This is a genomic window from Moritella viscosa (assembly GCF_900120065.1).
GTDB lineage: Bacteria > Pseudomonadota > Gammaproteobacteria > Enterobacterales > Moritellaceae > Moritella > Moritella viscosa.
In genome coordinates, this window is sequence record NZ_FPLG01000008.1 from 1 (window position 1) to 88970 (window position 88970).

89 protein-coding genes are annotated in these 88970 nt (G+C 40.0%); 52 read left to right on the forward strand and 37 right to left on the reverse strand.

All coding sequences use genetic code 11. From position 1 onward, the window contains the following. Positions 1 to 43: 43 nt before the first annotated feature. The 7 genes from BT797_RS01295 to BT797_RS01325 all read left to right on the forward strand — a co-directional run bounded on the left by BT797_RS01295 (position 44) and on the right by BT797_RS01325 (position 4889). Positions 44 to 376: a hypothetical protein gene (locus tag BT797_RS01295; protein WP_045108986.1), complete on the forward strand. Its 333-nt coding sequence runs from the start codon at positions 44 to 46 to the stop codon at positions 374 to 376. Further along, positions 373 to 984 carry a DUF6162 family protein gene (locus tag BT797_RS01300; protein WP_045108987.1) on the forward strand — a complete coding sequence of 204 codons (612 nt, stop codon included), beginning with the start codon at positions 373 to 375 and terminating at the stop codon, positions 982 to 984. Before BT797_RS01295 ends, BT797_RS01300 begins: the two co-directional genes overlap by 4 nt. Positions 985 to 1015: 31 nt before the next feature. Next, positions 1016 to 2029, forward strand: a complete 1014-nt coding sequence (locus tag BT797_RS01305) for a metal ABC transporter solute-binding protein, Zn/Mn family (protein WP_244534090.1) — start codon at positions 1016 to 1018, stop codon at positions 2027 to 2029. Positions 2030 to 2031: 2 nt separating this feature from the next. Further along, complete coding sequence (locus BT797_RS01310; protein WP_045108989.1) at positions 2032 to 2784, forward strand: metal ABC transporter ATP-binding protein; 753 nt, start codon at positions 2032 to 2034, stop codon at positions 2782 to 2784. Beyond that, complete coding sequence (locus BT797_RS01315; RefSeq protein ID WP_075470925.1) at positions 2784 to 3659, forward strand: metal ABC transporter permease; 876 nt, start codon at positions 2784 to 2786, stop codon at positions 3657 to 3659. Before BT797_RS01310 ends, BT797_RS01315 begins: the two co-directional genes overlap by 1 nt. Positions 3660 to 3665: 6 nt before the next feature. Further along, positions 3666 to 4550: a metal ABC transporter solute-binding protein, Zn/Mn family gene (locus tag BT797_RS01320; RefSeq protein WP_045108991.1), complete on the forward strand. Its 885-nt coding sequence runs from the start codon at positions 3666 to 3668 to the stop codon at positions 4548 to 4550. 75 nt (positions 4551 to 4625) lie between these two features. After that, a complete protein-coding gene (locus BT797_RS01325; RefSeq protein WP_045108992.1) occupies positions 4626 to 4889 on the forward strand; it encodes a YihD family protein in 264 nt (87 codons plus the stop codon). A 4-nt stretch (positions 4890 to 4893) separates the two neighbouring features. Here the strand turns inward: BT797_RS01325 and thiQ are convergent, their stop codons facing one another. The 3 genes from thiQ to thiB are packed head-to-tail and all read right to left on the reverse strand — an operon-like array spanning position 4894 to position 8290. Beyond that, the gene (gene thiQ / locus BT797_RS01330; protein WP_045108993.1) at positions 4894 to 5655 is read right to left on the reverse strand and encodes a thiamine ABC transporter ATP-binding protein; all 762 of its coding nucleotides are present in this window, start codon (positions 5653 to 5655) and stop codon (positions 4894 to 4896) included. Continuing rightward, positions 5645 to 7252, reverse strand: coding sequence for a thiamine/thiamine pyrophosphate ABC transporter permease (gene thiP, locus BT797_RS01335; RefSeq protein ID WP_045108994.1), 1608 nt, complete (start codon positions 7250 to 7252; stop codon positions 5645 to 5647). The genes thiQ and thiP overlap by 11 nt, the downstream gene beginning before the upstream one ends. Positions 7253 to 7273: 21 nt before the next feature. Continuing rightward, positions 7274 to 8290, reverse strand: a complete 1017-nt coding sequence (gene thiB / locus BT797_RS01340) for a thiamine ABC transporter substrate binding subunit (protein WP_045108995.1) — start codon at positions 8288 to 8290, stop codon at positions 7274 to 7276. Between the two features lie 402 nt (positions 8291 to 8692). On the opposite strand from thiB, the gene BT797_RS01345 reads away from it, so the two are divergent. The 11 genes from BT797_RS01345 to BT797_RS01395 all read left to right on the forward strand — a co-directional run bounded on the left by BT797_RS01345 (position 8693) and on the right by BT797_RS01395 (position 18661). Further along, entirely contained in the window at positions 8693 to 10030 is a 1338-nt protein-coding gene (locus tag BT797_RS01345) for a hypothetical protein (protein ID WP_045108996.1), read from the forward strand. 69 nt (positions 10031 to 10099) lie between these two features. Next, positions 10100 to 11941 carry a phospholipase D-like domain-containing protein gene (locus BT797_RS01350; protein WP_045108997.1) on the forward strand — a complete coding sequence of 614 codons (1842 nt, stop codon included), beginning with the start codon at positions 10100 to 10102 and terminating at the stop codon, positions 11939 to 11941. A gap of 459 nt (positions 11942 to 12400) precedes the next feature. Next, entirely contained in the window at positions 12401 to 12703 is a 303-nt protein-coding gene (gene ureA / locus BT797_RS01355; RefSeq protein ID WP_045108998.1) for an urease subunit gamma, read from the forward strand. Positions 12704 to 12741: 38 nt separating this feature from the next. Beyond that, on the forward strand, positions 12742 to 13095 hold the full coding sequence (locus tag BT797_RS01360) for an urease subunit beta (RefSeq protein ID WP_211705400.1): 354 nt from the start codon (positions 12742 to 12744) through the stop codon (positions 13093 to 13095). Then, positions 13096 to 14799: an urease subunit alpha gene (ureC, locus tag BT797_RS01365; RefSeq protein WP_045109000.1), complete on the forward strand. Its 1704-nt coding sequence runs from the start codon at positions 13096 to 13098 to the stop codon at positions 14797 to 14799. It abuts the gene before it with no gap. A 64-nt stretch (positions 14800 to 14863) separates the two neighbouring features. Then, positions 14864 to 15496, forward strand: a complete 633-nt coding sequence (locus tag BT797_RS01370; protein WP_075470927.1) for a HupE/UreJ family protein — start codon at positions 14864 to 14866, stop codon at positions 15494 to 15496. Between the two features lie 4 nt (positions 15497 to 15500). Further along, a complete protein-coding gene (locus BT797_RS01375) occupies positions 15501 to 16370 on the forward strand; it encodes an urease accessory protein UreD (protein ID WP_045109002.1) in 870 nt (289 codons plus the stop codon). Positions 16371 to 16390: 20 nt separating this feature from the next. Next, on the forward strand, positions 16391 to 16873 hold the full coding sequence (gene ureE, locus BT797_RS01380; RefSeq protein WP_045109003.1) for an urease accessory protein UreE: 483 nt from the start codon (positions 16391 to 16393) through the stop codon (positions 16871 to 16873). A gap of 27 nt (positions 16874 to 16900) precedes the next feature. Then, positions 16901 to 17578 carry an urease accessory protein UreF gene (locus BT797_RS01385; RefSeq protein WP_075470929.1) on the forward strand — a complete coding sequence of 226 codons (678 nt, stop codon included), beginning with the start codon at positions 16901 to 16903 and terminating at the stop codon, positions 17576 to 17578. A gap of 9 nt (positions 17579 to 17587) precedes the next feature. Next, complete coding sequence (gene ureG / locus BT797_RS01390; protein WP_045109005.1) at positions 17588 to 18205, forward strand: urease accessory protein UreG; 618 nt, start codon at positions 17588 to 17590, stop codon at positions 18203 to 18205. Between the two features lie 165 nt (positions 18206 to 18370). Next, positions 18371 to 18661, forward strand: coding sequence for a PilZ domain-containing protein (locus BT797_RS01395; RefSeq protein ID WP_045109006.1), 291 nt, complete (start codon positions 18371 to 18373; stop codon positions 18659 to 18661). A gap of 160 nt (positions 18662 to 18821) precedes the next feature. On the opposite strand, the gene leuB is transcribed toward BT797_RS01395, so the two are convergent. Both leuB and leuA read right to left on the reverse strand, forming a co-directional pair. Then, entirely contained in the window at positions 18822 to 19919 is a 1098-nt protein-coding gene (gene leuB / locus BT797_RS01400; RefSeq protein ID WP_045109007.1) for a 3-isopropylmalate dehydrogenase, read from the reverse strand. 20 nt (positions 19920 to 19939) lie between these two features. Beyond that, entirely contained in the window at positions 19940 to 21505 is a 1566-nt protein-coding gene (gene leuA / locus BT797_RS01405; RefSeq protein WP_045109008.1) for a 2-isopropylmalate synthase, read from the reverse strand. 325 nt (positions 21506 to 21830) lie between these two features. Here leuA and BT797_RS01410 point away from each other — a divergent pair, with 325 nt between their 5' ends. The 5 genes from BT797_RS01410 to ilvN all read left to right on the forward strand — a co-directional run bounded on the left by BT797_RS01410 (position 21831) and on the right by ilvN (position 28442). Next, positions 21831 to 21980: a hypothetical protein gene (locus BT797_RS01410; RefSeq protein WP_045109009.1), complete on the forward strand. Its 150-nt coding sequence runs from the start codon at positions 21831 to 21833 to the stop codon at positions 21978 to 21980. 202 nt (positions 21981 to 22182) lie between these two features. Next, entirely contained in the window at positions 22183 to 23991 is a 1809-nt protein-coding gene (locus tag BT797_RS01415; RefSeq protein WP_075470931.1) for an AMP-dependent synthetase/ligase, read from the forward strand. 221 nt (positions 23992 to 24212) lie between these two features. Further along, the gene (locus BT797_RS01420) at positions 24213 to 25853 is read left to right on the forward strand and encodes a putative bifunctional diguanylate cyclase/phosphodiesterase (protein WP_045112377.1); all 1641 of its coding nucleotides are present in this window, start codon (positions 24213 to 24215) and stop codon (positions 25851 to 25853) included. A 370-nt stretch (positions 25854 to 26223) separates the two neighbouring features. Beyond that, positions 26224 to 27951: an acetolactate synthase 3 large subunit gene (locus BT797_RS01425; protein WP_045109011.1), complete on the forward strand. Its 1728-nt coding sequence runs from the start codon at positions 26224 to 26226 to the stop codon at positions 27949 to 27951. Beyond that, the gene (gene ilvN, locus BT797_RS01430; protein ID WP_045109012.1) at positions 27948 to 28442 is read left to right on the forward strand and encodes an acetolactate synthase small subunit; all 495 of its coding nucleotides are present in this window, start codon (positions 27948 to 27950) and stop codon (positions 28440 to 28442) included. Before BT797_RS01425 ends, ilvN begins: the two co-directional genes overlap by 4 nt. Positions 28443 to 28525: 83 nt before the next feature. Here ilvN and BT797_RS01435 read toward each other — a convergent pair whose 3' ends face one another. Further along, positions 28526 to 28876 carry a DUF3802 family protein gene (locus tag BT797_RS01435; protein WP_045109013.1) on the reverse strand — a complete coding sequence of 117 codons (351 nt, stop codon included), beginning with the start codon at positions 28874 to 28876 and terminating at the stop codon, positions 28526 to 28528. 288 nt (positions 28877 to 29164) lie between these two features. Beyond that, positions 29165 to 29938 (reverse strand): enoyl-CoA hydratase, encoded by a 774-nt coding sequence (locus tag BT797_RS01440; RefSeq protein WP_075470933.1) that lies wholly within the window; start codon positions 29936 to 29938, stop codon positions 29165 to 29167. A 243-nt stretch (positions 29939 to 30181) separates the two neighbouring features. On the opposite strand from BT797_RS01440, the gene BT797_RS01445 reads away from it, so the two are divergent. Genes BT797_RS01445 through BT797_RS01455 form a run of 3 tightly spaced genes read left to right on the forward strand, consistent with a single transcriptional unit; the run spans position 30182 to position 34420 of the window. Then, positions 30182 to 31978 (forward strand): assimilatory sulfite reductase (NADPH) flavoprotein subunit, encoded by a 1797-nt coding sequence (locus tag BT797_RS01445; protein WP_045109015.1) that lies wholly within the window; start codon positions 30182 to 30184, stop codon positions 31976 to 31978. Next, complete coding sequence (gene cysI / locus BT797_RS01450; protein WP_045109016.1) at positions 31978 to 33666, forward strand: assimilatory sulfite reductase (NADPH) hemoprotein subunit; 1689 nt, start codon at positions 31978 to 31980, stop codon at positions 33664 to 33666. The genes BT797_RS01445 and cysI overlap by 1 nt, the downstream gene beginning before the upstream one ends. Then, the gene (locus tag BT797_RS01455) at positions 33659 to 34420 is read left to right on the forward strand and encodes a phosphoadenylyl-sulfate reductase (protein WP_075470935.1); all 762 of its coding nucleotides are present in this window, start codon (positions 33659 to 33661) and stop codon (positions 34418 to 34420) included. The genes cysI and BT797_RS01455 overlap by 8 nt, the downstream gene beginning before the upstream one ends. Positions 34421 to 34480: 60 nt before the next feature. On the opposite strand, the gene BT797_RS01460 is transcribed toward BT797_RS01455, so the two are convergent. Next, positions 34481 to 34885 (reverse strand): hypothetical protein, encoded by a 405-nt coding sequence (locus tag BT797_RS01460; protein WP_244534091.1) that lies wholly within the window; start codon positions 34883 to 34885, stop codon positions 34481 to 34483. A gap of 393 nt (positions 34886 to 35278) precedes the next feature. After that, positions 35279 to 36736 carry an aminoacyl-histidine dipeptidase gene (locus tag BT797_RS01470; RefSeq protein WP_045109018.1) on the reverse strand — a complete coding sequence of 486 codons (1458 nt, stop codon included), beginning with the start codon at positions 36734 to 36736 and terminating at the stop codon, positions 35279 to 35281. 325 nt (positions 36737 to 37061) lie between these two features. On the opposite strand from BT797_RS01470, the gene gpt reads away from it, so the two are divergent. The 4 genes from gpt (at position 37062) to BT797_RS01490 (ending at position 40717) form a co-directional block, all read left to right on the forward strand. Beyond that, a complete protein-coding gene (gpt, locus tag BT797_RS01475; RefSeq protein ID WP_045109019.1) occupies positions 37062 to 37523 on the forward strand; it encodes a xanthine phosphoribosyltransferase in 462 nt (153 codons plus the stop codon). Between the two features lie 226 nt (positions 37524 to 37749). Next, positions 37750 to 38160: a sigma factor-binding protein Crl gene (crl, locus tag BT797_RS01480; RefSeq protein ID WP_045109020.1), complete on the forward strand. Its 411-nt coding sequence runs from the start codon at positions 37750 to 37752 to the stop codon at positions 38158 to 38160. A gap of 186 nt (positions 38161 to 38346) precedes the next feature. Next, positions 38347 to 39450: a glutamate 5-kinase gene (gene proB / locus BT797_RS01485; RefSeq protein ID WP_075470937.1), complete on the forward strand. Its 1104-nt coding sequence runs from the start codon at positions 38347 to 38349 to the stop codon at positions 39448 to 39450. A gap of 10 nt (positions 39451 to 39460) precedes the next feature. After that, positions 39461 to 40717 carry a glutamate-5-semialdehyde dehydrogenase gene (locus BT797_RS01490; RefSeq protein WP_045109022.1) on the forward strand — a complete coding sequence of 419 codons (1257 nt, stop codon included), beginning with the start codon at positions 39461 to 39463 and terminating at the stop codon, positions 40715 to 40717. 138 nt (positions 40718 to 40855) lie between these two features. Here the strand turns inward: BT797_RS01490 and lipA are convergent, their stop codons facing one another. The 14 genes from lipA to leuS all read right to left on the reverse strand — a co-directional run bounded on the left by lipA (position 40856) and on the right by leuS (position 55140). Then, entirely contained in the window at positions 40856 to 41821 is a 966-nt protein-coding gene (lipA, locus tag BT797_RS01495; RefSeq protein WP_045109023.1) for a lipoyl synthase, read from the reverse strand. Beyond that, entirely contained in the window at positions 41814 to 42470 is a 657-nt protein-coding gene (gene lipB, locus BT797_RS01500) for a lipoyl(octanoyl) transferase LipB (RefSeq protein ID WP_075470939.1), read from the reverse strand. Before lipB ends, lipA begins: the two co-directional genes overlap by 8 nt. A gap of 83 nt (positions 42471 to 42553) precedes the next feature. Next, the gene (gene ybeD, locus BT797_RS01505) at positions 42554 to 42823 is read right to left on the reverse strand and encodes a DUF493 family protein YbeD (RefSeq protein WP_045109025.1); all 270 of its coding nucleotides are present in this window, start codon (positions 42821 to 42823) and stop codon (positions 42554 to 42556) included. Between the two features lie 93 nt (positions 42824 to 42916). Further along, positions 42917 to 44083, reverse strand: coding sequence for a D-alanyl-D-alanine carboxypeptidase family protein (locus tag BT797_RS01510; RefSeq protein ID WP_075470941.1), 1167 nt, complete (start codon positions 44081 to 44083; stop codon positions 42917 to 42919). 142 nt (positions 44084 to 44225) lie between these two features. Further along, complete coding sequence (locus tag BT797_RS01515; RefSeq protein ID WP_045109027.1) at positions 44226 to 45017, reverse strand: septal ring lytic transglycosylase RlpA family protein; 792 nt, start codon at positions 45015 to 45017, stop codon at positions 44226 to 44228. Next, positions 45007 to 46002, reverse strand: coding sequence for a lytic murein transglycosylase B (gene mltB / locus BT797_RS01520; protein ID WP_075470942.1), 996 nt, complete (start codon positions 46000 to 46002; stop codon positions 45007 to 45009). The genes BT797_RS01515 and mltB overlap by 11 nt, the downstream gene beginning before the upstream one ends. A gap of 9 nt (positions 46003 to 46011) precedes the next feature. Beyond that, positions 46012 to 47112: a rod shape-determining protein RodA gene (gene rodA / locus BT797_RS01525; RefSeq protein ID WP_075470943.1), complete on the reverse strand. Its 1101-nt coding sequence runs from the start codon at positions 47110 to 47112 to the stop codon at positions 46012 to 46014. Further along, on the reverse strand, positions 47112 to 48968 hold the full coding sequence (mrdA, locus tag BT797_RS01530; RefSeq protein ID WP_045112379.1) for a penicillin-binding protein 2: 1857 nt from the start codon (positions 48966 to 48968) through the stop codon (positions 47112 to 47114). The genes rodA and mrdA overlap by 1 nt, the downstream gene beginning before the upstream one ends. 5 nt (positions 48969 to 48973) lie before the next feature. Beyond that, positions 48974 to 49444 carry a 23S rRNA (pseudouridine(1915)-N(3))-methyltransferase RlmH gene (gene rlmH, locus BT797_RS01535; RefSeq protein ID WP_045109030.1) on the reverse strand — a complete coding sequence of 157 codons (471 nt, stop codon included), beginning with the start codon at positions 49442 to 49444 and terminating at the stop codon, positions 48974 to 48976. Positions 49445 to 49448: 4 nt separating this feature from the next. Further along, positions 49449 to 49778 (reverse strand): ribosome silencing factor, encoded by a 330-nt coding sequence (gene rsfS, locus BT797_RS01540; RefSeq protein ID WP_045109031.1) that lies wholly within the window; start codon positions 49776 to 49778, stop codon positions 49449 to 49451. 101 nt (positions 49779 to 49879) lie between these two features. Then, on the reverse strand, positions 49880 to 50530 hold the full coding sequence (gene nadD / locus BT797_RS01545; RefSeq protein ID WP_045109032.1) for a nicotinate-nucleotide adenylyltransferase: 651 nt from the start codon (positions 50528 to 50530) through the stop codon (positions 49880 to 49882). Between the two features lie 82 nt (positions 50531 to 50612). Beyond that, positions 50613 to 51650 (reverse strand): DNA polymerase III subunit delta, encoded by a 1038-nt coding sequence (gene holA, locus BT797_RS01550; protein WP_075470944.1) that lies wholly within the window; start codon positions 51648 to 51650, stop codon positions 50613 to 50615. Beyond that, the gene (locus BT797_RS01555; RefSeq protein ID WP_045109034.1) at positions 51650 to 52354 is read right to left on the reverse strand and encodes an LPS-assembly lipoprotein LptE; all 705 of its coding nucleotides are present in this window, start codon (positions 52352 to 52354) and stop codon (positions 51650 to 51652) included. The genes holA and BT797_RS01555 overlap by 1 nt, the downstream gene beginning before the upstream one ends. Positions 52355 to 52548: 194 nt before the next feature. Further along, positions 52549 to 55140, reverse strand: coding sequence for a leucine--tRNA ligase (leuS, locus tag BT797_RS01560; protein ID WP_045109035.1), 2592 nt, complete (start codon positions 55138 to 55140; stop codon positions 52549 to 52551). A 414-nt stretch (positions 55141 to 55554) separates the two neighbouring features. Between leuS and BT797_RS01565 the strand changes: the two genes are divergently transcribed. Next, entirely contained in the window at positions 55555 to 55977 is a 423-nt protein-coding gene (locus tag BT797_RS01565; protein WP_075470945.1) for a zinc ribbon-containing protein, read from the forward strand. Between the two features lie 80 nt (positions 55978 to 56057). Here the strand turns inward: BT797_RS01565 and BT797_RS01570 are convergent, their stop codons facing one another. Beyond that, complete coding sequence (locus BT797_RS01570; RefSeq protein ID WP_045109037.1) at positions 56058 to 56291, reverse strand: hypothetical protein; 234 nt, start codon at positions 56289 to 56291, stop codon at positions 56058 to 56060. A 274-nt stretch (positions 56292 to 56565) separates the two neighbouring features. Between BT797_RS01570 and BT797_RS01575 the strand changes: the two genes are divergently transcribed. Both BT797_RS01575 and thiI read left to right on the forward strand, forming a co-directional pair. Then, on the forward strand, positions 56566 to 57795 hold the full coding sequence (locus BT797_RS01575) for a DNA ligase (RefSeq protein WP_045109038.1): 1230 nt from the start codon (positions 56566 to 56568) through the stop codon (positions 57793 to 57795). Positions 57796 to 57970: 175 nt separating this feature from the next. Then, the gene (gene thiI, locus BT797_RS01580) at positions 57971 to 59425 is read left to right on the forward strand and encodes a tRNA uracil 4-sulfurtransferase ThiI (protein ID WP_045109039.1); all 1455 of its coding nucleotides are present in this window, start codon (positions 57971 to 57973) and stop codon (positions 59423 to 59425) included. Positions 59426 to 59533: 108 nt separating this feature from the next. Here the strand turns inward: thiI and BT797_RS01585 are convergent, their stop codons facing one another. Further along, entirely contained in the window at positions 59534 to 60433 is a 900-nt protein-coding gene (locus BT797_RS01585; RefSeq protein ID WP_075470946.1) for a ketopantoate reductase family protein, read from the reverse strand. Continuing rightward, positions 60426 to 60773, reverse strand: a complete 348-nt coding sequence (locus tag BT797_RS01590) for a VanZ family protein (RefSeq protein WP_075470947.1) — start codon at positions 60771 to 60773, stop codon at positions 60426 to 60428. The genes BT797_RS01585 and BT797_RS01590 overlap by 8 nt, the downstream gene beginning before the upstream one ends. Positions 60774 to 60923: 150 nt before the next feature. Between BT797_RS01590 and BT797_RS01595 the strand changes: the two genes are divergently transcribed. Further along, complete coding sequence (locus BT797_RS01595) at positions 60924 to 61406, forward strand: YajQ family cyclic di-GMP-binding protein (protein WP_045109042.1); 483 nt, start codon at positions 60924 to 60926, stop codon at positions 61404 to 61406. A 56-nt stretch (positions 61407 to 61462) separates the two neighbouring features. Here the strand turns inward: BT797_RS01595 and BT797_RS01600 are convergent, their stop codons facing one another. Then, positions 61463 to 62842 carry an AmpG family muropeptide MFS transporter gene (locus BT797_RS01600; RefSeq protein ID WP_420271218.1) on the reverse strand — a complete coding sequence of 460 codons (1380 nt, stop codon included), beginning with the start codon at positions 62840 to 62842 and terminating at the stop codon, positions 61463 to 61465. A 124-nt stretch (positions 62843 to 62966) separates the two neighbouring features. Further along, entirely contained in the window at positions 62967 to 63308 is a 342-nt protein-coding gene (locus tag BT797_RS01605) for a hypothetical protein (RefSeq protein WP_045109044.1), read from the reverse strand. A gap of 334 nt (positions 63309 to 63642) precedes the next feature. On the opposite strand from BT797_RS01605, the gene BT797_RS01610 reads away from it, so the two are divergent. After that, positions 63643 to 64167 carry a peptidylprolyl isomerase gene (locus BT797_RS01610; protein WP_211705402.1) on the forward strand — a complete coding sequence of 175 codons (525 nt, stop codon included), beginning with the start codon at positions 63643 to 63645 and terminating at the stop codon, positions 64165 to 64167. A gap of 135 nt (positions 64168 to 64302) precedes the next feature. Here BT797_RS01610 and BT797_RS01615 read toward each other — a convergent pair whose 3' ends face one another. Continuing rightward, positions 64303 to 64863, reverse strand: a complete 561-nt coding sequence (locus tag BT797_RS01615; RefSeq protein WP_045109046.1) for a YajG family lipoprotein — start codon at positions 64861 to 64863, stop codon at positions 64303 to 64305. A gap of 1 nt (position 64864) precedes the next feature. Then, positions 64865 to 65992, reverse strand: a complete 1128-nt coding sequence (locus BT797_RS01620) for a methyltransferase (RefSeq protein WP_045109047.1) — start codon at positions 65990 to 65992, stop codon at positions 64865 to 64867. 74 nt (positions 65993 to 66066) lie between these two features. Between BT797_RS01620 and BT797_RS01625 the strand changes: the two genes are divergently transcribed. The 10 genes from BT797_RS01625 (at position 66067) to dinB (ending at position 75194) form a co-directional block, all read left to right on the forward strand. Continuing rightward, positions 66067 to 66378, forward strand: coding sequence for a BolA family protein (locus tag BT797_RS01625; RefSeq protein WP_045109048.1), 312 nt, complete (start codon positions 66067 to 66069; stop codon positions 66376 to 66378). A 414-nt stretch (positions 66379 to 66792) separates the two neighbouring features. Continuing rightward, positions 66793 to 68133 (forward strand): Na(+)-translocating NADH-quinone reductase subunit A, encoded by a 1341-nt coding sequence (locus BT797_RS01630; RefSeq protein WP_075470951.1) that lies wholly within the window; start codon positions 66793 to 66795, stop codon positions 68131 to 68133. A 2-nt stretch (positions 68134 to 68135) separates the two neighbouring features. Beyond that, positions 68136 to 69344, forward strand: a complete 1209-nt coding sequence (locus BT797_RS01635) for an NADH:ubiquinone reductase (Na(+)-transporting) subunit B (protein WP_045109050.1) — start codon at positions 68136 to 68138, stop codon at positions 69342 to 69344. Next, complete coding sequence (locus BT797_RS01640; RefSeq protein ID WP_045109051.1) at positions 69337 to 70110, forward strand: Na(+)-translocating NADH-quinone reductase subunit C; 774 nt, start codon at positions 69337 to 69339, stop codon at positions 70108 to 70110. The genes BT797_RS01635 and BT797_RS01640 overlap by 8 nt, the downstream gene beginning before the upstream one ends. Further along, on the forward strand, positions 70103 to 70732 hold the full coding sequence (locus tag BT797_RS01645) for an NADH:ubiquinone reductase (Na(+)-transporting) subunit D (protein WP_045109052.1): 630 nt from the start codon (positions 70103 to 70105) through the stop codon (positions 70730 to 70732). Before BT797_RS01640 ends, BT797_RS01645 begins: the two co-directional genes overlap by 8 nt. Positions 70733 to 70735: 3 nt before the next feature. Then, positions 70736 to 71344, forward strand: coding sequence for an NADH:ubiquinone reductase (Na(+)-transporting) subunit E (nqrE, locus tag BT797_RS01650; protein ID WP_045109053.1), 609 nt, complete (start codon positions 70736 to 70738; stop codon positions 71342 to 71344). A gap of 48 nt (positions 71345 to 71392) precedes the next feature. Then, positions 71393 to 72613 (forward strand): NADH:ubiquinone reductase (Na(+)-transporting) subunit F, encoded by a 1221-nt coding sequence (gene nqrF, locus BT797_RS01655; RefSeq protein WP_045109054.1) that lies wholly within the window; start codon positions 71393 to 71395, stop codon positions 72611 to 72613. Positions 72614 to 72658: 45 nt separating this feature from the next. Next, entirely contained in the window at positions 72659 to 73648 is a 990-nt protein-coding gene (locus BT797_RS01660; RefSeq protein ID WP_045109055.1) for an FAD:protein FMN transferase, read from the forward strand. A gap of 8 nt (positions 73649 to 73656) precedes the next feature. Beyond that, positions 73657 to 73881, forward strand: coding sequence for a (Na+)-NQR maturation NqrM (gene nqrM / locus BT797_RS01665; protein ID WP_045109056.1), 225 nt, complete (start codon positions 73657 to 73659; stop codon positions 73879 to 73881). A 260-nt stretch (positions 73882 to 74141) separates the two neighbouring features. Then, positions 74142 to 75194, forward strand: a complete 1053-nt coding sequence (dinB, locus tag BT797_RS01670; RefSeq protein ID WP_045109057.1) for a DNA polymerase IV — start codon at positions 74142 to 74144, stop codon at positions 75192 to 75194. Positions 75195 to 75220: 26 nt separating this feature from the next. On the opposite strand, the gene BT797_RS01675 is transcribed toward dinB, so the two are convergent. Further along, positions 75221 to 75559 carry a TehB family protein gene (locus BT797_RS01675; RefSeq protein WP_075470950.1) on the reverse strand — a complete coding sequence of 113 codons (339 nt, stop codon included), beginning with the start codon at positions 75557 to 75559 and terminating at the stop codon, positions 75221 to 75223. Between the two features lie 180 nt (positions 75560 to 75739). Here BT797_RS01675 and lplA point away from each other — a divergent pair, with 180 nt between their 5' ends. From lplA to cysQ, 6 genes are all read left to right on the forward strand, one after another. Beyond that, positions 75740 to 76756 (forward strand): lipoate--protein ligase, encoded by a 1017-nt coding sequence (gene lplA, locus BT797_RS01680; RefSeq protein WP_045109059.1) that lies wholly within the window; start codon positions 75740 to 75742, stop codon positions 76754 to 76756. A 148-nt stretch (positions 76757 to 76904) separates the two neighbouring features. Then, a complete protein-coding gene (cysD, locus tag BT797_RS01685; RefSeq protein WP_045109060.1) occupies positions 76905 to 77813 on the forward strand; it encodes a sulfate adenylyltransferase subunit CysD in 909 nt (302 codons plus the stop codon). Positions 77814 to 77827: 14 nt separating this feature from the next. Next, positions 77828 to 79249: a sulfate adenylyltransferase subunit CysN gene (gene cysN, locus BT797_RS01690; RefSeq protein WP_045109061.1), complete on the forward strand. Its 1422-nt coding sequence runs from the start codon at positions 77828 to 77830 to the stop codon at positions 79247 to 79249. A gap of 9 nt (positions 79250 to 79258) precedes the next feature. Next, positions 79259 to 80989 (forward strand): SLC13 family permease, encoded by a 1731-nt coding sequence (locus BT797_RS01695; protein ID WP_045109062.1) that lies wholly within the window; start codon positions 79259 to 79261, stop codon positions 80987 to 80989. A 7-nt stretch (positions 80990 to 80996) separates the two neighbouring features. Then, positions 80997 to 81632, forward strand: coding sequence for an adenylyl-sulfate kinase (cysC, locus tag BT797_RS01700; RefSeq protein ID WP_045112380.1), 636 nt, complete (start codon positions 80997 to 80999; stop codon positions 81630 to 81632). A gap of 65 nt (positions 81633 to 81697) precedes the next feature. After that, the gene (gene cysQ / locus BT797_RS01705) at positions 81698 to 82456 is read left to right on the forward strand and encodes a 3'(2'),5'-bisphosphate nucleotidase CysQ (protein ID WP_370443628.1); all 759 of its coding nucleotides are present in this window, start codon (positions 81698 to 81700) and stop codon (positions 82454 to 82456) included. Positions 82457 to 82634: 178 nt separating this feature from the next. Here the strand turns inward: cysQ and BT797_RS01710 are convergent, their stop codons facing one another. From BT797_RS01710 to metN, 6 genes are all read right to left on the reverse strand, one after another. After that, positions 82635 to 83456 carry a TIGR03899 family protein gene (locus tag BT797_RS01710; protein ID WP_045109064.1) on the reverse strand — a complete coding sequence of 274 codons (822 nt, stop codon included), beginning with the start codon at positions 83454 to 83456 and terminating at the stop codon, positions 82635 to 82637. A gap of 225 nt (positions 83457 to 83681) precedes the next feature. Continuing rightward, positions 83682 to 84230 carry a YtfJ family protein gene (locus BT797_RS01715; RefSeq protein ID WP_045109065.1) on the reverse strand — a complete coding sequence of 183 codons (549 nt, stop codon included), beginning with the start codon at positions 84228 to 84230 and terminating at the stop codon, positions 83682 to 83684. A gap of 138 nt (positions 84231 to 84368) precedes the next feature. Beyond that, positions 84369 to 85355, reverse strand: a complete 987-nt coding sequence (locus BT797_RS01720; protein WP_045109066.1) for a hypothetical protein — start codon at positions 85353 to 85355, stop codon at positions 84369 to 84371. Positions 85356 to 85505: 150 nt separating this feature from the next. After that, entirely contained in the window at positions 85506 to 86312 is an 807-nt protein-coding gene (metQ, locus tag BT797_RS01725; RefSeq protein WP_045109067.1) for a methionine ABC transporter substrate-binding lipoprotein MetQ, read from the reverse strand. Between the two features lie 31 nt (positions 86313 to 86343). Next, positions 86344 to 87000 (reverse strand): methionine ABC transporter permease, encoded by a 657-nt coding sequence (locus BT797_RS01730; protein ID WP_045109068.1) that lies wholly within the window; start codon positions 86998 to 87000, stop codon positions 86344 to 86346. Further along, a complete protein-coding gene (gene metN / locus BT797_RS01735) occupies positions 86990 to 88024 on the reverse strand; it encodes a methionine ABC transporter ATP-binding protein MetN (protein WP_045109069.1) in 1035 nt (344 codons plus the stop codon). Before metN ends, BT797_RS01730 begins: the two co-directional genes overlap by 11 nt. A 270-nt stretch (positions 88025 to 88294) precedes the next feature. On the opposite strand from metN, the gene gmhB reads away from it, so the two are divergent. Further along, the gene (gene gmhB / locus BT797_RS01740; protein ID WP_045109070.1) at positions 88295 to 88849 is read left to right on the forward strand and encodes a D-glycero-beta-D-manno-heptose 1,7-bisphosphate 7-phosphatase; all 555 of its coding nucleotides are present in this window, start codon (positions 88295 to 88297) and stop codon (positions 88847 to 88849) included. The last annotated feature ends 121 nt before the right edge of the window (positions 88850 to 88970 follow it).

Below are 88970 nucleotides of genomic sequence, written 5' to 3' on the forward strand. Positions count from 1 at the left end.
ATAGTTAATAGTTAATAGTTCATAGTTAATTGTTGAGGTCTTCATGACAAAAATGCCAATCAAATCGACGCTGTTAGCGCTTTCATTTGTGATAACGGGTTTATTTTCAGGGGCGGTAAGTGCTCATTTTCCATTAATGAATTGTTGGTTAGAGTCTGACACAGTGGTTTGTGAAGCGGGTTACAGTGATGCCAGTACTGCTGTTGATTACGCTGTAAATATGTATGACTACGATGACAACCTGATTGCTAAAGCTGTAACAGATAAGCGTTCAATTGCAGAATTTAGCAAACCGGATACGGACTTCTATCTAGTATTCGATGCCGGTCATGAAAACCCGGTTGAAGTCGATGTTGTTGAGATAAGCGCAAAATGATCAGTCAATCAGTCCATGCAGACGATGGTGGTCGTGAAGGGAAATGGGTGGCGTTATTAATTGTTCTAATCTTAGCGATCGCGGCATTACTTTTACCTTATCACCAAGCGATATCGAACAAGAAAGTACTCGCGAATCATCAGATCTCGATTAAAGATTTACGGTCTGTTGAATTGGCGATGATCGCGGAACTGCGCTTAGCACATGAAGAGATCCGCAATATTCATCAAGACAGTCTTGAGCTAGAAAGTGTCGAATTTGAAGGTGTCGATATTTGGCCTGATATGGCTGAACTAAAAGAGCTATGGTTAGCGCCATTTATTATAGATAAAAGCTGGGAACGTAAAGGTAAGCATGACTGGCGTAAAGTCGCGCCAGCTTTATATCAAGGCATTCCTGCGCTGACAACGGGCAGTGTTGCGGTGTTATTAAATAGCCAAGATACACGACCAGAAGTGTGGCTAGCATTAGATATACCCATTCCTGCACCGATGACAGCAAACGCGATTAATGCAGACGATCTTATTAATGCAGGCTGGAAACAAGTGGTGTTTACTGATGATCACGATTCAGGCAATACAGAGCATACAGATAAAGACCGCCACTAAGATGTGACGCGTGTCGACAATGAGAATAGCCATGATGAAAAAAAGCATAATGAAAAATAGCATCAATACAAGCCTGAAAAATCTAATCACAGCCGTCGCTACTACAGCGGTATTGCTCATATGCGGGTCATTACAAGCAGCAGAAAAATTAACAATCGGTATTACCTTACAGCCTTATTACAGCTACGTAAAAGCGGTTGTTGGCGATAAAGCGGAAGTATTACCTTTGGTTGACGAAGGTTTTAATCCCCACAATTACCAACCACAACCAAATGATTTACGTCGTCTAAAGCAGATGGACGTGATTGTGGTGAATGGGATTGGCCATGATGACTTTGCCTTAAAAGTCATTAAAGCCGCAAACCGTGATGATCTGATTGTGATTGAAGCCAATAAAGACGTGCCGTTATTACCTGCTATTGGTCAATCTGTCGGTGACGGTGCAGTAAATCCACATACATTCGTTGGTTTATCAACGACGATTCAGAAGGTTTACACCATAGCAACGGAGCTGTCTAAGATCGACCCTGATAACGCACGTACTTACCGTAAAAATGCGCGTAAATACGCAACCGAATTTCGCAAAATGAAACGTCAAGCTATGCTCACGCTGGGTGACTTAGATACATCCGGTATGCTGGTGGCGACTACGCACAATGCTTATGGTTATATTCTGCAAGAATTCGGTGTTGACGTCGCGGCGGTGATAGAACCTGCACACGGTGTTGAGCCGAGTGCGAGTCAGTTGCAAGAAACTATCGAAAAGATCCGTGCGTCGAAGATCGATGTGTTGTTCTACGAATTAAATATGCCAAGCCGCTATGTTGAAACTATTGAGGCGGCCACTGGTGTGCAACTTTACCGTTTCTCACACATGACACATGGTGCGTACGAAGAGAGCAAAGTGGCTGTTGAAATGAAAAGTAACTTAGATACCTTAGTTGAAGCAATGAAGTTTGCAGCAAAGCATTCACTTGCTGATACAGCAGTAACCGCTCCTTCAACAACTCATCATGCCTCTATCAACAAGCAGCAAGGAAGTTAATTGTGGGACCTGCAATTCGTTTACAAAATGTCGGTTTGAAATACGGTGATCATGTCATTTTAGAAGACATTTCACATTATTTAGAAGCGGGTCAATGCCATGTGATCATGGGGCCAAATGGTGGTGGTAAAACATCATTGTTACGCTCTATTTTAGGGTTAACCCCTTTCGCTGGGAATATTGATATTCAGTGGCCTGAGCATAAAGGCAATATTGGTTATGTGCCGCAAAAGGCTACGTTTGAGTCTAGTTTACCCTTTACGGTGATGGATTTTATTTTGTTAAATAAAAGTCGTAATCCACTGTTTTGGCGTAAGTGTAAAAAAGATCAGGATGATGCACTGGCACAACTCGATCGTGTGGGTATGGCTAACCGTACCGACCGTCGTATGGGACAGTTATCGGGTGGAGAACAGCAGCGTGTGCTATTTGCGCAGTCACTATTGGATAACCCTGATCTACTGGTACTTGATGAACCAACAACGGGGATGGATGAACAAGGCGTACGTTACCTTGAGTCATTAATTCATGAATTAGTTCGTGAAAATAAAACTATCTTAGCAGTGCATCATGATGTCAGTGCTGTGCGCCGTTTAGATGGTCAAGTGCATGTGGTTAATCGTCAGTTAGTTGATTCTGGCTCCGTGTCTGATGTGTTACGATCAGATAAAATTGAACGATTATTCAATCATTACACAGGTGGTAATGTTACTGATAGTCGTTCAGTAATAGACTGCGCTCAAGGAGTTAAATAATGGATACGATCCGTCATTGGGCCCAACTGGGTGTGGATGCTGGTTGGTTGAGTGAGAGCTTCTCTTATTCGTTTATGGTGAATGCGGTGGTTGCCGCGTTATTACTGGGGCCACTACTCGGTGGTTTAGGTACGTTAGTGATCGCCAAACGCTTAGCTTTCTTTTCAGAAGCGGTTGGGCATGCTGCGTTAACAGGTATTGCCTTAGGCGTATTATTAGGTGAGCCCGCTGAGAATCCGATCATCGGCTTATTTAGTTTTTGTATGATCTTCGCCTTGCTACTGCACTTTGTGCGTAACCGTACTAATGTGCCATACGATACCTTGGTTGGGGTGTTTCTGGCATTTGCATTAGCAGTTGGTGCGGCATTACTGATGTATGTGGCACGTAAGATTAATATCCATATGTTAGAAAATGTGTTGTTTGGTTCGGTCTTAACGATCACTGATTATGACTTGCTTATCTTAGCGGTAACCTGCTGTGTTATTTTATTGGTATTGATACCGACTTTTAACCGTATTTTATTAACCTGTATCAGCCCTGATATTGCTAAAGTACGTGGTTATGCGACTAATTTTTACGACTATTTATTTGTCATGATGATCACCCTCGTTACGATTGCTTCGGTAAAAATTGTTGGCGCTGTATTAGTGGGGGCACTGCTATTAATCCCAGGTGCAACAGCACGGTTATTAACGAAAAACATGGGTAGCTTTGTGCTTATGTCTGCATTTCTAGCGACGATCAGCTGCCTACTAGGCACGATCTTACCAATGGAATTAAAACTACCCATTCCTTCTGGCGCGGCGATCATTATTGTATCGACGAGCTTCTTCTTAACTGCCACTTGTTACCGCATTGTTCGTAAGGGATAACCGATTATGACTTCTTCATTATTCACCATCAGTGCGGCTGTGCTACTGCTGACTTCAGCGCTTAGTTTTAGTCAAAAGGTGAGTGCCGCAGATATTCTTACCGCGACACCTGTGACTTATATGTTAGCGACAGAGCTAACGAAAGGCACGGGTATTTCCACACAATATTTACCACCAAAACGTTATGGTATATCGCGTTTACCTAACTGGTTTAGCTCGAAAGGTGCGACGTTAACAGAGAAAGCAGCCATTGATGCACAAGTGAGTATCACCCTTGGTGCTGTATGGCCGCAAGATCCATTATTCGTACACGCACGTAAAGGCAACATTCGTATGATTGAAGTGGATGCATCACAAGCTATTTCTCCTCGTGCGCAAGGTGTTGCGGCGCTGCGTTTAGAAGACGGTAGTATTTCGCCTTATACTTGGCTTAACCCGACTAATTTAACCCGTATGACGGCGATTGTGAGTCAAGATCTACAACAAGTATGGCCACAGCAAGCTGCGACGATTGCGAGTAACCAGCAAGCCTTGATGATGTCGGTGCGTCACTTAATTAACCAGCAACAGACCATGTTATTAGACAATGAAATTGATTCTGTTGTGTTGCTGTCGAGTGAGTTAGAAGACTTTGCGTCGGGCAATCAATTGTTTGTGGTTGAACGTTTAACTAAACCAGAATTGGAATGGTCGGCAGCAAATAAGCAGCAACTTGTTAAGCTATTAACTGAGGATAATAGCTTATGGGTACTGACCTCGAAAAGAGCGAGCAAGCAGTTAAAAACCTTAGTGCCTAATCCGGCTCGTATCTTAACGATTGACAGTATAGATCGTTGGGGCCGTGGTATTAACGCTGATAAACCATTACAACGCTGGCAGTTAGCGCTTTAAGTTTCGTCTCTGTGTTTTTCTTAACATGTGCCTATAAGTGGGTATAATGGACAAGGTTAAAATAAGGATTATAAAATGAAATATCATCGCTTAAATGAGATCATCGAACTGTTACAGCCTGAATGGCAGAAAACACCGGATGTGAATCTGTTACAGTTTTTATCTACCTTAGCGCAAGAGATGAAATTTGAAGGGCAATTAGCTGAGCTGAGTGATGATGCGCTTATTTATCACCTTAAAATGCGCAATGCAGCAAAGAATGACATGATCCCTGGCTTGGCGAAAGATCATGAAGATGATTTTAAAACTGCATTGCTCAAAGCTCGCGGCTTTATGTAGACGATTACTTATTCAGTGTCCCCAGATAGCGTTTCAACATATCGGGTGCATTGTGGTCAGCTAAAATAGCCACCGGTGCATGTAATGCTACTTTTCCATTATCGATAAAAGCGATGTTATCGGCGATCTGCAGGGCATCATCCGGATTATGAGTGACCATTAAAACGGTAATACCATGTTCTTTATTCAGCTTGGTAATCAAGCGTAACATCTCTTGACGTAATGCGGGGTCGAGGGCACTAAAGGGTTCATCTAACAGCAATAGCGGCTGTTTTCGCGCAAGACAACGAGCAATACCAACACGCTGACGTTGCCCTCCACTCAAGTCTGGGGGTAAGCGATTCAGTAGCTCGGTTATTTCTACTTGCTGCGCCGCTGTTGCAAGTGCTGTTTTTTGCTCGGCATTTAACTTCATGCTTGGTGCTAAACCAATGGCAATATTTTGTTTAACGGTTAAGTGGTTAAACAGATTATATTCTTGAAATAGAGTCGTGATCGGTCGTTGTGCAGGCGCTTTCGTTAAGATTGAATCTTGTTGAAAGCGAATATCACCCGATAAGGGTTGATTAAAACCTGCAATCAAATTAAGCAGGGTTGATTTACCTGAACCACTTGCGCCGAGTATTGCTAAGGTTTCGCCACAATTGACCACCAAATCAAACTGCATCTGCATTTGTTCATAAGCAAAGGCAATGTTATCGACCTGTAATAATGCATTGCTATTACTTAGGGAGTTAGTATTGTTTAAGGGAAGACTATTCGGCATTTTTGCCTCCAATAATACGTTCGAACAAATAGAAAATAACACCGCAAAGGGTTAATAAGAAAATAGCGGTAACAGCGGCGGCATCAAGTTGATAGCTATCTAGTTGACGATAGAGCACCAAAGGTAAGGTTTGCATATCTTGGCTGCCAAATAATGCAATCACACTTAAATCACCCAGAGATAATACACTGGCCAGTCCTAACCCCATTGCGACCGGCTTACGTAATAATGGCCATTCGATAATACGCAAACGTTGTAGGCGTGATAAACCTAAGCTAACGGCTAGTTTGTCATAAGCAGCAAAGCTGTCTTGGATCGGTTGGCTTAATACCCGAAGTAAGTAAGGTAATGACATTAGGGCATTGATTAAAATAACTAACCACGCGGCAATACTAAATACATCAACATAAGGGCGTAATAATAAAAACAACCCGGTACCGAGAACCAGAGCCGGCACCACTAAAATAATAGCACCAATATTTTCAATGCCATAAGACAATGCTATTAGCTTAAAGCGCACTTTCAATATGCGTGTCGAAAATAAAATTGAGCAAGCAAGTAACAAGCTTAATAAGCCCGAACTTAGCGCTATTTGTAGTGAGAGTCTTGTGGCTTGCCATAACATAGGATCACTAAGAACTGTAAGGGTGTTGCTATTGATACCACTGCTAAAAATGGCCAACATTGGTGGCGCTAACAGACAACTGGCTAAGAGAAAACTGATAGCATCACCAATTTTACTGCTTAACGTGTGGCAATCGGGGCGACGAAAATAATTACCTGATGGTGCTGACATAGGCTGTGACTTTAAAAATATCGCACTAAAGATCATTAATGCCACGGTGATCGTAACTTGAATAACCGCCAAGGCTACTGCTTGTTCGATATCAAACTCAAATTTTAACGCTTGATAGATAGCGACTTCTAGCGTGGCATAGTTAGGACCACCACCGAGCGACATCACAATTGCGAAACTCGTAAAGCACAGCATGAAAATAAGACTGATTAACGAAGGCAATTGTTGTTTTATCTTCGGCCACTCTAAGGTGATAAATATGTGTCGAGATTGTAAGTTAAGTTGACTGGCTAAGCGCCAAGATTCACTGGGGATCGAGTCTAACGTTTGCAGTAAAATACGTGTAGCTAAAGGGACATTAAAAAATAAATGGGCAATAAGAATGCCGGTTAAGCCATAAATATAATGGCCTGTTTCTATGTTGAAAAGCCCTAATAATTGATTAATCCAACCACTTTTACCGTGCACAGCAATAATACCAAAGATGGCAATGATAATGGGTAGTACCAGTGATAAGTTAAACAGTTTGATAATCATTTGTTTACCCGCGAATTCTCGACGCGAGAACGCGCGTGCTAAGGGGATCGCTAAACCAATACTCAAGCCAGTTGATAAGGCCGCTTGGTATAAACTAAAACTAATAACATGCTGGGTATATGAGTCTGCAAGGACGCTGCGAAAGTCTAATTCCGCTTGTGAAAAATTAAGTAGGGCAGTAAAACTGCCACCCACAAGGATTAAAATGATGCTGATGGCGAGCACTGCGCTACACCACCAGTATTTATGCGAATTAGCGATCATAATTTTTGATTAATTGTTTACTCATTTTTGAGTAACAGCGTTACGCCATTCCTTGACCCAAGATTTACGTGATTGAGCAACTTCTTCTGGTGTGAACTCTAAGGTCTTTGTCGGTGTAATTAATTTGTCGAACTCACTTGGTAGTGCCGCTGCTTGTTTAGCTGGTAGCATCCAGTTACCCGTTGCAATCACATCTTGGAACGCTGGAGTGAGTACGAATGCCATGAACTGCTTCGCTAACTCAGGGTTTGCCGCATCTTTTAGACGGGCAACCACTTCGGTCTGTTGGTAATGACCTTCACTGAATTCAGCTGCTTTATATTTGAATTCTTTTTCTGCGACCATGTGGTATGCCGGTGATGTGGTATAGCTTAATACCATATCTGCTTCACCTTTTAAGAACATGCCGTAAGCTTGGCTCCAACCCTTCGTAATGGTGACCGTTTTAGCTGCGATTTGTTGCCATGCTTGTGGTGCTTTATCACCATAAACAGCTTTTACCCATAACATAAACCCAAGACCTGGTGTGCTGGTACGTGGATCTTGATAGATAATGCTGAGATCTTTACGCTCGATAAGTTCGGCTAAACTTGCTGGTGGGTTGGCCAATTTTTCACTGTCGTAGATAAATGCAAAATGACCATAATCGAATGGAATAAAGTACTTATTAGTCCATGCGTTTGGCAGTGATAATGTACTGATATCTTGTTGGTGTGGTGCAAGCAATTTGGTTTTTACTGCTTCAGCCATTAGGTTATTGTCTAAGCCTAATAATACATCAGCCTTGGTGTATTTACCTTCCAGTTTTACACGATTAAGAATGCTAACACCGTCTTCTAATGCTACAAAGTTTAGCTGGCAATTGCATTCAGCTTCAAATGCTGTTTTTACTTTTGGGCCTGGGCCCCAGTCGGATGCAAATGAATCGTAAGTATAAACATTTAATACTGGCTTGTCAGCCGCGTTAGCGACTTGTAGTGATAGAGAAGGTAATAGTATGGCAGTGAAAAGTGCTAGTTTTTTGATCGTGTGCTTCACGGGTACTCCTAGAATGTGAAGCATAGAACTTATGACTCAGTTGGTCGAATCTCATTCCTATGCCAGCATTATCTGGTTCAAGTTATTACGGGTGTTATCTCAGCCACTATGACTCTCTAATGAAAAGTCTGGTAGCACCCCGATGAGTGAAGGCACATTGTATTTCGATTTGCGTCAAAGAGCCAGTGGCAATAATTATATTGACTACCTAATCAACTACCTAATTGACGTTACATTTGCTTACGTTACTATTTTTAACAATATGATATAAGTGGTTGTTTATGTTTTTCATATCATTAAAAAATAAGGGAATAAAATGAAAAGTATAGTGTTTACTCCATTACGGAGTGAAGTTGTCATTATAACCTCATCTCAGGTGTTTACACCTTCTGGTAAACCGCTATGAATTTTAAAAGACGTGATTTTATTAAGACTGGGTTATTGGGTGGGTCGGGGATATTTCTTAGTTCACCTCTTTCTGCTTTACCTCAATTTTCATTATCTGAACAAACTGGTGTTATGACTGTTTCGTTCTCGGGCACTGCTTGTACTCGAGATGAAGGTGAGGTGTCTCGGGAGGGGAGTGACAAAGATATATATTTGCCTTCAACTGGATATATTCCAGTCAGAATTATTAATGAATTAGGCGGTGTCGGAAAGACGGTAAGAGGGGCTGGTGAGAATGACTGGGCTCATACAAGAAATACAAGCGAACCGTTATTAATAAGCGGTCCCCTTAAGGCTCCTGATGATTTACTCGATGATATTCGTGGTTATACCAGTGGCGATCAGCGCTCAAGCTATAAAGAATCGATACTGGGCTGGACAATGCCGGCTTTAGCATTACATGGTGCAAATGTTGCGGCGGCTAGTAAAGCGGATACATTTAATTTTATTGGTCATAGCCGAGGCGCTTGTGAATGTATTATGGCAGCTTGGTTTCTCTACGCTTACGGTGATGAAAAGACGAGAAATACACCAGTCAACATCCTCGCTATTGACCCTGTTCCAGGACCTGGAACCTGGTGGAGTATTTTGACGCAATTACCTCCAAATGTTGTTAACTATGTGGGTATCTACTCATGGGATCAGTCGTACAATTTAAATGTTCAAGACCATGCTTTTCAGGCTCTAGTTCCTCGACCAAATGGACGAATGAGAGACGAGGACAATAATATAACGATCCATGAGCAATCGTGGTGGGATTGGATTAAAAGATATCCTGGATGGGGGGTTATGGCGAACAACGTTCAGCAGGCTGATCCTTTATTACCTGATGATAAACGGCCTCAGCCTAAAGGTTATGAACTCTATGCTTGCCGCGGTCGACATGGCACCATTGCCGGTAATACAACGGCTGATGGTAACTATGATCCAAAAAATACGAGTAAGAATGTCGCACCTGTACCTGAGCTGATATACAAAATAGCTAGGGGTTATTTGACGGAGTGGGGGTCGAAATTTTCAACTCCCTGTGCAGTTGCAAAAAGTGTATTAGAGTTACGACAGGAAATTCATACCTTCCATCGTGAGTTTGACGTAATGGGTGGCGGGGCAACTCGAAACAGCAATAGTTTTTCAAAAAGACCTTATGTTCGACGAATTTCATCTCTTTGGGGACGAAATCCAAATGATACTTATTACATGGAAGATGTCGTTGGTGATCCACCTTATAAGCTTGCATACCCTGTCACTAAAGAAAGGAAAGGCAAGGGCTGGGTTGATTGGAAATTCTTATAATTGAACTTCAATTAATTTAAGTGGTTATGTTTTTAGTTTTTAGAATAACGTCAATAGATGAGAATAAATATGAGTAAAATAGACGATATTAAGAGAGAGTTGTCCCAAAACAAGCTTTTTTATCATGATAGCGAAAACAATTATGTGAGATTACTGGATACTCCAAATATTTGGGGAATGTCATTTGGACCTGAGATAATGCCGAGGGCGATTGCACGTCAAGGTGAGTTTGAACGAGCAATTGTTGAAATTGTTCAAAAAACACGTTACCGGTGTGATGTGTCCTCTCTAAATAGTCCTGATCCTGACTGGGCCAGAGCTATTTTAGGTGCAATTGATACGTCATTAACAAAGCGTATGGGCAGAAGTGAATCGACGCAATTTAGATTTTTATTTGGACAAACCCCCTTATACCCGATCAATGAACCTGAGAATCTAACTGATTTTAAAGCGGCATTAATTCGCCTTGTTAGGCTCCGCTCTAAGTATTGGGAAGTAATGCCTGAATTTGTGATTGGCCGCTTTTTCGAGCGTGTTTCAGGATCTTGGATATCGGCACAAAAGAAGTTTTTACCTGCTGCATTAATATCTGATTCTGATACAAAAATGACTTGGAATCATACTAAGATTATCGCCTGTGATGGCGTTGAGTCTTTAGTTGGTGGTCATAATCTAAATATGGATTTATTTAGAAGTTATCCGCCAGTTCATGATGTATCAGTGGTGGTTCATGGTGATGCAAGCCATGGATCTCAGTTATTTTTAAATGAGATGTGGAAAGCTGATACTTTTCTGCTAACCAAAGAATCATTAGGTATTGATACACTTAGTTGGAATAACAGAGATGCTGAACCTGACTATCCAAGTGATCCATTAGCACTAAGCTATGTTCAGGATTATATAAAAGAAAAACAAGGTAATATTTTAACAATCCATGAGACGGGTGTTCAATCTGGATCCGATCCGGTAAGACCAGACTTAGCACCATTGCCTCCAACCAGTAATATTAGAGAGTTTGATTTACGCTCAATAGCTGATTTAAAGGCCAAGGTATTCGAAGAACGTAGCGTATACAATTCTTATGCTCAGTTAGATCAATATAAAAAGGCCAGTCGAATTTTAACGGTAGGTAAATACTGGACTGGCCCTAACCGAGACACTGATTTTAAAATAGGTTCTGAAATTATGAAGAAAAGCCTTATTTTAAATGCAAAAAGCAGTATTCGCATGTCACAGCAGGATGTCATTAGTGCTTGGAAAAAGAACTGGAAAGATCATGTAGTGTGTCATTGGATCATTGAAGCATTATTAAAAAATGAAAATTTGGATGTTCAGATTGTTGTTTCTCCATTAGATGCAGGAGCGGGTGCAGCTGGTGATCAATATTCATTTGGTTCGGGTGCCGTTCGCACATTTGAATTAATTAAATATTACATCACCCACGATGTAGATACTGACACCCTACTTGATGATAGTGATGGAAAACGTGCCGATACATTATCGCGATTATTTGTTGCGCCATTTTTTTATACGGATCAAGTACCGTTCGATAAGCAAGACGAAGGGGAAACATATAAGTGGCCAGAATTACCAATCGAAGGTCGAACGGCGACTTTAAAAGGCAAATCGTTATCGGAAGAACCGCCTAAAAATGGGATTATTGGGCATCCATTCTGGACGACTATTAGTGCCAGTGGTTATTTTTATGGCCGCGTGGATGCAGCACCTGGGAATCATGCCAAGATTATGATTGTTGATGATGAAGTATGTATTGTTGGGTCTGACAATATGTACCCAGGTAATCTTTCTGAAGTTAATTATCTTATTGAAGGTGAGGCGGTCGGCGAGTTACTTAAATCGTATTGGACACCGTTATGGAAATATTCTAGTCCGCATGCGCACACTGGTTAACTGAGACACTTTTTCCATTTAGGTTTGCGGCAGATCCATAAAGTTTGGATTTGTCGCAAAATTTATTCTGACTTTCACGAATCTAGATTTAATTATCCTTTGAGTGGTGCATATAAATATGTATTTGCACCAATAATACCCATATTTATTATACACACCTTATTTGTTGACTACAAAGTCAGGTTTAACCAATTGTTTTTAATTACTTTATTGTTTTCATATGTCTATCTAAAGATTACTGGCATAACACTTGCCTATTTAGACATAGGTTAGTAGCTTGATGCCGTTGTACTTGATCTAGCATCGAATAGTAAGATAGAAATGTTAACGGATGATTTAATTAAAGAATATCTCACTGTGTAAATAACATGTTGGATTGGTAACATCTATGTCAAAATAGTGTAAACAATCTAAAATATAAAAACGCATTGGCGATCTAATACTTAAACGGAGATGTAAATGGAATTAACGCCGAGAGAGAAAGATAAATTATTGTTGTTTACGGCGGCTTTAGTGGCTGAGCGTCGATTGGCGCGAGGTGTAAAGTTGAATTATCCAGAATCTGTTGCCCTTATTAGTGCTGCGATTATGGAGGGGGCTCGTGATGGCCGAACTGTGGCGGAATTAATGACATTTGGTCGGACAGTGTTAACAGCTGAACAAGTCATGGAAGGTGTGCCAGAGATGATCTCTGATGTGCAAGTCGAAGCTATGTTTCCTGACGGAACCAAACTTGTCACTGTTCACGAACCGATAATTTAGGGGTTGTCATGGCAAATAAAACACAGACAGGATCAGGCATGATCCCGGGTGAAATGAAAGTCGGTAGTGGCCATATAACTTTAAATCCTGATATGCCTACGATTTCGGTTTCGGTATCGAATGTTGGCGATCGCCCTATTCAGATCGGTTCGCATTACCATTTCTATGAAGCGAATGATGCGCTGATCTTTGAACGTGAACTTACCTTAGGTTTTCGGCTTAATATTGCTGCGGGTACTGCGATTCGTTTTGAACCGGGACAAAGTCGCACTGTTGAATTAGTCGCCTTTGGTGGCAATCGCATGATTTACGGTTTTCAGGGTAAGATCATGGGCAGCATTGATGAGCAGCAACGTAAGGATGGTTCGACGAGCAAGGATGAGGATAAATAGATGGCAAAGCTTTCAAGACAAGCATACGGTGAAATGTTTGGGCCAACAACAGGTGATAGGCTGAGATTAGCAGATACAGAACTGTGGTTAGAAGTAGAGCATGACTATACCCGCTATGGTGATGAAGTTAAGTTTGGCGGTGGCAAGGTCATTCGTGATGGGCAGGGGCAGAGTCAGCTTTCTTCGAAATATACGCCAGATTTAGTGATAACGAATGCCGTTATTCTCGATCATTGGGGTATCGTTAAGGCGGATATTGGCGTTAAAAATGGGCGTATTATCGCGATAGGTAAAGCCGGTAATCCAGACGTACAGTCTGGCGTTGATATTATTATTGGTCCAGGTACTGAGATTATCGCAGCTGAGGGGTCGATTATTACAGCTGGTGGCGTTGATTCTCACATTCATTTTATCTGCCCACAGCAAATAGATGAAGCGTTAACCTCGGGTATTACAACCATGATTGGTGGCGGAACAGGGCCTGCTACGGGGACTAACGCTACAACCTGTACGCCCGGGCCCTGGAATATTCATCGTATGCTGGAGTCTCTCGATCACTTTCCAATGAATTTTGGTTTGTTAGGTAAAGGTAATGCGAGTGTACCTGCGCCTTTGCATGAACAAGTTTCGGCGGGGGCGATAGGCCTAAAGTTGCATGAGGATTGGGGCACAACCCCGGCCTCTATTGATAATTGCTTAACCGTTGCTGATGAAACCGATGTGCAAGTCGCTATCCACACCGATACCCTGAATGAATCTGGTTTTGTTGAATCCACTTTAGATGCCATTGGCGATCGCGTTATTCATACTTACCATACCGAAGGCGCTGGTGGCGGTCATGCTCCAGATATTATTCGTGCTTGCGGTGAGTCCAACATATTGCCGTCATCGACCAACCCAACGCGTCCTTATACGGTTAACACAATCGACGAACATCTAGATATGTTAATGGTATGCCACCATTTATCACCGTCAATTGCTGAAGATGTGGCTTTTGCTGAATCACGCATTCGCCGTGAAACGATTGCAGCAGAAGACATTTTGCATGATCTGGGTGCTTTTTCGATGATCGCGTCGGATTCGCAAGCAATGGGACGCGTAGGTGAAGTGATTTCACGTACTTGGCAAACAGCCCATAAAATGAAAGTACAGCGTGGCAGTTTGCCGCAAGACCCTCCGCACCATGATAACTTCCGTATTAAACGTTATGTGGCTAAATACACCATTAACCCTGCTATCACACACGGCATGAGTCATGAAGTAGGTTCTGTTGAAGTGGGGAAATTGGCGGATCTGGTGTTGTGGAAACCGGCATTTTTTGGTGTTAAACCAAGTTTAATTATCAAAGGTGGCATGATTGCGTCTGCCCCAATGGGCGATCCGAATGCTTCAATCCCAACGCCACAACCAGTTCATTACCGCCCTATGTTTGGTAGTTTTGGCCGAGCTTCACAGAATACATCCATGTTGTTTATTTCTCAGCAAGCTAAACAGGACGGCATTGCCGAGCAATTACAGCTTAATAGTTTGATTGGTGTGGTTAAGGATTGTCGCCAGTTGCGTAAATCTGACATGATATTAAATGATTGGTTACCGACCATTGAAGTGGACTCACAGACCTATCAAGTACGCGCTAATGGCGAGTTGTTAGTGTGTGAACCTGCCACTGTACTACCAATGGCGCAGCGATACTTTATGTTTTAACGCGTCGATATTATCAATATTCATCAGTATAAATTTTGTTATAAATTATTTTAAGGAAAAAGTAATGTTTAAATCTCTATTTTCAAAACAAGCAGTTTCAGAGCAAGGTGCCTCAAAAAAAGTCATTTCTTTAGCTGCGGGATTAACTGCAATATCAACAGCGGTATTTTCTGGTTCAGTACTGGCACATACTGGTCCTGAAACTTTCATGGCAAGTACATTTACCGATGGTTTATTGCATCCATTAATGGGATTAGACCATTTTGTTATGCTATTAGGTGTGGGTTTTTTAGCGGCACAAATGAAAGGTAAGCAAGTGAGTATTATTCTTGGTGCGTTAGTTACTATGTTAATCGGTACTGGTTTTGGTGCGTTAACAGGTTTGATTACAGGAATGGAAAGCTTAATTTTAGCGTCTGTATTTATTGTTGCGGTAGCAGTTTGGAAGCAAAGCCAGCAAGTCGCTGCAAAGGTTAACTTATTATCGAGTGCAGCAGTAGTCATGGTGTTGTTCCATGGTTGGGCACACGGTGTTGAAGCACCTGCTGCGCAGTTAGTGCTATTTGTGCCGGGTATGTTAATCAGTGCCGCTGCTTTATTAACGCTTGGTGCTGTGATTGGCCGACAAATAAGTGCTAAATGGCTAAGCCCATGGCTGGGTTTAAGTGGAGTATTAGTTGCCTTTTTAGGGGCTTAAATTGATGAGTTTTCCATCGACTATTCGGTTCTCTCGCCCTGATAGTGAGCAAGGTTGGCGCGCCGAGATCCGACTTAAATATGGTGTGAAAGGTGGTAAAACACGGTTGCTTGAGCGCCAGCAAGTCGGTCCTTTAGCTGTGCAGAAAACCTTTTACCCTGAAGGGGGAACGTGTCATACCTATCTGTTACATCCTCCTGGTGGTGTCGTTGGTGGTGATCAGCTTAGTTTTGATATTAATGTCAATTCAGCGTCGCATGCGTTACTCACTACGCCGGGAGCGACAAAATTTTATCGCAGTAATGGCGATACAGCGTGGCAATCTCAGGAATTAACTGCCGCTGACGGTGCTTTTTTAGAGTGGCTACCGATGGAAAATATCTTCTTTACTGGTGCAGAGGTAAGGTTGACTACCGATGTTAAGTTGGAAGGAAATGCCCGTTTTATCGGCTGGGAAATGCAGTGTTTTGGTCGTCCTGTATTAGATGAAGACTTTACCCATGGAAAAATTATCGGACAAACACATATTTTTCGTGATGGTAAATTATTACTTGCCGAAAATTTACGACTGCAGAATAAAACCCAGCTGGACTATGCTGCTTCGTTACGGGGTTACCCGATGATGGGCTGTTTGTATATTAGCCCAGTGGATGACGCACTTGTCAGTCGTATTAACCTGGTCATCAATGAACAGCAAGCACGTTTCGGAGATAGGGTATTGCTTGGTGCCAGTGAATTAGAGGGATTATTAGTCGTTAGGGCGCTGGGGCAACATACAGAACCTATGATGGCGAGTTTCGTTCAGATCTGGTCTGCAGTTAGAGAAGCGTGGCTTGGTTATATGCCTGACGCACCGCGGATCTGGTCTACGTAATTTTATAATAAGGAATATGAATGATCAAATTAACGCAAATATTAACTGTAGCAGCTAATTATGTTGATGCTTATGTGTGTTTGACCATGTTACAGCGCACTAAGAGTCGTCTTAAGGTTCAGTTAGAAGATGGCCGTGATGCGGGATTGTTTTTACCTCGTGGTCAGCTATTAGAGCATGGTACACAATTAACCACGGACGATGACTTTATTGTCGAAGTTATTGCCGCAAAAGAGCTGGTTTCAACGGCGCGTTGTGATGATCCTACCTTGTTTGCTCGAGGCTGTTATCACTTAGGTAACCGCCATGTACCATTGCAAGTTGAAGCCGGATGGTGTCGTTTTCAACATGATCATGTATTAGATGACATGTTGATAGGTTTAGGTTTGGGAGTCACTGTTGAGGAGGCGGCCTTCCAACCTGAACGGGGGGCTTATGGTGGCACCACAGGTGGTCATTCACATAGTAATGAGGAAGAATACGTACATCCTCATGAACATTAATTATCAGCAACACGGGTGGAAGTCGCTATGGATAATATGTTAGCTGAATTACGGCTTTATCAGTTGATTAGTCCTTCGCTACCTGTGGGTGGCTTTACTTACTCACAAGGGCTTGAATGGGCAATTGAGAAAGGTTGGGTGACAAATGTTGCTACGTTAGAAGATTGGCTATCTGGACAAATGTTCGAAAGTTTAGCGAGTCTAGAGCTACCCATTCTTATCCGTTTACAGAGCTGTTTAGCCAACAAGGATCATCAGCAGGCGAAGACTTGGTGTGATTATTTAGTGGCTAGCAGAGAAACCAAAGAAATGCGTTTAGAAGAGCGACAGCGTGGTTTAGCTTTTGTCCGTCTATTACCAAGGTTAGGCATATCATTGGACGATAGTGAACTGGCTAACATCGTTGAAACGACACAGCTGGCCGCGTTTGCATTGGCTATTAATCAGTGGGCCATTCCATTAGAAAAAGCGTTGGGTGGTTATCTCTGGAGTTGGTTAGAAAATACTATTGTTGTTGGCATTAAATTAGTGCCATTGGGGCAAAGTGATGGCCAGCAATTATTAATGAAATTAGCAGGGATGATCCCTGCCGCTGTGCAACAGGCATTGGCGATAGACGATCAAGATATTGGTAGTTTCACGCCCGCTCAGGTGATGGCGAGCTGCCGACATGAACAGCAATATACGCGATTATTTCGCTCATAAGGATTTGCAATGATAGAATTTAAACAACCATTACGTATTGGTGTTGGTGGTCCGGTAGGCTCAGGTAAAACGGCATTATTAGAAGTATTATGTAAAAGCATTCGCGATACTTATAATATCGCAGTAGTAACGAATGATATTTACACCCAAGAAGACGCTAAGATCTTAACCCGTGCGGGGGCGTTGGAAGCTGATCGTATTATCGGAGTTGAAACTGGTGGTTGTCCACATACGGCGATCCGTGAAGACGCATCAATGAATCTAGCGGCGGTTGAAGAGTTAGCTAAGCTACACAAAACGCTCGATGTGGTATTTGTCGAAAGTGGTGGTGATAATTTAAGTGCAACCTTTAGTCCTGAATTAGCCGACTTAACGATTTATGTGATTGACGTTGCTGAAGGTGAAAAAATTCCACGTAAAGGTGGCCCTGGTATTACTCGTTCTGATCTATTAATCATTAATAAAATTGACTTAGCTCCTTATGTTGGCGCGTCGTTGGAAGTGATGGAACAGGATACTAAGCGTATGCGCGGTGATAAGCCGTATGTATTTACTAATATGAAAAAGGAAATTGGCTTGCAGCAGATCATCGACTTTATTGTCGATAAAGGCATGTTGGACTGCTAGCTGACTTTTATAATCAAATAGTTATTTGGATCTCATTATTGTTGTTATACAACGCCGAGTTAATAAATGATGACTATACTCAAAACAAGATAAAACAATTCATAGTTTTAGATTATTTATAACTTGATAACATTTATAAACTATAGCAATAAGAGGGATATTGATGTGCTAAAAGCTAACTTAGAACGACGTAGTTATCATCGGATGTTAATCGACTCACCGGTTCAGGTAACGGATAAAGAAAAGAATGTTACCGCTATCTGTCGTGATTTAAGCGCCAGTGGAATGTCGTTAGATGTACCTGAAAGCTATTTTTCATTGAATGATAGCGTCAGTATTTTTCTACCGACTGGCGATTCACGTGTTCCGCCTCTACAGGCTGAAGCGAAGGTAACACGGGTTGATAGTGACGGAGATATTTATCAAATAGGTGTTGAATTTACCAGTTTGACTTAGTCATCTTTATTTATATTTGAGTTATAAATAAAGCCAGATAACATGATAATCCAATAAAAAGGCCGATGGTGACTATCACTATCGGCCTTGTTCGTTATAACCATTTACCTTATTAAAAAAGTATAATGTTCATGACTAATTTGAGTTACTATATTAAATATTAAGCACTAACTTTAGCGGCAATTAAGTCACCCATTTGTGCTGTGCTTTGTACTGGTTTAGTATTTTCAGCACTGTGTAAATCGCCCGTTGCATAACCTTCTTCTAAAACAAATGAAACCGCTTGCTCAATCGCTTGTGCTGCTTCTTCTTGTTTTAATGAGTAACGTAGCATCATTGCCGCAGATAAGATCTGTGCAATTGGATTCGCAATTCCTTTACCTGCTATATCAGGTGCTGAACCACCTGCTGGTTCGTACAAACCAAAATCAGAATCGTTCATACTTGCAGACGGCAACATACCCATCGAACCTGTAATCATTGCACATTCATCCGAGATGATATCACCGAATAAGTTGCCACAAAGTAGTACATCGAATTGCGATGGATCTTTGATCAACTGCATTGCTGCATTATCGACATAGATATGTTCTAGTTCAACTTCTGGATAATCCTGTGCGACTTCTAGTACCACTTTACGCCATAAAACAGATGTTGCGAGTACGTTAGCTTTATCAACAGAGGTTACTTTATTACCACGTAGTTTCGCAGCTTCAAAGGCGATGCGAGCAATACGATCAACTTCCGCACGGCTATATAACATCGTATCAAAACCAGTTTCTTCAGCCCCTTCGCCTTTGTTACCTTTTGGTAAACCGAAGTAAATACCACCTGTTAATTCACGTACTACGACTACGTCAAAACCGTTGTTTGAAATATCTGCACGCAGTGGTGAGAATTTTTCTAAGCCTGCATAAATTTTTGCTGGACGTAGGTTACAAAAGAGCTTGAAGTGGCCACGTAATGGTAATAATGCACCACGTTCTGGTTGCTCTTGTGGTGGTAGTCCTTCCCATTTTGGACCACCTACAGAGCCGAATAAGATGGCATCTGAATTTTCACACGCAGTGAGTGTGCTTGCTGGTAATGGAGTACCGTGGTTATCGATAGCAATACCACCAACGTCATTAAAATCATACGTTAGTTCTAAATTAAACTTACTTTGCACAGCAGCAAGTACTTTAATTGCTTCCGCCATTACTTCTGGACCGATACCGTCACCTGGTAATACAGCAATATTGTGTTTTGTTACAGTCATCCTTAGCCGCCTTCTCTATATTATTGATTTTGTTTTTTTAGTTTTTGTTGTTCTACCGCGTTTGAGCGATGGATATTATTCATTACGTGGATATAAGCCAGTGCCGAAGATTCAATGATATCTGTGGCTAAGCCGATGCCGTGGAATTTACGGCCTTCATACGTCGCGACTATATCGACTTGACCCAGAGCGTCTTTACCTTCCCCTTTTGCTGTAATGTGGTATTTGGCGATATCGATATCGAAACCTGAAATACGACTTAAACATTTATAAACAGCATCAACCGGACCGTTACCAATCGCAGCTTCAGTATTTGTGCAAGACTTATCTGTTGTTTCTAGTTGTGAGATCAAGCTAATAGTAGCGGTTGATTTCACACCAGAACCGGACTGAACACTGAGATAATCTAATTTAAAGTGTTCTTCATCTTCGTGCAAATTATTAAAGAAGATTAACGCTTCAAGATCATAATCGAATACTTGGCCTTTTTTATCGGCCAATTGCAAAAAGCTTTCGTACAGTTCATCAAGATTATAATCTTGGTCGGTATAGCCAAGATCTGCCATACGATGTTTGATCACATGACGACCTGAACGTGAGGTTAGGTTTAATTTGTTTTGCGTTAGACCAATGCTTTCTGGGGTAATAATTTCATAGGTATTTTTTGCTTTTAACACACCATCTTGGTGAATACCTGAGGAATGTGAAAATGCATTAGCACCAACAATTGCTTTATTAGCCTGTACTGGCATGTTGCAGAGTTGACTGACTAATTGGCTGGTACGGTAAATTTCTTGCGGGTTAATATTGGTGGTCTTACCTAATAAATCTTGGCGTGTTTGCAAGATCATTGCAATTTCTTCTAATGAACAGTTACCTGCTCGTTCACCAATACCATTGACCGTGCACTCGATTTGACGTGCGCCTTGTTCAACTGCTGCAATTGAGTTAGCTACAGAGAGACCCAAATCATCGTGACAATGTACCGAGATCACAGCTTGATCAATATTCGGGACTCGATTGAATAAATTAGTGATGATGCCGCCGAATTGCGATGGCACAGTATAACCAACTGTATCGGGGATATTAATCGTCGTTGCACCAGCTTTAATCGCTTCTTCAACCATTCGACATAGGTTATCTATAGGGGTACGGCCTGCATCTTCGCAAGAAAACTCTACGTCATCGGTGTAGCGACGCGCATGCTTAATGGCGTGGCGACCCATTTCTAGAACATCATCAAAACTACGTTTTAGTTTGCTTTTTACATGAATGTCAGATGTTGAAATGAAGGTATGAATACGGAAGTCTTTCGCAACAGAAAGCGCTTGTCCTGCAGCATCAATGTCTTTTTCTAATGCACGAGATAGGGCACAAACACGGCTGTTTTTAATATTACGTGCGATCGTCTGCACGGACTCAAAATCACCAGGTGATGAAATTGGAAAACCAACTTCCATTACATCAACACCTAAACGTTCAAGTGCAAAGGCTATTTGTAACTTTTCTTTTACGGTTAAGCTCGCTGATAATGCTTGCTCTCCATCCCTCAAGGTCGTATCAAAAATAATAACCTGGTTTGACATTATGAATCCTTCAATTGCCGTTACATATAAAAGTATCTCTGCGCCGCGTATTATTCTTAGCTTGCGATAAATAGCCATCTATATGTATAAATTAATCTTATGTCTTAATCTTTACAGGCTTGGTCGTTTTTTGTCAATTAATTTATATACAGGGCCGCCTCTGAGGCTGCACCTTGGCGTCGATTGACTATATAACTGATTCGTGGAGGAGGGGAAGTTCCTTGTATTATAGGATAAATAGAGCTTCACCTTATGAAGTAGGAATATTAGACCTTTTCTTGATCTATGCCACACTTAAAATAGATTTTTGATCATGAGGTGGGATATGTTATTTAAAAATGAACAAGGTGAGATGGTTGAGCTTGCAGATGACCTGACACTAAAAGAGCTAACGGATATGGGGATCGATATTTCCTTAGTTGAAAGAGCCTGTGATGAGCCATTAGATAGTTGGTCACATCTAGCCAGTCATTAGATATATTTGTGACCGAATATGTTATAAATTTCGGCGATATGATCCGATTTTTAATTAAAGTAACGGTATTATTAGCTTTTTGAGTGTTAAATAGGTTATAAAATATTCATTTATTTTACAAATGAAATTTCACAAGCTACCCTCTCAGGCTTACAAGTGTAAGCCGAGTTTGTTTGCGCCCGAATTAACATGAGAAATAGACATGAGTCAGCATTTCGTAAACCAGATCCTTGCAAGGATTGAGAAATATCAAGATAAAACAGCCCTGAAAAGTAAAACGAAAACAGGCTGGGATCGCATTAGCTGGAAACAGATGGGCGAGCGTATTGAAGGACTTGCAAATAATTTGCTTAACCGTGGACTTAAAGTTCAGGATAAAGTTGGTATTTGGTCAAATAATTTACCTGAATGGACGATTGCCGATCTGGCTTTACAGCAGTGCCGTGCTGTTTCTGTGCCGCTTTATCCAAGTAGTACGGCATCACAAGCAGAGTACATTATTAACGATGCTAAGATTACCTGTATGTTTATTGGTGATAAAGCTGAATTAAAACTTGCACTGCCATTACTTGATAAGTGTGAATCACTGCGGTTGCTTATTGTTTTTTCTTCAACTGTCACTTTACCCGATGATCCCCGCGTGGTTGCCTATGCCGATATGCTGGTGTTCACCCCTGGTAGTTCATCATCGATAGCATTAGAACACCGTATTGATAATGCAAAAACCGATGATCTCGTTACGTTAATATATACCTCTGGTACGACAGGTGAGCCGAAAGGTGTGATGCTTGATTATGCGAACATTCAAGCTGCATTGGCTGTGAATGAGCCGGAAACACGTTTAGAAGAACATGATATTTCATTAGCATTTTTACCGTTAAGTCATGTATTTGAACGTATTTGGACGTTTAATACATTATTTTGGGGAGCTGAAAATACGTATCTTAAAGATCCGGCAAGAATCCAAAAAGGTTTAACTGATACCCAGCCTACAGTGATGTGCGCAGTACCTCGTTTGTATGAAAAAATTCATACTACGATGATGAATAAAGTTGAGAATGCTCCCACGGCACGTAAAAAATTATTTCATTGGGCTGTCGCTATTGGTAAGAAACGTTTTGAAGCACAACAAGCGGGTACGCTTGTATCACCGCTATTGAAATTACAACATGCAATTGCCGATAAATTAGTATTCACCAAATTACGCGCAGTATTTGGTGGTAAGGTACGTTTCTTCCCTTGTTCTGGTGCAAAGCTTGATGATGAAGTTAATTTATTCTTTCAAGCAATCGGCATCCATCTTAAATACGGTTATGGGATGACAGAAACTGTTGCTACAGTAAGCTGTTATTCTAAAGATTTTAAATTAGGCTCTATCGGGTCGGTTCTACCTGGCATTGAAGTGAAATTGGGTCATGAAAATGAAATTTTGATAAAAAGTCCGACGGTCATGCGCGGTTACTTTAATAAACCAGAAGAAACAGCAAAAACATTTGATGGTGAATGGTTAAAAACAGGTGATGCTGGCGCGATTGATGAAAATGGCTACTTATATATTACAGACCGTTTGAAAGACTTAATGAAAACTGAATGCGGTAAATATATCGCCCCTCAGTTAATTGAAGGTACGTTAGGTCGTGATCGCTTCATTGAGCAAGTCGCCGTATTTGCTGATGCAAGAAAATATGCTTCTGCGTTGATTGTTCCTGCCCAAGAAGCGATTGAAGAGCACGCTAAAATGCTTAATCTAAAATATGAATCCTATGTTGAATTACTTAAACATACCAAGATTGTTGAGTTACTCGATGAGCGTGTTAAAGAGATGCAGAAAGAGCTGGCTAAGTTTGAGCAAGTGAAAAAATTTAAGTTGATGGCGTCACCTTTTACCAATGAAAAAGGTGAGTTAACACCAACACTTAAATTAAAGCGTAAAGTTATTCAGGAACGTTATAGTAGCTTGATCGAAAGTATGTATAGCACTGTAAAAAAAGGAAAAAATGCAAAGTCTTAAGTCTTTACACTTCTCATGATTAATCCCGTTGTACATTTTTTTGTTGCTCACAGCGGGAGTACTATTTCTTGATCATATTTATTACTTAGTAATATTTATTGCTCTAACACTTTCGACTATTTCTTACTAAGCGTCGTAAATTATTCACGCCATTGTTATTTATCTAGACTAATCTTAACTCAATATGGGTAAGCAGATTGGTAACAATGGATAGTGCTAATATGAACAGGCTTAATACCAAAAATTATTCGCGTCAATGGCGTAAAGTAATATTCACCTCAATTGTATTAGGTGGCTTACTTGCGTTATTTTCTTGTTTTTATATTTTAATGTTTTCCAGTGATATTGCCTGGTTCTTTTTATTAGAACTGTACCATGTAAGTATGAGTATTCAGAGTTCACCAATTATTACCGTGCTTGCTAGTGTCATGGGGGTGGTGTGTGCCTATAAGGCGTATCGTTATAAGCGGACTTTGCGGAAAATAAATTTGGAACTACATAACCTGCAAGGGCAACTTGTAGAGCTGGACCTATCGGCTTATTTAGATAGTGGCACTGGGTTAGCTAATCGCTTTAAATTTTTAGAGAAACTTGATGCGAGTATGGGAAAAGGTAAGGTTGCGTTATGTATTCTGGATTTAGACGACCTTAAAAATATCAATGATACATTAGGTCATAAAGTGGGCGATCAAGTTATCGCAATCATAGCGCAACGTATTAAATTATCGTTAGATAACACACCACAACCGAATTTGTATAAGACAAATATTTTCCGTATTGGTGGCGATGAGTTTGCTATTCTCATTATGGGTATTTCAGAAGTCAACGATATCGCGCCTATCTTGCACAAACTGCTGAAAAACGTTCGCCGAAAAATTGAGTTGTCTGGTGAGAGTATATCTATTGGTGTCAGTATTGGTGTCAGTATCAGTCCTGAACATGGTACTTGTAGCGATGCATTACTGAGAAAAGCAGACATGGCAATGTACAAAGTAAAGGCGTCTGGAAAGCATGGCGTTGCCTTTTTCAAACCAGAATACATGCGAGAATTAGAGTATCGAGTAAACCTAGAACAAGAGATTAATACGGCGATTAGTAAGGGAGAGTTTGAAATTTATTATCAACCCGTTATTGATATCGCCACAGAAAAGGAACTGGGATTTGAAGCGTTAATTCGTTGGAATCATCCGGTTCGAGGCTTGGTACCACCCGATGACTTTATTCCTGTTGCAGAGAAAACCGGTCTTATTGTGCCTATGGGACAGTGGATTATTAAGCAGGTTTGTAGTGATTTGTCTTTGTTGCAGGTGAGTAATCCTGATTACTTTATTGCCATTAATATTGCGCCACAGCAACTTGCTGATCGTGCTTTTGTACATAATGTTAGAAGTATTTTGGCTTGTTATTCGTTATTACCGAGTCAGATCCATTTTGAGATCACTGAAACAACATTAATGAATGCAGACAGTCATAATTTACGTGTCTTACGTGAATTAAATAATTTAGGTATTAAATTATGGATTGATGATTTTGGTACCGGTTATTCTTCATTTAGCTACCTACACAAATTTCAATTTCATGGCATTAAGCTCGATCGTAGTTTTATTGAAGGTGTCGTTGATTCAGAGCGTAGTCAGAATATTGTCAAAGGTATTTGTGCGATGGGTGACGCTTTAAAACTAGAATTACTCGGTGAAGGTATTGAACAGATCGAGCAAGCTGAATTTTTGTTAAAGCAAGGTTGCTCTAAGGTACAGGGATATTGGTACGCAAAACCGATGTCATTATCAACATTAAATATGTGGTTGGCGAACCGAAATGAAAATATGGTCATTGAAATGATTGAGCAACCATTGGCATAATTAAATATCTTTCATTAATTTAGTTATTTTTTAAGTGGGTTGTTTTTACGTTGAGCTATGCTATTACATGACTAATATCTTAATATGTATATTTTATTATTTTAAATCAGTTACTTGATAATTAAACCTTCTTTGTTCCCTCCTAATTTCAGACCGAAATATATCGTTATTAGAGATGATGATGAATTTTTTTGATATTTAATTTCTCATATCACTTTTAAAGATGATTTTATTTTGTTAATTTCAATAAATAAACCAATAAAAATAAAGTTAAATCTAATTCAATGGGAAGTTTAAACTTGTAACCAATTTGTTACAATGTGGACAGTTGTCAAACTAGAATTAGGATATGGGCCGGGAGGGCCTGCTTATGGAAATGTTGTCTGGTGCCGAAATGGTAATCCGCTCACTGGAAGATGAAGGTATTGAGCATATCTTCGGTTATCCTGGTGGCTCTGTTCTTGATATTTATGATGCGTTATTCGAATCAAGTCAAATTGAACATTTTTTAGTGCGTCATGAGCAAGCAGCAGTACATGCTGCAGATGGTTATGCACGTTCAACAGGGAAAGTTGGTACGGTCCTTGTTACATCTGGACCAGGTGCAACAAACTGTATTACAGGTATTGCAACAGCATATATGGACTCGATTCCTCTTGTTGTTTTATCAGGTCAGGTTCCTACCTCAATGATCGGTAACGATGCATTCCAGGAAACGGACATGATGGGCGTTTCTCGTCCTGTCGTGAAGCACAGCTTTTTATGTAAAACTGCTGCTGATATTCCTGATGCAATCAAAAAAGCGTATTATATCGCATCAACAGGTCGTCCTGGGCCTGTAGTGATTGATTTACCAAAAGATACGCAAAATCCATTATTGAAATTTCCGTACAAATACCCTGAAAACGTCTCTATGCGTTCATATAATCCTGTTAAATCGGGTCATAAAGGACAAATACGTAAAGCGGTTAAAGCGATTGCCACTGCGAAAAAACCAGTGTTGTATGTTGGTGGCGGTGCAGTTATTGCAAATGCTGAAGCGCAAGTACTGAAATTTGCTGAACAGCTAAACCTACCGGTAACGAATACTTTGATGGGACTGGGTATATTCCCAGGCACACACCCACAAAATATCGGCATGTTAGGCATGCATGGTACGTTTGAAGCGAATAAGACGATGCACAACTCGGATCTTATTATTTGCCTTGGTGCACGTTTTGATGATCGTGTAACGAATGCGATTGATAAATTTTGTCCAGACGCCAAAATCATTCATGTAGATATCGATCCAACGTCAATTTCGAAAACAGTCCATGCAGATATTCCAATTGTTGGTTCTATCGAAGTGGTTGTTGAGCAGATGCTAGAGATTATTGATGAACTGCAAGTTACGGCCAATAAGGAAGAGCGTGGTACGTGGTGGAAAGAAATTGATGGCTGGCGTACTAAGCAATGCTTAAGTTATGAAACAGGTTCGTCAATTAAACCGCAAGCCGTTATCGAAGGCTTATATAAACATACAGAGGGTAAAGCGATTATTGCCTCGGATGTAGGTCAGCATCAAATGTTTGGTGCCTTGTACTATCCGTATGATAAACCGCGTCAATGGATCAACTCTGGTGGTCTCGGCACGATGGGCTTTGGTTTCCCAGCAGCTATGGGTGCTAAAATTGCACACCCAGAAAAAGTTGTATGTTGTATCTCGGGCGATGGTTCAATTCAAATGAACATTCAAGAGCTATCTACATGCCTACAGTATGGTATTGCGGTGAAGATTATTACCCTGAATAACGGTGCGCTAGGCATGGTTAAGCAGTGGCAGAAAATGTTCTATGATGGTCGTCATTCTCATTCTTATATGGAGTCTATGCCTGATTTTGTTAAATTAGCAGAAGCTTATCATCACGTTGGTATTCAGGTAAGTAAACCTGAAGATCTTGATAATGCGTTTGCTGAGTGCTTCTCGGAAGAAAATAAAAATCGTGTTGTATTTATGGATATTATTATTGATCCAGAAGAACATGTATATCCGATGCAAATTAAATATGGCGCAATGGACGATATGTATTTAAGTAAGACGGAGAAAACCACATCATGAGACGTATAATTTCAATATTAACAGAAAATGAATCGGGTGCTTTGTCACGTATCGTTGGCCTGTTCTCACAACGTGGTTATAACATTGAATCTTTGACTGTATCAACGACAGATGATGAAACATTATCACGTTTGACGTTAGTCACGAACGGTGACCGTGCTGTGATTGAACAAATCATGAAGCAATTAAATAAGCTGATTGATGTATTAAAAGTAAGTGATCTGACTGAAGGTGCGCATATTGAGCGTGAGCTATTACTTATTAAAGTAAAAGCTGCAGGTTTTGTACGCGCAGAAGTGAAACGTACATCAGATATTTTCCGTGGGCAAATTGTTGATATCACGGATTCTTTATATACCGTACAACTGGCGGGTGACAGCGACAAGCTTGATGCTTTCATCGAAACATTAGCATCACATACTGAGATTGTTGAAGTGGTTCGAAGTGGTGTTTGTGGTATCGCACGTGGCGAACGCTGTTTAAAAGCATAATATAGCGTTATCATAACTATAAAAGCCAGCGCATATAATATGAGCTGGCTTTTTATTAAGCTTAATTTACTACGTTAGGACACTTATACTAATTTAGATATTTCACTATCAAATAGATTCTTCATTAAACCTACAAACTCTTCGATAAATGCCATTTGTTCATTACTTGGCGGTACATCCCAAGCACTTGATAATACTTCTTCTAAATCACCGACAATCGCGTCTATTTCACGGATAATCACAAAGCGGTGCTTTTCAGTAAGCTGCTGATGTTGATTACAAACAGTCATAGTATTACTGGCGATATGTTCAGAAAAAATATCCCCAATTGTATCTGTTGTTGAAGCGTTCTGTTGGCTATGGTTTTCAAAAATAGCTAAGTTGTCAGCTAAAAAATGGATAAGCTGAATATAACCATCACTGTTTGTTATCATAATTATTTACCGCGTTAAATATAAGAATGACATGTTATTACACCGTATATATGCCGCGAAAAGCGGGGGGTATAATTAACAACTCAAGATAGGTTGTTAATATTCATTGGAATATAAACATGTATAAGGCTTAATTATGCGCTGACCATCTAGAGAGGTAAAGTAGAACAGAAAACAAAGCGTAATTTTCTGTTCTATTTGTGTCTTATTCATAACTGTATTTGTTAGTAGCCAAGCGGGTACCTATAAGTAGGTACCAACTTGGGCTGTTAGTACAAATCTGATCTGTTAATTGAATCGTGAGAAATCTGGTTTACGTTTTTGCATAAATGCGCTCACTGCTTCTTTTGATTCTTCGCTTTCAAGTGCTGTCGAGAAATGCGCTAGCTCAATATGGATCACTTTTTCTATCTGGCTAATTAACTCAGCTTTCATTAATTTTTTGGTGTTACGTAATGAAGCAGGGGCTTTAGCTGCGAGCTTTAAGGCGCTTTTTTCTGCCATCGCAAATAATTCATCCGCAGGTAATATTTTATTAGCAAGACCAATTTCTAATGCTGTTTGTGCATCAAATTTGTCGGCAAGCAACATCATTTCAGATGCTCGCTGATGGCCCGCCATTCGGGGTAATATCAGACTTGCGGCATATTCAGGCACAGCTGCAAGATCTGTAAATGGTAAGCGAAGTACAGTGTTCTCGGCAAGGTAAACTAGGTCACAGTGCATTAACATTGTCGTACCAATACCAACAGCTGGGCCAGCTGCAGCCGCAATCACTGGTTTGGTGAAATGTAATAAGGTAAGCATGTATTGTACTAATGGCTGGTCTTTAGAAAAGTCCATCCCGTTCATGAAGTCGGCCATATCATTACCCGCACAAAAACAATTCTCTGAACCTCTAAGTATCACTACGCGCACAGCAGGGTTAGTATCGGCCTGGCTAAAAGCCTCTGTTAGCTCAGTATAAAATGTACTATTAAATGCATTGAGCTTATTTAATCGGTTAAGGGTTAAGGTTAATACGCCTTGTTCATTTAACTGTGTTAGTAAATAAGTTGCCATTTGTTCATCCTGCTAATGGTGTTTATAAACCACTATTTTGCCATGTAAACAGCTTTAATTGAACTGCTAATGTTAAGGCTAGGTAGGCGGTATGTTAATAATGTTTGTGGTTTATTTGTTATATATACTCAAGCCAAGTAGTTTTCATATAACAAAAAGGAATAAAAAATCATTATTTATTCTTTGTGGTTATCCTTAACAGTCGTTAACCTTTAATTAATTCAGCACAGTGGAAGCCGTAATATGCTATTAAAGGAACTATCATCATTGACGAGTCCGTTGAGTGAACTGCAGTTATCGAAATTGCAATTAGCACTTAATGATTTGTCTCCGACGCAAACCGCGTGGGTCAGTGGGTATTTGGCAGGGATAAGTCAAGCATCTGGAGGTCAAGTACAAGCGCAAGGAGCGGTTTCTCAACCTGCTCAACGTGTGACTATTTTATTTGGTTCACAAACCGGTAATGCTAAAGGCGTAGCGGAAGAACTTTATGAACAGGCACAAGCGCAAGGTATTCCAGCCCGACTTGTTAATATGGCAGATTATAAAGCCAAAGAATTGAAAACAGAATCGCACTTGCTGATTGTTGCGAGTACGAATGGTGAGGGCGAAGCCCCTGATGATGCTATTACCTTTCATGAGTTCTTGGCCTCTAAGAAAGCGCCCAAAGTACCTGAACTTAAATATAGTGTTTGTGCATTAGGTGATTCAAGTTATGAATTTTATTGCCAAACGGGATTAGAGTTTGATGAACGCTTAGCAGCCCTTGGTGCTGAAGCTGTCGTTGCTCGTGCAGACTGCGATGTTGATTATGATGACGCGGTTGCAATATGGAGTGAATTGGCGCTTACAGCTGTTAAAACAACGTTAAAAGAAGCGACCACTGATACTGCTCCTATTGCCGCTGTAGCGACGAATCATGTCGCGAATTCTTATTCTAAAAAGAAGCCATATAAAACCGAATTATTAGTGAATCAAAAGATTACTGGACGTTTCTCAGGTAAAGACATTCGTCATGTTGAGATTGCGTTAGAAGATTCCGGGATAAGCTATCAGGCTGGTGATGCATTAGGGATCTGGTTTAAGAATGATCCAATCCTTGTCGATGCTATTTTAGAACAACTGGAATTAGATGGAACACAAACCGTTACCGTGGCGAATGAAACTGAAAGTTTACGTGATGCTCTGATTAATCGTTTCGAATTAACCCAGAGTTATCCAAGCTTCATTCAGGCTTATGCTGAAATATCGGGTTCGAAAAAATTAGCAAAATTACTCGATGATAAAACAGCGTTACGTCACTATTGTTATGGTCGCCAAATCTTAGATGTGATTGACGAAAAGAAAGCAAAATTAACAGCAGAGCAATTGCTTAGTGGTTTACGCAAGTTAACACCACGTCTTTATTCAATCGCCTCAAGTCCTAATGAAGCAGAAGGCGAAGTTCATTTAACGGTTGCAGTAGTTGATTATCAGCAAAGTGGTGAGCAACGCATTGGTGGTGCTTCTGGTTTCCTTCAACGTCTTGAAGAAGGGGCTGAGGTTGAAGTCTTTGTTGAGCATAACGATAACTTCCGTTTACCAAATAATGATGATACACCTGTGATCATGATTGGTCCTGGTACTGGAATTGCACCATTCCGTGCCTTTGTACAAGAACGTGATGTACGTGAAGCTGCAGGAAATAACTGGTTATTTTTTGGTAACCAACACTTTACTGATGACTTCTTGTATCAAACTGAATGGCAGGACTACTTGAAATCGGGTCTATTGACTAAGATGGATGTAGCGTTCTCACGCGACCAAGCCGAGAAGATTTATGTACAAGACCGTTTACGTGAAAATGCCGCAGAACTGTATACTTGGTTAGAACAAGGTGCACATGTTTATGTTTGCGGTGATGGCGATAGAATGGCGAAAGATGTGAATGAAGCATTGATCGAGATTGTAGCAGAACAAGGTAAATTAGTGCGTAGTGAAGCAGAAGAGTATGTCGCTGAACTACGTCGAAATAAACGTTATCAGAGGGATGTTTACTGATGAGCGACAAGAAATTAGCGGTTAACGAACGCATTAAAACGGAAAGTAACCTTTTACGTGGCACCATTGCTGAAGGTCTTGCGAATCAAATCACTGGCGGGCTGTCAGATGATGATATGCAATTAACGAAATTCCATGGCTTCTATCAACAAGATGATCGTGATATTCGTGCCGAACGTCAGAAACAAAAATTAGAACCTCGTCATAGCTTTATGTTACGAGCACGTGTTCCTGGTGGTATTTGTAGCCCTGAACAATGGCTCGAGATCGATCGTATTGCCAGTGATTTAACTATTTATGGCAGCATCCGCTTAACGACGCGTCAAACGTTTCAGTATCACGGTATTTTAAAGCCACAAGTGAAACCACTTATCCAAGCGTTGGGGTCGGTTAACTTAGATTCGATTGCGGCATGTGGTGATGTGAACCGTAATGTAATGTGTACGCCAAATCCAGTTGAATCAGCATTACATCAAGAAGCTTATGCGTGGGCAATTCGTTTAAGTGATGACTTATTACCAAACACCAATGCGTATGCAGAACTCTGGTTAGACGGTGAAAAAGTGCATAGTAATGAGGTTGAGTCTATGTATGGACCAACTTATTTACCGCGTAAATTTAAGATTGCAGTTGCTATCCCGCCACACAATGATGTAGATATTCACGCTAATGACTTAAACTTTGTAGCGGTTGGTGATAACGGTAAATTAGCAGGCTTCAATGTATTAGTTGGTGGAGGCATGGGAACAACGCATGGTGATGTGAATACTTTCCCGCGTTTGGCCGATGATTTTGGTTTTGTAAAACCAGAAGATGCAGTTGAAATCGCGAAAGCGGTATTAACAGTACAACGTGATTGGGGTTGCCGTACTGATCGTAAACGTGCTCGCTTGAAATATACACTTGAAGATAACGGTGTGGATAAATTCCGCGCAGAAGTCGAACTACGCTCAGGTATTAAGTTCGAAGCACCAAAAGCAATTGAATTTACCACTCGTGGAGATCGTTTTGGCTGGATCAAAGGCGTTGATAATAAATGGCATTTAACTCTATTTATTGAAAATGGCCGTATTGTTGATACCGAAACACATCCAATTAAAACAGGGTTAGTTGAAATTGCTAAGATCCACCAAGGTGATTTTAGAATGACAGCCAACCAAAATTTAATCATTGCCGGTGTAGCAGAGCAAGATAAAGAACAAATCGAACGTCTCGCACGTTTATATGGTCTGTACTCCGACGAATTAAGTCAGCAACGCTTGAACTCAATGGCGTGTGTTGCACTGCCGACATGTGCGTTAGCAATGGCTGAAGCAGAACGTTATTTACCATCATTGGTGACTAAAGTTGAGGGTTTGCTAACAAAACACGGTATTCCTGACGAGCACTTTGTGATGCGTATGACAGGTTGTCCCAATGGTTGTGGTCGTCCATTTTTAGCGGAAGTTGGCTTTGTTGGTAAAGGTCCGGGCAAATACAATATGTATTTGGGCGCGAAGAATAACGGCATGCGTTTAAACAAGATGTATCGTGAGAATATTGGTGAAACTGAGATCTTAACGATTCTTGATGAATTAATTGCTGAATGGGCAACCAATGCATTACCAGACGAACGTTTCGGTGATTTCGTGGTACGTCGTGAAGTGATTAAACCTGTAATTATAGCGTCGAGAGATTTCCATGGCTAGATTGAACCTAGATGAATTATTAACGTTAGATAAGGCGAGCCAGAAAGCAGCTTTAGCTGTGGTTAATGCTCAGCTAGAGGAGATGACCGCAGAGCAACGTGTCGACTGGGCTGCCACTGAGTTGGGTGACAAGTTAGTATTGTCATCGAGCTTTGGTATTCAAGCCGCTGTATGTTTACATTTGTTAACACAGTTTAAGCCTGATATTCCGGTTATTTTAACCGATACAGGATATTTATTTTCTGAAACCTATCAGTTTATTGATGAGTTAACTCAGCAGCTAAGCCTTAATTTACAAATATATACTGCGCCACAGTCACCTGCTTGGCAGGAGTCGCGTTATGGTAAGTTATGGGAGCAGGGTGTTGAAGGGATCACGCAATATAATGTGCTTAATAAAGTAGAACCAATGAAACGCGCACTTAAAGAATTAGGTGCGCAAGTATGGTTTTCTGGATTACGCCGTAGTCAGTCATCAAGTCGCGAAGCATTACCGGTATTGTCTATTCAAAATGGCTGTTTTAAATTTTTGCCTATTATTGATTGGACCAATAAAGAAATTCATTATTATCTGAAAAATAATGGGTTGAATTATCATCCGTTGTGGGAGCAGAATTATGTCTCGGTCGGTGATGTGCATACGTCACAACCGCTGCAACCTGGGATGACGGAAGAAGAAACACGCTTCTTTGGTTTGAAGCGTGAGTGTGGTCTACATGAAGAAAATGATGAAGTGGGTGGTAGCGGAATTTAAGTTCAAGCTGCCACTAATATCGCTTGGTTGTTAATAAGGCTTAGTTCTGACTCGTTAGAACTAAGCTTTTTGCCATTCAGGCGTTGTGTTATCAACCGGCGCTGCTTCTGGTGTTGATTGTGTCTCTTTTTCTTCATTTTCTTCTGATGCTGATTTTTTGGCTTCATCTAATTCTTTTTGCAACTCTTCTATTTTTTGCTTAGTTTTATCCCAGCCTGACTCTGCACCTTGTTTTAAGGATTCGAACCACTCATCGCTGTTATCCGTACTATTCTCTAATAGTTCTTCCGTTTTACTTTTCGCGGCTTCCATTGCTTTATTGGTTGCTTCTCTTGTTTTATCCCATGCTTCTCCCATGGCCTCTTTAGAAGCATCCCATGCGTCATCTGCGTTATTTGCTTGAACTGCGAATGTCGAAAAGCAACTTGCTAGGCTGATTATTAAAATGGGTATTTTTTTCATCATCACTCGCTTTTTCTTTCAATCGGATCGGTTTTATAACTAAATTGTAGCAAATATTGCTTAGCCGCGTCATCCCTCAATAGATATACGAGTAGTAACTATTAGCTGTGAAGTAATTGGGTTATTGTATCAATTTTGTATTTCACAATGGTCGCGGCTTTAATACTTAAATGCATGTCTATATACAAGGCAACAACAAATAACAAGGAGGTCAGGGTAAACATAAGTAGGGTCATGGAACTATAAATGCTTTTTCGGTGGCTATGTACAATCGGAAGTTAATTGGTTTTATATTACTATTCTAGCTATAAAAAAGCCAAGTGGTTAACTTGGCTTTGTTGTCATTGACCGCATGTTATCAACAATGTGAGAAGTGCGGTTTATAAAGGGGGGTCGTTATTTCGTCGGGATCGCTTTTAGGATCGCCAGTAAGTATTTCCAGAACATGCCTACAGTTTTGATGTTCACTTTCTCATCTGGAGAATGTGGGAAACAGATCGTTGGGCCAAATGACGCCATGTCCATCGTTGGGTATGATGTCTTGAATAAACCGCACTCTAGGCCTGCATGGATAACCATGATTTTTGGTACAGAACCAAACTCTTTTTCATATACGTCACGCATAATCTGCATCACTGGTGAACTGGTATCTGGTTTCCAACCTGGGTAAGCACCGTCAAACTTCACGTCTGCACCCGCAAGTTCAAATACCGATGCGATCATTTCTTGTGCATCAAGACGGCAAGAGTCGGCTAAAGAGCGGATCAAGCATTGAATATGCACAGCTTTACCGCGTGATTGAATTACACCGAGGTTAGATGATGTTTCAACGACCCCTTCAATCTCATCACTCATGCGCAGTACACCATTGAATACACCGTTAAGTGCAGTAATAAGGCGAGTCTGGCAATCTTGAGTCATCACTGTCGGTTCATTTGGAACTGGGAACAGTGAGATTGAAAAATCAGGTTCTGTCGCTGTAAGCTCTTTTTTAATTGTTTTAGCAAAGAATTCTAAACACGCTTTAAACTCTTCTCGTTGTGTTGGCGCAACAGTAATAACTGCAAAAGCTTCACGTGGAATTGCGTTTCGTAGTGAACCGCCGTTAATCTCAACAAGGCGAACCCCCATATCACGGCCAGCTTCTTTTAAAAGACGAGCCAATAATTTGTTGGCATTACCGCGACCAAGGTGAATATCAACACCTGAGTGACCACCTCTTAGGCCTGAAATAGATACTTCAAATGTTTGGTGATCCGTCGGAGTGTCTTCACGTTCGATAGGGAAAGACACTGTTGTATCGATGCCGCCAGCACAACCCATGTAAACTTCGCCTTCGTCTTCTGAATCTGTGTTCAGTAAGATTTCACCTTCTAACCAGCCCGCTTCAAGACCAAACGCACCAGTCATGCCTGCTTCTTCGTCGATAGTAACGAGAACTTCGAGAGGGCCATGTTCAATATCGTCTGAACAAATAACCGCAAGACTTGCTGCTAGACCAATACCATTATCAGCACCTAATGTTGTACCACGGGCTGTCACCCACTCGCCGTCAACATAAGCATCGATAGGGTCAGTAATAAAGTCATGCTCGGTATCTGAATTTTTTTGCGGAACCATGTCCATGTGCGCTTGTAGAACTACACCTTTACGATCTTCCATGCCTGCCGTAGCTGATTTACGTAAGATAAGATTACCAACGCTATCTTCTTTACATTCAACATTATGATCTTTAGCTAATTGTTGGATCCACGCAGACACCTTTTCTTCATGTTTTGATGGGCGTGGATGCGCGCACATTTGCTCAAAAATATTCCAGACAATTTGCGGTTCTAAATTACTTAAATTTGCCACTAGGGTAGCTCCTTAATTAGAATGAATCATTATATTTAGCATGGCACAAAGGATGTTCCAGTTTATTGAGATAGTAAAGGGGAATATTCCAAATGCACTGTGTTAATCTATGGTTCTGCGATACCGTAAACAAGTTGTCGTTTTATCATGCTCAAAAAGGGGTAATTAGCAGCTGGTAACTTGTCCTTCGGGTCAAGTGCTGGTATCTTTACGGGTTGCAAATTGAGTGTACAAATCAGGGATTTTTTGTACATAAACCCTTCGTTGATGATTTTATATAGTTACACGTTAGTTCGTTCGCTAAGTGTATATAGAGGTTGGTTAAATGAGTGATAAATTTATAGTATCTTGGGATGATTTACAGCGTGATACGCGTAAACTTGCTCGTAAGCTGCTTCCTGCAACACAGTGGAAAGGTATTATTGCGGTTAGTCGTGGTGGGTTAGTGCCTTCAGCTATTCTTGCGCGTGAATTAGACTTACGTCATGTTGATACTGTATGTATTTCAAGTTATGACCACGATCATCAGCGTGATATGACAGTATTAAAATCTGCACCAGGTGATGGTGAAGGTTTTATTATTATTGATGATTTAGTTGATAGTGGCGAAACAGCGAAAACAATTCGTAAAATGTATCCTAAAGCTAAATTCGTGACTGTTTATGCGAAACCACTTGGTGAGCATTTAGTTGACGACTTTGTTACTGCTATTAGTCAGAATACTTGGATTGAGTTACCTTGGGATATGGCGATTGAATTTGTAGAACCAATCTGCAAGCAAGATTAATTAAACTACCTAGGATATAGGTCAGTCTGTATTATCGTTATTAAACAGCGTTGTAAATTGCGACGCTGTTATCTTTTAATATTATATTCTGAAAAATGACTTAATTTTAGTTTTATTATTTGACCACTATTGATTATTAGCTATGCTTAACAGTTCTTCCTGACATTTAGAGAGACTCCTTTATCGCTCTTCATTCATCACGATAAGCAAATAAGAGATAATCATTATGCCAATACTGAATGACCCCGATCTGATCTATTTCCGTAAGCGTATTCGTATTTTAAATGCACTTGGTCCTTATTTAAGAGAGCATCACTGCCAACCAACCTCTTTTTATTTTGATTGTTTTAGCATTTGCATTGATGCTGAGATTGAGCCTGAATTTCGTGAGTTTTATGGATGGTGGCTAGAGATGGAGTTAGTTAGTGATACGTTTGAATATCATTATCAATTTGGTATTTATAACAAGCTTGGTGAGTGGATTGCAGCGCCGATACCTGACACTTATCAACATGACGTTACTCAGTCGTTAAATCAATTCTATGAAAAATTATCTGTTTGTTTAACCGGTCAATTAACTTTGAACCTAAAACCTTCGTTAATTTTGGCTAAGACCCTTATTTTATCAGCGGCCTAACGGGTTGTTTAGATCTTTATTGTTGCTAATAGTACTTGATCCTTCTGTTTGATAATAAATGCCACGTTGGATCTTATAAAAGTACAGTGTTTCGCTGTACTTTCCCCACCTATAAAGTTTTCCCTATTGTATAAATTCAGTTCTCAGGTCAAAATACTTGTTAAGTGAGTAACGAGAATGAGTTAAATGGCTAAGAAAACCATAGTGGTGAAATTAGGAACCAGTGTATTAACCAGTGGCACGGCGAAAATAGATCGTGCACACATGGTTGAATTGGTTCGTCAATGTGCGCAATTGTACAAACAAGGGCATGATATTATTGTTGTAACGTCAGGAGCAATTGCTGCCGGACGTGAACACTTAGGTGCTCCTGAATTGCCCCCCACCATGGCAAATAAGCAGATGTTGGCCGCTGTAGGTCAAAGCCAGCTTATTTTTATTTGGCAAAGCCTGTTTAATATCTACGGTTTAAATGTCGGCCAGATGTTGCTAACACGTGCTGATCTGGATGATCGTGAACGATTTTTAAATGCGCGCGATACTATGCGAGCATTGCTAGATAATCGAATTGTGCCGATTATTAATGAAAATGATGCGGTCGCTATAGCTGAAATTAAAGTGGGTGATAATGACAATTTATCGGCACTTGCGGCTATTTTAGCGAATGCAGATACGCTAATGCTGTTAACTGATCAAGAAGGCTTGTTTACAGCTGATCCCCGTAACAACCCCGATGCTAAGCTGATTGAAGTTGTTGATGTTATCGACGATGAATTACGTCAGTTAGCAGGCGGTACTGTCGGCGGTTTAGGCACTGGTGGTATGGCTACTAAGTTACAAGCGGCTGAAATTGCTTGCCGATCAGGTATTGATGTTGTTATTGCAGCTGGTGTTGCTGAAGATGTTGTGCTGCGTGTTGCTGAAGGCAAACGAGTAGGCACTTTATTTCCTTCGCATATCAGTCCATTAGAAAGTCGTAAGCAATGGATCCTTGCAGGCCCTCCTCCGTCGGGAGTCATTATTATTGATGACGGTGCGGTAAATGCGGTGACACAAAAAGGCAGTAGCTTATTACCGAAAGGTATTTCCGAAGTATCAGCAATATTTAAACGTGGTGATGTTGTTCAGCTGCAAACATTACAAGGAAAATTACTTGGTCGTGGGATCTGTCGCTATACCAGCGATGAGTTAACCGCGATTGCGGGTTGTCATTCGTGTGATATCGAAAGTAAGTTAGGCTACGGTTACGGTGCTGTTGCCATACATCGCGATGATTTAGTTTTATTTTAAGGAAGATAAAGTGTTACAAGAATTAGGAAAGAAAGCCAAACTTGCGAGTTATGAATTAGCAACGTTAACTACGGCACAAAAGAATAACGCATTAGAATGTATCGCGTGCGAATTAGAAAATAATCAAGCTGAGATCTTAATTGCTAATAGTAAAGATATTGATGCTGCTAAGAAAAATGGCATAACCGATGCGTTACTTGATCGTCTATTATTAACAGAAGCAAGACTTACTGCAATCATTGCTGACGTACGCGGTGTGATTGCCTTACCTGATCCCGTTGGCGCTGAGTCAGAAGGAAAGGTACTCGAAAATGGCCTGCGTTTATCAAAACGTCGCATACCATTAGGTGTGATGGGTGTTATTTATGAAGCGCGCCCGAATGTGACCATTGATATTGCGGCGCTAAGCTTGAAAACAGGTAACGCAGCGATCTTACGTGGTGGTAAAGAAACCGTTCATTCTAATTTGATTTTAGTGAATGTGATCCAAACAGCGTTAGAAAAAGCACAATTACCAAAAGATTCAATTCAAGTGATTGCTGATCCTAATCGTGATTTGGTGACGGCTTTATTGAAAATGGATAAATATGTCGACATGATCATCCCACGTGGTGGTCCAGGTTTACACCGTTTATGCCAAGAACAAAGTACGATCCCAGTTATCACTGGTGGCATGGGTATTTGTCATGCATTTGTTGATGCGTCTGCAAATGTTGAAGATGCGCTGGCGATCATTGAAAATGCCAAGGTTCAACGCCCTTCAGCTTGTAATGCCTTAGATACGGTATTAGTACACAAAGACATTGCTGAAAGCTTCTTGCCATTATTAGCTGAGCGTTTAGCAGTAAATGGAGTGGAATTACGTGCTGAGCCAAAAGCACATATTGCATTATCAAACGTCAATGCCAAGAATTTGCATGTGGCAACTGCGGATTGTTTTGATCAAGAATGGCTCGCGCTGATTTTGGGCGTTAAAATTGTTAAAGATGTAGAAGAAGCGATTATACATATCCGTGAACATTCGACAGAGCATTCTGACGCGATCTTAACGGATAATTTAACCAATGCGACACGTTTCTTGAATGCAGTTAACTCGGCGGCGGTTTATGTTAATGCAAGTACGCGTTTTACTGATGGCAGCCAGTTTGGTTTAGGCGCTGAAGTTGCGGTATCAACACAAAAATTACATGCTCGTGGGCCTATGGGATTAGAAGAGCTAACAACGTATAAATGGATTGCGATTGGTGATGGCTTAATTCGTCCGTAAATATTTCAGTGTTTTGTTAATTTGATTAAGTGCTAAGGCAGTCCGTTATGTGTGACGGTCTTGCCATTGATAAGTGCAAATCAAAGCTAACAGTGAGAGTATATTTCAGTGTTAGCTTTGATTTAGCAGAGGCTAAGGTTAAGTAACCTCTTTACCTTGTGCTTGTAAGTCTGCATGGTATGAAGAACGTACAAATGGGCCACAAGCTGCATGCTCAAAGCCAACTTCTTTTGCGAGTGCACCAAGTGCATCAAAGTCGTCTGGATGAACGTAGCGTTTCACTGGTAAGTGATGACGGCTTGGTTGTAAGTATTGACCTAACGTCAGCATCGTTACACCATGTTGTGCAAGGTCTTTAATTACTTCAGCAATTTCTTCGTTGGTTTCACCTAAGCCCATCATAAGACCTGACTTAGTTGGAACATTCGGGTGCATTTCTTTAAAGCGTTTTAATAAACGTAAAGACCACTGATAATCAGAACCTGGACGCGCCATTTTATAATGTTGTGGTGCTGTTTCTAAGTTGTGATTAAATACATCTGGTGGTGTATCTTTAAAGATTTCGAGCGCTTTATCCATACGGCCTTTGAAATCTGGAACTAAAATCTCGATTTTAATCTCAGGATTCAGTAAGCGGATTTCACGGATACAATCGACAAAATGCTGTGCGCCACCATCACGTAAATCATCACGATCTACTGATGTGATAACAACATATTTCAGCTTCATTTTCGCAATTGTCTGCGCAAGTTTTAGCGGTTCTTCAGCCACAAGCGGTAATGGCTTACCATGGGCAACATCACAGAATGGGCAACGGCGTGTACAGATTGCACCCATGATCATAAAAGTTGCTGTACCGTGGTTAAAGCATTCTGAAAGGTTTGGACAAGATGCTTCTTCACAAACTGAATGTAGGTTGTTTTCACGCATCACCGTTTTAATTTCTTGAATACGAGCAGAGCTTTTCGGTAGACGGATCTTCATCCACGATGGTTTACGCAGGATCTCATCATTCTCAGTAGAAATAATTCTTACTGGAATTTTAGCCATTTTATCTGCGTCGCGAAGTTTAACGCCTGGCTCTAATCGAACGGTTTTACTCATGCTCTGTTAATCCATCTTTGAAAGTTAATTGGGTGTATTCTAGCAGGGAACATAGGTGTTCGACTAGCTTAGGTTGTATCTCACCTAGGCTGGTAGCACCACCAAGATCACTCGTTTGGGTCATTTCCATACCCGCATAACCACAAGGGTTAATACGTAGGAAAGGTGATAAGTCCATGTTTATATTAAGTGCTAATCCATGGAATGAACGGCCTTTCCTGATCCTTAAACCTAATGAAGCAACTTTTTTATCAGCAACATAAACACCGGGTGCGTCTGCGCGTGGGTAGGCTTCAATACCTGTTTCTGCCAGTGTGGCAATAATACCATTCTCAATATGGCTGACAAGATCTCGAACGCCAAGTTTACGACGTTTAATATCGAGTAAGAAGTATACCACTTGCTGACCAGGGCCGTGATAAGTCACTTGACCACCGCGATCGGCTTGGACGACAGGAATGTCGCCTGTGGCGAGTATATGTTCAACTTTACCAGCTTGACCTTGTGTAAATACGGGATCGTGCTCAACAAACCAAAGTTCATCTTCTGTGTTGTCGTCTCTGTTATCAGTAAACGACTTCATCGCGTCAAATACCGTCGTGTAAGATTGGCGATTAAGTTGACGAATTATAATGCTATGTTCTGACAAAATATGCTCTTCTATATGATTAACACCAACGAAAAAAATCTAATTAGCAATACTAATTAGATTTTTGATATGGATATTATTTATTATAAAACGCGGATCACACCAGGGATCGCACCGAAAGCCACGTATAAGCCTTCTATTTGATCTTTGTCTTGGACTTTAACTTTGATGGTTACAGAGTTGTAAGTGCCTTTGCTGCTCTTTTTAGAGCTAGGAGTATAGTTACCTGGAACATGTTTTTGTGCCACAGCAACAATGCTATCTTCGAGTTTAGGATCCGTAGTACCGATAACTTTAAAGTTAAGTTGACAAGGAAAATCAAGCAGTTCGTCGAATTTAGTATTTAAAGACATTAGTTTTTCTCGTACCTTAGAAATAATGGCAAAGGAGGCTGTTGCCTCCTTTGTATTCGTCATTATAATCGGGTAACGGTGTCAGGGAAAGGATTAACCAAACCAACCGGCAAATAATAATTTGAAATAATCAATTAATCGGCTAAACCAGCTGCCTAATTCTACGTCTTCTAGCGCAATTAAGTCGGCTTGTGCAATCTCTTCATCGTTCAGATTATAAAATACTTTACCAACGACATCGCCTTTAGCGATAGGCGCACTTAGTTCTTTTTGGATTTCAAAAGCAGCCGTTAGATTTTTTGCTTGGCCGCGGGGTACCGTCAGTGTTAATTTGTTTGCTAGACCGAGTTCAACTTGTTCTTGCTCGCCCATCCACACTCGTTCTGACACTATGCGACTGTTCGCTTCATGCAGTGTCACTGTTTCATAAAAACGGAAACCAAAGTTAAGTAATTTTTTACTTTCCGCTTTACGTGCATCACCACTTTTAGTTCCCAGTACGACTGCAACTAGACGCATGTTGTCTTTGGTCGCTGAAGAAACTAAGTTAAAACCTGCTCCTGAGGTGTGGCCGGTTTTAATGCCGTCAACGTTCATGCTTTTATCCCACAACAGACCATTACGGTTGTATTGGGTAATGCCGTTATAGGTAAATTTCTTTTGTGAGTAAATACGGTATTCTTCAGGAACATCACGGATAAGTGCTTGTCCTAATGTCGCCATATCACGCGCTGTTGTATATTGTTCTTTGCTATCTAAACCGTGGCTATTAGCAAAGTGCGTTGCATCCATCCCCAGTTGTTTGCTCCACGAGTTCATCAACTGAGCAAATGCGCTTTCTGTTCCTGCGATATGCTCTGCCATTGCTACACAAGCATCATTACCCGATTGTACGATAATACCTTGGTTTAATCTTTCGACAGTGACTGTTTTACCTACTTCGATAAACATTTTTGATGAGTCAGGAAAGTTTCTCGCCCATGCATTTTTACTGATGGTAACTTCGTCATCTAGATTGATGTTACCGGCTTTTATTTCTTGACCAATAACGTAACTGGTCATCATTTTAGTTAAGCTGGCAGGTTTTAGTGAATCATCTGCATTTTGTTCTGCGATTACTTTGCCCGAATCAAAATCAACTAATATGAATGCTTTTGCTGCTACTACGGGTGTATCGGGAATAACACTCGGTGCTGCACTTAATGAGAAACTCGCCACTGCGAGGCTCGTTAGGATAAGTCTTTTAAATTGATTGGCCACGTTTCACTTCGCTTTAATTAAAATTGGATTTAAGTATTTGATAACTTAAATAAATTTGATTAAACGGTTTTTAATCAAATTTATTCGATAGATAGCAGCTAGTCTATCAAACTAGCTGAATGGTTGTCTTACTATTTAAAGTTTATTTATTAGATACTACTTTGCTGGAAAGTTCCTTCAAAATATAAGCATTCGTATATTCTTGTTGAACTTTCGCCAATAAATCCTGTGCTTGCTCAGTTTCTGAGATAGGCCCAAGTTGTACTCGATGGAACTTACCGCTGATGACTAAGCGATTATTGGTATTGTATTTTTCCCCTAAACCGTTGGCAATCTGTTGTGCTTTAGCTTCATTACTTGACGCTAACACTTGAATAAACCATTGTGGTTTCGGGGTAAACAAGGTGCTGTTATCGGCAATCGGAATAATTAATTCAACGCGTACATCAGCCGTACCAGATTGCAGCATATCGAGTTTATAAGCCGCAGCATAAGATAGATCAATAATACGTCCTGAATGGAATGGGCCACGATCATTGACACGCACCACCACGGTTTTATCATTACCTAGGTTTGTTACTTTCACAAAGCTCGGTAGGGGTAAATTTTTGTGTGCTGCCGACATAGAAAACATGTCATAGATTTCACCGTTTGAGGTTTTATGGCCATGGAATTTATTGCCATACCAAGACGCCTTACCTTCTTGGGTTAGAGTTTTAATATCTCGCCATACTTCATAATCAACACCACGCACTTGATAGTTGCGATTCGCATATCGACTGTAAGTTTGGGGTATTGGCACTGCGTCGGCAATATCTTCAAGTTGGGGGATGTTCTCTGGTGCGTGATCATCACTGTACTGATAACGAGAAGAAGAACATGCGGCCAAAAGACCGCAGATACAAAGTAGGGTTAAACGTTGTTTATTGCGCATGTTTAGCTTGTTTAATCTTTTCACTTAATTGGAATACAGCCATTGCGTACAAAGGACTGTGGTTGTAACGCGTAATACTATAGAAGTTATCAAGGTAAACCCAATATTCATCACTATCAAGCTGCTGTAGTTTGAGTAATTTCGCTGGGGTTGAGTCTTCGATTATTATTGCTGGCACCCGTTCATCAGACTCTTTTAGTACCACTCCGGCGGTTTTTAAATCTGCCCACGTATGCTTGATCTTCAATGATTTATTCAGTAATGCTGCTACTTTTTCACTGTCGGCTTTAACAGGGTAAGCGACTGACTCATCGGCTTTCCAGTTATGCTTGTTAAAGTAATTAGCAATGCTACCGATTGCATCGATAGGATCGTTGATCATATCAACTTTACCGTCACCAGAAAAATCAACGCCGTAATGGCTATAACTTGATGAGATGAATTGACCTAAGCCCATCGCGCCTGCATATGAACCCTGTGTGTCAGTCAGATTCCAGCCTTGTTGTTCACTTAATTTAATATATTGTGCAAATTCTTGACGGAAAAATTTACCACGGGATGGATAGTTAAAACCGAGGGTATAAAGTGAATCTAGTACTGAAATATTACCTTTGTATTTACCATAAAAGGTTTCAACACCCATAATGGCGACGATAACTTGTGCGGGGACACCATATTCAGCTTCGGCTTTAGCAAAGGTCTCTTCGTACTGTTTCCAGTACTCGACACCTTTGTTAATGCGACTTTCTGTAATAAATATTGGTGCGTATTTATACCAAGGCTTTTTTTCCCAGGGTGTTTGGATCTTGGTTAATACGTTTTCATCGAACTTTGCTTTCCCTATGGCATCGGTAAGTACTTGTTTTGATATATCATATTTAGTACTTAACTCTTCAACCCAAGTTTTGTGCTCACTACTTAACTCAGCACTGTTAGCTTGAAACGCTGCTAAACCTAGCAGAAATAATACTTTTTTACCTAGCATCTAGATTCCTCAACTTAAGCGACGATGTGTTCTTACAGACATTAGAATGCCAAAACCAGCCATCAATGTCACCATCGAAGTGCCGCCATAACTAATTAAAGGCAGTGGTACGCCTACTACTGGTAATAATCCGCTTACCATACCGATATTTACGAATAAATAAATGAAGAATGTCATGGTAATACTACCTGCAATGAGGCGTTCAAATACACGTTGACCCTGCATTGCAATCACTAAACCGCGGCAGATCACGAATAAATAAAGTGACAGTAGTAAGATTACACCAAATAAACCAAACTCTTCACTAAATACTGCAAAAATAAAATCGGTGTGACGTTCTGGTAAAAAATCCAGCTGTGACTGGGTACCAGATAGCCAACCTTTACCCCAAAATCCACCTGAACCAATGGCAATTTTAGACTGAATAATATGATAACCAGAGCCCAATGGATCGGTTTCTGGATTGAGGAAGGTTAATACCCGTTGTTTTTGATACGGACGCATTAAGAAGAACCACAGAATAGGCGCAAAGCCTGAAACCAGTCCAAAAGCAATCATTACTAATCGCCATGACATACCCGCTAAGAAAATAACAAATATACCTGAAATCGCGACCAGTAACGAGGTGCCAAGATCGGGCTGTTTTGCGATCAATAATGTTGGGATCAAGACCATGATTAACGCGGTTATAATGGTTCTAAAATCGGGTGGGATCGGTTGGTTACTCATGTAGCGAGCAACGGCTAATGGCATGACTACTTTCATTATTTCTGATGGTTGGAACTTGGTAAAACCAAGATCAATCCAGCGCTGAGCACCTTTGCCTACATGGCCAAACAGTAATACTGCAATTAATAAAATGGTACCAATGATAAAGATGGGAAATGCCCAACGTCGATAAGTTGAAGGTGGTATTTGTGCTAGCGCAATCATCACCCCTAATGCAAAAAGCATGCGAACGACTTGTCTTTCCATCAGCGCGATATCCGCGCCACCTGCGCTATAAAGTACCACAAGGCTGACACCCATTAGACTTAATAGACCAAATAATAAGGGGAAATCGATATGTAATTTATACCAAATACTTTGATTATGACGACGATCTGGCATTAATTTTCCTTTTTATTTTCAAAGTAGACATCAAATAAACGGCGTGCTGATGGAGCCGCTTGTGAGCTACCTCCTCCGGCATTTTCTAGAATGATTGTCGCTGATATTTCTGGTTCCTCAAACGGTGCATAAGCCACAAACATGGCATTATCGCGTAATCGTTCGCGGATTTTACTGGCATCGTATTTTTCTTCACCGAGCTTGTATAGCTGTGCAGTACCTGACTTACCTGCTGCAGTGTAGCTTGTTTTAGAAAATGCACGATGCGCAGTACCTTTTATGGTTACAACACCGCGCATACCATCTTTTGCTACCTGCCAGTTAGCGGGGTTTTTTAATTTAAGTGGTGGCAATTCCACAACCGGTTTATAAATGTCACCATTGGTATATTTAATGTCTTTGATGAGTTGCGGAACTGGACGTAATCCTCGGCTTGCCACAATACCAGTTGCTTTTGCAAGTTGGATTGGTGTCGCAGACCAGTAACCCTGACCAATACCCACTGAAATAGTATCACCCTGATACCAAGGTTGGTTGTAACGTGCACGTTTCCATTCTCGTGAAGGTAAGATAGCATTGGTTTCTTCTTTAACATCAATACCGGTATATTGACCAAAGCCAAACTCGGCCATAAAATTGTTAATTTTATCGATGCCGACGTTATAAGCGAGATTATAAAAGAAGGTATCTGACGATCGTGCTATGGCGGTATAAACATCAATCTTACCGCGCCCCCAGCGATTCCAGTCTCGGAAGCGGCGTTTAGTATTTGGGATCTGGAACCAACCACGATCATTGATAATGGTACTTGGGGTGATTGCGCCGTCTTCTAAGCCCAAGATAGCTAATTGTGGTTTTACTGTTGATGCGGGCGGATAGCGTCCTTGTGTTGCTCTATTGATCAAGGGGTGATCTTTTGACTGTAATAGGCGATTATAATCTTTGCTACTAATACCGTGTACAAATAAGTTAGGATCATAACTCGGGCTAGAAACCATTGCTAATATCTCACCTGTTTTGGGTGCTAGTAAAACTATCGCTCCACGGCGACCAGCCAATTCCTTTTGTGCTTTAAGCTGTAATCGTATATCGATATTTAGATATAAATCATTTCCAGGTACTGGTTGTGTAATTTTGAGTGTACGGATGATCTTACCGCGATTATTGACTTCAACTTCTTTAAAGCCTGGTTTTCCGTGTAACGTTTTTTCGTAATAACGTTCGATACCTTGTTTACCAATATCATGGGTTGCCGCGTAGGTTGCACGTAGGCCATTTTTTTCTAATCGGCTAAGGTCATTATTGTTAATTCGTGCTACATAACCGAGCGCATGTGTGAGTGCATCACCAAATGGATAATAACGTTTTAATCGTGCATTGACGGAAACACCAGGATATTTATGTTGCTGAACGGAGAATAGGGCAACTTGAGATTCGGATAAATTGGTTAATATTGAGACTTGCTTAAAGCGACGCTGGCGTTTTAAGCGAGTATGAAAATCGTCAATATTATCTTCAGTTAGGCTTAATAAGCTTGTTAATTTGACGATTGTAGCGTCAATGTCGGTGATTTTTTCCGGTACCATATCTAAGCTGAAAACGGGTTTATTTTCCGCTAAAAGTATACCGTTACGATCATAGATAAGCCCACGGTTGGGTGCTATAGGCACTAATTTGACGCGGTTTTCGTTAGAACGAGTTTTGTAAGCCTGATATGAATCGACTTGTAAGTAATAAAGATTACTTAATAACAAGCCAAGTATGCAGAGAACAAAAATAAATGAGACCATGATGCGACGGCTAAATAATGCTGTTTCCGCAGAATGGTCTCGTAAGGTTATACGCTTCCTTGCCACCAATATTACTCTCTATGATAAGGATGGTTTGTTGTAACACTCCAAGCGCGATATAACGCTTCGGCTACCACTACACGTACCATCGGATGTGGTAAGGTTAGCGGTGACAACGACCAGCGTTGTTCTGATGCCGCGATACATTCAGGTGCAAGTCCTTCTGGGCCGCCAATTAATAGGCTAACGTCACGACCGTCATGCTTCCACTTATCTAGTTCAACGGCTAGTTGTTCTGTAGTCCAAGGTTTGCCGGTAACTTCCAGAGTCACGATACGATTACCTTTCGGGATCGCTTGCATCGTTTTTACACCTTCGAGTTCTAAGATCCGTTTGATGTCCGCGTTTTTGCCACGCTTACCAGCATTAATCTCAAGTAATTCAAAAGGCATATCTTTAGGGAAGCGACGTGCATATTCTTTATACCCGGTTTCTACCCATGCTGGCATCTTAGTGCCAACTGCAACTAGCTGAATTTTCATTTGACTATGCCCCTACAGACTGCCAAAGTTGTTCTAGTTGGTAAAGATCACGTGTTTGTTGTTGCATGATGTGGACTACTACGTCACCCATATCAACTAAAACCCATTCACTATCTTCTGTACCTTCAATACCCATAACGAATACTTCGTTACGTTTAGCTTCAAGGTAAAGGTGATTAGAAATCGACTTAACGTGAGTTTTTGATGTGCCAGTACATACGATCATTAAATCTGTCACTGGTGATTTACCTTTAACATCAACAACTTGGATGTCGCGGGCTTTCATGTCTTCAATTTTATCTAGTACAAATGCTTGCAGGTCTGAAATTTGCAAGGGTCCTCCAGAGGAACTTTATCGAGTTAACCGCGAATTATAACAGTGAATAATGCCTAAATATATACCTAGCTTGTTTCTGGGCTAGTATCTCTTGTAGTTTACTTATACAAGTTATTTTTGTGTATATAGGACAGCACATTATCAGGTAGTAGATATTGGGGGCTTTGCTGATGTTTAATCAACTGACGGATCCGTGTCGCCGAGATTTCTAATTGCGTACTTGGCCAGAGTAAAATACGACCCTGCTTTTGCTGCTGTAGAACTTTGACATCCGTTGTTCGTACTTGTTCAAATAATTTTTGTACTTCTGGCGCGAGTTGTAATACGTAGTTAGGACGATAACTCACGACCAGATGACAATAATCGAGCAATTCTTGCCAACGGTACCAAGTATGTAAACTATTTAGTGAATCAAGACCAATTAAAAAGCACACGGGTATTGTTGGGTTCTCAGCCGCGAGTTCGATTAATGTATCAATAGTATAAGAAGGCGTTGTTCGATTTAACTCGCGCGTATCAACACTTAACTCATCACAGTCTTCTACCGCTAATGTCGCCATCGCTAGTCGGTGTTCAGCACTAGAACCTGGCGTAGCACGGTGTGGTGGGATGTGATTTGGCATCAATCTGACTTCAGCTAAATTAAGTTGCTGTAATAAGTCTAAGCAAGGACGAAGATGACCATAATGAATCGGATCAAATGTACCGCCTAAAATACCGATGGCGCGAGTAGGTGTAAAATCAGTCATAAACAGCCGTTAGTTATTAATAAAGACACAAATCTTTTAATTTCAGCATGATAAAAGTTATTCAATCTCTGCATGATGAAAACTATCTAATTTCGGAATGATGAAAATTGGGTAACAAAGTTGAATCTGTAAAGCTGATACTCAACATTTGTAGTGATAACCAAGGATCAATACTGGTACTGGTTTTGATTGCACTATCAACGCTAGAGCACAGGACGAGCATTTGTTCAATTTTACTCAATGACAAGCGGCTTAAGCAGGCATTTATAATCTGCTGTCGGCCAGCCCATAAGCGTTGTTTTTTCATTTCGTCAATCACAGACAAGCCTTGCTGCTGCATTAAACTGTAATGATAAAGTTGATTTATTTCTTTGTTTAGCGCCCAGTTAATGACAATCGGGTCAACACCTTCTGCTTGTAATTGCTGGAGGATCCGTTGACCACGATTTACTTTACCGGCAAGCAGGGCATCAACAAGTTGGAAACTGCTAAAGTGTGAATGCTGAGTTATTGATTGTTGTAACTGCGCTAAGTTCAATGTCTGACCAGGGTAGAGCAGAGATAACTTATCAATTTCTTGTTTTGCTGCCAGTAAGTTACCTTCAAAGCTACGACACAGTAGGGTGATCACATCCGCTGGAGCTTCTAAGTTTGCACGTTTAAGACGGTGGCGCATCCAATTGGCAAAAAAGCGACCCTCGGGATGACCAACTGGAATGTAGAGTGCGTTTTTAAAGTACTGCGTAAACCATTTTGCATTTTGCTGTGCTTTGGTTAGATACGGGCCACTGAGAATTAAAATAAGGTCAGGGTTTAGCAGCTTAAACAAATCATTAAGTTGGCTAATGTCTTCTTTCGATGGTCGTTTATCAAAGATGAGCTCGACAGTTTGACGACTAGAGAACAGTGACATCGATTGGCAAGTATTAAAAGCCGCAGGCCAATCCATTGTTGGTTCGGCGTGGAACTTATAGTGTTCATCAAAGCCGACTTTTTTAGCGGCGGCTTTAATCTGCTCAATTGCTTCCATTTTTAATAATGGCTCTTCGCCGAATATTAAATAACAGGGCTTGAGCTCAGTTTTTAGGTACTGATCGAGTTGTTCTGGATAGACGCGCATTAGTTCGCTTCAAACTCTGTATTTAATTCTGTATTTAGTTCGGTTTCACTTAACTCCGTATCATTATCACCAATGGTTTTTGGTTCGATGATTACTTGGCTTAAGGTACGAACAACTTGTTGTGCAGCTGCTTCGCGTAACTCTTTTCTGAGTAATTCAGCTTCACGTGAACGGGCCAGTGCTTCTTGAGAGTTGTTTAGCTGATCACGTTGTAAGGCAACCGTAAAGTACTGGGGCTCTTGATTGGGTAAGCGTACTTCCATCTGGATAACATAGCTAAGTTCATGCTCCGCTGCAGATGCATCTGAATAGAGTGAAACGGTACGTGAAGTTGTACTTTCTGACATAATTCTTAGTACAGGCGTCTGTGAATTCAACAATGATGGATCCATTGCTGTCGTTTTAGTTTGGGTTGAATCTTCACCCATTATTTCAGAAGAATCATTGGTTTCTGTTGTCTGAGACTCATCGCTAGTTGTTGATTCCACGGTCGGAACAACAAGATTAATTTGGTTGTAGCGTAACTCTTGTTTGATGAGGCGTGTTAAATCGGAATATTTACTCGATACTAACGTTAAATTGCGTAATTCATCGGGAATACCACTGCCATTTTTTAAATGAAAGCCACAGCCGCCAAGAATAGCAGTAAAGAGGAAGATGCAAATTAGTCGAATAAAACCTGGTTTCAGTGCCGATGCAATCATAATGCCTACAAAATATATAAATGAATTGTAGGTAATTTTACACGGAATCTAAAAACAAAAAAGCCCTAGACTCTACTATAAAAATAAAAGCAGAATGAAGGGCCTATTATTTGTGTCTAAGTTGTCTATTTATTGAGTAAATACAGCGTTAATTAATTAGCTATTAACGCTGTATAAAGTGACAATAAATAGTCTTAGTTAGCAACGATGTTGAGTAGTTTACCTGGTACGAAAATTACTTTACGTACAGTTTTACCATCGGTAAATTTCGTCACGTTTTCATCAGCGTTAGCAAGTGCTTCTACTGATTCACGTGTTGCATCTGCTGGTACTGTTAGTTTAGCGCGCAGCTTACCGTTTACTTGTACAATGATTAATTTTTCAGACTCAACCATTGCTGTTTTGTCTGCAACAGGCCATAGAGCTTCGTCGATGTTACCTTCTTGGCCTAGTTTTCCCCATAGTTCAAAACTGATATGCGGAGTGATAGGTGCAAGTAGACGAACAACAGCCACTAATGCTTCTTGAAGTAGTGCACGATCTTGCTCTGCCTCTTGCGGTGCTTTAGTTAGCTTATTCATTAATTCCATCACAGAAGCAATTGCTGTGTTGAACGTTTGACGACGTTCGATATCGTCAGATACCTTCGCAATTGTTTTATGAAGCTCGCGACGTAGTTCTTTTTGCTTGCCGTTAAGTGCTGCAACGTCTAGTTTAACAACGTCACCTTTGCTGATGTGGCTATAAGCAAGTGTCCAGATTCGACGTAAGAAACGGTGCGCGCCTTCTACTGCTGAGTCTTGCCATTCTAGTGTTTGGTCTGCAGGAGCTGCAAACATCATGAACAGACGTACTGTATCAGCACCAAAACGTTCGATCATTGTTTGCGGGTCGATACCGTTGTTTTTAGACTTAGACATTTTTGTCATGCCTGTATAAACAAGTTCGTTACCTTCATTGTCGATGTATTTAGTCGGTTGACCTTTTTCGTCACGCTCAACGGTTACATCTAATGGAGAAACCCAAACACGGCCGCCGCTTGCGTTGGTGTAGTAGTATGCATCAGCAAGTACCATACCTTGACAAAGTAGACGTTTGAACGGTTCGTTGCTATCAACCATTTGCTCATCACGTAACAGCTTGTGGAAGAAACGTGCATATAATAAATGCATACATGCGTGTTCAATACCACCCACATACTGATCAACTGGTAACCAATGATTTGCATCATCACGGTTTAGCATTTCAGTTTCTGATGTAGCGCTACAGTAACGTGCGTAGTACCACGATGATTCCATGAAAGTATCAAATGTGTCTGTTTCACGTAGTGCAGGTTGACCGTTATATGTTGTTTTAGCCCACTCTTTGTCTGCTTTGATTGGACTTTGAATACCGTCCATTTTCACATCTTCAGGTAGGATCACAGGCAGTTGGTCTGCAGGTGTTGGTACTACAGTTCCATCTTCAAGCGTTAACATTGGGATTGGTGCGCCCCAGTAACGTTGACGAGAAACACCCCAGTCACGTAGACGGAAGTTCACTTTCTTAGTGCCTTGACCGCTTGCTTCTAATTTAGCTGCAATTGCATCAACTGCTGCGCCAAATTCTAGACCGTCAAATTCACCTGAATTAAATAACACACCTTTTTCAGTGAATGCTACTTCAGACACGTCTAGTTCACTACCGTCTGCTGGTTTGATTACTGGAACAATATCTATGCTGTATTTTGTTGCGAATTCATAGTCACGTTGATCGTGAGCTGGAACCGCCATTACTGCGCCGGTGCCGTAACCCATTAATACGAAGTTTGCTACGTATACTGGTACTTTACGACCATTTAATGGATGAATAGCGTATAGGCCAGTAGCCATGCCTTTCTTTTCCATTTTTTCTAGATCAGCTTCAGCCACTTTCATATTTTTACATTCAAGGTTGAATGCCGCTAGTGCTGGATTTGTTAATGCTGCTTGTTCTGCAAGTGGGTGACCTGCTGCGATACCTACATACGTAACACCCATAACTGTGTCTGGACGTGTTGTATATACAGATAATTTGCTGAGTTCGTCACTTTGACCTTCAACCGCGAAGTCTAGTTCGATTCCTTCACTGCGACCGATCCAGTTACGTTGCATTGTTTTAACTTGCTCTGGCCAGCCGTCAAGATCATCAATTGACGTAAGTAGTTCGTCTGCGTACTCAGTAATTTTAATGAACCACTGTGGAATTTCTTTTTGTTCTACAGGGGTATCACAACGCCAGCAACAACCGTCATTTACTTGTTCATTAGCCAGTACCGTTTCATCGTTCGGGCACCAGTTAACTGATGATGTCTTTTTATAAACTAAACCTTTGTTGAAAAGTTTAGTGAAGAACTCTTGTTCCCAACGGTAGTATTCAGGTGTACATGTTGCGATTTCACGCTTCCAGTCATAACCAAAGCCTAGAGACGTTAGCTGACCTTTCATGTAATCAATGTTTTCATACGTCCAAGGTGCTGGTGCCGTGTTGTTTTTAATTGCAGCATTTTCAGCAGGCAGACCAAATGCATCCCAACCGATAGGTTGTAATACGTTTTTGCCTTGCATACGTTGGAAACGTGCGATCACGTCACCAATTGTGTAGTTACGTACGTGGCCCATGTGCAGTCGACCACTTGGGTATGGGAACATAGACAAGCAGTAGAATTTCTCTTTAGTTTCGTCGTTTTGTACTTCGAATGTTTTATTTTCTTGCCAGTGTTTTTGAACCTGAGGTTCGATACTGCTTGGAGTATATTGTTCTTGCATGGGTAATATCCAGTCTGTTCTTGGTAGGATTTATAAACAAATTTTTGCCATAGAATACCTTAGCACAGAGAGGGCAACAAGTTTCATTTGCAGATTGCGATAAGTTTTCCATACTGATAATGCTTATTGAAGACTTTTACAAGGTGACTATGTGATGTAGTGCGCTTGTTGGGTGCGTATTTTGGCATATACTTAAGTTATAGTAGTAACTATATCCCTTCTTCTAATAGGGCCGTTATTGCTGACAATAAATAATTTTACTGATGAATATAGATGACGTTTTATTAATAAATACAGGTTAACTGTGATTACATTAATTCGGAGGTTTATATGGCTAAGCTCAATACTCAGTATCAAAATTCAGTGCGCCACTTATCTGTACATCCTCTGAGTTTTAAAGGGAGGAAATTGTTTATGGGTAATGATTTTACGCAACGATTTGTACTTAAAGCGGAAGCTTATTTAGGTGCTGCGAGTGATTTAACCAAAAAAGAACTAACAGAAGCATCTGCTTATATTCGCCATGATATTGGTGAGTTTAATAAAGATTATCAGACGAGTGTTAGTAGTTTTAAGTTATCGGCCTGGTATCAAGCGTGGGATAAAATCACGTGGGGAGCATTGGCATCAATTACGGATAAAACGCAGGTTGAATGGACTGAGGTTGGTGATGATTTACAACACCAAGGTCGTTATAGAACGGGTGACGAAGTTGGCTTTGGTTTACTCACGTGTGTACGTTGTGGTCATCAAAAAGAATTATTTCATCCTGCCATTGTACTTTCTTGTGCTGGTTGTGATGGTGATGAGTTTATGCGTGAAAGCTTTGATCCTTAATGTATATGAATAATGTCATATATCTAATGGTCAGTTAAGTTATGTACTGACCATTTTTTTGTTTAAAATTAAAGGGATAGTTAAAATGGTTCGTCTATTCTCACCGATGGAAACCCTACCTGTTGCGCTGTTGCTGTCGCGATATCTAAATTTCGATAACACTTTTCATGGCCGCTAAAATCGGTTAAAGGAATAATATCTCCATTTTCTGATTTAAATTCTACAATCCATCCGTTTGCTATCAAAGACGGTTCAACGATGGCCTCAACTAATTCATGTCTGTGATACATGCTTTTGATATCAGAAAGCTGCATGGTAATACCCCTCGTGACAGAACAATCGGATTATAGTTTTAGTGTAGTTGATGGCCAAACAACTTCAAGAAAGTCAGCTTTTAAAATGATGGTACAGTCTGAATAAGTCGTTTTAATATGTATTATTTGAGTTGTAAACTTGTGATCTAGAACGATTAATTATATCAATGAATTACGGTCTTTCGATGCTTCTACTCATGAAAATTAAATTAATTCGTTAACTTTCATTCTGTTTATCATACTGAGTTATACCACTTATTTGTTTGGAAATTGGATGTTTACTCGAACGTCGTCATTATTCATTTCGTTATTCGTATCAAGCTATCAGCAGCTGTTTGCCGCTGATGTTGTTCCTGATCTTGAAATTAAGTTGCCCATAGAGGAGGCTGAGGCGTATTCTCGTTGTCCAAGTGTGCTTAATCAACATCGCATTAGCTATTTAGAAACACAGATTATTAAACACCGCCAGATTTATTACGCTGGTCAAGAACCATTACTGCATGATGGAGAGTTTGATTTATTAGTTGATGAGTTAGCGCTCCTATCTCACTGCCTATCACCTGCATTAAGCAAGGTCGGTGCAAATGACAATAAGCAGAAGTATTTAGAATATCCACACCGACAAAAAATGCTGAGCTTAAATTCGGTACGTGATCGTGCTTTGATGGACGCGTTTTATCAACGTCATCAAGACAAGCTGTTACTCATTCAACCTAAAATTGATGGTATGGCAGTTGAGTTAGTTTATGAAAAAGGCATCTTAGTTGCTGCATCGAGCAGAGGGAACGGTAGACAAGGTAAAGACTTGCTGGCGTTGATGTTACGCAGTGATGCCGTTGATAGCATTATTGCATATCCGCATACACTGGTTATTCATGGCGAATTATATGTTAGTCAACAAGATTGGCAGGAACGACGTAAGTATGTATCTTCTCGACACATGACCGCGGGTATTGCCAGTCAATTGTCACCTTCACAAGTAGATGTCATGAGCTTGCGCTTTATACCTTGGCGTTGGATTGATTCACCTTATCGCGATGAATTTATGGGGTTAGCGAAGCTGGCCATGCTTGGATTTACTGATATGTCGAAGATGAGCCATGTCATTGATAGTCCGCAAGACATAGATTATTGGCTTGCGCATTACCAAAGCATTGAAACGTTATTGCTTGATGGTGTGGTCATTAAATTAGCTGAGAATGCACTGCAATATGAATATGGTCAAACTCAGCATGCTCCGCGATGGGCGCTGGCATTAAAATTTACTGGACCTAAAGGATTAAGCCATGTTATTGATATTACGTATCAAATGGGTAAAAGTGGTCGTGTTACGCCTATAATTCATTTACAACCACTGGCATTATCGGGTCGACAGGTGACGAAGGTTTCTGGGCGATCACTACCTTGGTTACAGAAAGCCAAAATTGAGGTCGGTAGCCAAGTTGAAATTGAATTAGTGGGTAATGCAATACCGCAATTAACAAGGGTTGTTAGCCGCCGTTAGCATCTTGCATATTTAGGCATTTTGAGTATACTGCTGCCCAGTAACTGCAACGGGTTCGCTTTTAAGGTGGGCCCGTTTTTATTTTGATTGAAATTGATCGAATATATCAGCGAAACACCCGGCTCGATGAAATGCTGGGCCACCTGTTTGTTTGAACTATGATGTAGGCAAAACCATGAAATTTATTGTAAAAATATTCCCAGAAGTAATGATGAAAAGTAAATCTGTACGCAAGCGTTTTAGTAAAATGCTGCAATCGAGTTTACGTAATATTCTACGCCGTGAAGATGAACACGCTCGTGTGATCCTTGAATGGGATAAAATTGTTGTCCGTACGACAGATGACAGTGAGAAAAACCGCGATTTTTATCGTGAAGTATTAAAGAATACCCCAGGGATTGCCCATTCACTCGAAGTTCAAGAGTCAACCTTCACCGATCTTGATGATATTTTCCAGCAAGCATTACCTGTTTATAAAGACATTTTAGTTGGAAAAACGTTTTGTGTACGTGCTAAACGTAACGGTAAGCATGACTTTACGTCGATTGACTTAGAACGTTATGTTGGTGGTGGCTTAAACCAGCACACTGAAGCAACTCGTGTACAGTTAAGAAAACCACAAGAAACGATTAAAATTGAAGTTGAAAATGATAAATTATATTTGGTTACTGCTCGCCATGAAGGCTTAGGTGGTTTCCCTATGGCAGGACAAGAAGATGTGCTGTCATTAATGTCAGGTGGTTTTGACTCTGCGGTATCAAGTTACTTAACGATTAAACGTGGTAGCCGAACGCATTTCTGTTTCTTCAACTTAGGCGGTGATGCACATGAGATTGGTGTGAAACAAATTTCATACTTCTTGTGGAACAAATACAGTTCATCACACAAAGTTAAATTTGTTAGCGTACCGTTCGATCCCGTTGTTGCTGAGATATTAGAAAAAGTAGATAACTCACAAATGGGTGTGGTACTTAAGCGTATGATGATGCGTGCAGCGTCTAAAATTGCTGAGCGTTTAGGTATTGAAGCTTTGGTTACCGGTGAAGCCGTTGGCCAAGTATCAAGCCAAACTATTCGTAACTTATCGTTAATCGATTCAGTAACGGATACATTGATCTTACGTCCGTTAATTGTTGCTGATAAGCAAGATATTATTGATACTGCTCGTCATATTGGTACTGCTGAATTTTCTGAAACAATTCCTGAATACTGTGGTGTTATCTCGAATAAACCAACAGTAAAAGCAGTGAAAGAGAAGATTGAAGCTGAAGAAGCTAAATTCGACATGAGCTTGATTGACCAAGTTGTTATGGATGCAAACGTGATGGATATTCGTCAAATTGCAGAAGAAGCACAAGAGCAAGTTAGTGATGTTGAAGCTGTATCTGAAATTGCATCAAACGAAGTGATCTTAGATATTCGTAGTATTGACGAAGTGGAAGATTCACCACTTGAAGTTGACGGTTTAGCTATTGAGCACATGCCGTTCTTCAAATTAGGTAACCAGTTTGGCGAATTAGATCAAGATAAAACTTACTTACTGTACTGTGATCGTGGTGTGATGAGTAAACTACAAGCGTTATACTTGATTGAAAAAGGTTATGCGAACGTTAAAGTTTACCGTCCTTAACTTTTACTCCCCTTAATCGTTAGGCTGTGTCCTTATCAAGCTAATGAGTAAAAGCCAGCAATTAGTTGCTGGCTTTTTTGATCCTGATGTGATTTTTGAATGATGTAACTAAGCGAGTTCAGTTTCGTGCAGCTTGATTTGATCGTATAAGGCTTTATTCACAGGAGCTTCGATACTGTAGGCATTCGCGACTTTTAAAACATATCCGGTAATGTAATCAATTTCGGATTGACGGTTAAAGTGATGATCTTGATGCATTGAAGAAAAGTTTTCAGCCGTGCGTTCAATGACATTATCAACTTGTACTTGTAGCTCTGCATAAGACCAAGGTAATCGGGCTTTTTCACACACGAGTGCTAATTCTTGCACCACCTTTACTACATGCGGATATAACGCTGGGCTTGCCAATTCACCATTTTTGCATTGATGGATGGCTGTTAATGGGTTTATCGCACAGTTAATCACTAACTTAAGCCATAATTTCTCACGTATATCTTCGCACCATGTTAATTCTTCTAGTGCAAATAATTGGCTGGCAATATCTTTATAGCGCTTGGCTTGATTATTAAATGGACCTAGCCAAGTGATACCCGCACCAGTATGGCGAATATAGTTGTCTGACAGTTTCAATACGCCATTGGACGTTGTGCCAACCATGATTGCGTTTCGAGGGAATAGCTTTTCGGCTTGTTCCGCCGTGCCCATGCCATTGTGTAACAATACGATACAGCAATGCTTATCGATTTGTGGTTGCAGTAAGCTTAGTGCTGAAAGCACGTGTTGGGCTTTTAGTGTAACGAGTAAAAAGTTACATTTAGGTGTGAGGTTAGGCTGCGCCATTACAGTGTTACTCGAATGTCTGCCATTTAAATCTTCAAAGTTAAATGTACGGATATGTGCATCACTTTCGGGACGCAATATAAATGCGGTGTGTTGGCCTGATTTTAATAATTTTTCTGCAAAGAAATGCCCGATAGCACCTGCACCGAGAATGTTCCAATTAGCCATGTATTTTTGCTCGTAATGGTTGAATGATTAAGTAACTGGTGATACCGGTTAAATCGGCGACGATATCCCAATGACTTGTTGTGCGACCAGGTATCATACCTTGAATAAATTCAATAAAAATACCGAATCCAAGTAATGTCATGAACAATGTTATTGTTCTATCTGGGAAACTATAATCAAAAAGTAACGCTAATGTAGCAAAGGCAACTAAGTGATTTAATTTGTCGTAGCCTAATTGCGCTATATCAGTTGAAGGCTTGCCAAAAGCAAGTTGGCAAATTATGAATATAACAATAACAAAGAGTAAGCGAAACCAGAGTTTATATTTGTCCAATGACATACTTATCTCAATAAAAAGGGGCATATATAGCAATTATAGTCAGTTAATCGTTACTTAATGCGACCTAGTGACTTACTTCTGTAGTTAATGGTTGAATTACAAGTATCATCTATTAGATAATCACATCATTATAAATGATAGGATATGAAGATGCCTCAATTTGATATTATTTCTGAAGTTGACATGGTTGAAGTTAAAAACGCAACTGACAATGCAAACCGTGAACTAAGTACACGCTTTGATTTTCGTGGTGTTGATGCAAGCTTTGAGCTGATTAAAGAAAAAGTAAAAATGCGCACAGATGAAGATATGCAACTTCGCCAAATGGCTGATATTTTACGTGGTGCTTTGGTTAAGCGTAATATAGACAGCTCTGCGATGAGTGTTGGTAAAACTGAATTTTCGGGTAAAACCTGCAGTGCAGATGTTGAATTTTTACAAGGTGTTGAAGGCGCAGTTGCTAAGAAAGTTGTTAAATCAATTAAAGACAGCAAGCTTAAAGTACAGGTATCTATTCAAGGCGATAAAGTACGCGTTGTAGGTAAAAAGCGTGATGATTTACAAGCTGTTATGCAGCATGTGAAAACAGCTGAACTAGGTCAGCCGTTCCAATTTGATAACTTCCGTGACTAATACGCGTACAAGTACGTTAAGCCCAGTCCGCTAATACGCACTGGGCTTTTTTATGCCTAAGATTCAATCCATTTAAAGCGTTTGGTTATTTGCATGTAAACTAATACGATAATAAAGGCCACTGGAATAATCCCTAACACTGCAGTACCAATAAAGAAGGCTGAGTAATCCCAAGTATCGACAGCAACCCCAGAGAAACCTGCGATAAACTTAGGCAGTAAAACCATGATTGACGAGAATAGCGCATATTGAGTTGCGGTAAATTGGGTATTAGTTAGTCGTGATAAAAATACCACAAAAGCACAGGTTGCTATGCCAGCACTGAGGTTGTCAGCACTAATCACCAGGGTCAATAATAACTGAGCGGGATCTTGTGTTTGTAGCCATGCATCTGGAACAATGAGAGTAAGTACTGTCATTACCTGTATAATGGCTGCGCTGCCTGCCATCCAATGAAATAGGATATTGGTTAAGGCTGAAAGTACACCACCGAGTAATAAGGTTGAGAGTAAACCTAAGCTACTGACGAGCAGTCCACCTAACCCAGCCCCTATGAGCGTCATTACCACACCAAATACTTTTGAAATGGCAGCAACTTCAGCTTTTGAATAACCCATATCCACATAAAACGGATTGGCCATTATTCCCATGACAATATCGCTGATACGGTAAGTGATAACAATGCCTAGTAATAGTAAGCAGGTTTTACCGTATCGCTGGAATAGGTCGGTAAGCGGCTTTACTATCCCTGTCATAAGAAAGTCGCTAATATTATGGACGTGATGTATTTTATGTTTTGCAATGGGTTCTTTAGAAAGTAACGTCGCAACAATACCAAATAACATAAATAGCGCCATACAAGCATAAGCGAACTGCCAAGCTGCCGCATTATAAATTGCACTGTTATCATAGAATGCTGCAATGGCTAATGACCCTGCGCCCGCAACGATCATGGCAATGCGATAACCTGTCATATAGGTTGCTGCCATGGCGCCTTGTAAGCGAGTACCTGCACTTTCAATTCGAAAGGCATCGACAACGACATCTTGGGTCGCGGAAGCAATCGCTAAACCAAGCGATGCGATGATAAATAAGGTTACGCTTTGTTGGGGATCTTGAGTTGCCATGATCATCAGCATACTAATGATTACCACTTGTGTGAATAATAGCCAACTTCGACGTCGTCCCAATTTATTGTGCAGCCAAGGTATCTGGATCTGATCAATCAAGGGTGACCAAGCCCATTTAAAGGCATAGGTAAGTGCTATCCAGCTAAAGAATCCGATACTAGCACGATCGACTCCAGCTTCCCGTAGCCAAAATGATAATGTAGAAAAGACCAAAAGAATGGGCAATCCAGAGGAGAAACCAAATAATCCCATAAACAGAACTCGGGGATTAAGGTAAATCGATAAGTTTTGAAGAATAGTAGGCAATGTCAGCAATCCATCTAGTAGCGTAAGTGTTTGCTGATACTACCGTATTTTTATGAATTAAATAAGCCCGACCACTTACTGGGCTTGGTTTAATCCGTTATATTTTATAATAATAATGGCGAAATCAGTCCAAATATTCCGTAATAGGTCTAATACCAATACAGTTGTATGGTTTAACCCCTTGACCCTGTAGAAATAAAGCACCTGTATGTAATTGCTGGCGCAATATTCGGTTGGAAAAAATCTGTTGGCTTGACCAGCTTTTTAGCTCAAATAACAGGAACCAAAAGACCTGTTCTTTGCAGCTACTTGTAGACTCGTCATAAATATCCAAATCATCCCATTCTCGTAACGTTTCCCAGAGAAAATGGTTTAATTGCGCATAACTAAGCTTTCTCATTAGAAAAAAATCGAGGTATTCAGCTAAAGCATCAGATTTCTCGTCAATGAACTTTTTCGCTTCCATGCAAATCTCCTCATTTGTTAGTATCTAATTTTAATCCTAGACTAAAATGTTTGGCTGTCATTAATTAGCGTATTCTTAATGCTGATTTATGAGTAAAGTGTGAAACATCTCAAAAGATTAATTTTTTTAAGTGTTGAACTTAAAAAAATAACAAAAATTAATATTCATGTCATAAACGTGCTCGTCAATGGCTAAGATGTTGAAAGATCCTTTATAGATCAAACATCTGCTATAGTAGCGAAGCATACGCTTATTTTTATAACTGAATGGAACCTATATCATGCGAATAAATCACTTTTTTGCAAAATTACTCTTAATTTTGTCTTCAACATTTATGTTTAATACCGCGATAGCGGCAGAAACTAAAGCTTTAATCAAAACTAACCTTGGCGAGATTACGATTGAACTATACCCAGAACAAGCCCCCGTGTCTGTGGCTAATTTTATCAGTTATGTTGAAAAAGATTTTTACAGTGGCATTATTTTTCACCGCGTGATCCCTGGATTTATGGCTCAAACGGGTGGTTTTAATGAAAACCTTGAAAAACAGACAACGAAAGCACCAATTATTAATGAAGCGAATAATGGCTTGAGTAACGAGCGTGGGACACTGTCATTAGCGCGTACTAATAATCCAAATTCAGCAACGTCGCAGTTTTTCATCAATCTAAAAGACAATAACTTTTTAAACCGTTCGGGTTCAAGTGCTTCACAAGCGGGTTATGCTGTGTTTGGCCGTGTAATTAAAGGAATGGATGTTGTTGATAAGATGGCAAAACAACCAACTGGTAAAAAGAAGCATTACAGTGATGTACCATTAACTAACATTGTTATTGAAAGTATTACTATGTTGAAATAGTCGAATTTAACGATTATTTTTAATCGGTTACAGTAAGAAAAATAAAGCCTCGCCGGTACTTGTGATAAGTCATCGTTCGCGAGGCTTTTGCTATTGTATGATCACTATAATTAGCGAGTTAAATAATTCGTACAATTAACGTGTTAGATAATCACTGATTTGTTGATCATTAAACACATCGTTCAATAGCGACGATAATTGCTGAGAAAACTTCGTTTCTAAGTCATTCATTGACGGGCTAAATGCGCCTGTTAAGGTTGATGCACTGCGAAATTGCTTCGTTAGTGTTTGACCTTCATTATCAATTGATACGATCAGCATTAGACTTGATTCAGCTTGATGCTCAAAGCTATCTTGCTGAACATCAATTCTTGCGGTTTGCAGTTCAAGATTAATCGCGATGTCAGCTTGTGGTGAGAACACTAGGCCCTGTTGCTCCCACCCCAGTTGTAGTTTCGCCGTTATAAGGTTAACCAGTGAATTTTGGTTATTAAGTAATTGTGCTGGTTCTCCGACTTTATGGATAGCAATTAAGTAATTCGCATCACGGATGTCTTTACTTGTTAGCGAAACCAAAGTACCTGGATATTGCGTTGTTAATGGTGCTGGCTCAGCCGTAATATTAACTTGCTGAGGGGCACTCGCACAGGCGGTTAGTAGTAATAGACTGATATTTAAGAGTAGTTTCTTTAGCATATTATTTTTGCGCCTTAATAATAACGAACTTGGCATTTGATGCGACAATTTCATGATTATCGAATAGGCGGTCAAGTTTGATATGGTAATCAAGATGACGATTACCAACAATATAAAGTGCGCCACCCCAAGCTAATGCACGGTGAGCATCTTTGAACATTTGCCATGCAATATGATCGGTAATGGCTTTTTCTTGGTGGAATGGAGGGTTGCATAGTACAAGGTCAACACTGTGTGGTTCGTAATCGTAAAGGCAGTTATTCACTAAAAATTCAACGTCAGGCTCGTGACTGGCGATATTAGCCGCTGCATTTTCTTTCGCTGATGAAATGGCCATAAATGACTCATCCACAAAGGTGATTTTAGCTTGTGGGTTTAAGCGTGCCGCAGTAATACCGATAATACCGTTACCACAGCCAAGATCGATAATATGCTGGTATTCACCTTTTGGTAAATGCTGCATAAAGAAGTTGCCACCAATGTCTAAATTGTTACGTGAAAACACATTGGCATGATTAGATAGCGAGATATTTGTTTTCGTTACATCCCAAGTCACTGGCGCTGGGATTTCTAATGCTTTCGTTTCTGTGATAGTCGAGAAAATCAAACGTGATTTTTTCTTCGCTAATGATGTTTTAGTTTCGCCGAGGTACTTTTCAAATAACGCTAAGGTCGAATTATGAATATCTTTTGCTTTTGCACCCGCAATGATCTTTGTGTTAGAGGTAACAACATGGCTAAGCATTGCAAGTTGATGCTCTAATAAAGATAATGTGCGTGGGATCTTAATTAATACTAAATCAATATTTTTCGGTAACGCAGCAAGACAGTCTTGGACTTTTATTTGTTCTGTGCTTAACTCATTTTCATCTAGATTTTGCGCGATTGCCGCATGGCTGATCCACGAATCACTTACTGTCGTGACATTATGTTGATTATTCGCACAGGTTAATGCACCAAAACTATCATTGAAGATAAGTATTGAAGATTGTTCAGCGAGCGTTAAATCTGCAACAGTATTAAGAATATACTCATCAGCAGAGTCCCAAGCTTGCAGTTGCTCAACGCTACGTTTAGGGTAGCGGTACAAAGATAATTCGATACTTTCAAGAGATAGTTCAGTGTTCATAATATGATCCAGTTAAGGTTGATCGTGTATTTTACACTGTTATTTTACTAAATATATAAAGAAGAGGTTTTTAAATGTCATTAGGTAACGATATTAAACAGCAGTTATTGGCGAGCTTTGATATTCAGCATTTAGATGTGGCTTGCGATAGTCATAAACACAATGTGCCACCGGGTACCGAAATCCATTTTTCGGTAGTGATCGTTGCGACGGAATTTGAAGGGAAAATGTTGATTGCGCGTCATCGCATGGTTAACACTGCGTTGGTGACTCAATTTGAAGCAGGTATTCACGCATTATCAATTCATGCTTATACCCCTGAACAATGGGCTAAAAAAAATGATCAAGATCAAAAAATTCCTGAGTCTCCAGATTGTTTAGGTTAATTATACGTAAATTTAAATAAATGATTAATTATATGTTACAGACTGTGAGTTAATGTTAATTCTCGAGGCTGTTTTTTCAATTAATCGATCTATCATTAAATATGATTAAAATGAGTTTAATAAAATATTTTTTTTTACTTTATTAACTGATTTATATATTTTCATACATCTTAAGCTTTTGTTTTTAATTGTTTATTTATGATTTTTTTACGTTTTAATAAATTTGCTTTATAAGTACTCGTTACATGATGAAGTGCGAGCAATAATATTAAATTAGTGCTAGAATAAGCCAAAATTTTTTGTTAACTAAGATGTACCGCCTTATGAGTACCTACTTGTGGGTTGTTTTAGGCGTGCCGTTTTTTGTTGATAAAAGTGTTCTTTATCTTCCTAAAAAAAGTAGTGCATGTGAGTATGATTACGATAAAAAAAGGACTGGATCTACCTATCGCAGGTAAACCTGAGCAAGTGATTCATGATGGCCCAGCTATCAAACGAGTTGCTGTTCTAGGTGAAGAGTATATTGGAATGCGCCCAACAATGAGTATTAAAGTTGGTGATCGTGTTAAGAAAGGTCAGGTTCTTTTTGAAGACAAAAAGACACCTGGCGTAAAATATACAGCCTTCGCTGCAGGAACAATTGCTGAAGTTAACCGTGGCGCTAAGCGGGTCTTACAATCGGTAGTGATTGACGTTGACGGTGATGAGAGTGAGAAATTCGCTCAGTTCAAATCAACTGAGATTGCTAATCTTGACCGCGATGTAGTGGTTAACAATCTTGTAGACTCAGGTTTATGGACTGCATTACGCACTCGTCCATTTAGCCGTGTTCCTGCAATTGATAGTAATGCATCAGCAATTTTCGTTACAGCTATGGATACTAATCCATTAGCTGCAGATGCTGCATTAATTATCAATCAAAACAGCGATGCATTTGTTGATGGTTTAAATGTTATTTCACTTTTAACAAGCGGTAAAGTTTACGTTTGTAAAGCGGAAGGTACATTACCTAAATCAGCAGCATCAAATGTTGAAGAGCAAGCATTTGCTGGTCCTCATCCTGCTGGTCTTGCTGGTACACATATCCATTTATTAGAATCAGCTGGTACAAACCGTACTGTTTGGTCTATTGGCTATCAAGATGTTATCGCTTTTGGTAAATTATTCACTACTGGTGAATTACATACAGATCGTGTTATTTCACTCGCAGGCCCTGCTGTGAAAAAACCACGTTTGATTACCACTCGTTTAGGCGCATCAATTACAGAATTAACTGCAAGTGAACTTAATGCTGGTGAAAACCGCGTTATTTCTGGTTCTGTATTATCTGGTGTTAAGTCTGAAGGTGTACATGCTTATCTTGGCCGCTACCACAGCCAAATCAGTGTATTAGCTGAAGGCCGTGAGAAAGAGTTCATCGGGTACATGAAACCTGGTAGTGACAAATTCTCTGTCGCTAACGTATTTACTTCTGCATTCAATCGTGCACGTCAATTCAACTTTACTACAACCACTGGCGGTAGTGATCGTGCAATGATGCCAATTGGTAACTATGAGCGTGTTATGCCATTAGATATCTTACCAACGATGTTACTGCGTTCACTAGTAACAGGTGATACTGATGAAGCGGTTACGTTAGGTTGTCTTGAATTAGACGAAGAAGATTTAGCGTTATGTACTTTCTCTTGCCCTGGTAAGTACGACTTTGGTCCAATTCTACGTAATTGTCTAACGACAATTGAGAAGGAAGGTTAAGCATGGGTCTTAAGAATTATATCGAAGAGATTGAACATCACTTCGAACCAGGTGGTAAACACGAGAAGTGGTTTGCCCTGTATGAAGCAATTGCAACAGGCCTATTTACACCTGGTTTTGTGACAAAAGGTAAAACACACGTACGTGATAACATTGATTTAAAACGTATCATGATTATGGTGTGGATGTGTACTTTCCCAATGATTTTCTGGGGTATGTATAACATTGGTGCTCAAGCAAATACGGCTATCGCAACAGGTGCTGGTATTGCATTTGACGATTGGCACGTTGCACTACTTAGTGCGCTTGGCGTTACTATGGGTGAGGGTGCTGGCATCTTTGCAAACATGGTGTACGGTGCAGTATATTTCCTCCCTATTTACGCGACAGTGTTTATAGTGGGCGGTTTCTGGGAAGTTTTATTTGCAGCAGTGCGTAAGCATGAAGTAAATGAAGGTTTCTTCGTAACATCTATTCTATTTGCACTTATCCTGCCTGCTAACATTCCATTATGGCAAGCGGCTATCGGTATTACTTTCGGTGTTGTAATCGCGAAAGAAGTATTCGGTGGTACAGGTAAGAACTTCTTAAATCCTGCATTAGCAGGTCGTGCGTTCTTATTCTTCGCATACCCATCTGACATTTCAGGTGATGCTGTTTGGACTGCTGTTGATGGTTTCTCTGGTGCTACAGCGCTAAGCTCTGCAGCTGCTGGCGGTCTTGACGGTCTAACAAGTTCACTAACTTGGGCGGATGCATTCATTGGTAACATGCAAGGTTCTACGGGTGAAGTATCTACATTACTAATCCTATTAGGCGGCGGTGTTTTATTGTTTGCTCGTATCGCATCGTGGAGAATTGTTGCTGGTGTAATGATTGGTATGGTAGCGACAAGCTTACTATTCAACATGATTGGTTCTGACACTAATCCAATGTTCGAAGTACCATTCTACTGGCATTTAGTACTGGGTGGTTTCGCATTCGGTATGATGTTCATGGCGACTGATCCTGTATCAGCATCATTTACTGATAACGGTAAATGGGCTTACGGTATCCTTATCGGCTTAATGGTTGTACTGATTCGTGTAGTTAATCCTGCATTCCCAGAAGGTATGATGCTAGCAATCTTATTTGCTAACTTATTCGCACCTCTATTTGATCACTTTGTTGTTCAAGCTAACATTAAACGGAGACTTGCACGCAATGGCTAGTAAAGAAACTCCACTGAAAACTATCACCGTCGTTGCGGCGCTGTGTTTAGTATGTTCAATCATCGTATCTGGTGCAGCTGTAGGCTTACGTGATGCTCAAAATGCTAACAAAGCATTGGATAAGCAAACTAACCTACTTTCTGTTGCTGGCAAGTTAGAAGCAAATGCGAACGTTGGCGAAATTTACGCTAAATTTGTTGAAGCTAAATTTGTTGATTTAAGTACGGGTGAGTATGTTGAAGAAAATGCAGCGACATTTGATCAACTTAAAAACGTAAAAGATCTAACGAAAAGTACCGACCTAACAGGTAAAGATGTTGCTGGTATCAAACGTCGTTCAAATGTTGCTGATGTTTATCTTGTAAAAGATGCACAAGGTAACGTTGAATCTTACGTTCTGCCTGTATACGGTCGTGGCCTATGGTCAACGATGTATGCATTCGTTGCAATCGACAAAGATGGCAAAACAGTGAAACGCATTCAGTACTATGACCAAGGTGAAACTCCGGGTCTAGGTGGTGAAGTGTTAAACCCACTGTGGACAGCTAAATGGAAAGGCAAACAACTATTCGATGCGAATGGTGATGTTGCAATCCGTATCGTGAAAGGTGGCGGTCAAGATAAGACTCCTTCAGGTATTGATGGTCTATCTGGCGCGACGCTAACTAGCCAAGGTGTTGAAAATACATTCCAGTTCTGGATTGGTGACAGCGGTTTTGGTCCTTTCTTGAAGAAATTGCAAAACGGAGGCTTAAACAATGGCTAAGTCTGACTTAAGAGAAGTAGTTACTTCCCCTATTGTTACTAACAACCCTATTGCATTACAAATCCTAGGTGTTTGTTCTGCTCTGGCTGTAACAACTAAGATGGAAACAGCGTTTGTAATGACAATCGCGGTAATGCTAGTAACTGCCTTCTCAAGTTTCTTTATCTCATTAGTACGTAATGTTATTCCTAACAGTGTGCGTATTATTGTGCAAATGGCTATCATTGCATCACTTGTAATCGTTGTTGACCAGGTACTTAAAGCGGTAGCGTTCCAGTTATCAAAAGAGCTTTCGGTATTCGTTGGTCTGATCATTACAAACTGTATTGTAATGGGTCGTGCTGAAGCATACGCAATGAAGAGCAAGCCAATTCCAAGTTTCTTAGACGGTATCGGTAACGGTTTAGGTTACGGTGCAATCTTACTTGCTGTTGCGACAGTACGTGAAATCTTTGGTTCAGGCACTTGGTTTGGTATTGAAATCTTACCACTAATCCAAAACGGTGGTTGGTACCAATCAAATGGTCTATTACTACTTCCGCCAAGTGCATTCTTCATCATTGGTTTATTGATTTGGGCTCTACGTACGTGGAAACCAGAGCAAGTTGAGCCAAAGGGGTAAACGATGGAACATTATATTAGTTTATTCGTACGTGCTATTTTCATTGAAAACTTAGCATTATCATTCTTCTTAGGCATGTGTACATTCCTTGCGGTATCTAAGAAAGTGACAACAGCGATCGGTCTTGGTGTTGCAGTAACAGCTGTACTTACCATTTCAATCCCTGTTAACCAAGTTATCTATAGTGGCGTACTTGCACCAGGTGCACTTGCATGGGCTGGTTTCCCAGAAGCTGATTTAAGCTTCTTAGGTTTCATTACGTTCATTGGTGTTATTGCTGCGCTAGTACAAATCTTAGAGATGGTGTTAGACAAGTTCTTACCAGCTCTATATAACGCACTGGGTATTTTCCTACCGTTGATCACAGTAAACTGTGCAATTTTCGGTGGTGTATCTTTCATGGTACAACGTGACTACAACTTTACAGAATCAGTAGTATATGGTTTTGGTAGTGGTCTAGGTTGGATGTTAGCTATCGTTGCGATGGCCGGTATTCGTGAGAAAATGAAATATTCAGATGTGCCAGATGGGCTACGTGGTTTAGGTATTACCTTTATTACAGCGGGTCTTATGGCGCTAGGTTTCATGTCATTTTCTGGTATTCAGTTATAATAAACAGCTGGCTTCGGTCAGCATGTTTCAAGAGCAAAGGATAAGTCGATGGAAATCATTCTCGGCGTAGTCATGTTCACTATTATCGTTTTAGCACTAGTAACAGTTATTCTGTTTGCTAAGTCTAAATTGGTAAGTGAAGGTGATATTACAATTAGTATTAACGGCGACGCTGAAAAATCAGTGGTAGCTGGAGCGGGTGGAAAATTACTCGGAGCACTTGCAGGTAGTGGTATTTTTGTATCATCAGCTTGTGGCGGTGGTGGCACATGTGGTCAATGTCGTGTGAAAGTTAAATCAGGTGGTGGTGATATTCTTCCAACTGAACTTGATCATATCTCTAAAGGTGAAGCTCGTGAAGGCGACCGTTTAGCATGTCAAGTTAGCGTAAAAGTTGACATGGACATCGAACTACCTGAAGAAATTTTTGGTGTGAAGAAATGGGAATGTGAAGTTATTTCTAACGATAACAAAGCAACATTCATTAAAGAGCTTAAAATGGCTATTCCAAACGGCGAAGTGGTTCCTTTCCGTGCCGGTGGTTATATCCAAATTGAAGCGCCTGCTCACCATGTTAAATATTCAGATTATGATATTCCTGAAGAATATCGTGGTGACTGGAAGCACTTTGGCTTCTTTGACATCGAGTCTAAAGTTGATGAAGAAACGATCCGTGCTTATTCTATGGCTAACTGCCCAGATGAAGCGGGTATCATTATGTTGAACGTGCGTATCGCTACGCCACCGCCACGTAATCTTTCTTTACCAGCAGGTAAAATGTCATCATACATTTGGAGCCTAAAAGAAGGCGACAAAGTCACTATCTCAGGTCCATTTGGTGAGTTCTTTGCAAAAGAAACTGACAATGAAATGGTATTTGTTGGTGGTGGTGCTGGTATGGCGCCTATGCGTTCACACATCTTTGATCAACTTAACCGTCTGAATACAGATCGTAAAGTTTCATTCTGGTATGGTGCGCGTTCTAAGCGTGAAATGTTCTATGTTGAAGATTTCGATATGCTTGCTAAAGAAAACGAAAACTTTGAATGGCATGTCGCATTAAGTGATCCACAACCAGAAGATAACTGGGAAGGTTACACTGGCTTCATCCATAACGTGATCCTTGAGAATTATCTCGCAGATCACGAAGCACCAGAAGATTGTGAGTACTACATGTGTGGTCCACCAATGATGAATGCTGCTGTTATCGGTATGCTGAAAGATCTTGGTGTTGAAGATGAAAACATCTTACTTGATGATTTTGGTTAATAGTTTTTGATTCAATTCAAATCGATGTATCGATGGCTAGTTCTGATGGGGCTAGCCATTTTCATTCTTGGTTGTAGTGAACAAAAAAGTACAGAAGAAGTACTTTTTTCTGGTCCTACTATGGGTACAACTTATCACATGAAAGTCGTGGGTTTCCCACTGTCTGAACAAGATAAGCAAGATATTCAAGTCGAGATTGATAAACGTTTAGAATTAGTTAACGATCAGATGTCGACTTATCGTCCTAATTCAGAGTTGTCACGCTTTAATCAAAGCGTAGCGGTTACTGGTTTTGAAGTATCACGTGATACGGCAATAGTTGTGCTAGAAGCTCTTCGTTTAAATGTTCTGACTAATGGGGCACTAGATGTAACTGTTGGTCCGTTAGTTAATCTGTGGGGATTTGGGCCGGATAATAAACCGGAAAAAATACCATCAGAGCAAGAGTTGAATGATGTCAAACAACGTATTGGTATTGAGCACTTATCTGCTACAGAAACCACATTAAGCAAAGATATTGATGGCTTATATGTTGATTTGTCTTCGATTGCTAAGGGTTATGGCGTTGATGTTATCGCGGATTACTTTGCTTCACTAGGGATTGAAAACTACTTAGTTGAAGTGGGCGGTGAACTGCGTATTAATGGTGTTAATGCACGTGGTATTGATTGGCAAGTTGCGATTGAGAAGCCGACAGCGGATAATCAAAGTGTGCAAGAAGTGATTGCGGTTGGGAACAATGCAATTGCAACATCGGGTGATTACCGTAATTATTACGAGCTTGATGGTGAGCGTTTTGCGCACACTATTGATCCTGCAAGCGGTAAACCAATTAAACATAAGCTGGTTTCTGTGACTGTTATCCATACTTCATCAATGACAGCTGATGCCTTCGCCACAGCGTTAATGGTGATGGGTGAGAAAGATGGTCTTGAGTTTGCGAAACAGCAAGGTTTAGCTGTATTGATGATCTCAAAGTCAGATTCAGGTTATAATGAAGTGTATACCAAACAGTTCGAACCTTATTTAAAGTAGAGGCTAATATGGCTTATTTTGCTGCGACATTTATTATGTTTGCGTTAGTTATTGCTGGTATGTCGATTGGCTATATCGTGCAAAAGAAATCGATCACAGGTAGCTGTGGCGGTATTAGTAACTTAGGTATGGAGAAGGCGTGTGATTGCCCCGATCCATGTGATAAGCGTAAAGCTAAAATGGCAAAAGAAGAAGCTAAACAAATGATGTTAAACGAAAATCGTATCATCTAGTTTATGCCAAGCACCTAGCTATAAAGTGCAATATGTACTTTATAGCTTTTTCTTCTAATCATTTGATTCAAATCTCTAAAGCATCAACATTACTTTTCTTGTTTAATACCCTCCTAAAGACGCAATTATTTGATGTAATTATTTCATCTTAATCACCTGCTATTTCTGATTTAATTATTTGTTCTCAGCCCTAATTTTATTTATAATTAACTGGTCTTTTATACAGTGATATTTATGCTGATTAACATTTAGTTAAGGTCATGAAAAAAATAATTCATATAGATATGGACGCATATTTCGCCAATGTAGAAATACGTGATAATCCAGCTTACAAAGATATTCCTATTGCGATTGGTGGTATGAGTGATCGTCGTGGCGTGATAGCAACGTGTAATTATATCGCCCGCCAATATGGGGTGCGCTCTGCGATGTCTTCTTATAAAGCAATGCAGCTCTGTCCCGATCTAACATTAGTACCGTCACGTATGCAGGTATATAAAGAAGTCTCAGCCCAGCTCCATGAAATATTTTCTCGCTATACAGATTTGATCGAACCTTTATCGCTAGATGAAGCCTATTTAGATGTCTCTAATTGCAAATTATTTTCTGGCAGTGCGACGTTAATTGCCGAAGACATTCGTCAAACTATCGAAAGTGAGTTGGCGCTTACTGCGTCCGCTGGGGTGGCACCAGTTAAATTTCTGGCAAAAGTAGCATCAGATATCAATAAACCTAACGGACTGTTCGTGATCTCGCCATCGCAAGTAAAATCCTTTGTGGCAGACCTATCTCTAAATAAGATCCCTGGCGTGGGTAAAGTCACTTGGCAAAAGCTCAATCGCGTCGGTTTGTATACGTGTTCTGATGTTCTTAAGTTTCCACCAGAGGATATTATTGATAGCTTTGGCAAGTTAGGTCATAGTTTATTAGAACGCTGTCAGGGGATTGATAATCGCCCTGTTTGCAATGAACGACATCGTAAATCAGTGGGCGTTGAGATAACTTTACCTGAAGATATTGTCACGCTAGAACAGTGCATGGTGTTATTTCCTCAACTATATCAAACCTTGCTGCAACGCCTAGAAAAAGCTTCTCCTGACATGCGGATCACTAAGCAAGGGGTTAAGCTTAAGTTTAATGATTTTACTCTGACCAGTGCAGAGCAAAGTATTACCACGCTTGATGAACACCTATTTACTGACTTGTTTTCACAAGCACTGAGAAAGCAAGAACAACGTAGCATTCGTTTAATTGGTTTATATGTTGGTCTTGCTGGTGATAATGATAGCGAGCAATATAACTTGCTGTTTTAAACGTATATTTATTTTAAATAATAAACTTATTTTCTTGCGCTAAATAGTGGCTGATCTTTCTTGTTGGCCTCAGACCAAAAATTAATATTGAATTGCGCATCATCTGTGATTTCGATACGATGCCAATATTCAGGCGGGCTGGTAGCAAATTGACCTGCATTGACAACAACTTTAATCTCTGGCTCGTTGGAATATTCATTGGCAAAGCCATAATAGGTTACCGTTCCTTCCATTACACATAGCTGACCAAATACTCCCTCAGCAGTATTGTGATGCGAGAGTAGTGCTGAAGGTACGTTCTCTTTTGTAAAAAACGGAGTTGAACGCTGTACAGTCCAATTAGCAGGAATTCGTTGATGGCCCATTGTAAACCTCCCCAGTAATACACTGGTATATTAAGATGAATAAATCTTTTTTACTGACCTGAATAACAAAGTTACATTTAAGATACCATATCCCAACCTATTAATCAATAGTAATTCTCATTTGCATTTGGTGTGCGTGTTATAGTTCCGCATATCATTTCAATTAATCGGATAATATTTATGCCAAAAATTCGTGTCCTGTTTTCTACGTCTACCTGCCCGTGGTTTAATCTGGCTGTTGAAGAGACTATCTTCCGCTCTATGTCCGCAAATCAGCGCATATTATTCTTATGGCGTAATGCTGATACGATTGTCATTGGCCGCGCTCAGAATCCATGGAAGGAATGCAATACGCGAAAGATGGAGCAAGATAGTATAAAGCTGGCTCGTCGCCAAAGTGGAGGAGGTGCCGTTTTTCATGATTTAGGTAATACTAACTTTACCTTTATGGCTGGTAAGCCGGAGTATAATAAGGCGGTATCAACCAAAATTGTACTGAATGCACTCAAAAAATTGGGTATCAACGGTAAGGCAACTGGCCGCAATGACTTGGTTGTTGCTGTATCTGATGGTGATCGTAAGTTTTCTGGTTCTGCATATCGTGAAACATTAGATCGTGGTTTTCACCACGGAACACTATTACTTAATGCTAATCTGACTCGATTGGAAAATTACCTGTGTCCCGATCCTAAAAAATTAAAAGCCAAAGGTATTACTTCGGTTAGATCTCGGGTAGTCAACCTTTGCGATATTAATCCAAGTATTAATCATAATATGGTATGTGAAGCTATCACTCAGGAATTTTATGCATATTTTAGAGATACTGTAGCAATCGAATATATTTCACCTGATATCATTCCCGATTTACCAGGATTCAAAGAAAAATATAGCCAGCAAAGAAGCTGGGATTGGAATTTTGGAAGCACATCCAATTTTACTCACTCTTTGGATGAACGTTTTACATGGGGGGGGGTTGAAATCCACTTTGATGTAAGAAAAACGCACATCTGGGATACTCAAATATTTACCGACAGTTTAGACCCTACACCATTGGAAGCCTTATCAAGGCAATTAACAGGCCTCGCATATACACCAAATTCAGTCGCTAATTGTATCGATGAAATTACTGTACAGTTCCCTGAAAACGTTATTGAACTAAGGGAACTACAAGAGTGGCTCACTTTCGCAATAGCTTAATTTAAAGGAATCTATCAACCCATTCTTCTATTCCTATATTCCTAAAAGTTATTAAGAATCAGTTTATGTTCTTTGGCGGTTATAAGTAAAGGCGCTATATTGATTCAAACGATATGAAATTATCCAATTTGGTCTGATGGAGTAGAAGATGAATCAACAGAGGTTGACCCACCTTAAACAGCTGGAAGCTGAAAGTATCCACATAATCAGGGAAGTTGCGGCAGAGTTTGATAATCCGGTAATGATGTATTCAATCGGTAAAGACTCGTCAGTGATGCTGCACCTGGCTCGTAAGGCTTTTTACCCAGGTAAGATCCCATTTCCATTGTTGCATGTTGATACTAACTGGAAGTTTCGCGAAATGATTGAATTTCGTGACAAGACGGTTGAGAAATACGGTTTTGATCTGTTAGTACACCAAAACCCAGAAGGGATCGCAATGGGCTGTAGTCCATTTGATCATGGCAGCTCGAAACATACCGATATTATGAAAACACAAGGTCTTAAACAGGCACTGGACAAATATGGTTTTGATGCGGCATTTGGTGGCGCACGACGTGATGAAGAAAAATCGCGTGCTAAAGAACGTGTCTATTCATTCCGTGATAAGAACCATCGTTGGGACCCGAAAAACCAACGTCCAGAGTTGTGGCGCACTTACAACGGTCAAGTGAACAAAGGTGAAAGCATACGTGTTTTCCCATTATCGAACTGGACCGAACTGGATATTTGGCAATATATCTACCAAGAACAAATTGAGATTGTGCCACTTTACCTTGCTGCTAAACGTCCTGTTGTTGAACGAGACGGTGCGTTGATCATGGTTGATGATGATCGCATGAAGTTACAAGCAGGTGAGAAAATAGAAGAGAAAATGGTGCGCTTTAGAACTCTTGGTTGTTACCCATTAACAGGTGCCGTGGAGTCTGAAGCATTAACATTGCCTGAAATTATTGAAGAAATGTTACTGGCGACAAGCAGTGAACGACAAGGACGTATGATTGACCATGATTCTTCTGCTTCAATGGAACAGAAGAAACGTCAAGGTTATTTCTAGGTAGGAGCAGGTAGATGAACACTCAAATAGTAAATGAATTAGCACAAACAGACATTGAAACCTACTTACATCAACAGCAGCATAAAAGCCTATTACGCTTTTTGACCTGCGGCAGTGTTGATGATGGTAAGAGTAGCCTTATTGGTCGTTTATTACATGACTCGCACCAGATCTATGAAGATCAATTAGCGGCGTTGCATGTTGATAGCCAAAAGTCTGGTACAACAGGTGAAGCGATTGATTTAGCCTTATTAGTTGATGGCCTTGCTGCCGAACGTGAGCAGGGTATTACCATTGATGTGGCATATCGTTATTTCTCGACATCAACACGTAAATTTATTATTGCTGATACACCAGGGCATGAAGAATACACGCGTAATATGGCAACCGGTGCTTCAACGTGTGATCTTGCGGTGATCTTAATTGATGCGCGTAAAGGGGTATTAACACAAACTAAACGTCATTCGTATATTGCGTCATTATTGGGTATTAAACATTTTGTTGTAGCAGTTAATAAAATGGACCTTGTTGATTTCTCTGAGCAGCGCTTTGAAGAAATCAAAGCAGAATATTTAGGATTTACTGAAAAGCTTAACGACATTACTATCGAGTTCACGCCATTATCAGCATTACTCGGTGATAACGTTGTTGATCGTTCTACGCAGACACCTTGGTTTAAAGGCCGTACATTATTAGAATGTTTAGAAGCGGTAGATACATCCGATGAAGCGCTTGATAAACCATTCCGTTTACCTGTGCAATATGTTAATCGTCCTAATCTCGATTTTCGCGGTTTTGCTGGTACTATCGCAGCCGGTCAAATAAGTGTTGGTGATGAAGTGGTTGCGCTGCCATCTGGTAAATCAAGTACGGTCAAATCGATAGTTACTTTTGATGGTGAGCTAGCCTCTGCACATCAAGATCAAGCGATTACATTAACACTTACTGACGAAATCGATGTGAGTCGTGGTGATGTTATTGTTGCTGTTACTGACCAACCTAAATTATCAGATTCGTTATTAGCAAATATTGTGTGGATGTCAGACCAAGAATTACAAATTGGTCGTCAATATGATATTAAACTAGCAAGTAAAAAAACCACTGGCCAGTTCAATTTGATCCGTAATAAGATCGATGTGAATACCATGGTTGAATCTGCGGCAAGCACATTAGAACTGAATGAAATCGGTTTATGTGAATTAACACTGACGGAATCGGTACCGACAGATAACTATAAAAATGTAGCCGATACTGGCAGCTTTATTGTGATTGACCGTTTGACTAATGTGACAGTTGGCGCTGGTATGATTGAGCAAGTACTTGATGCAACGGTAAGTACTAACTCGCATGAGTTTAGTGACTTTGAAGTTGAGTTGAATGCATTAGTGCGTAAGCACTTTCCGAAATGGCAAGCTATCGACATTAGCAAGCTGTAGGATGTTGTTATGAATGTGATACAGGGAAGCATTTTAGTCTCACTAGTGATCTTCATTGGTTTACTAATCTCTGGTAAGTTTCGACCATCGAGTTTATTTGGTGGGATGGTCATCCTAGCTTACTTGTCTGGTTTTATTGAAATGCCACAAGTTATGGCTGGATTTACCAATCCTTCTCTTATCACATTAATTTTATTATTACTTATTTCGATAACCATTGAAAAAACGCGTCTAATTAGCTGGATAGGACGGCAGTTATCAACGGGGCGTTTTACGGTGGTGGTGGCTAAACTCGGTATTTCTACCGCTTTACTCTCTTCTTTTACCAATAATACAGCTGTTGTTGCGTCGTTAATTGGTGCTGTGAAGCGTAACAATACCCATGCGCCCACTAAATTACTTATTCCACTTTCTTATGCTGCGATCTTTGGTGGCACGCTGACGCTAATTGGCACATCGACCAATCTGATTGTGAATAGTTTTGTAGTTGATGCGGGGCTTCCCTCGTTGGGTTTTTTTGAATTTTCTATTATCGGTTTAGCAGGTTTCGTTGCTGGCATGATAGTACTTATTACCATGAGCCATCGATTACCCGACCATACCCAAGATGAAAATGAAGAATTAGTCTATTTTTTAGAAGCACATGTAAAAGCCAATTCAGAATTGGTTGGAAAAACCATTACTGAAAATAATTTACGTGCGTTAAAACAATTATACCTTGCTGAAATACAGCGGGATGGCGATGTTATCTGTCCTGTCTGCCCAGAAGAAGTATTGCGAGCAAACGATCAGCTTCTCTTCTGTGGTGATGTTGATTCGGTCGGTGTACTGCAAGATATTAAAGGATTGAAATTATTTGGCCAAGGTGAACTTAATGGCCAGCATCTCGTTGAAGTTATTGTCAGTCACTCTTCAAAATTAAACGGCTTAACCTTAAAAGAAAGTAAATTTAGAGAGCATTTTGATTCTGTGGTTGTGGCTATTCGCCGTGGACATAGTCCTTTACGTGGAGGCTTAGGTAATGTGCGCCTACGTGCTGGCGATACCTTGTTATTAGCACCGGGTGCCGAGTTTAAAAACAGTAAAGATCTGAGTCGTGATTTTGTCGTAGTCAGTGGTTTAGATGTTGCAACACGTTTAAGTGATAAACGTAGTATTGGCGTATTAGCTGGATTTGTTGGCACAATTGCTTTAGCACTAACCGGTACATTACCGCTATTAAAAGGCTTAGTTATATTCGTATTACTGCTTTGCATGAGTGGTACTTTATCTTTGCAAGAGATCCGCAGACGTTTACCTATTGATCTTTGGCTCGTCGTTGGTAGTGCATTAGCCTTATCTAACATGCTACAGGTCAGTGGTGTTTCAGACTTGTTAGCGGGCTCTTTAATACAAGCTTTTAATGGCTGGGGGGTATTAGCCGCGTTTATTGCAACTTATTTTGCAACATTATTATTAAGTGAACTAATCACCAATAATGCTGCTGCTGCATTGGCATTCCCGATTGCATTTAGCTTGGCACAAAGTTATGGGGTGAGTGAGTTACCTTTCATTATGGCGGTTATCTTTGGCGCCAGTGCCAGCTTTATTTCGCCTTACGGTTATCAAACTAACCTGATGGTTTATAGTGCTGGTAATTATGCGCTATCAGACTACCTTAAACTCGGTGTTCCGACATCGATTGCTTATTCCTCTGTGGTATTAGTAATGATCCCATATGTATTCCCATTTTATCTGTGAGCATGTAATGACAACAATTACCAATGAAAGTAATGCTGATACAACAGCAACTGAAAATATCGTGTGGCATAAACATACTGTAGATAAAGCAGCAAGAGCAGCGAATAAACAACAGCAACCCTGTGTGTTGTGGTTTACGGGCTTAAGTGGCTCTGGCAAGTCGACAGTGGCGGGCGCATTAGAGAATGAATTACACAAAGCGGGTTATCATACGTATTTGTTAGACGGCGATAATGTGCGTTTTGGTTTATGTGGTGACCTGGGTTTTAGTGATGATGATCGTAAAGAAAATATTCGCAGAGTGGGAGAAGTGGCTAAGTTAATGGTTGATGCGGGTGTTATTGTATTAACTGCATTTATTTCTCCACACCGTCAAGAGCGTGAATTAGTTCGTTCATTGTTAGGTGACAGTGAGTTTATCGAAATACATGTTGATGCGGATCTTGCTATTTGTGAGAAGCGTGACCCTAAGGGACTTTATAAGAAAGCGCGAGCAGGTGAAATCAAGAATTTTACCGGTATTGATTCCGTTTATGAAGCGCCAAATAAACCTGAGTTGTATCTAGATAATGGGAACAATCCTGTTTCGACCTCAATTCAACAGATCATGGCTTATCTTTCACAGCAAGGTCATATTAAGTAACTTTTTATAAATAATTTTTATAAACAATCGTTTGTCAGTAAGGGAGTAGTAGCGGACTAATGGATATATCAATCGATCATTTAGCGAGTCAGGTTAATGATATCGCGGTTGCAGCGGGACAAGAGATATTAACTATTTATCAGCGCGATTTTAAGGTTGATACGAAAGATGATAACTCACCTGTGACAGAAGCCGATATTGCAGCCAATGACATTATTGTTGCCAGTTTACGCACGATTACGCCTAATATCCCTATTTTGTCGGAAGAAGGCGTAAGTATTCCTTGGGATGAACGAAAGCAATGGCAAACATTTTGGCTTGTTGACCCGCTCGATGGTACCAAAGAGTTTATTAAACGTAATGGTGAATTTACCGTTAATATTGCCTTGATCCACAATCAGCAACCAATATTAGGTGTTGTCTATGCGCCTGTATTAGATAAGCTTTATTATACGAATACTGATGGAGCTTTTTTATTACATGGCGGTGAAACCGTTAAGTTAGCTGCATTACCAATTCCTAATGATGAAATTGTCAAAGTGGTTGGTTCCCGTTCTCATGCTAGTCCTGAAATGGCGTTATATGTATCGCGTTTTACAGAAACAGATATTATACCGGTTGGTAGCTCATTGAAGTTCTGCTTGATTGCTGAAGGGAGTGCACATTGTTACCCACGGTTAGGCCCTACTTGTTGGTGGGATACTGGTGCTGGGCATGCTGTTGCTTGTGCGGCTGGTGCAAAAGTCGTGCAACTTGATGGTTCGCCTTTATTGTATAACCACCAAGAGTCAGTGCTAAACCCGTTTTTTGTTGTCGCTAAATGATATATACCCAAGCGACTTCGAAATGCACCATCAGCAAAGTGAAAGAAGAGGGTATTCAAGGCATGAAGTCGAGGGTTTAGTTATTCTAAATCAAGACGTTCATAACGTCGAAGATACCTTCATTCGTTTTGCCTTACTAGCCTCTGATATAGCACTTTTAAGTAACTTGGGTATAAACTTAAAAATTAAATGCGTTATGTAAATGACTGGTTAGTTCAGAAAAATATTCATGGTTTTTCTCATGAGGAATGAGTTTAGCCAGTTCATCACCAATATTCGTAAAGCGATAATACTTCACTCTTGATGAACGACTTTTTACTTTCACCGTTAATTTCTCTTCCCCGTAGCTTATCGGTAAGTCTTTATCTCGTGGGAGGTTGACCATTTCTAATTCATTGTTATGAATTAATCCCAATTCAGATAAGGTTAAAAAGCTACTGTAAGGTAGTTTGTGTCGGCCTAAATTTATCGATTTAAATTGCGGTTTATTAAATAATAAGAAACTTTTGTTATTATTTTGGCAGTTAAGGATAATTTTGTGGTTAGTGTCATAACCTACTTGAGAACTTAAGTTACAGGCAACCTGAAACATTTGAGCTTCACGTTGGGTCATTTGATTGAGTGTGCGCAGTGATTTTACCGAAAAACTGCCGGAATGACTTAATTCCAATGCAAAAATCTTACCCCATAATGTTTGCATATGCGGCCCTGAAATATCTTTTGCCATCGACATAAAAGCACTTAACCAATCTGGGTCAATAACTTCGCTGGTGACATCGTCACAAAAATTATTGGCGCGAACGACAATGCTTTCTAAATTTTGTTGTTGTTTTATTTGTTCTTGATTAATACGTTGGATCGCTCTGTGTTCAAATGAGGTGTGTTTGTTTACCGTCAACATACCATCAATGCCTCTATCTTTAGAGACTTTTCTTAATTGTTGAATACTGTTTAAAATATTCGATTCAACTTTATTTATTTTGGTATCATTTCCAGACATAGTAAAACCTAGCTGCGTATTCAGATTAAGGGTAATAAGCTTTTATTTATACCTGATATAGGCCTGAAAGTATTGCATGATATGTAAAGTTTCTGGCTAGTGAGGACATTTTTATGATGGTTTATATCTTAAAGTCATTTGGACGAGTACGGTAATAAAAAGTCGATTTCTACTCGTCCTTAGTATGGTATATCTAAGATCTTGAAGGTTATTTAGATATTAATATTATATATAGGCGTTAATAAGACCAATCACAGTATCGATCTCTGTTGGATTCATTTCACCGTCTTTGACATATAAGACCTTACCAGATTGATCTAATAAAATGATCGCTGAACTTTTTTCAGTTAGCCCCCACTTATTACGAATATCCCCGTCTTCATCAAGAACAAAGATTGCATCAGGAAATTCTTCTTTGTTTGATCTCAATTGGCTCGCTACTATCGCACCGGTTCCCCAAATCGCGTCGTCTAAATTAACTAGCGTAGCTGTATTGTATTTCTCGAATGGGAAATCAGATTTTTTCAATGTATCAATCATTGGCTCATTTAATTCCTTAGCAGATGTGCGTCCTGCAATATGCTGAATTAAAATAACCTTATTATGTAACTCGGCAGTAGACCACTGGCGGTATTCGAATTCACCTTCGACGAGAGCAACGTAACCTTTATCTTTGATTGTCACTTGGGGAACATTGTCTCCTAACGTTAGATTATGGCTTAAAGCAACAAAAGAGGCGAGTGATAGCGTAATAGCCGTCAGTATTTTTTTCATTATTTTTATCCTTTTAAATATGAAATTAATGTGAACGTTTTAAGCCGGTAGTCAATTAACCAGCCATATCGAGTTATATTATTTTCATATCTTATTCTATTTTCAAGGATTTTTGATTACTAAAATACAAATTTGTGGTTAATATAATGATTCATTAATCAATTCTGTGTCAGACGATAATATTTTATCTAACTTCACTTTTGATCCTGATATGACAGTATATTGATTTTTATTAATCATGATTTGCTGGCCTTTTACGCCACTCTTACTATCAATTGTTAACCATACGGGGGACACACTGCCAATACTGTCAGATGGATAAAGCATAAAAAGTTCATATTCAGGCGCTAGCTGACTAATTAGTGTCGCTAATAATAGGGCTTTTTCATCACTGTCTGCTTCATTGGTTTTTAAGACACTAATTGGAGAGAAGAAACTGTCCTTATGCTCTTTCCTGTCTGGGATCGCATAAACCCAATTTTGTGCATTCTTGACTGCTGAGTCAATTGACTGTTGCTTAGCGAGCTGTGTCGCAATATCTTTTAGGTATGCTCTATACTCATAAAATAGTTGAGAGTAATTTGGTCTAACGCAAGGTAAATCTTCATCATCTGGATGCACGCAAGGGGTTATTTTTAGGTGATAAAAGGCATCGTTTTGATATTGATTGTAGGCCTGCCAAAACAATTGTGAGGCATTACTTTCGTCTTTATTAGTAAATGCGTATCGTATGTCTTTTATTTTATCTTGATCATCTGGCGTGTAAAAATTTATACGGTCGATAGCAAATTCGAGTCTTGGTGTTAGGTAGGTATGAATCGCTTTGATTGGATAACTCAATGAAAAGGACAATTTATAACTGTCTAATAATGATGTTTCAACAATATCAGTATCAAAAAATGATTTTATTTTTAAGTTCTTTCCTTTGCTATCGGTCCATTGCCAATTAATCGAAAATGAATTTACTTCATTGTTAGGTAAGTTGATTAGGGGGGAAGACGAAAGTTTGTTGCGTTCATCTGTATCCCCAGAGAGGGAGGCCATTACCGGTACAGAAAGAAAAATTATTATGCTTGTGGTTATAGAGGGCCACAGAGATGCGTTGTTCAATAAAGAGTTGGGCATTGAATGAATCTCTGATGATAAGCGATTCACTAAGCTTGGTAGAAAATGCGATTGATATCAAAAATAATACAGAATAAATTTTGTTACCAACCACACCTTATTATAACTATTTAGACCAGTTATCGAACTGGTCTTGCGCGTAGCTACTGATTACCAGCCCTTTACGATTGAATTGTTAAATAATTTTTTAGCTTCGTCATACACTTCTTGAGTTTGGAATGCAGTGATGAATTGTTTTACTTTCTCTGAATCTTTATTGTCGTTACGAGCAACAATTAAATTTACGTATGGAGATTCTTTATTTTCAACGAAGATGCCGTCTTTAGTTGGTGATAAACCAATCTTAGTTGCAAATGTTGTGTTGATAATCGCTATTGTTACGTCTTGTAAGTTACGTGCTAATAGCGCTGCTTCTAATTTTATAATCTCAACACCAAATGGATTTGCAGTAATATCTAATTCCGTAGCTTTAATACCAGCGCCAGATTTAAGTGAGATGATACCTTGTTGCTCAAGTAATAATAATGAACGGCCTAGGTTAGTTGGATCATTTGGTACTGCAATTTTATTACCTTCTTTGAGCTCGTCAACACGCTTGATTGATGTCGAGTATGCCGCAATTGGATAAACAAATGTGTTTGCTACTGCTGTAATATCATAACCACGTTGTTCGATTTGCGCATCTAGATACGGTTTATGTTGGAAAGCATTTACATCAATACTGCCTTCTTCAAGTGCTCGGTTTGGTGTTACATAATCCGTAAATGTTACTATTTCAATGTCTAGATTATACTTCTCTTTAGCAATGGTCTTAGCAATTTCAATTACTTCTGCTTCAGGACCCGCCATTGCCCCCACTCTTAATACTGTTGAGTCTTTGTCACCACTACATGCGCTTAATAACACACTTGATGCAATTGCTGTTACTGATACTAATTTCTTTAGTGAAAATTCCATGATTATTATTTCCTTGAGTGGTTAAAATTTATTATCTGTGGTCGACTTTACTTATTAAGCGTTCACCGATTGATTGAATAATCTGTACGATGATTACCAGTAAGATTACTGTAATTAGAATAATAGTAGGGTTAAAGCCAATGTAACCATGCTGAATACCAACATCGCCTAGGCCGCCGCCGCCGACAGTACCAGCCATTGCTGAGTAGTTTACAAGTGTTACTAATGTGATTGTGATGCTATTGATAATTCCTGGCATTGCTTCTGGGATTAACACTTTGATTATAATCTGTAGTGGTGTCGCGCCCATTGTTTGCGCTGCTTCGACTAGTCCTGCTGGCACATCTAATAATGCACCTTCAATTAATCGAGCAATAAAAGGGATTGAAGCGACGGTTAGTGGAACGATCATTGCGCCAGTGCCGATTGATGAACCGACAATCAGACGTGTAAACGGAATGATTGCAACAAGTAAAATAATGAAAGGTACTGAACGACCTATATTTACAATCACACTTAATGCATTATTTAATTTTTTGTTTTCTAAAATTCCGCTCGTTTTTGTTACATGCAATAGGATCCCTGTTGGCATACCCAGTAAACATGCAATTGCTGCGGCAATTCCGACCATCACGAGTGTTTCAACCGTAGCGGTAAAAAGTAAATTAATCATTTGTTCAGTCGACATAACCGATAACCTCTACATTAACTGCGTGTTGTTGGAAAAATGCTTTGGCTGCAATGGTGTTTTCTTTATTACCAATAAGCTCAGCAAGCATATAACCGAACTTGATGCCGCCGGCAAATTCAATATCGGCACTTAAAATGTTTACATCAACATTTAATGTTCGACTTACTTCTGAAATAACGGCCGAGTCAACACTGTTACCAGTGAACCCAAGACGTACTAATGGCATCGAATTTTCTTTTCTATTTAATGATAATCGTTGTTTATACTCATCAGGGATTTCTAGGTTTATCGTTGCTTCAATAAATATTTGTGCTAATTCTGTTTCTGGATTAGCAAAGAACTTCGCGACCGTATTTTTCTCAATCAACTCGCCTTTATCAATGATCGCAACTTTATGGCAGATATTTTTAACTACTTCCATTTCATGCGTGATAAGTAGAATCGTCAGGCCTAGTCGTGCATTAATATCTTTTAATAAAGCTAAAATTGATTTTGTTGTACTTGGATCAAGTGCTGATGTTGCTTCATCGCACAGTAGTACTTTAGGTTCTGAAGCTAATGCTCGTGCAATTGCTACACGCTGTTTTTGACCGCCACTTAATTCCGAAGGGTAAGCTTTATGTTTTGTTGATAAGCCAACTAACTCAAGTAGTGGGGTAATTTTATTATTGATCTCGGTTTTATCAATACCTGCTAATTCCAGCGGTAATGCTACATTATCAAATACAGTACGAGACGATAATAAATTGAAATGTTGAAATATCATGCCGATTTGGCGTCGTGCAGTACATAGTTCTGCTTTATTTAGCTGCGTTAGTTCAATGCCATCAAGCTGAATTGATCCCGATGTTGGAGTTTCAAGTAAGTTTACACAACGAATAAGGGTACTTTTCCCCGCACCTGATGAACCAATTACACCGAATATCTCACCTTTTTCGACGTTTAAGTTAACGTCTCTCAAGGCATAAACAGGTTTATCTGTAGTTTCAAATATTTTATTTATATTTGTTAATTTAATCATTTCAACGCCTAAAACGAAAAGTAAGAATTAACCTATAAGGTTAGATATTAATTCTTCATTTATGAGTAACAACTGGATACATATGCTAAATAGTTAGTTGATTAAAGTCAATGGACTTTTTTACATCTAGACGTCTAAACGTTTATTTATGTCATTATGGGTAAATGAGTGGGGTGGGGGAATGAAAGATTAAAAAGGTATCGATTGCGAAATTTCGGTGGCATGGAATAATGGTCGATTGTAACTCATAGAAAAATAAAGGTGAAAATAGTGGCAACTGCAGCTGTATTTTTAGATCGCGATGGTGTGATTAATAAAGATAAAGGTTATGTTTCACAAATTGATGATTTTGAATTCATCGAAGGCAGCATTGAAGCAATGCAACTATTGAAGACGCATGGTTATCTATTAGTTGTAATAACGAATCAGTCTGGTATCGCACGAGGTTATTATACTGAAGATGAATTTATGACATTAACAGAATGGATGGACTGGTCACTTGCCGATCGAGGGGTCGACCTTGATGGTATTTATTATTGTCCCCACCACCCAGAAAAAGGACTAGGTGATTTTAAACAAGATTGCTTATGCCGTAAGCCAAATACTGGGATGTTAGATAGTGCAGTTAAAGAACTTGATATTGATCTTTCGCAATCGTTTTTAGTGGGCGATAAATTATCCGATATTCAGGCAGGTCAAAAATTACAGCTTAAAGCCAATTATTTGGTGTCGACGGGTAAGGTGTTATGTGAAAAAGGTTCAGAAGCAGCAGATGCTGTGTTTACAGACCTATTATCTGCGGCTAAATCGATAGTTAACGATTAAATTTGCACTGTTTGATTACTATTTGAGCTATTAAGTTTTTTTGAAGAAAAAGTCTTGCCAATAAAGCGCAGATCTCTATAATCCATCCTCACTGACACGGCAACAGCCGCTCAGTATGCTC

Excerpts from the sequence above, each read along its gene's own strand:
- thiP (WP_045108994.1), bottom strand. The coding sequence starts at position 7,252 with ATGATCGCTAATTCGCATAAATACTGGTGGTGTAGCGCAGTGCTCGCC.
- BT797_RS01590 (WP_075470947.1), bottom strand. The coding sequence starts at position 60,773 with ATGTCATTGGACAAATATAAACTCTGGTTTCGCTTACTCTTTGTTATT.
- BT797_RS01300 (WP_045108987.1), top strand. The coding sequence starts at position 373 with ATGATCAGTCAATCAGTCCATGCAGACGATGGTGGTCGTGAAGGGAAA.
- BT797_RS01460 (WP_244534091.1), bottom strand. The coding sequence starts at position 34,885 with ATGATGAAAAAAATACCCATTTTAATAATCAGCCTAGCAAGTTGCTTT.
- mltB (WP_075470942.1), bottom strand. The coding sequence starts at position 46,002 with ATGCTAGGTAAAAAAGTATTATTTCTGCTAGGTTTAGCAGCGTTTCAA.
- BT797_RS01695 (WP_045109062.1), top strand. The coding sequence starts at position 79,259 with ATGAATGTGATACAGGGAAGCATTTTAGTCTCACTAGTGATCTTCATT.
- BT797_RS01630 (WP_075470951.1), top strand. The coding sequence starts at position 66,793 with ATGATTACGATAAAAAAAGGACTGGATCTACCTATCGCAGGTAAACCT.
- BT797_RS01635 (WP_045109050.1), top strand. The coding sequence starts at position 68,136 with ATGGGTCTTAAGAATTATATCGAAGAGATTGAACATCACTTCGAACCA.
- rlmH (WP_045109030.1), bottom strand. The coding sequence starts at position 49,444 with ATGAAAATTCAGCTAGTTGCAGTTGGCACTAAGATGCCAGCATGGGTA.
- nadD (WP_045109032.1), bottom strand. The coding sequence starts at position 50,530 with ATGACTGATTTTACACCTACTCGCGCCATCGGTATTTTAGGCGGTACA.
- lipA (WP_045109023.1), bottom strand. The coding sequence starts at position 41,821 with ATGAGTAAAACCGTTCGATTAGAGCCAGGCGTTAAACTTCGCGACGCA.
- BT797_RS01455 (WP_075470935.1), top strand. The coding sequence starts at position 33,659 with ATGGCTAGATTGAACCTAGATGAATTATTAACGTTAGATAAGGCGAGC.
- gpt (WP_045109019.1), top strand. The coding sequence starts at position 37,062 with ATGAGTGATAAATTTATAGTATCTTGGGATGATTTACAGCGTGATACG.
- BT797_RS01345 (WP_045108996.1), top strand. The coding sequence starts at position 8,693 with ATGAATTTTAAAAGACGTGATTTTATTAAGACTGGGTTATTGGGTGGG.
- rodA (WP_075470943.1), bottom strand. The coding sequence starts at position 47,112 with ATGCCAGATCGTCGTCATAATCAAAGTATTTGGTATAAATTACATATC.
- BT797_RS01625 (WP_045109048.1), top strand. The coding sequence starts at position 66,067 with ATGTCATTAGGTAACGATATTAAACAGCAGTTATTGGCGAGCTTTGAT.
- lplA (WP_045109059.1), top strand. The coding sequence starts at position 75,740 with ATGCCAAAAATTCGTGTCCTGTTTTCTACGTCTACCTGCCCGTGGTTT.
- thiQ (WP_045108993.1), bottom strand. The coding sequence starts at position 5,655 with ATGCCGAATAGTCTTCCCTTAAACAATACTAACTCCCTAAGTAATAGC.
- BT797_RS01420 (WP_045112377.1), top strand. The coding sequence starts at position 24,213 with ATGAACAGGCTTAATACCAAAAATTATTCGCGTCAATGGCGTAAAGTA.
- BT797_RS01325 (WP_045108992.1), top strand. The coding sequence starts at position 4,626 with ATGAAATATCATCGCTTAAATGAGATCATCGAACTGTTACAGCCTGAA.
- nqrM (WP_045109056.1), top strand. The coding sequence starts at position 73,657 with ATGGCTTATTTTGCTGCGACATTTATTATGTTTGCGTTAGTTATTGCT.
- crl (WP_045109020.1), top strand. The coding sequence starts at position 37,750 with ATGCCAATACTGAATGACCCCGATCTGATCTATTTCCGTAAGCGTATT.
- BT797_RS01410 (WP_045109009.1), top strand. The coding sequence starts at position 21,831 with ATGTTATTTAAAAATGAACAAGGTGAGATGGTTGAGCTTGCAGATGAC.
- BT797_RS01585 (WP_075470946.1), bottom strand. The coding sequence starts at position 60,433 with ATGGCTAATTGGAACATTCTCGGTGCAGGTGCTATCGGGCATTTCTTT.
- BT797_RS01370 (WP_075470927.1), top strand. The coding sequence starts at position 14,864 with ATGTTTAAATCTCTATTTTCAAAACAAGCAGTTTCAGAGCAAGGTGCC.
- BT797_RS01445 (WP_045109015.1), top strand. The coding sequence starts at position 30,182 with ATGCTATTAAAGGAACTATCATCATTGACGAGTCCGTTGAGTGAACTG.
- cysN (WP_045109061.1), top strand. The coding sequence starts at position 77,828 with ATGAACACTCAAATAGTAAATGAATTAGCACAAACAGACATTGAAACC.
- BT797_RS01660 (WP_045109055.1), top strand. The coding sequence starts at position 72,659 with ATGGGGCTAGCCATTTTCATTCTTGGTTGTAGTGAACAAAAAAGTACA.
- BT797_RS01315 (WP_075470925.1), top strand. The coding sequence starts at position 2,784 with ATGGATACGATCCGTCATTGGGCCCAACTGGGTGTGGATGCTGGTTGG.
- BT797_RS01360 (WP_211705400.1), top strand. The coding sequence starts at position 12,742 with ATGATCCCGGGTGAAATGAAAGTCGGTAGTGGCCATATAACTTTAAAT.
- BT797_RS01640 (WP_045109051.1), top strand. The coding sequence starts at position 69,337 with ATGGCTAGTAAAGAAACTCCACTGAAAACTATCACCGTCGTTGCGGCG.
- BT797_RS01730 (WP_045109068.1), bottom strand. The coding sequence starts at position 87,000 with ATGTCGACTGAACAAATGATTAATTTACTTTTTACCGCTACGGTTGAA.
- thiI (WP_045109039.1), top strand. The coding sequence starts at position 57,971 with ATGAAATTTATTGTAAAAATATTCCCAGAAGTAATGATGAAAAGTAAA.
- BT797_RS01350 (WP_045108997.1), top strand. The coding sequence starts at position 10,100 with ATGAGTAAAATAGACGATATTAAGAGAGAGTTGTCCCAAAACAAGCTT.
- leuA (WP_045109008.1), bottom strand. The coding sequence starts at position 21,505 with ATGTCAAACCAGGTTATTATTTTTGATACGACCTTGAGGGATGGAGAG.
- proB (WP_075470937.1), top strand. The coding sequence starts at position 38,347 with ATGGCTAAGAAAACCATAGTGGTGAAATTAGGAACCAGTGTATTAACC.
- ybeD (WP_045109025.1), bottom strand. The coding sequence starts at position 42,823 with ATGTCTTTAAATACTAAATTCGACGAACTGCTTGATTTTCCTTGTCAA.
- BT797_RS01425 (WP_045109011.1), top strand. The coding sequence starts at position 26,224 with ATGGAAATGTTGTCTGGTGCCGAAATGGTAATCCGCTCACTGGAAGAT.
- ureC (WP_045109000.1), top strand. The coding sequence starts at position 13,096 with ATGGCAAAGCTTTCAAGACAAGCATACGGTGAAATGTTTGGGCCAACA.
- BT797_RS01305 (WP_244534090.1), top strand. The coding sequence starts at position 1,016 with ATGATGAAAAAAAGCATAATGAAAAATAGCATCAATACAAGCCTGAAA.
- BT797_RS01435 (WP_045109013.1), bottom strand. The coding sequence starts at position 28,876 with ATGATAACAAACAGTGATGGTTATATTCAGCTTATCCATTTTTTAGCT.
- BT797_RS01515 (WP_045109027.1), bottom strand. The coding sequence starts at position 45,017 with ATGCGCAATAAACAACGTTTAACCCTACTTTGTATCTGCGGTCTTTTG.
- holA (WP_075470944.1), bottom strand. The coding sequence starts at position 51,650 with ATGCGCGTCTATCCAGAACAACTCGATCAGTACCTAAAAACTGAGCTC.
- BT797_RS01675 (WP_075470950.1), bottom strand. The coding sequence starts at position 75,559 with ATGGGCCATCAACGAATTCCTGCTAATTGGACTGTACAGCGTTCAACT.
- BT797_RS01615 (WP_045109046.1), bottom strand. The coding sequence starts at position 64,863 with ATGCTAAAGAAACTACTCTTAAATATCAGTCTATTACTACTAACCGCC.
- leuS (WP_045109035.1), bottom strand. The coding sequence starts at position 55,140 with ATGCAAGAACAATATACTCCAAGCAGTATCGAACCTCAGGTTCAAAAA.
- nqrF (WP_045109054.1), top strand. The coding sequence starts at position 71,393 with ATGGAAATCATTCTCGGCGTAGTCATGTTCACTATTATCGTTTTAGCA.
- BT797_RS01320 (WP_045108991.1), top strand. The coding sequence starts at position 3,666 with ATGACTTCTTCATTATTCACCATCAGTGCGGCTGTGCTACTGCTGACT.
- BT797_RS01710 (WP_045109064.1), bottom strand. The coding sequence starts at position 83,456 with ATGTCTGGAAATGATACCAAAATAAATAAAGTTGAATCGAATATTTTA.
- BT797_RS01440 (WP_075470933.1), bottom strand. The coding sequence starts at position 29,938 with ATGGCAACTTATTTACTAACACAGTTAAATGAACAAGGCGTATTAACC.
- metN (WP_045109069.1), bottom strand. The coding sequence starts at position 88,024 with ATGATTAAATTAACAAATATAAATAAAATATTTGAAACTACAGATAAA.
- BT797_RS01385 (WP_075470929.1), top strand. The coding sequence starts at position 16,901 with ATGGATAATATGTTAGCTGAATTACGGCTTTATCAGTTGATTAGTCCT.
- cysD (WP_045109060.1), top strand. The coding sequence starts at position 76,905 with ATGAATCAACAGAGGTTGACCCACCTTAAACAGCTGGAAGCTGAAAGT.
- BT797_RS01715 (WP_045109065.1), bottom strand. The coding sequence starts at position 84,230 with ATGAAAAAAATACTGACGGCTATTACGCTATCACTCGCCTCTTTTGTT.
- BT797_RS01645 (WP_045109052.1), top strand. The coding sequence starts at position 70,103 with ATGGCTAAGTCTGACTTAAGAGAAGTAGTTACTTCCCCTATTGTTACT.
- BT797_RS01570 (WP_045109037.1), bottom strand. The coding sequence starts at position 56,291 with ATGCAGCTTTCTGATATCAAAAGCATGTATCACAGACATGAATTAGTT.
- BT797_RS01295 (WP_045108986.1), top strand. The coding sequence starts at position 44 with ATGACAAAAATGCCAATCAAATCGACGCTGTTAGCGCTTTCATTTGTG.
- cysI (WP_045109016.1), top strand. The coding sequence starts at position 31,978 with ATGAGCGACAAGAAATTAGCGGTTAACGAACGCATTAAAACGGAAAGT.
- BT797_RS01720 (WP_045109066.1), bottom strand. The coding sequence starts at position 85,355 with ATGCCCAACTCTTTATTGAACAACGCATCTCTGTGGCCCTCTATAACC.
- dinB (WP_045109057.1), top strand. The coding sequence starts at position 74,142 with ATGAAAAAAATAATTCATATAGATATGGACGCATATTTCGCCAATGTA.
- BT797_RS01610 (WP_211705402.1), top strand. The coding sequence starts at position 63,643 with ATGTTTAATACCGCGATAGCGGCAGAAACTAAAGCTTTAATCAAAACT.
- BT797_RS01575 (WP_045109038.1), top strand. The coding sequence starts at position 56,566 with ATGTTTACTCGAACGTCGTCATTATTCATTTCGTTATTCGTATCAAGC.
- leuB (WP_045109007.1), bottom strand. The coding sequence starts at position 19,919 with ATGACTGTAACAAAACACAATATTGCTGTATTACCAGGTGACGGTATC.
- ureA (WP_045108998.1), top strand. The coding sequence starts at position 12,401 with ATGGAATTAACGCCGAGAGAGAAAGATAAATTATTGTTGTTTACGGCG.
- BT797_RS01555 (WP_045109034.1), bottom strand. The coding sequence starts at position 52,354 with ATGATTGCATCGGCACTGAAACCAGGTTTTATTCGACTAATTTGCATC.
- BT797_RS01375 (WP_045109002.1), top strand. The coding sequence starts at position 15,501 with ATGAGTTTTCCATCGACTATTCGGTTCTCTCGCCCTGATAGTGAGCAA.
- BT797_RS01605 (WP_045109044.1), bottom strand. The coding sequence starts at position 63,308 with ATGGAAGCGAAAAAGTTCATTGACGAGAAATCTGATGCTTTAGCTGAA.
- BT797_RS01565 (WP_075470945.1), top strand. The coding sequence starts at position 55,555 with ATGGGTAATGATTTTACGCAACGATTTGTACTTAAAGCGGAAGCTTAT.
- BT797_RS01595 (WP_045109042.1), top strand. The coding sequence starts at position 60,924 with ATGCCTCAATTTGATATTATTTCTGAAGTTGACATGGTTGAAGTTAAA.
- ureG (WP_045109005.1), top strand. The coding sequence starts at position 17,588 with ATGATAGAATTTAAACAACCATTACGTATTGGTGTTGGTGGTCCGGTA.
- ilvN (WP_045109012.1), top strand. The coding sequence starts at position 27,948 with ATGAGACGTATAATTTCAATATTAACAGAAAATGAATCGGGTGCTTTG.
- ureE (WP_045109003.1), top strand. The coding sequence starts at position 16,391 with ATGATCAAATTAACGCAAATATTAACTGTAGCAGCTAATTATGTTGAT.
- BT797_RS01415 (WP_075470931.1), top strand. The coding sequence starts at position 22,183 with ATGAGTCAGCATTTCGTAAACCAGATCCTTGCAAGGATTGAGAAATAT.
- BT797_RS01620 (WP_045109047.1), bottom strand. The coding sequence starts at position 65,992 with ATGAACACTGAACTATCTCTTGAAAGTATCGAATTATCTTTGTACCGC.
- cysC (WP_045112380.1), top strand. The coding sequence starts at position 80,997 with ATGACAACAATTACCAATGAAAGTAATGCTGATACAACAGCAACTGAA.
- nqrE (WP_045109053.1), top strand. The coding sequence starts at position 70,736 with ATGGAACATTATATTAGTTTATTCGTACGTGCTATTTTCATTGAAAAC.
- metQ (WP_045109067.1), bottom strand. The coding sequence starts at position 86,312 with ATGGAATTTTCACTAAAGAAATTAGTATCAGTAACAGCAATTGCATCA.